This window comes from Arthrobacter flavus, assembly GCF_039526005.1.
GTDB lineage: Bacteria > Actinomycetota > Actinomycetes > Actinomycetales > Micrococcaceae > Arthrobacter_D > Arthrobacter_D flavus.
Map to the genome: position 1 here is coordinate 1 of NZ_BAAAIJ010000005.1, position 97,394 is coordinate 97,394.

The 97,394-nt window shown below is 64.1% G+C and carries 84 protein-coding genes and 5 tRNA genes; 62 read left to right on the forward strand and 27 right to left on the reverse strand.

The window, feature by feature from the left end; genetic code table 11:
* Positions 1-37: 37 nt before the first annotated feature.
* The 3 genes from ABD059_RS01780 to ABD059_RS01790 all read right to left on the reverse strand — a co-directional run bounded on the left by ABD059_RS01780 (position 38) and on the right by ABD059_RS01790 (position 3,473).
* Positions 38-409, reverse strand: a complete 372-nt coding sequence (locus ABD059_RS01780; RefSeq protein ID WP_343877396.1) for a DUF262 domain-containing protein — start codon at positions 407-409, stop codon at positions 38-40.
* Positions 406-1,974 carry a type I restriction-modification system subunit M gene (locus ABD059_RS01785; protein WP_343877398.1) on the reverse strand — a complete coding sequence of 523 codons (1,569 nt, stop codon included), beginning with the start codon at positions 1,972-1,974 and terminating at the stop codon, positions 406-408. The genes ABD059_RS01780 and ABD059_RS01785 overlap by 4 nt, the downstream gene beginning before the upstream one ends.
* 356 nt (positions 1,975-2,330) lie before the next feature.
* The gene (locus tag ABD059_RS01790) at positions 2,331-3,473 is read right to left on the reverse strand and encodes a hypothetical protein (RefSeq protein WP_343877399.1); all 1,143 of its coding nucleotides are present in this window, start codon (positions 3,471-3,473) and stop codon (positions 2,331-2,333) included.
* A 384-nt stretch (positions 3,474-3,857) separates the two neighbouring features.
* Here ABD059_RS01790 and ABD059_RS01795 point away from each other — a divergent pair, with 384 nt between their 5' ends.
* Positions 3,858-4,133, forward strand: coding sequence for a hypothetical protein (locus ABD059_RS01795; RefSeq protein WP_343877400.1), 276 nt, complete (start codon positions 3,858-3,860; stop codon positions 4,131-4,133).
* A 692-nt stretch (positions 4,134-4,825) separates the two neighbouring features.
* Here ABD059_RS01795 and ABD059_RS01800 read toward each other — a convergent pair.
* The 3 genes from ABD059_RS01800 to tadA all read right to left on the reverse strand — a co-directional run bounded on the left by ABD059_RS01800 (position 4,826) and on the right by tadA (position 6,039).
* Positions 4,826-4,913: transfer RNA gene (locus ABD059_RS01800), tRNA-Ser, on the reverse strand.
* Positions 4,914-4,956: 43 nt separating this feature from the next.
* The gene (locus ABD059_RS01805; protein WP_343877402.1) at positions 4,957-5,442 is read right to left on the reverse strand and encodes a pyridoxamine 5'-phosphate oxidase family protein; all 486 of its coding nucleotides are present in this window, start codon (positions 5,440-5,442) and stop codon (positions 4,957-4,959) included.
* A gap of 111 nt (positions 5,443-5,553) precedes the next feature.
* Positions 5,554-6,039: a tRNA adenosine(34) deaminase TadA gene (gene tadA / locus ABD059_RS01810; protein ID WP_343877404.1), complete on the reverse strand. Its 486-nt coding sequence runs from the start codon at positions 6,037-6,039 to the stop codon at positions 5,554-5,556.
* A 23-nt stretch (positions 6,040-6,062) separates the two neighbouring features.
* On the opposite strand from tadA, the gene upp reads away from it, so the two are divergent.
* The 5 genes from upp (at position 6,063) to ABD059_RS01835 (ending at position 14,129) form a co-directional block, all read left to right on the forward strand.
* Positions 6,063-6,698: a uracil phosphoribosyltransferase gene (upp, locus tag ABD059_RS01815; protein WP_019482335.1), complete on the forward strand. Its 636-nt coding sequence runs from the start codon at positions 6,063-6,065 to the stop codon at positions 6,696-6,698.
* 359 nt (positions 6,699-7,057) lie between these two features.
* Positions 7,058-7,897, forward strand: a complete 840-nt coding sequence (locus ABD059_RS01820) for a winged helix-turn-helix domain-containing protein (protein ID WP_343877407.1) — start codon at positions 7,058-7,060, stop codon at positions 7,895-7,897.
* Between the two features lie 277 nt (positions 7,898-8,174).
* The gene (locus ABD059_RS01825) at positions 8,175-10,631 is read left to right on the forward strand and encodes a LuxR C-terminal-related transcriptional regulator (RefSeq protein WP_343877409.1); all 2,457 of its coding nucleotides are present in this window, start codon (positions 8,175-8,177) and stop codon (positions 10,629-10,631) included.
* Positions 10,628-13,243, forward strand: coding sequence for a LuxR C-terminal-related transcriptional regulator (locus tag ABD059_RS01830; RefSeq protein WP_343877411.1), 2,616 nt, complete (start codon positions 10,628-10,630; stop codon positions 13,241-13,243). The genes ABD059_RS01825 and ABD059_RS01830 overlap by 4 nt, the downstream gene beginning before the upstream one ends.
* 361 nt (positions 13,244-13,604) lie before the next feature.
* Positions 13,605-14,129: a SixA phosphatase family protein gene (locus ABD059_RS01835; protein WP_343877412.1), complete on the forward strand. Its 525-nt coding sequence runs from the start codon at positions 13,605-13,607 to the stop codon at positions 14,127-14,129.
* Here the strand turns inward: ABD059_RS01835 and ABD059_RS01840 are convergent.
* Positions 14,126-15,541, reverse strand: coding sequence for a dihydrolipoyl dehydrogenase family protein (locus tag ABD059_RS01840; RefSeq protein WP_343877413.1), 1,416 nt, complete (start codon positions 15,539-15,541; stop codon positions 14,126-14,128). The genes ABD059_RS01835 and ABD059_RS01840 overlap by 4 nt on opposite strands.
* Before the next feature lie 123 nt (positions 15,542-15,664).
* Positions 15,665-15,737: transfer RNA gene (locus tag ABD059_RS01845), tRNA-Arg, on the reverse strand.
* Between the two features lie 395 nt (positions 15,738-16,132).
* On the opposite strand from ABD059_RS01845, the gene ABD059_RS01850 reads away from it, so the two are divergent.
* Positions 16,133-17,962, forward strand: coding sequence for a phosphoenolpyruvate carboxykinase (GTP) (locus tag ABD059_RS01850; RefSeq protein ID WP_343877506.1), 1,830 nt, complete (start codon positions 16,133-16,135; stop codon positions 17,960-17,962).
* 98 nt (positions 17,963-18,060) lie between these two features.
* Here the strand turns inward: ABD059_RS01850 and ABD059_RS01855 are convergent, their stop codons facing one another.
* Positions 18,061-19,467: a phosphomannomutase/phosphoglucomutase gene (locus tag ABD059_RS01855; protein WP_343877415.1), complete on the reverse strand. Its 1,407-nt coding sequence runs from the start codon at positions 19,465-19,467 to the stop codon at positions 18,061-18,063.
* 119 nt (positions 19,468-19,586) lie between these two features.
* On the opposite strand from ABD059_RS01855, the gene ABD059_RS01860 reads away from it, so the two are divergent.
* Complete coding sequence (locus ABD059_RS01860; RefSeq protein WP_343877417.1) at positions 19,587-21,701, forward strand: RecQ family ATP-dependent DNA helicase; 2,115 nt, start codon at positions 19,587-19,589, stop codon at positions 21,699-21,701.
* A 53-nt stretch (positions 21,702-21,754) separates the two neighbouring features.
* On the opposite strand, the gene ABD059_RS01865 is transcribed toward ABD059_RS01860, so the two are convergent.
* Positions 21,755-21,842: transfer RNA gene (locus ABD059_RS01865), tRNA-Ser, on the reverse strand.
* A gap of 64 nt (positions 21,843-21,906) precedes the next feature.
* Entirely contained in the window at positions 21,907-24,003 is a 2,097-nt protein-coding gene (locus ABD059_RS01870) for a prolyl oligopeptidase family serine peptidase (protein ID WP_343877419.1), read from the reverse strand.
* A 124-nt stretch (positions 24,004-24,127) separates the two neighbouring features.
* Between ABD059_RS01870 and ABD059_RS01875 the strand changes: the two genes are divergently transcribed.
* The gene (locus ABD059_RS01875; RefSeq protein WP_343877421.1) at positions 24,128-26,050 is read left to right on the forward strand and encodes an FAD/NAD(P)-binding protein; all 1,923 of its coding nucleotides are present in this window, start codon (positions 24,128-24,130) and stop codon (positions 26,048-26,050) included.
* A gap of 58 nt (positions 26,051-26,108) precedes the next feature.
* On the opposite strand, the gene ABD059_RS01880 is transcribed toward ABD059_RS01875, so the two are convergent.
* The 3 genes from ABD059_RS01880 to ABD059_RS01890 all read right to left on the reverse strand — a co-directional run bounded on the left by ABD059_RS01880 (position 26,109) and on the right by ABD059_RS01890 (position 32,378).
* Positions 26,109-28,694: a 5'-nucleotidase C-terminal domain-containing protein gene (locus tag ABD059_RS01880; RefSeq protein ID WP_343877422.1), complete on the reverse strand. Its 2,586-nt coding sequence runs from the start codon at positions 28,692-28,694 to the stop codon at positions 26,109-26,111.
* Between the two features lie 262 nt (positions 28,695-28,956).
* Positions 28,957-32,061, reverse strand: coding sequence for an ExeM/NucH family extracellular endonuclease (locus tag ABD059_RS01885; protein WP_343877424.1), 3,105 nt, complete (start codon positions 32,059-32,061; stop codon positions 28,957-28,959).
* A gap of 229 nt (positions 32,062-32,290) precedes the next feature.
* Positions 32,291-32,378, reverse strand: a tRNA-Ser gene (locus tag ABD059_RS01890).
* A 63-nt stretch (positions 32,379-32,441) separates the two neighbouring features.
* On the opposite strand from ABD059_RS01890, the gene ABD059_RS01895 reads away from it, so the two are divergent.
* The 3 genes from ABD059_RS01895 (at position 32,442) to ABD059_RS01905 (ending at position 36,135) form a co-directional block, all read left to right on the forward strand.
* Positions 32,442-33,425, forward strand: coding sequence for an NAD(P)H-quinone oxidoreductase (locus tag ABD059_RS01895; RefSeq protein ID WP_343877507.1), 984 nt, complete (start codon positions 32,442-32,444; stop codon positions 33,423-33,425).
* A 212-nt stretch (positions 33,426-33,637) separates the two neighbouring features.
* Positions 33,638-35,947: a carbon starvation CstA family protein gene (locus tag ABD059_RS01900; protein ID WP_343877425.1), complete on the forward strand. Its 2,310-nt coding sequence runs from the start codon at positions 33,638-33,640 to the stop codon at positions 35,945-35,947.
* The gene (locus ABD059_RS01905) at positions 35,947-36,135 is read left to right on the forward strand and encodes a YbdD/YjiX family protein (protein WP_343877426.1); all 189 of its coding nucleotides are present in this window, start codon (positions 35,947-35,949) and stop codon (positions 36,133-36,135) included. The genes ABD059_RS01900 and ABD059_RS01905 overlap by 1 nt, the downstream gene beginning before the upstream one ends.
* A 105-nt stretch (positions 36,136-36,240) precedes the next feature.
* On the opposite strand, the gene ABD059_RS01910 is transcribed toward ABD059_RS01905, so the two are convergent.
* Positions 36,241-36,981, reverse strand: coding sequence for a GAF and ANTAR domain-containing protein (locus ABD059_RS01910; protein ID WP_343877427.1), 741 nt, complete (start codon positions 36,979-36,981; stop codon positions 36,241-36,243).
* Positions 36,982-37,386: 405 nt separating this feature from the next.
* Between ABD059_RS01910 and ABD059_RS01915 the strand changes: the two genes are divergently transcribed.
* The 3 genes from ABD059_RS01915 to ABD059_RS01925 all read left to right on the forward strand — a co-directional run bounded on the left by ABD059_RS01915 (position 37,387) and on the right by ABD059_RS01925 (position 39,205).
* Positions 37,387-37,629, forward strand: coding sequence for a hypothetical protein (locus tag ABD059_RS01915; RefSeq protein WP_343877428.1), 243 nt, complete (start codon positions 37,387-37,389; stop codon positions 37,627-37,629).
* A gap of 185 nt (positions 37,630-37,814) precedes the next feature.
* Positions 37,815-38,276 carry a hypothetical protein gene (locus ABD059_RS01920; RefSeq protein ID WP_343877429.1) on the forward strand — a complete coding sequence of 154 codons (462 nt, stop codon included), beginning with the start codon at positions 37,815-37,817 and terminating at the stop codon, positions 38,274-38,276.
* A gap of 89 nt (positions 38,277-38,365) precedes the next feature.
* Positions 38,366-39,205, forward strand: a complete 840-nt coding sequence (locus tag ABD059_RS01925; RefSeq protein WP_343877430.1) for an aldo/keto reductase — start codon at positions 38,366-38,368, stop codon at positions 39,203-39,205.
* A 176-nt stretch (positions 39,206-39,381) separates the two neighbouring features.
* Here ABD059_RS01925 and ABD059_RS01930 read toward each other — a convergent pair whose 3' ends face one another.
* The 4 genes from ABD059_RS01930 to ABD059_RS01945 are packed head-to-tail and all read right to left on the reverse strand — an operon-like array spanning position 39,382 to position 42,546.
* Complete coding sequence (locus ABD059_RS01930; protein ID WP_343877431.1) at positions 39,382-39,768, reverse strand: flagellar assembly protein FliW; 387 nt, start codon at positions 39,766-39,768, stop codon at positions 39,382-39,384.
* A complete protein-coding gene (gene flgL / locus ABD059_RS01935) occupies positions 39,765-40,640 on the reverse strand; it encodes a flagellar hook-associated protein FlgL (RefSeq protein WP_343877433.1) in 876 nt (291 codons plus the stop codon). Before flgL ends, ABD059_RS01930 begins: the two co-directional genes overlap by 4 nt.
* Positions 40,641-40,643: 3 nt before the next feature.
* A complete protein-coding gene (gene flgK, locus ABD059_RS01940; RefSeq protein ID WP_343877434.1) occupies positions 40,644-42,053 on the reverse strand; it encodes a flagellar hook-associated protein FlgK in 1,410 nt (469 codons plus the stop codon).
* A gap of 7 nt (positions 42,054-42,060) precedes the next feature.
* Positions 42,061-42,546 carry a flagellar protein FlgN gene (locus ABD059_RS01945; protein ID WP_343877435.1) on the reverse strand — a complete coding sequence of 162 codons (486 nt, stop codon included), beginning with the start codon at positions 42,544-42,546 and terminating at the stop codon, positions 42,061-42,063.
* A 181-nt stretch (positions 42,547-42,727) separates the two neighbouring features.
* Between ABD059_RS01945 and ABD059_RS01950 the strand changes: the two genes are divergently transcribed.
* The 33 genes from ABD059_RS01950 (at position 42,728) to ABD059_RS02110 (ending at position 70,178) form a co-directional block, all read left to right on the forward strand.
* Positions 42,728-43,546 carry a sigma-70 family RNA polymerase sigma factor gene (locus ABD059_RS01950; RefSeq protein ID WP_377959528.1) on the forward strand — a complete coding sequence of 273 codons (819 nt, stop codon included), beginning with the start codon at positions 42,728-42,730 and terminating at the stop codon, positions 43,544-43,546.
* Positions 43,547-43,671: 125 nt separating this feature from the next.
* Positions 43,672-44,820 carry a flagellin N-terminal helical domain-containing protein gene (locus ABD059_RS01955; protein ID WP_343877437.1) on the forward strand — a complete coding sequence of 383 codons (1,149 nt, stop codon included), beginning with the start codon at positions 43,672-43,674 and terminating at the stop codon, positions 44,818-44,820.
* Between the two features lie 170 nt (positions 44,821-44,990).
* Positions 44,991-46,376, forward strand: coding sequence for a flagellar filament capping protein FliD (gene fliD / locus ABD059_RS01960; protein WP_343877438.1), 1,386 nt, complete (start codon positions 44,991-44,993; stop codon positions 46,374-46,376).
* Entirely contained in the window at positions 46,376-46,804 is a 429-nt protein-coding gene (gene fliS / locus ABD059_RS01965; protein ID WP_343877439.1) for a flagellar export chaperone FliS, read from the forward strand. The genes fliD and fliS overlap by 1 nt, the downstream gene beginning before the upstream one ends.
* The gene (locus ABD059_RS01970; RefSeq protein ID WP_343877441.1) at positions 46,797-47,123 is read left to right on the forward strand and encodes a hypothetical protein; all 327 of its coding nucleotides are present in this window, start codon (positions 46,797-46,799) and stop codon (positions 47,121-47,123) included. The genes fliS and ABD059_RS01970 overlap by 8 nt, the downstream gene beginning before the upstream one ends.
* 140 nt (positions 47,124-47,263) lie before the next feature.
* A complete protein-coding gene (locus ABD059_RS01975; RefSeq protein ID WP_343877443.1) occupies positions 47,264-47,605 on the forward strand; it encodes a flagellar basal body rod protein FlgB in 342 nt (113 codons plus the stop codon).
* Positions 47,605-47,997, forward strand: coding sequence for a flagellar basal body rod protein FlgC (locus ABD059_RS01980; RefSeq protein ID WP_343877445.1), 393 nt, complete (start codon positions 47,605-47,607; stop codon positions 47,995-47,997). The genes ABD059_RS01975 and ABD059_RS01980 overlap by 1 nt, the downstream gene beginning before the upstream one ends.
* Positions 47,997-48,311 (forward strand): flagellar hook-basal body complex protein FliE, encoded by a 315-nt coding sequence (fliE, locus tag ABD059_RS01985; RefSeq protein WP_343877447.1) that lies wholly within the window; start codon positions 47,997-47,999, stop codon positions 48,309-48,311. Before ABD059_RS01980 ends, fliE begins: the two co-directional genes overlap by 1 nt.
* Entirely contained in the window at positions 48,311-49,936 is a 1,626-nt protein-coding gene (gene fliF / locus ABD059_RS01990) for a flagellar basal-body MS-ring/collar protein FliF (RefSeq protein ID WP_343877448.1), read from the forward strand. Before fliE ends, fliF begins: the two co-directional genes overlap by 1 nt.
* Positions 49,933-50,976, forward strand: coding sequence for a flagellar motor switch protein FliG (fliG, locus tag ABD059_RS01995; RefSeq protein ID WP_343877450.1), 1,044 nt, complete (start codon positions 49,933-49,935; stop codon positions 50,974-50,976). The genes fliF and fliG overlap by 4 nt, the downstream gene beginning before the upstream one ends.
* The gene (locus tag ABD059_RS02000) at positions 50,966-51,565 is read left to right on the forward strand and encodes a FliH/SctL family protein (protein WP_343877452.1); all 600 of its coding nucleotides are present in this window, start codon (positions 50,966-50,968) and stop codon (positions 51,563-51,565) included. Before fliG ends, ABD059_RS02000 begins: the two co-directional genes overlap by 11 nt.
* Positions 51,562-52,887 carry a FliI/YscN family ATPase gene (locus ABD059_RS02005; protein ID WP_343877454.1) on the forward strand — a complete coding sequence of 442 codons (1,326 nt, stop codon included), beginning with the start codon at positions 51,562-51,564 and terminating at the stop codon, positions 52,885-52,887. The genes ABD059_RS02000 and ABD059_RS02005 overlap by 4 nt, the downstream gene beginning before the upstream one ends.
* Entirely contained in the window at positions 52,884-53,315 is a 432-nt protein-coding gene (locus tag ABD059_RS02010; RefSeq protein WP_343877455.1) for a flagellar FliJ family protein, read from the forward strand. Before ABD059_RS02005 ends, ABD059_RS02010 begins: the two co-directional genes overlap by 4 nt.
* Positions 53,312-54,037 carry a C40 family peptidase gene (locus tag ABD059_RS02015; protein ID WP_343877456.1) on the forward strand — a complete coding sequence of 242 codons (726 nt, stop codon included), beginning with the start codon at positions 53,312-53,314 and terminating at the stop codon, positions 54,035-54,037. Before ABD059_RS02010 ends, ABD059_RS02015 begins: the two co-directional genes overlap by 4 nt.
* Positions 54,037-55,518 carry a flagellar hook-length control protein FliK gene (locus ABD059_RS02020; RefSeq protein ID WP_343877457.1) on the forward strand — a complete coding sequence of 494 codons (1,482 nt, stop codon included), beginning with the start codon at positions 54,037-54,039 and terminating at the stop codon, positions 55,516-55,518. Before ABD059_RS02015 ends, ABD059_RS02020 begins: the two co-directional genes overlap by 1 nt.
* 50 nt (positions 55,519-55,568) lie before the next feature.
* The gene (locus tag ABD059_RS02025) at positions 55,569-55,997 is read left to right on the forward strand and encodes a flagellar hook assembly protein FlgD (RefSeq protein WP_343877458.1); all 429 of its coding nucleotides are present in this window, start codon (positions 55,569-55,571) and stop codon (positions 55,995-55,997) included.
* A 27-nt stretch (positions 55,998-56,024) separates the two neighbouring features.
* Positions 56,025-57,194 (forward strand): flagellar hook protein FlgE, encoded by a 1,170-nt coding sequence (locus ABD059_RS02030; RefSeq protein ID WP_343877460.1) that lies wholly within the window; start codon positions 56,025-56,027, stop codon positions 57,192-57,194.
* 122 nt (positions 57,195-57,316) lie between these two features.
* Positions 57,317-57,580, forward strand: a complete 264-nt coding sequence (locus ABD059_RS02035; RefSeq protein ID WP_343877461.1) for a flagellar FlbD family protein — start codon at positions 57,317-57,319, stop codon at positions 57,578-57,580.
* Positions 57,581-57,583: 3 nt separating this feature from the next.
* The gene (locus ABD059_RS02040; RefSeq protein WP_343877462.1) at positions 57,584-58,387 is read left to right on the forward strand and encodes a motility protein A; all 804 of its coding nucleotides are present in this window, start codon (positions 57,584-57,586) and stop codon (positions 58,385-58,387) included.
* A complete protein-coding gene (locus ABD059_RS02045; RefSeq protein ID WP_343877463.1) occupies positions 58,384-59,175 on the forward strand; it encodes an OmpA/MotB family protein in 792 nt (263 codons plus the stop codon). The genes ABD059_RS02040 and ABD059_RS02045 overlap by 4 nt, the downstream gene beginning before the upstream one ends.
* Before the next feature lie 111 nt (positions 59,176-59,286).
* Positions 59,287-60,174 (forward strand): hypothetical protein, encoded by an 888-nt coding sequence (locus ABD059_RS02050; protein ID WP_343877465.1) that lies wholly within the window; start codon positions 59,287-59,289, stop codon positions 60,172-60,174.
* Positions 60,175-60,383: 209 nt separating this feature from the next.
* Complete coding sequence (locus ABD059_RS02055) at positions 60,384-61,292, forward strand: flagellar motor switch protein FliM (RefSeq protein ID WP_343877467.1); 909 nt, start codon at positions 60,384-60,386, stop codon at positions 61,290-61,292.
* Complete coding sequence (gene fliN / locus ABD059_RS02060; protein WP_343877468.1) at positions 61,289-61,993, forward strand: flagellar motor switch protein FliN; 705 nt, start codon at positions 61,289-61,291, stop codon at positions 61,991-61,993. The genes ABD059_RS02055 and fliN overlap by 4 nt, the downstream gene beginning before the upstream one ends.
* Positions 61,994-62,710: a FliO/MopB family protein gene (locus tag ABD059_RS02065; RefSeq protein ID WP_343877470.1), complete on the forward strand. Its 717-nt coding sequence runs from the start codon at positions 61,994-61,996 to the stop codon at positions 62,708-62,710.
* Between the two features lie 137 nt (positions 62,711-62,847).
* A complete protein-coding gene (gene fliP, locus ABD059_RS02070) occupies positions 62,848-63,594 on the forward strand; it encodes a flagellar type III secretion system pore protein FliP (RefSeq protein ID WP_343877508.1) in 747 nt (248 codons plus the stop codon).
* A complete protein-coding gene (fliQ, locus tag ABD059_RS02075) occupies positions 63,591-63,866 on the forward strand; it encodes a flagellar biosynthesis protein FliQ (protein ID WP_196866448.1) in 276 nt (91 codons plus the stop codon). The genes fliP and fliQ overlap by 4 nt, the downstream gene beginning before the upstream one ends.
* 2 nt (positions 63,867-63,868) lie before the next feature.
* A complete protein-coding gene (locus ABD059_RS02080) occupies positions 63,869-64,627 on the forward strand; it encodes a flagellar biosynthetic protein FliR (protein ID WP_343877472.1) in 759 nt (252 codons plus the stop codon).
* Positions 64,627-65,733: an EscU/YscU/HrcU family type III secretion system export apparatus switch protein gene (locus tag ABD059_RS02085; RefSeq protein WP_343877473.1), complete on the forward strand. Its 1,107-nt coding sequence runs from the start codon at positions 64,627-64,629 to the stop codon at positions 65,731-65,733. Before ABD059_RS02080 ends, ABD059_RS02085 begins: the two co-directional genes overlap by 1 nt.
* Positions 65,733-67,784: a flagellar biosynthesis protein FlhA gene (locus ABD059_RS02090; RefSeq protein WP_343877474.1), complete on the forward strand. Its 2,052-nt coding sequence runs from the start codon at positions 65,733-65,735 to the stop codon at positions 67,782-67,784. The genes ABD059_RS02085 and ABD059_RS02090 overlap by 1 nt, the downstream gene beginning before the upstream one ends.
* Complete coding sequence (locus ABD059_RS02095; RefSeq protein ID WP_343877475.1) at positions 67,759-68,709, forward strand: hypothetical protein; 951 nt, start codon at positions 67,759-67,761, stop codon at positions 68,707-68,709. Before ABD059_RS02090 ends, ABD059_RS02095 begins: the two co-directional genes overlap by 26 nt.
* Positions 68,710-68,799: 90 nt before the next feature.
* Positions 68,800-69,153 (forward strand): carbon storage regulator, encoded by a 354-nt coding sequence (locus tag ABD059_RS02100; protein WP_343877477.1) that lies wholly within the window; start codon positions 68,800-68,802, stop codon positions 69,151-69,153.
* 666 nt (positions 69,154-69,819) lie between these two features.
* Positions 69,820-69,978, forward strand: a complete 159-nt coding sequence (locus ABD059_RS02105; RefSeq protein WP_343877478.1) for a hypothetical protein — start codon at positions 69,820-69,822, stop codon at positions 69,976-69,978.
* A gap of 11 nt (positions 69,979-69,989) precedes the next feature.
* Entirely contained in the window at positions 69,990-70,178 is a 189-nt protein-coding gene (locus tag ABD059_RS02110) for a hypothetical protein (RefSeq protein ID WP_343877479.1), read from the forward strand.
* Between the two features lie 482 nt (positions 70,179-70,660).
* Here the strand turns inward: ABD059_RS02110 and ABD059_RS02115 are convergent.
* The 4 genes from ABD059_RS02115 to tmk all read right to left on the reverse strand — a co-directional run bounded on the left by ABD059_RS02115 (position 70,661) and on the right by tmk (position 74,192).
* Positions 70,661-70,736 (reverse strand) — tRNA-Thr (locus ABD059_RS02115).
* 98 nt (positions 70,737-70,834) lie between these two features.
* Positions 70,835-72,391, reverse strand: a complete 1,557-nt coding sequence (locus tag ABD059_RS02120) for an alpha/beta hydrolase (RefSeq protein WP_343877481.1) — start codon at positions 72,389-72,391, stop codon at positions 70,835-70,837.
* Positions 72,388-73,551: a DNA polymerase III subunit delta' gene (locus ABD059_RS02125; RefSeq protein WP_343877482.1), complete on the reverse strand. Its 1,164-nt coding sequence runs from the start codon at positions 73,549-73,551 to the stop codon at positions 72,388-72,390. Before ABD059_RS02125 ends, ABD059_RS02120 begins: the two co-directional genes overlap by 4 nt.
* Complete coding sequence (gene tmk, locus ABD059_RS02130; RefSeq protein WP_343877483.1) at positions 73,548-74,192, reverse strand: dTMP kinase; 645 nt, start codon at positions 74,190-74,192, stop codon at positions 73,548-73,550. Before tmk ends, ABD059_RS02125 begins: the two co-directional genes overlap by 4 nt.
* A gap of 108 nt (positions 74,193-74,300) precedes the next feature.
* Here tmk and ABD059_RS02135 point away from each other — a divergent pair, with 108 nt between their 5' ends.
* From ABD059_RS02135 to ABD059_RS02145, 3 genes are all read left to right on the forward strand, one after another.
* On the forward strand, positions 74,301-75,464 hold the full coding sequence (locus ABD059_RS02135; RefSeq protein ID WP_343877484.1) for a trans-sulfuration enzyme family protein: 1,164 nt from the start codon (positions 74,301-74,303) through the stop codon (positions 75,462-75,464).
* 9 nt (positions 75,465-75,473) lie between these two features.
* The gene (locus ABD059_RS02140; RefSeq protein ID WP_343877485.1) at positions 75,474-75,797 is read left to right on the forward strand and encodes a DUF2516 family protein; all 324 of its coding nucleotides are present in this window, start codon (positions 75,474-75,476) and stop codon (positions 75,795-75,797) included.
* A gap of 65 nt (positions 75,798-75,862) precedes the next feature.
* Complete coding sequence (locus tag ABD059_RS02145) at positions 75,863-76,612, forward strand: phosphoglyceromutase (RefSeq protein ID WP_343877486.1); 750 nt, start codon at positions 75,863-75,865, stop codon at positions 76,610-76,612.
* An 89-nt stretch (positions 76,613-76,701) separates the two neighbouring features.
* On the opposite strand, the gene phoU is transcribed toward ABD059_RS02145, so the two are convergent.
* Positions 76,702-77,361, reverse strand: coding sequence for a phosphate signaling complex protein PhoU (gene phoU, locus ABD059_RS02150; RefSeq protein WP_343877487.1), 660 nt, complete (start codon positions 77,359-77,361; stop codon positions 76,702-76,704).
* A 173-nt stretch (positions 77,362-77,534) separates the two neighbouring features.
* On the opposite strand from phoU, the gene ABD059_RS02155 reads away from it, so the two are divergent.
* Positions 77,535-78,725, forward strand: a complete 1,191-nt coding sequence (locus tag ABD059_RS02155; protein WP_343877489.1) for a sensor histidine kinase — start codon at positions 77,535-77,537, stop codon at positions 78,723-78,725.
* Positions 78,722-79,402: a response regulator gene (locus tag ABD059_RS02160; protein WP_343877490.1), complete on the forward strand. Its 681-nt coding sequence runs from the start codon at positions 78,722-78,724 to the stop codon at positions 79,400-79,402. The genes ABD059_RS02155 and ABD059_RS02160 overlap by 4 nt, the downstream gene beginning before the upstream one ends.
* A 3-nt stretch (positions 79,403-79,405) precedes the next feature.
* Here ABD059_RS02160 and ABD059_RS02165 read toward each other — a convergent pair whose 3' ends face one another.
* Complete coding sequence (locus tag ABD059_RS02165) at positions 79,406-79,951, reverse strand: hypothetical protein (RefSeq protein WP_343877492.1); 546 nt, start codon at positions 79,949-79,951, stop codon at positions 79,406-79,408.
* Between the two features lie 265 nt (positions 79,952-80,216).
* Between ABD059_RS02165 and ABD059_RS02170 the strand changes: the two genes are divergently transcribed.
* The 6 genes from ABD059_RS02170 to glgX all read left to right on the forward strand — a co-directional run bounded on the left by ABD059_RS02170 (position 80,217) and on the right by glgX (position 86,675).
* Positions 80,217-80,699 carry a CarD family transcriptional regulator gene (locus ABD059_RS02170; RefSeq protein ID WP_019482365.1) on the forward strand — a complete coding sequence of 161 codons (483 nt, stop codon included), beginning with the start codon at positions 80,217-80,219 and terminating at the stop codon, positions 80,697-80,699.
* A 90-nt stretch (positions 80,700-80,789) separates the two neighbouring features.
* The gene (gene ispD / locus ABD059_RS02175) at positions 80,790-81,515 is read left to right on the forward strand and encodes a 2-C-methyl-D-erythritol 4-phosphate cytidylyltransferase (protein WP_343877493.1); all 726 of its coding nucleotides are present in this window, start codon (positions 80,790-80,792) and stop codon (positions 81,513-81,515) included.
* Positions 81,512-82,021 carry a 2-C-methyl-D-erythritol 2,4-cyclodiphosphate synthase gene (gene ispF / locus ABD059_RS02180; protein WP_343877495.1) on the forward strand — a complete coding sequence of 170 codons (510 nt, stop codon included), beginning with the start codon at positions 81,512-81,514 and terminating at the stop codon, positions 82,019-82,021. Before ispD ends, ispF begins: the two co-directional genes overlap by 4 nt.
* Before the next feature lie 32 nt (positions 82,022-82,053).
* Positions 82,054-83,508: a cysteine--tRNA ligase gene (gene cysS / locus ABD059_RS02185; protein WP_343877496.1), complete on the forward strand. Its 1,455-nt coding sequence runs from the start codon at positions 82,054-82,056 to the stop codon at positions 83,506-83,508.
* Between the two features lie 92 nt (positions 83,509-83,600).
* The gene (gene rlmB, locus ABD059_RS02190) at positions 83,601-84,587 is read left to right on the forward strand and encodes a 23S rRNA (guanosine(2251)-2'-O)-methyltransferase RlmB (protein ID WP_343877497.1); all 987 of its coding nucleotides are present in this window, start codon (positions 83,601-83,603) and stop codon (positions 84,585-84,587) included.
* 27 nt (positions 84,588-84,614) lie between these two features.
* Positions 84,615-86,675, forward strand: coding sequence for a glycogen debranching protein GlgX (glgX, locus tag ABD059_RS02195; protein WP_343877499.1), 2,061 nt, complete (start codon positions 84,615-84,617; stop codon positions 86,673-86,675).
* Positions 86,676-86,778: 103 nt separating this feature from the next.
* Here the strand turns inward: glgX and glgP are convergent, their stop codons facing one another.
* Positions 86,779-89,391 (reverse strand): alpha-glucan family phosphorylase, encoded by a 2,613-nt coding sequence (gene glgP / locus ABD059_RS02200; RefSeq protein ID WP_343877501.1) that lies wholly within the window; start codon positions 89,389-89,391, stop codon positions 86,779-86,781.
* Positions 89,392-89,569: 178 nt separating this feature from the next.
* Here glgP and ABD059_RS02205 point away from each other — a divergent pair, with 178 nt between their 5' ends.
* Genes ABD059_RS02205 through glgB form a run of 3 tightly spaced genes read left to right on the forward strand, consistent with a single transcriptional unit; the run spans position 89,570 to position 97,118 of the window.
* On the forward strand, positions 89,570-91,627 hold the full coding sequence (locus ABD059_RS02205) for an alpha-1,4-glucan--maltose-1-phosphate maltosyltransferase (RefSeq protein ID WP_343877509.1): 2,058 nt from the start codon (positions 89,570-89,572) through the stop codon (positions 91,625-91,627).
* Positions 91,627-93,393: a maltose alpha-D-glucosyltransferase gene (treS, locus tag ABD059_RS02210; RefSeq protein ID WP_343877502.1), complete on the forward strand. Its 1,767-nt coding sequence runs from the start codon at positions 91,627-91,629 to the stop codon at positions 93,391-93,393. The genes ABD059_RS02205 and treS overlap by 1 nt, the downstream gene beginning before the upstream one ends.
* Positions 93,393-97,118: a 1,4-alpha-glucan branching protein GlgB gene (glgB, locus tag ABD059_RS02215; RefSeq protein ID WP_343877503.1), complete on the forward strand. Its 3,726-nt coding sequence runs from the start codon at positions 93,393-93,395 to the stop codon at positions 97,116-97,118. Before treS ends, glgB begins: the two co-directional genes overlap by 1 nt.
* 66 nt (positions 97,119-97,184) lie before the next feature.
* Here glgB and ABD059_RS02220 read toward each other — a convergent pair.
* On the reverse strand, positions 97,185-97,394 hold a 210-nt coding region (locus ABD059_RS02220; RefSeq protein ID WP_343877505.1), incomplete at its 5' end, for a hypothetical protein.

Consider the following 97,394-nt stretch of genomic DNA (forward strand, 5'->3'; position numbering starts at 1 on the left):
CAACCGCTACTGGGAAAACTGGACGCAAGAAAACCAATCAGCTATCGCATAGACGCTGGACTGCTAACGGGGGCCCAACCACGGCCACCGGCTCGTTCTGTCCGTCCGGGAGTTCTTCAAGTCGAGCAGCCAGCGCGGCAAGCAGCAAGGTTACCGTGGTCACGCGCTGTTGGCCATCGATGATCAGGTCGGGTTCTCTAGAAGTGGTAGTGCCCTGGTCACGCTCGATGTACACAATCGATCCCGTGAAGTGATTGTTGAGGCTCTCCCGCGCGCCAGCGCCAACAATGTCCTGCCACAGCTGTTCACACTCGTCCTGCCCCCAGGAGTAGACACGCTGGTAAATCGGGACGACAAACCGCTCACTCTTTTTCAGCAGTTCCAGCAAATTCGCATCAACGGCTTTCACTTCACGCCTTCCAGATCGGCGACGATCTCATCAATGGAGATTCTCAGTTCCTGTTGCCGGGTGACGATGCGGGCGATCTCGGCGTTGAGTTTAGTGATGTCGACAAATTCGCGGGTGTCTTCGGCTACAACATAGGAGGTTACGGCGATGTTGTAGTCGTTGGTCCCAATGTCAGCGTTGGACACCAGCTTGGCAAAGTGGTCTGTGCCTTCGCGGGTGGTGAAGGCGTTCAGGATGTTCTGCTGGTGGTCGGTGGTGAGTTTGTTCTTGTTGCCGTTGCGGGTGAACTCGGCCGAGGCGTCGATGAACAGCACGGCATTGTCGGTCTTGGATTTCTTGAGCACGATGATGCAGGTCGCGATCGTGGTGCCGAAGAACAAGTCTGGCGGCAACTGGATGACGGCGTCGACGTAGTTGTTGTCGATCAGGTATTTACGGATCTTTGCCTCTGCCCCTCCGCGGTAGAGAACACCGGGGAATTCAACAATCGCAGCCGTACCGTTGACAGCCAGCCAGGACAGGATGTGCATGGTGAATGCCAGGTCTGCCTTGGACTTCGGCGCCAGCACGCCTGCCGGGGCGAAGCGGGGGTCGTTGATCAGCATCGGGTTCGCATCCCCCTCCCACTTGATCGAGTATGGAGGGTTGGACACGATCGCCTCAAAGGGCTCGTCGTCCCAATGCGCAGGATCGATAAGAGTGTCGCCGTGGGCGAGGTTGAACTTCTCGTAGTTCACGTCGTGGAGGAACATGTTGATGCGGGCGAGGTTGTATGTGTTCAGGTTGATTTCCTGGCCGAAGAAGCCCTGGCGCACATTGCCTTTGCCGAGTATCTTGTCGAACTTCAGTAGCAGGGAACCCGACCCGACCGCCGGGTCGTAGACCTTGTTCACCTGGGTCTTGCCGACGACGGTTATGCGGGCCAGGAGTTCTGAGACTTCCTGGGGCGTGTAGTACTCGCCGCCGGACTTGCCAGCGCTGGAGGCGTACATCTGCATGAGGTACTCGTAGGCGTCACCGAACAGGTCGATGGAGTTGTCCGAGAAGTTGCCGAGCGGCAGGTCCCCGATGGCATCCAGAAGTTTCACGAGCTTTTCGTTGCGCTTGGCTACCGTGTTGCCGAGCTTGGAACTGTTCACATCAAGGTCGTCAAAGAGGCCCTTAAGGTCATCTTCACTGCCGGCACCAACGGCGGAGCCCTCGATGTTCTTGAAGACCCTGGCGAGCGTCTCGTTCAAGTTCGCATCGTTCTGGGCCCGCTTGCGGACGTTCTGGAACAGCTCAGACGGAAGTATGTAGAAGCCCTTTTCCGCGACCGTCTCGGCGCGGCCGAACTCTGCCTCTGAGTTGGGCAGGACGGCGTAACTGAAACTAGCGTCACCGGCCTTGTGCTCGCCCGTGTTGATGTAGGCGGTGAGGTTCTCGGAGATGAACCGGTAGAAAAGCATGCCGAGAACGTAGCTTTTGAAGTCCCACCCATCGACCGACCCTCTAAGATCGTTCGCGATGCGCCAGATCGTCTTGTGCAGCTCGGCGCGCTGTCCTTCTTTGGTCGTGGGGGCCATATCTCGTCTCCTGAGCGTCGACGCGCTGTTGAGTTGGGTTCTGGGTCGGCGTCTAGATTTTCGGCGAAGTCCGACCCCCGGACGTTTGCCTACCCAGGACGGTTCCGCTCTGCATAAGCTTTCTTCAACCTATCGGGCTTTTGGGAGTCGTTCCCAGGACTCGCCCGAGTCACAACATAATGTCACTTATGTTGTGGGTGCTGAAGCTCCGTGACGGATCGACGCAAGATTCCTTCGTCCGCCTGCCGCCCTGTACGGCTGGTCATCATGGCTTAGCCCTACAACAGCTGACAAACAAGAGCCCCACCGGTCTCTGCCGGCGGGGCTCTTGCTATTGGTGCTTCTCTACTCAGGGACTAGAGCACAGGCTCCAGGGCCCAATCACGCACGGAGCGTCCATCCAGCAAACGCCACTCGTCCCGACACTTCGGGCAGTTGATCGTCACGTCGTGCTCGCGGAAGCCCGGAATGTTGTCGTGCTCCTCGACGATCAGTCCGTCGCCGCAGGGGCACCGGTACTCAATGCGCTCCACGGTCCCGGCGCCGGCCCCGAAGCCGCCGACTTCCTCCGTGTGGTCGCTGATCTCGATCGTGCGGATACCGGGCGACGGCGACAGGGTTCCGAGCCACGCGCCGATCACCTCGCGCGCTGCGTCGTACGCCTGAGGGGAGTGGGGGATCTCGTTGAGGAGGAGCACCAGTTCATCGGGGTTGCGTGCGATGCGGTGTGCGCTGCTACGTATTCCCTCGGCGTAATCACTCGCGAAATCACCGATCGGCTCGTCCCGGCCGGCCTGGGCGATCAGCCACGCGTGGAAGGGATCGGGATCTTCGGCTGCGGGAGTAGGTCGCACCCAGCGCTCGGCCACGGGTTCGCCTGCTGCGCACTGCGTGAGGGCTGTGCGCAGGTGCGCGTAGCCGGGCGGGCGGTGGTGATGGGCCTGCGGCTGGGACTGTCCCGAATTGATGACCATCTTGCGCACGTAGTCGTGCTCGTTGTCGGGGATTCCGATCAGGAGGTTCGGGCTACCGCCGCGGTCGGGTTCAGCGATGGGCAGGCCGAGCGCCGCGGCAGCCCACATCAGGCGGCCGTTGGTCACGTAGTAGGCGGGCGTTCCCTTGAGGAACCTCTCCACGGTGTCCTTCAGCGAATAGCTGCTGACCTCGGGGGACTTTGTCTTGGGGATGCGGCTGAACATCTCAAGCGCCTCGGCAATGAGCGCCAGCTGGATGTAATCGTCTTTCCCGTTGAAGCTGAACGCGGTATCCGTGTAGAAGCCGGCTTCACCAAGGACGAAATCGTCCCCTTCGTTGCCGTCGAGGTCGTGCTTTTCGAGGGTGTCGATCAGCTTCCGTGCGCTGATCCGTTCGCCGAGGAAGCCCTGAGCCAGAGGGTCTTCCATCTGCCTCAGGGCGCTGGTGTAGTTGCACCCGGTGAATTTCGCCCAGGCGCGAGCGTCCTGCTGAAGGGCGCGGTTCTGTGTGTGGTTCTCGGTCATCTCAATCTCTGTTCTAGGCATTGCAACCCACGCGTACAAGCCCTTTGACAAGAGAGAGATCTCTGACTGAAGGGACGTTCCACTGGATCGGCAACCGTTGTCCTCTGCGTCTTCGTCGCGTGGGGACTCAGACTCGGAGAAGGGCAGACCAGCCCGCCCGATAGAAGCATAGCCAGCCTTCGCTGGTGCTTCTACATGCATAACCGTCGATGGTCGCCAGATATTCCCGGCGAGGGCTTCCGGTCGCGGAGACGGCACTCTCGCGTGACTTCAGCCACAAAGCACCCTGATTTTGGGTCGATCCTCGCTGAGCGGTGAAAGTTCCTGGGATGGCCGCACACATAGGGGGTGGCAGAGCAACACCCCCTTCACGTACGGAGCATCATGACCCACATCAGCACAGCCATCAGCACCCTCGTCAGCGAGTACGACCGCCTTGAGGGGATCATCACCCCGCTGGCCACCGGACGGCGGGGGATGGCCATGGAGCGCATCACCGGCATGCTCTTCCGCGACCTCGCCGCCGCGGCAGATCCCGAGGACCTGAACCACCTGGGCGGGAGATGGGCGGAGAGGACGCTGTCGTGCGCGGAGTTCCTCTCCGGCCTGATGGTCGCCGCGATGCTCGACTTCCGCCAGAAGGCGGCCCGACACGGTTAGACGCCCGACGGCTACCAGGACCGGCTCCAGCAGATGCTGCTGGAGCTCTGGGACCACTTCCAGCAGGACCTGCTCGGCTACCTTGACACCTTCGATCAGGACGACGACCAGGACAACGACGATGGCGAGGATGTTGGGTCTGACTGATTGCCGGATGCTCGTCACAAGAGAGGTGAATTCGCCCTTAAAGGGAGCCGCTTCGCTTCGTCCCGGCAAACCACCATCGGTTCCGGTTGCGATATCCCGCTAGTCCTCTTGTGGCGCTCCCTGCCCGTTGCCCTTGGCGCGGTTGTGCGTCACGCAGAGCATGGTGAGGTTGGACAAGTTCGCCGGTTCCCTTGGAACATACCGTCCTAGGGAACAGTGAAACTCCGGCACAGCAGACCCGGCCCTTGTGCTGGCAGGACTAGAGGGACGTGTTACTGACCATTGGTCGACATGACGTTCAACGTGGTCCTGAACGGAGCCCCGCCCACGTCCATGGTCCGACTGGCTCCGTAAAGCGCCTAACCCAGAGAAAGCTCCCAACACTCGAATCAAGGACGAAGGAGGCCGCCTCCGGCTTATCGGCCACGCTGTGGCGCGTGCGGAAGCACCGCGATGGGGGGAGTTGATCTTCGAAAAATGCACCACAAATGCACCACCAGGGCCCTGGGAATGCAGAAAACCCCCGGTTTCCCGGGGGTTTTCAGTGGCGGTGACGGTGGGATTTGAACCCACGTTGGCTTTCACCAAACAACATTTCGAGTGTTGCACCTTCGGCCGCTCGGACACGTCACCAACGCAGTTACTTTACCGGTTGGCGGGCCCAAGCCCCAAAACGTTAGAGATCGACGACGTCGTTCTTGCCTGGATCGGCGCGCTCACCGGTGACCAGGCCCTTGGCGATCTTGAACGCCGAGACGATCTTCGGGGAATCCAGGGTCCAGTATTCGGCGGTATCGGCGTCGACCTTGATCAGGGCCACCGAGGTGTCATCCTTGCCGTTTTCGAACCACGGCTCCACTGATGCGCTCCACAGCTCATCGATCTTGGCGCGGTCCTTCGTCAGCGACGCGGTACCCGTGATCGATAGGTAGCCCTTGCCGCTGCTGATCGACACGTTCACCTGCGGATTGGTGCGGATCTCCGCGGCCTTCGGTGAGGGGTCCTCCGTGAAGAACCACAGATCGCCGTCGAACTCGGCCTTCTGCACGGCGAGCGGGCGGCTGACCAGCTGGCCCTCGCCGTTGATGGTGGTGAGGATTGCGATGTCTGCATCCTTCAAAACCTTGTGTAGTTCCTTCATGCCATCCTGCTGCGAGGTCATCAAGTGCTCCTTTAACTATGCGGCTTAACGATTTAGTCAGCCTACGCAGTACCTGGGGTCAGCGATACCGGCTTAGCCTCCAGCGAAATCCGCTGGCATCGCCCGACGGCGTCACCGTCCATGGCGCTGGGCGGTGAAGAAGTCCTTCAATAGCTGAGCGCACTCGTCCTCGCGTATCCCGGGGACAACCTCGGTCCAATGGTTGAGCCGCCGTTCCCGCAGTACATCAAAGACTGACCCAGCCGCGCCAGCCTTTGGGTCCCAGGCACCAAAGGCAACGCGGGGGACGCGCGCCAACACCGAGGCGCCAGCGCACATGGCGCACGGTTCCAGGGTGACCACCAGGGTGCAGCCGTCCAACCGCCAGTTGCGGGCGGTCGCGGCGGCACGGCGCAAGGCCAGCACCTCGGCGTGGGCCGTTGGATCCCCGGTGGCTTCACGCTCGTTCCAGCCGGTCCCCAGCACTGTGCCATCTTTGGCGACGACGACGGCGCCAATCGGCACATCCGCCGTCTCCAGGGCGCGGTGCGCAGCCTCCAGCGCGAGGCCCATCCACTGGGAAAGGAGCGGGTCGGTTCCGAGGGGGTTTGGCGGCATGCCCCCAATGATACTTTTGAGCTATGCGCGTACTGGTTGTAGATCATCCCCTTGTAGCCCACAAACTCACCGTCCTCCGGGACAAGGACACGGCATCGCCGGTGTTCCGGCAGCTGACCGAGGAGCTGGTGACGCTGCTCGCCTATGAGGCAACCCGTAATGTCCGGGTGGAGCCTGTCGAAATTGAGACGCCGGTGACTACTGCGATCGGGACGGGTCTGGTCAAGCCCACGCCGCTCGTGGTCCCCATTCTTCGTGCGGGCCTGGGCATGCTGGAAGGCATGACCCGGCTGGTCCCCACGGCCGAGGTGGGTTTCCTGGGCATGGCCCGCAACGAGGAAACCCTTGAGGCCATCACCTACGCGGAACGGTTGCCCGACGACCTGACCGGACGCCAGATTTTCGTCCTCGACCCGATGCTCGCCACCGGTGGCACCCTGCGCGAAGCGATCAAGTTCCTGTTCAAGCGCGGCGCTGCCGATGTCACCTGCATCTGCCTCCTCGCCGCACCCGAAGGCCTTGCTGCGCTGCAGGCCGAGCTCGAGGACGCCAACGTGACCATCGTGCTGGCCTCGATTGACGAGAAGCTCAACGAAAACGCCTACATTGTGCCCGGGCTGGGTGACGCGGGAGACCGCCTGTACGGCGTCGTCGGCTAGTCTCGGACTCCATCGCGGCAGGTGCGAGGGCAGGAAAACCGGGTCCGTTCCGCCGGAATTATGCCCAGAAACGGGTGACCGGCCGGACCCCAAACCATTGTTACTTGCGCGTAAAGGAATGTGACGTGCAATAATTTGTAACGTGTTTACCCACTCACCGGCATCTCCAGCTGCAGCATCAATCGCAGGCGCACAGCCTGCGAGTGCCACGCGCTGGTGTCGAATGCACGCGTAACGGCTTACCCACACCCCTTACGCACTCCTAGCCCAACGGCGGGCTCCATTGAAGCCATCTCGACTCGGGCATACCCCCGCATTCGTGCCGTGATGACGGCCATTCACGTAGAGGCAAACGATAAATGTCAGTAGCATCCGGATACGTCCACATCTCTCTCCGCAACGCACAGAGCCGCGCCAACCTTCAGGGCCGCTCCTCCCAGTCGCGCCCCTCCTTCGTCCCCTACGGCGAGGTTCCCGCACAGGACCAGGCAGCGTCTGGGTACCGGGCCCTCCAAGCCGTGCCGGGACCATTGGACAGCGCCCACCCCGATACGGCACCCACCCCTGTGGTGACCCCGAACGGGGTGCCCGGCCCCCAATCCGTGACCGGTGATACCTCCGCGCGCGGCTTCGTTCTTTATGTCGCGCTGGATGAGGGAGTCGCTGCCACCTGCGGCACCACGCTGACCAAGCTGGCCCAGGACGTCAGGGCCTATGTTCGGTCCCTCGTCCCAGAGGCCGAAAGCCACGCCGCCGTGGCGCTGGCACCAGCCGACGCCGTAGGAAGCGATATCGACGTCGTCCGGCAGGCTCTCGGCGATCCCACAGTCACCCGACGGGTCCCCGCTCAGGCGGCCCAGCCGGCCGCGCCGCGCCCCACGGGTGTCCTGATCGACCTGTCGCGGCGCGAGGTTCACCTCGACGGCGACACGCTCAACCTCACGTTCAAGGAGTTCGAACTCCTCAACTACCTGGTCGAAAACGCGACCCGGACGGTTGGCCGCGAAGAACTTCTCAGCGGCCTGTGGCGCAACGCCGAAGAGGTGCCCAACGAGCGCACCATCGACGTCCACATTCGCCGTCTTCGCTCCAAGCTGGGGCGGCTCGCGAACACCGTCCGAACGGTCAGGGGACAGGGCTACCGGTTCTACGAGCACCCTGAAGTCATCGTCTGGGCTGCCCCCGAATACTCCATCTAGTCGGGTCGGCGCCTGACCACCGCCAGCTGGCCGGCAGCAAAATGGCCACCATGGGTACCATAACCCGGCGGCAGGTGCTACCCTTTGGCAATCCCATCATCGGGGTGACTGTTGGGAGTCAGTCGCCTTGAAGATGAGATGGGCCGGGTAACCAGTGGCTGCAGAAGCGGAAGACTCTACAATTCCCTGCGCCCTGGCGGGTGTTCGGGATGGTGTGTGACGAGGCGGTAGTGGTTGCCAGTTTCCCATTTTCACACTCGCCACATTGGGGATACGTATGACTGGGGACAGAACCCGCGGCCAGTTGATTTCGCAACTGGAGGTGCTGCTTCGTCGCGGAGTGTCGGTGGTCGTCGAAGGCCAATTCGGTTCCGGAAAAACCGAGTCCCTCAAGATCGCTGCCCGGGCGCTTGAATCCGACCGAATCATAGTGCGCCTTCGCGGAACCCCCCGAGGCACCAGGACCGCCTACCTGGCGCTGGCAGACCTGGTCGGGGTCCGTCCTGGCACGGTCCCGCATCCGGCAGTGATCTTCGCGCAGCTCGCACAGCGGCTGAGGGAACTGGCCGTTGACCGCCCGGTGATCCTGCTGATCGACAATTTCGATTTCCTTGACCCGCAGAGCAGGGCCATGTGCACCATGCTGCTGGGAATGCCCTCAGTGACTCTTCTGGTGTCCTGCAATCGGGTTGAGGACAGCCCCGAACTTCGCGCCGCAGTCAACAGCTGCACCATGGAAGCCCTCACCCTTTCCGCGCTATCGGTGGCCGAGGGCAGGGAGGTGATCGAGCGCTTCCTGGGGGGCAAGGTCTCGACGTCCGTCGTCAACTCACTGCACGCCCATTCCCGAGGCAATGCCAGGATTCTGACCATGCTCGCCGCGCACGGTCGCGAGAACGGCAACATCGCACGCGTCGACGGACTGTGGCGCACCACCGCCCACTACGCCGAACCATTCACTAGCGGGTCCTTGCGGAGCGGCTTGGCGGTGCTGCAGTCGCGGCTCACCGCTGATGAGCGCGCCGCATTGGAAGTACTTGCAGCGGCTGGATCAGTCCACATTGATGTGCTGGCGCGCCACTGCGACATGCGGGCACTCGAACACCTGCAGCGCGAAGGTATGGTGGACGCCCGCGACGGTGGGAACACGTACTGGCTGCACAGCAAAGGGCTGGCCCATATTCTGCGGCAGACTCTGGGGGACACCAGAAGCCGCCAGATCTGGACCGAGGTGGTCGAGCCCGGAATGACCCTCCGAGGGGTGCGCCCACCGGGCGCGAACATTGTGTGGGCGCTGCAACGTGGAATTGACGTCAATGACACGGCCCTCCTGAACGCCGCCGACGACGCGATGCGCGCCTACTCGCCACGCATCGCCCTTGACCTGGTGTCCGCCGTGAAAAGGCGGACTGGACTCTCGGCCCGGGTAGAGGCGGAGGCCCACTGGTTCCTCGGACAAATGAAGGAGGGCCGGCGCGCCCTCGAGGGTCAGGCCGACGCGCCGGTGACGTCGACCGCGCCCGACGTCGAGGAAGCGGCAACCAGCCAGCTGGTCCGGTCTGTCTTTTCAGCCGGTGAGGTGGCCGGGGATGAGGGCCCGGAGCAGCTGGCCGGGGACTCGCTGCGGCAGCTGTTGATTCACCGCCGGACCGGCAATTACCCCGCACTGCTGGACGTTTTCCTTGCGAATAGCCTTCCTACCGGTTCGGACGCCCGCTACTTGGCCACCATGCTGGCCGCGGAGGCCTATGCGGCGTGTGGAGACTCGGCACGGGCGCGACTCATGACCATCGAATGCGGGTCGATGGCTGGGAGCGTCCGGTCCGCCGTCGTGCGTGAGCTTGGAGAAACCGCCCACTACCGGGTGCTCTTCCTCAACGGTGAGTGGCGGGTGCTCACGGACATGCTTTCCCAGCACATCCTGCGACGGCCAGGCCGCTTGTTGTTTGGCGAACAGTCGACCCTGTCGCTCCCACGCCTGATCTCCAGAGAGCCCCGGGACGGCGCGATCGCCGGTGAGCGGAGTGCGGCGCGTCCCGCTGACCTGTTCGGCTGGTTCATCCAACGGTCGGCGGAGCTGTTCGCCCTGGACGACTCGGGGCATCCGGCGGCCACAGGGTTGAAGGAACTGGCGGGTGACAGGAGGCTTACCGGCCTGTTTGGACTGCAGCTATTCGCGCTGGGTTCCCTGGCGCTGTTGCAAGGGGACGCCGGTACGGAGGGTGTCCTCGTTGACCATTTCAACGAGCTGGACCTCAAGCGGCTCGAACGGTGCGCCCGAACGACGACGGGCCCCCTAGCTCGGCAGCTGGGACTGCTCGCCGACGGTCTATTGGCGGGCGATCCAGCGACCCTCGTCCGGGCAGCGCAGGCCGCTGCCCGCCAAGGAAACATGGGCCTGTCAACCGTGGCTGCCACTCTCGCTTCTCGCGCTGCTGGCAAGATCAAACAACCCGAGGTCCAGCGGGCGGCCCAGGTGCTGGTGCCTGGTTCGGATTCCAGCCCCACGATGCCCGAGGACACCTCGATGCTGACCCGTCGAGAGCGTCAGGTGGTTGATCTCGCGTTGTCCAGCAGCAAGAACTCGGAGATTGCCGCGGTCCTGGGCATTTCACCGCGTACAGCCGAACGCCACCTTCAAAACGCCTACCGCAAGCTGGGTATCTCCACCCGCGAGCAGTTGCGGCTCGTGTTTCAGTCACCGGATGGCGCAGCTGAATCGGGCGGTGCGTGAATCGGTTGTCCCCCGCAGGCAAGTTGCCACGGAGCATCCTCGAGGAGGTACTCGATGCCGCGGGACGGGAACTCGTCACCGCCCGCTCTGGGGGGCTCCTCCTCACGACGTCGACGGTTTTTGGTGGGGACTTTCTCCTCACACGGATTCTCGCGTCCGCCGATCCCTTCTATACGGTCAGCGTGCAGGGAACGAAGTCGTTTTCGGACGTCCCATACGCCCCGCTGGCACCTTTGCTCCAGGATTCTCCGGACATCGACTTTGAGTCGGAGCTTGACGTCCTTTCCGCGGTTCGCGACCGGATCCAGCGACTGACTAAGGGGCGGAGCTGCGTGGTGGTGGTACGTGGACCGGAGCACCTCGATTCGGCGAGTATCGCCCTGTTGACCAGGCTCGCTGAGTCGCCCTCGGTCGGTTTGCTGATCCGGAGCGGACCACGCAGCAAGGTTCCTCTGGACCTGGAGCTCGTCCTGGCTGACGGGTTCATCGAGGAGGTTCACATCCCGGTACTGACCGCCGCCAATGTCAGGGAGTATTTCGATTCCATCCTGGGAGCCACCCTCCCGATGTTGTCCAGCACCCTGGTCTGCGAGGTCATTGGGGGGAGTCCGGTCCTGCTGGAAATGGTCACCCGGGACGGTGAGTTGAGGGACCTGATTCAGTTGCGCGACGACGTCTGGATCCTTCCGCGTGAACTCAGCCTGACCGACCGGATCGCCGAACGCATTTTCAGCTTGATTGCCGACTATGCTCCGGAGGAGACCGACGTTCTCCTGACTGTTGCGCTCGCTCACCAAATACCGGTGGACGTGGCGGTCCACCTGTGGGGGGCGGACCCGGTCAACGCCTTGTTGCTGGAGGGGGCGCTCGCCAGGGAAGAGGATGCTGGGACGATCTGGCTGCGCGCCGCCCCGCCCCTCCTCGGTGCAGCAATCCGGCATCAGGTCGAGCCATTCCGGTCGCGCCGGCTCTGGGAGAACGTCCACGAGCACCTCACCGACCTCACGAACACCCCGGGCATTATTCACCGGGTGCTGTGGAAACTCTCAGTGGGGGTCACAGTCGACGACGATGAGGTGCTGGCCGCTGCCACGATGGCTAACCGTCTCGACAAGCCAGACACCGCGGAACTCTTGCTGCGCCGGCTACCGTCCGGTGCTGCAGCGGACCGCCCCGGGCTCTTTGCAGCTGCCGAGGTGCAGCGTGCACGCGCCGAGTTCTATAACGGCCGGACCGACCTCGCCTTGCCCCGCCTCCGACGGCTCGTACTTCGTGATCCCGGGTCCGATGTCCTGACCTCGGTCATCCACTTCATTTTTCAGATCAATCTCGCCACGGGGCTGGGGGCATCAGCACTCTCGGAGGCGATCCGCCGTCACGCAGCGGCTGGCCCGACGGGCACCGCTTACGAAAGCACACTGATCGTGCGGCTGGGCCGGGATCTGCAACAACTCACTGCCGGGATCATCCCCAAGACCCCGGTGGTCGAAGCAACCACGGTTCCGCAGGATCCCAGGGAAGCGCTCTGCTGGCATTTCGTCATGGGTGAGCTGCTCTACCGGCGCGGCGACCTCTCGGGCGCAGCCGCAGAACTGAGCCTCGCGCTGGATCTGGTCCTCGACCATGAGCACCTGCGCAACTATGGCGGGTGCATTGTGACCCGGCTGATGCTCTTGCTGGTTGGCGGCGGATTCTGGGACGAACTGGCGGCACTCCAAACCGAGGTGACGGCCGGGCGGGCTCCCTGGATCAAGCGCTTAATCGGGTTTTGGGAGCTGATAGAGGGTCTGACAGCGCTCCAGAGGGGAAGGCCCCAGACCGCGCTCGCACACTTCCGGACAGCTGTTGTGGTTCTCAGGGCACGCGACATTAAGCAATTCAGGCCCCTCGCGGCCGCTCTTGCTACCTATACGGCCTGGCTGATCGGCGATCCAGGTCTGAACGATTTCGTGGGGGAGTACCGTAGGCTCAGCCAGCTGGGACCGCCCGAACGTCGGATGCTCGCCGAAGCCTATATGGCAGTGGCCGGGGATGTTCCGGCCGGCGCCTCAACGCGGCAACGCGGGCTCATTCCGGTGGAGGCAGCGAATCCGCAGATTCGCGCCGAACTGAGTTTTCTGCGGGTGCAGGCCGGTGCCGATGACGCCGTCGACGTCGGCATCGACCGTACCGCTGGACTCTCTGACCCGCGCACTCAAAGCCTCCACGCAGTGCTGACCGCGCTCGCCGACGGAAGCGTGAGCGCGCTGGTTGACGCAGCAGAGTTTTGCCTCGACCGGGGGCAGGACCTGCTGGTTCCGGTCTGTCTGGGAGTCCTGCTGACCCAGTCACCGGGATCGAACAGTAAGGTGGTGCGCAGTGCCGCGAAGCTGTTGGCCCGGCTCGACCCCGAGCTTCAGCGGTTACACCCTCAACTGGCGGCGCTGCGCCACGCCACCCGCCTCACCCCGCGTGAGGTGACCATCGCCGCAGACGTCGCTGCAGGGAAGACCGCCAGGCAGATCGCCAAGCACTACGGAGTGTCGATCAGAACGGTCGACGGCCATGTGGAAAGCATCCTCACTAAGCTTGGATTGTCCTCACGCAAGGAAATTGGAAAGCAGTCACCCTAGCGGCAGATGCAGAACACGTTGAAAACTACGTACCGTTCTCGAAAAGTCGGGTAGTACCTGCGTAGTGCTAGTAGGAGGTTCGCAGCCTATGTTGAGTGCAGGGAAGAAATTCCCAGGTCGGTGCGGACACCAGCACTGAAGCTTAGAGCCGGAGGCGGCGGAGGGACTCCCCAACGACCTCGCCGTCTCCGCCTCCAGCCGTGTTGGGGAAGCATCGACCGAAGCGGAACACCGACCGCTGACCCACAGATCGGAGCGGCTTCCCGGGGCGAGAGCCGGGAAGCCGCTCTTTCTGTTGGATCCTGGAAGCGGCGGTCCGAGATGCGTCGCCTTGGCGGGGAAACATCATAGACTTCAGGCCATGGCATCTCACCACCTCAAACGGCTCATGCTGCTGCGGCACGCCAAATCCGACTGGCCCCGGAACGTCGAAGACTTTGAGCGCCCCCTCAGCACCCGCGGGCACGGCGATGCGCGGCTCCCTGGGCTCTGGATGGTGGAAAACGACTCCGTTCCTGACCTGATTCTGTGCTCATCAGCCCTGCGCACGCGGCAGACCTGCACCTGGATCTGCAAGGAGCTCGGAGATAAGGCTCCGACCCCCAAACTCGAGGAACGGCTGTACTCGGCGTCCGCATCAGCGATCCTGGCGTTGATCAATCACGTTCCGGAAACGGTTACCAGCCTTCTGGTGATTACCCATATGCCCGGAGTCCAAGAACTCGCCATGCGTCTGGCCTCGGTGGATTCGGACGAGGACGCGGTGATGGACATGGCCACCCACTACCCGACGTCGGGCCTGTCAGTGCTGCAGCACGACCGACGCTGGGCAGAACTGGACGGCCGGGACGCCGTGATGACCAACTTCGTGGTGCAGCGAGCCTAGAGGCCGTACTTCTCCAGAAGGCGCAGCCAGACTTCGCTGATGGTCGGATAGGCCGGCACAGCGTGCCACAAACGGTTCAGCGGAACCTCCCCGGCGATCGCTATGGTCGCAGCATGCAGTAGCTCAGCGACGTCCGGGCCAGCGAAGGTCATGCCGACCAGGACCTTACGGTCCTCATCCACCACCATCTGCGCCCACCCTTGATAACCGTCGGAATGGAGCGCGGACCCGGCCACCGCAATTTCCAGGGATGTCTCGCTCACGTTGAGGCCCGCGTCCTGCGCCTGTTTCAGGGTTCGCCCCGCCATCGCGATTTCTGGGTCAGTGAAGACCACCTGCGGGACGGCGTACTGATCAGCCGAGGCGGCGTAGTCGCTCCAGTCCTCGACGGTGTCCCCGAGGCTGCCAGCCGCACGGGCAGCGATCGCCGAACCGGTGATCCTCGCCTCGTATTTCCCCTGATGGGTCAGCAGGACCTTGCCCGCAGCGTCGCCGACGGCATACAGCCAGTCGACCCCTTGAACCCTGCCCGACGGGTCGATGACGAGCTTCTTCGGGTCAAGACCGAAATCCTCCAGGCCGAGCTTGGTCAGGGCAGGCTGGCGGCCCGTGGAGACCAGAAGCTTCTCGGCGGTCACTGTTTCGCCCCCTTCAAGGTGCACGGTCACCGAACCGTTGTCCTGCTGTTTCACCGACTCGGTCGCAGTGTCGGTCCTGATGTCGATGCCGTCACCCTCAAGCCCCTGCCGCACAAGTCGACTGGCCGGGGCGGGGTAAGTGGAAAGGAGACCGCTGCGGGCAATGATCGTTACCGCGGACCCGAGCCGGGCGAAGGCTTGTGCCAATTCTGTGCCAGCGACACCGCCACCAAGGACAACTAGCGATGTGGGAACCTGGGGTGCCGAGGTGGCTTCGCGGGTCCCCCAGTACTCGACTGTGTCCAGACCCTCGATCGGTGGGATGGTGGGCGTGGAGCCGGTCGCCAGCACCACTGCCACCCGGGCTGTCAGCGGGGTGACGTCGTCGTCGTGGCGCACCGCAACCGAACGCTCACCCGTGAGACGTGCTGTGCCGCGCACCAGGGTGATTCCGCTGTCCTTCACCCACTCGGCCTGCGAGGAATCGTCCCAGTGTGATGCGAACTTGTCACGGCGGTCAAGGACCTGCTCTACATCGAGGGGGCCGGTGACTGCCTCCCGAGAGCCAGCAACCCCCAAGGCAGCTTTCAGGGCCGTGCCGGGGCGCAGCAAGGCCTTGGATGGCATGCAGGCCCAGTAGGAACATTCCCCGCCGACCAGCTCGGCCTCGATCAGAGCCGCCGAGAGGCCCGCCCGCACTACGCGGTCAGCCACATTCTCGCCGACAGCGCCAGCACCGATCACAATGACGTCAAAATCCGTGGAGTCGTTCATGCCTTGAGCTTTTCACTGCCGGTGCGCCGGGGCAACCTGTGCCCGGACCTTAATCGACGAGCCGGGACAAAAAAACACCCCCGGCCAAAACCGGGGGTGTCTTTTCTTGCTGGTAAACCACTGTGCGCGCGAAGGGACTCGAACCCCCAACCTCCTGATCCGTAGTCAGGTGCTCTATCCATTGAGCTACGCACGCAATCTGGTCAACTTCGGCGATGTGTCCAACGCATTTCTGCGTTACCCGCGCCGTTCTTGGCCTTGGATAACTTTACAGCTATTGCCGAGTTACGCCTAATTCACGGGAGGGGCTGAAGTTTTTAGGCTAGTCGCCGCGACTTGCTCCACTGCCTAAACTAGACCGGTCTACGTGACCTTAATCACATTACGGGGTGTTGACAGCATCTAAACACCGTGGATTCTAGGGGAATACCTTCACAAACCACACCCCGGACCCGATGATGGTGCAGAGGCTGGGAGTGACATGGACCATAGCATCGTTACACCACCCACCCAACGAAGGGACATGTTATGGGCGATCCTGTGCGCCAACTGGTTGAAGACAAGAACCTGAACGCAACCGATCAGAGCGGCATGCCCGTAGTGCACGTCGGCGGGGACCACACCCCGGCACCGACCACTCACGCAGGTTTAGTCGCGTGGGTTCAGGAAGTTGCCGACATGGTTCAGCCTGACCGGGTGTACTGGGTCAATGGTTCCGAAGCCGAAAACAAGGCACTGACCGACGAACTGGTGGACGCTGGAACCCTGCGTCGCCTCAACCCTGAAACGTTCCCCAATTCGTTCGCGGCCTTTTCGGACCCCGCGGATGTGGCACGGGTAGAGGAGCAGACCTTCATCTGCTCCCAGAACGAGCGCGATGCCGGGTTCACCAACAACTGGATGGACCCCAGCCAGATGAAGGAGAAGCTGCGAGGCCTCTTCACTGGATCGATGCGCGGACGCACCATGTACGTGATCCCGTTTGTGATGGGTCACCTCGATGCTGCCAACCCCAAGTTCGGTGTCGAAATCACCGACAGTGCCTACGTGGTCAGCTCCATGCGCATCATGGCCAACATCGGCACCGAGGTGCTGGCACGGATGACGGAGCTCAACGCCGAGTACGTCCCCGCGCTGCACTCCCTCGGTGCGCCCCTCGCCGAGGGTGAGACGGACGTGCCCTGGCCGTGCAACTCGGAAAAGTGGATTGTCCACTTCCCGGAAGAGCGCTCAATCTGGTCGTTCGGTTCCGGATATGGCGGCAACGCCCTGCTGGGCAAGAAGTGCTATGCCCTGCGGATTGCCTCGGTGATGGCACGGGATGAGGGGTGGCTGGCGGAGCACATGCTCATCCTCAAACTCACCTCCCCGGAGAACAAGACCTACTACGTGTCGGCCGCATTCCCCTCTGCCTGCGGCAAGACCAACCTTGCCCTGCTGGACCCCACCATTGAGGGCTGGAAGGTTGAGACGCTGGGCGATGACATCACCTGGATGCGGTTCGGTGATGAGGGTGAGCTCCGTGCGATCAACCCAGAAGCCGGTTTGTTTGGTGTGGCACCGGGGACCGGATGGCTGACCAACCCGAACGCGATGCGCGCGATCGCCAAGGGCAACTCAATCTTCACCAATGTTGCCCTGACCGATGACGGCGGCGTCTGGTGGGAAGGGATGACCGCCGAGGTGCCCGATCACCTGACCGACTGGCAGGGGAATGAATGGACGCCCGCGTCGGACAAGACAGCGGCCCACCCGAATGCCCGGTTCTGCACCCCGATCGACCAGATCGACATGCTCGCCGACGAGTTCAACGACCCGAACGGCGTCGAGATCTCGGCCATCCTGTTCGGCGGCCGCAGGAAGACCACGGTTCCGCTGGTTACCCAGTCGCGCGACTGGACCAACGGAATCTTTATGGGGTCAACCCTGTCGTCCGAGACGACTGCCGCCGCCGCTGGCGAGGTGGGCCGAGTGCGCCGCGATCCAATGGCCATGCTGCCGTTTATCGGGTACGACGCCGGCGACTACCTGCGCCACTGGATCACCCTGAGCAGCAAGGCAGATCAGGAGCGACTGCCGAAAATCTTCCTGGTGAACTGGTTCCGGCGGACCGCCGATGGCGGGTTCGCCTGGCCAGGCTTCGGCGAGAACTCCAGGGTGATGAAGTGGGTGATCGAACGGCTTGAGGGTACCGCCGATGCCGTCGAGACACCGATCGGCTATGTGCCGACCGGAGCTTCCCTGGACCTCACCGGCCTGGACATGACGCCGGAGGAGGTCGATGCCGCGGTGCGGGTGGATCCCGAGGAGTGGGCGGCTGAGCTGCAGGGTATCCAGGAGTGGTACTCCCGGTTCGGGGACTCCCTCCCCGCCGAGCTCCAGGATCAGCTGACCGGGCTCAAGGAGCGGTTCGCTCACTGATTGGCTCGACCCCTCTGACTGACGGAAGGCGCCCGGTGAAGAAATCTACCGGGTGCCTTCCGTTGTCCACGGGTTGCGGGGAGATGCGGCGGCGTCCCCTACTGGCGAACCTGCGCCAGCACCTGCTCGGTCAGCGTTTCCAGGACCTGACGGTCGACTGCTTCAGCGTTCAGTCGCAGGTAGGGCTCGGTGTTCGATGCGCGGAGGTTGAACCACCAGGACCCGTCATCCGCTGTGAACGTCAACCCATCGAGCTCGTCAACGGTGACACCGTCGTTGCCAAACTCCTCCCGGACACGGGCCACAGCGGCGGGGACGTCCTCCAGGCGCGAGTTGATCTCGCCGGAGGCGAAGTACGGCTCGTACTCACGGGCGAGGTCGGAGAGGGGACCGGGCTGCTCGCCCAGCGCCGCAAGGACGTGCATCGCGGCCAGCATCCCGGTGTCAGCGTTCCAGAAGTCCTTGAAGTAGTAGTGGGCTGAGTGTTCGCCGCCGAAAACGGCGCCCTCCTCAGCCATCACCGCCTTGATGAACGAATGTCCCACCCGGGTGCGGACGGGCCGTCCACCCAGCCGTTCGATCAGCTCGGGCACGGCCCGGGACGTAATGAGGTTATGGATGACGACGGGTGCGCTCACCCCTTCTGCCTGGGCGCGCACGATTTCTCGGCGTGCCACCATCGCGGTGACGGCGCTCGGCGAGACCGGATTCCCGAGTTCGTCAATGACGAAACAGCGGTCGGCGTCGCCGTCGAAGGCAATCCCAATATCCGCCTGGGTGCTGACCACTGCCGCCTGCAGGTCCCTGAGGTTCTCCGGTTCAAGGGGGTTGGCCGGGTGGTTTGGGAACGACCCGTCGAGCTCGAAGTACAGGGGGACGATGTTGAGGGGGAGCTTGGAAAGCAGCGAATCCCCCAGGACGGCGGGAGTGGTCAGCCCGCCCATGCCGTTGCCAGCGTCGACGACCACCTTCAACGGCCGCGATCCTGACAAGTCCACGAGGGAGCGCAAGTACTCGGCGTATCCTCGGAGCACGTCGCGGACCCCGATGGTGCCGGTTCGTTCCGCCGCGGGTATTTCACCGGTGTTCAGGTATCGCTCGGCGAGAGCCTGAATCTGAACCAAACCCGTCTCGGAGGAGACGGGTACTGCGCCGGGTCGGCACATTTTCATCCCGTTGTACTCAGCGGGATTATGGCTGGCGGTAAAGGTGACCCCCGCAGCGTCGAGGGTGCCGCTGGCGTAATAGAGCTCGTCGGTCGAAATCAGGTCGAGGAGGACGACGTCGGCTCCGCGGCGGGTGGCGCCCTGAGCGAAGGCGTTGCTGAACTCCGGCGAGGACGGCCTCATATCGCCGCCGACGAGGATAGTAGCGCCGGTGAGCTGGAGTACGTCAACGAATGCAGCTCCTACCGCCTCGACAATTTCGCAGGTGATGCTCTCGCCCACGATGCCGCGCACATCGTAGGCCTTGAAGGACGCTGAAAGGTCAAAGGATTTACTCACGGACAGAGTCTAACCGCTGGCTTCCGCCGGACAGGGGCTGTGGAGGCCAGGTCAGGCGGGTTTTCCACAACAGCGGGCTGGCAGGCAGGGCTGTCAGCGGGGACTGCGATACTAGGCTCATGGTCGATACCACCACACTTCATGATCAGGCAGCGGTTATTCTGCGGACCCTCGTTGGACGAGAGGACGCCGAGTTCCACGACGGCCAGTTCGAGGCGATCGAGGCCCTGGTGGACGGTGGCCGGAGGGCCCTCGTGGTCCAGCGCACGGGGTGGGGGAAGTCGGCCGTCTACTTCGTCGCGAGCCTGCTCCTGCGTGCCCGGGGGGCGGGGCCAACGCTGATTGTGTCTCCACTGCTCGCGCTGATGCGGGACCAGGTTGCGGCGGCGGCGCGGGCCGGCGTGCGGGCCGAAGCGATCAACTCAGCCAACCAGACGGACTGGCAGGAGATCACCGACAAACTCGACAACAACTCGGTCGACGTCCTCCTGGTGTCACCGGAGCGGCTGAATAACCCGGCGTTCCGGGAGCGTCACCTGCCCGAATTGATCCGGCGCACTGGGCTCCTGGTCATCGATGAGGCGCATTGCATCTCCGACTGGGGACATGATTTCCGTCCCGACTACCGCCGGTTACGTGACCTGATCACCCAATTGCCGGCGGGCGTGCCAGTTCTGGCGACGACGGCGACTGCCAACTCGAGGGTAGTCAGCGACGTCGAGGAACAGTTGGGCACTGACGGCACCGAAGTATTCACTCTGCGTGGCAAGCTGGCCCGTGAGTCCCTGCGGCTGGGGGTCCTCCGACTACCGAGCCCCCGGTCTCGCCTCGCCTGGCTCCTGACCCACCTTGATGACCTGCCGGGCAGCGGGATCATCTACGCACTGACCGTCTCAGCCGCTGAGGACACGGCCCACCTGCTGCGGGCGAACGGCCATCAGGTTCTGGCGTACACCGGCCGGACCGACCCGGCCGAACGAGAGTCGGCCGAGGCCGCTCTGAAAAACAACGAGGTCAAGGCTCTGATCGCGACCAGCGCGCTGGGAATGGGTTTCGACAAGCCGGATCTCGGATTCGTGGTTCACCTGGGCGCGCCCTCATCCCCGGTGGCCTATTACCAGCAGGTAGGTCGTGCGGGCCGTGGTACCCCCAACGCTGACGTCCTGCTCCTGCCGGGCACTGAGGACCGCGAAATCTGGGAGTACTTTGCCACGTCCTCGATGCCGTCGGAGGAGAAGGCAACCCGGGTGCTCGCGGCACTGCAGCCCGGCGCCGTCCTCTCCACTCCTGCCCTGGAAGCCCGGGTGAATCTTAAACGCACCCCTCTCGAACTGCTGTTGAAGGTCCTGGACGTGGACGGCGCCGTCCGGAAGGTGCAGGGCGGCTGGGAAAGTACCGGTGCGCAGTGGGTCTACGACAGCGAGCGGTATGGCCGGATCGCCACAGCGCGGATCGCCGAACAGAAGTCCATGTTGGACTATGAGAACACCTCACGATGCCGGATGGAGTATCTTGCGGCAGCACTCGACGATCCGACAGCTGCACCGTGTGGGCGGTGTGACACCTGTGCGGGCGCGTGGTTCTCGGATGAAGTGGCGCATGATGCCTCAGATAGCGCCCAGAAGGCGCTCAGCCGGGTGGGTGTGGAACTCGACCCGCGGGGTCAGTGGCCCAGCGGGATGGACAAACTGTCGGTCCCAGTCAAGGGGCGGATCCCGGCTGGTCAGGCCAACGCGGAGGGCCGGGCACTGGCCCGACTGACCGATTTGGGGTGGGGGAGTCGGCTGCGGGAGCTGCTGGCTGACACGGTCGGGGACCAGCCGCTGGGCCCACAGGCCATCGAAGCCTGCGTCTCGGTGCTGGCCCAGTGGGGATGGGAGACTCGTCCCGTGGCGGTGGTCAGTGTGCCGTCGCGTCGTCGACCGTTGCTGGTCAAGTCGTTGGCCGAGAGCCTCGCCAAAGTGGGCCGCATCCCGTATCTCGGGGCCCTGCAGACACCGCACGGCTGGCCCACCGGGGCTCCGGGCGGCAACAGTGCGTTCCGGCTTGCAGCAGTCTGGGGTCGTTTTGCGGTCCCCGAGGAGGGGCGAGACTGGTTTGCCGCCAATCCGGGCCCGGTCCTGTTAGTGGATGATCTTGCGGACAGCCGGTGGACCATCACTGTTGCCGGTAAGGCGTTGCGGGATGCCGGAGCCCAGGACGTGCTGCCATTTGTCCTCGCCCTGAAGGCCTGACCGGACAGCAGAAAGCACCCCCAGCCGAGGCCGGGGGTGCTTTCCGAAAAACGCGGAGACGGGGGGATTTGAACCCCCGGTAGGCTTTAGGCCCACACTTCATTAGCAGTGAAGCCCATTCGGCCGCTCTGGCACGTCTCCAGCGGCTATTACTAGCCACCCAAGGCTACCTGTAAGACGCGGGCAAGAGCAAAACCGCCGGTAGCTACAGTCCGCCGGTCAGTGCCTTCCACAAAAACTCCTGCGACATCACGTGCATGCGGGCCGCCTGCCGGTTATCCGATGCGCCAGCATGTCCACCCTCCAGCGCTTCATGGAACCACACGTTGTCAATCGACAGCGCCTTCATCCGGGCCGCCATTTTCCGTGCCTGTACCGGCCCCACCCGATCATCGCTCGTCGCCGTCCAGATCAGGGTGCGCGGATAGTCGACCCCCGACCGCAGCTGGTGGTAGGGCGAAAAGGTCTTGACGTACTCCCACTCCTCGGGCTTGTCTGGGTCTCCGTATTCGGCGATCCAGGAGTAGCCCGCCGAGAGCTTCGTATACCGGCGCATATCCAGCAGGGGCACACCGCAGGAGATTGCCCCGAACAGGTGTGGGTAGTGCGTGAGCATGTTCCCCACCAGGAGTCCGCCGTTACTGCGCCCGGTGCAGCCGAGGAGCTCTGGTCGGGTAACCCCGCGTGCCACCAGGTCCGCAGCGATCGCCGCGAAATCCTCGTAGGCGCGATGCCGGTTGGCGTGGAGAGCAGCCCGGTGCCAGGCCGGCCCGTACTCGCCACCCCCGCGGATGTTCGCCAGTACGTACACCCCGTGCCTGCCGCTTTCGGTGGTCCGCTCCAGCCATCCCCGGCCGATCACCCCCGAGTAGGCGGGAACCATCGCATGCTCAAACCCGCCGTAGCCGGACAGGAGCGTGGGGTTTTCGCCGTCGAGTGCCAGCTCCGTCGACGCGACCTGGAAGTAGGGGACTCGGGTCCCATCCTTGGACACCGCGAAGTGCTGTTCAACCGTGAACTCGGTGTCGTTGAAGAACGACGGCGTCGCCTTGACCTTTTCGGGTACGCCGCCCACCTTGCCGCGCAGCAGGGTCGTCGGGGTCAGGAACCCGCTGGCCAACAGCCAGTAGTCATTACCGTCGGCGTCGTCCTCGTCATCAACGGCGAAGGCGTCAACCGAATGCAGGGGCGGGCACGCATCGAGTACCTCCTCCCGCCACTGTTCAGCAGGTGTAAGGACTCGAATCTCGGAGGATACGTCACTGAGCAGATTCACCAGCAGATAATCCCGTGTCCAGCTCCACGACTGCAACGACGTCCGCGCGTCGGGCTGGAACAGGACGGTGAACGATCGCTCGCCGGCCAGGAAGGAGCCGAGATCGATGCCGAGCAGGGACCCTGAGGCGAACACCGTGCCATCCACCTCCCAATCGGTGCGCGGGCGAAGGAGCAACCACTGCCGGTGCAGAGAAACGTTCACATCGTCGGGAACATCCAGACGGACCCACTCACCGTTGTCGCGAAGGTGCGTGCGGCTCGAGTAGAAGTCGATCGTGTCGACGGCGATGTCCCGCTCGAAGCCGGGTGTCTGATCCCTCATCACCACTGCCATCATGTGGTGCTCGGGGATGTCGAAGTACAGCTCAGCGTCATCCAGGGACTGCCCACGCTGCAGGGTGCGTACCGTCCGCGGATAGGAACTGGTGGTCATCGACCCGGGCCCGAAGTCGGTGGCCAGATACAGCGCATCTGGCCCGGCCCAGCTGATCCGACTCTTGGCTGCCGGAATGTCGAACCCATCGGTGACAAAGGTCCGGGAGACGACGTCGAACTCGCGGAACCGCCGGGCGTCACCGCCGTCGGGGGAAAGAGCGATCAGGGTCCGCTGATACGGTTCGCCGTCGGCGGGTCGCAGGAACATCGCCCCGCCCCACACCCATTCGACCCCTTCGTCGGCACTGAGCCGATCAAGGTCCAGCAGCACATCCCACTGAGTTGATGCGGAGTTGTAGCTGTCCCAGTCGGTGCGCCGCCACAGCCCCTTCGGATGTTCTTCATCGCGCCAGAAGTTGTAGTAGTGCCCGCCCCGTTTGGACACCATCGGGATCCGGTCGGTTGAGTCGAGGACCTCCAGGACCTTGCGCTCCATGTCCAAAAAGTCGCCGGTGACGAGCTCTTGCTCGGTAACAGCGTTTTCGGCGCGTACCCATTGAAGCGGCGACGTGCCGTAAATGTCTTCGAGCCAGAGGAACTCGTCGTGATCGGGGATCGAACCGGGGTGCTGGTCTGTGGTGGAGGTCATAATTCCATCCTATGCACGACTTTCGGCTGTCTCCATTTCGGCGCTGCCGCTCATGTCCGGGCCTTGATGCCGCCAGTCTGGTTCCTTCCCGTCCCGGCCCAGCGGATACCCTTATCGAATGCGCATGGGTCGGAGTCTTCGGGTAGCTGTGGTGGGTGCCGGCCCCCGCGGCACCTCGGTGCTGGAACGTCTCATTTCCCAGTGGGAGGCCCAGCAGCCAGACCAACACCAACAGCTGGACATCCACGTGATCGACCCCGAAAGCCCGGGCCCGGGCCATGTCTGGCGGCCGACCCAATCCCGACTCTTCCTGATGAACACTCCGTCGCTGTTCCCCACAGTGGTGCCCGTGGGAACCCCGGACCATGAGTTGGTCCCGTCAGTTGTGGGGTACTCGTTTGACGACTGGCGTGTCCTGGTGACGTCCGACCCGGTCCCCACGCTGTCCAATGCCGACCGCGAAGAGCTCTCGGGCCTCGGAAGCTCCGGGTTCCCCAGCCGCGCCCTGTACGGCAGGTATCTGGAGTGGATCTATCAACAGCTGGTCGACCGGTGCGGTGCTGGCGCCACGATCACCCACCACGCCACCGATGCAAGGGAAATCAGCCGGGAGGCTCCCGGCTACCGTCTCCGGTTAGGCGACGATTCGGAGCTTGCAGCGGATGCAGTGGTGCTGGCGCTGGGACATGTTCCCTCCCAGCTCAGCCCCGAACAGGAGACGCTCAGGGACGGCGCTGCACGGTACAGCCTCAAATACTGGCCGCCCGCCGTCCCCGCCGACGTTGACTGGGCGAAACTGCCTGCCAAGAAGCCAGTGCTGGTCAGGGGCCTTGGCCTGAATTTCTTCGACGCCATGATCCAGCTGACCGAAGGACGGGGCGGTCGGTTCACCCCCGAGGAGGGTGGGAAGCTCAGTTACCAACCGAGTGGCAGCGAACCGCAGATCGTTGCTGCCTCCCGGCGAGGGGTGCCCTACCGGGCGAAGGCACAGCTGGATAGTTACCTTCCTCGCAGCGTGACCTTGCGCTATTGCACGCTACCGGCGCTGCAGACGTTCGCCGACCAGGGAATCACGCCGGGCTTCGATCACGATATCTGGCCGCTGCTGCACCGTGACGTGGTAACGGCCTACTACTCCACCCTGGTGCGGGTGGCTGGCCCGGACCTGCTGGCCGACCCGGAAGGATTTCTTCAGCGAGTTCACACCGCTGTTACCGTGAGCGGCCCGGAATGGGCTGCTGCCCTTGATTCGGTCCTCGCCAGTGAGCTACCCACCGTTCATCACCTCGATGTTGAGCGGCTGTCCCACCCGTTCGCAGGGCGACGGTTCGCGGGCGCCAAGGATTACCAGGAAGCGGTGCTTGACTACCTCGACGCCGATGTCGCCGAGTCTCTCAGGGGTGAAGACAGCCCGCTGAAGATGGCGATCGGTGCCATGAATGCTGGGCGTACGGTGATCAAACAGGTGGTCGCCGATGGTGGGCTGACCGATCAGGCCTGGCTGACCGAGCTCAGGGGATGGTTCGAACCCCTGGTGGAGGGCGTGGCCAGCGGTCCGCCTGCGATCAGGATCGCTCAACTGGCTGCCCTGGCCCGTGCGGGTGTGGTGCAGTTCGTCGGACCCAACCCCCAGTTCGCGGTCGACGCCGACACCGAGCGGTTTGAAGCCTCGTCGCCGTGGGTGGAGGGCGCCGGGGCAGCGGCGAGTTACCTGGTCGACGCGATGATGCCGCCCAACCGCGCCGCAACCACCCTGTCCCCGCTGCTGCGGCAGCTGCTCGACGACGGTCTGGTCCGGCCCAAACTGATGATGGCGACCGACGGCGCACCGGTCAGCGCCCCGGGACTGGACGTCACGCTGCCCCCCTACCGGGCGATTGACGGCTCAGGGCGAGCCCACCAGCACCTGTACGTGGTGGGTCTGCAGCTCGCTTCGGTCCAGTGGGGGACAGCAATTGCGGCCCAGGCTCACACGCCACCTGCTGCCGGGAGTCGGACCCTCCGGGACGCCGATGACATCGCCAGGGCGATCCTCACGATCGCCTAGTTAACCGGAACGGCGGGCCCCGTGAGGGACCCGCCGCCGGTCTGGCTAGGTTGTCGGACTAGAGGCCTTCGGCATACCTGCCGCACGCTCCAACTTCGTCGTCGAACCGGTTGACGAACGCTGCCATCGCGTCACGCGCCACGGGGGTGACTGGACGGTAGGTGCCGTCCCCCCAGCCCTCGGAGATCCCGGCGTCCTTCAGCCAGGAGATCTCCTTCTCGAACATCGTTCCGACAGGAACGTCAGAGAACGGCGCACCCTTCGGGTTCACATAGCTCATCGCTTCCACATCGAGGCATACCTCGCTGGCGAGACGCATCATGAATGCTGCCATCGCGTCCCTGTTGACCGGGGTCACCGGACGGAAGGTCCGGGTGCCGTCGGCCTCAGGCCAGCCGGTCGACAGGCCGGAGGTGTGCATCCACATGATTGCGTCGAAGTGCTCAACCCGGTCCGCTTCGTCAGCGGTGAAGGCTACGTCGCTAAAGGGCGACTCCTCGGGAAGCTCAAACTCTGGTTCCCCGGCCAAACGGTACAGGAACGCGGCCATCGCGTCGCGGTTGATGTTCGCGAGCGGACGGTACGAACGGGTACCGTCGGCCTCCAGCCAGCCGGTGGAGAGACCATTCTCGGCCATCCACTCGATGTGGTCCTGGTGTTCGTTGCCTTCGACGTCGGTGAACTCAGCGAGCTCGACGCCAAGGGGCAGGCGCACCTCAGTGCCCGAGTCGGGTGCATTCAGGTAGAACGTCGCACCGAGGGCGTCGGCGGGAACGGTGAACGCGATCCGTGCGGCTCCGTCGGTGACGTCGAAGGTGCCGATCTCCACTGGCTCGCCGTCGCCGACGGCGTAGGACAGGGCGATGCTGGTGTTGGTCGGGCTGCCCAGCGAGGTCAGGTCCAGTTTGGACACATCGAAGCCGACCTCCTGGCCGAGAACGACGCTCATCGGTGCGCCCTGAACCTGGACCGCGCGACGGTCAAAGGTCGGGGACAGTGGGCTGTTGGCTTCGATGTAGTCGAACCACGCCTCCCGGTCAACCAGCCCCGAGTCGAGGGTGTTGGCGCCGTCGTTGAAGACCACGAAATCGTCGCCGCCCTGGATCAGGAAGTTGAAGGTACCAATCCGGTAGTCACGGGTAGGGTCCAACGGTGCCCCGTCGATGGTGACCGAAGTGATCCGGGACCCTTCAGCAGCCTCGGCGTCGTAGGTGTAGGTCACATTGTCCGACAGTCCCAGGTGCAGGAAGTTGGTGCGGACACCTCCCTCGCGGGGCCACTGCTGCTCAAGCAGTTCCACGAACTGCTCACCGGTCAGGGTGGTGGTTGCCAGGTTGTTCAGGAACGGCAGCACAGCGTTGGCTTCAGCAACGGTGATCTCCCCGTTCTCGTCGTAGTACAGCTCAGCGCGCAGCCCGCCCGGATTGGTGACGCCGATTTCGGCTCCACCGCGTACGTCCGGCTGCAGCGACGAGAGCAGGGAGTCAGCGACCAGGTTGCCCAGGGTGGATTCGGAGCCCCGGTCATCGCGCGCATCCCCGGTGAACGCGGTGGTGATGTCTTCGGTGACCTTGCCCAGGACAACGCTGCCCAACTCCTCGGCAGTTTCCAGAGCGTCGTTGACGATCGTCTGGACCTCGGCCACCCGTGGGTAGTCGGCGACTAGTTCGGCGTCGTCGATCTCGGTGCGGGGCACGTTGCGGGCTTCGTACTCGACGACATCGCCGGTGAGGGTGTCGACGGTCAGTTCAATCTGACCGATGAACTCGCCATAAGAACCGGTCTGGACGATCGGGCGGGTTACGCCGGCCTCTCCAGGAACTGGAGCGTCTGAGGCGTAGAAGGAGTGAGTGTGCCCGTTGAAGATCGCATCAACCAGGGGGGTCGTCTCATTGACGATCGAATCGAATTCGCTGCCCGGAATAACTTCGGGGAGTGCTGCGGAGTCTTCGCTGGATCCGTCGGCACCGGCATGGAACTCGGCGACGATCACGTCGGCCAGGTCACCGTCTTCAATTTCCTGCGCCACGCGGTTGACGGCTTCGACGGGATCCCCGAAGTCGATGGTCTCGATGCCTCCCGGGCTCACCAGGGTAGCTGTTTCCTGGGTGACAGCGCCGATGACGGCCACCTCGATGCCGTCGACTGTGAAGACCTCGTATTCGTCCAACGCCGGTTCCTGGGTGCCCTTGGTGTAGACGTTGGCACCGAGGTAGGAGAAGTCAGCGATCGGTTCGACCCGATCGGTCAGGTCCGCGAATCCGCCGTCGAACTCGTGGTTGCCGACCGCCGAGGCGCGCAACTCCAACGCGTTCAGGACGTCAATCGTCGGAACGTCGCGCTGTGATGAGGAGGCATACAGCGACGCCCCGATTTGGTCGCCCGCCGAGAGGAAGAGCGTGTTCTCGTCTCCGGCTTCGGCCTTCAACTGTTCAACGGTCCCAGCAAACTTCACCGTATTGCCGTCGATACGTCCGTGGAAATCGTTGATGTTGAGAAGGCTGATCGTGGTGGTGTCCCCGGGTGCGTTGACTTCCACGTCGGTCTGCTGCGTCGCATTGGCGGGTAGCGCCGCTATCGGCGAGGCGAGCAGCCCCACCGCCAGCGTGGCGCCGAGCCCGCCCTTCCATGACGAATGTTTCATTCGCTAGTTCTCCTTGGCTTTGGCTGATGACAGCCGCGAGTGAGTCAGCCCATGTGAGAAACACGGGCCTGGTGGCTCGAAATTGTGCTGAATGTGATCCAACTGACCTTGTGAGTCAAACCGAGCCAACCAGACCATCGTGAACGAGAGGTGACCAAAAGTGAAGGGTAGGGGGCCAGCCGTTAACGAATTGTTGGCCCCGGCGCGTGCCGGGACCAACAATTCGAGCGGCGGTAGCCGCCGGAGATGCTACCTGTTCACACTAGATTCCTGCGGCGTACCTGCCGCAGGATCCGAAGGTGTCGTCGAACCGGTTCACGAAGGCTGCCATCGCGTCGCGGGCCACCGGGGTGACTGGACGGTAGGTGCCGTCCCCCCAGCCCTCGGTGATCCCGGCGTCTTTCAGCCAGGAAATCTCCTCTTCGAACATCGTGCCCTCGGGCACGTCCCGGAAAGGGGCTCCGCTGGGATCGGCATATTCGATGGCTTCTTCATTAAGGCAGACCTGCCCGGCGAAGCGCTTCAGGAACGCAGCCATGGCGTCCCGGTTGATTGGCGTTACCGGGCGGAAGGTCCGGGTGTCGTCGGCCCCGGGCCAGCCAGTTGAGAGACCCGATTCGTGCATCCACATGATTGCCTCGAAGTGCTCAACCCGGTCAGCCTCATCGGCGGGGACGGGAACGTCGCTGAACGGTGACTCTTCGGGGATTTCGACGTCGGGCTCCCCGGCCAGTCGGTAGAGGAACGCGGCCATCGCGTCGCGGTTGATGTTGGCCAGCGGGCGGTAGGTCCGGGTGCCGTCGGCTTCCAGCCATCCGGTGGAGAGGCCGTTCGCGGCCATCCACTCGATGTGGTCCTGGTGTTCGTTACCCTCAACGTCGGTGAACTCAATGACCTCGTCCAGTTCCAGGCCGACGATCACTGGGTCGTGGTCGCTGGCGCGGTACTGGTCGGCGGTGTAGTAGTTCACCGGGGTGTAGTTGAACCGGCTGTACTCAAGTGCCAGCGATTCGACTGCGTTGATGTTCCAGATGTCGACGCCGGTAACTGTCGCATGGGCTTCGGGCGAGGCGAGGATGTGGTCCAGCGATCCTGACTGCCCACCAAAGACGTAGGAGTATTTCCCGGTGTCGGCGCCCTGGTTGATGTACCCGGCCTCGTAGAACACCTGCATGGGGTCTTCAGCCGTGTAGGAGTTGAAGTCGCCCGTGAGGAACACCTTGTCGGTGCCAGCCTCGGTCTGCATCGTGTCCGCGAACGCCACCAGAGCGGTTGCCTGCTCGACGCGGTCAGCGTTCGAGGCGCCCTGTCCGTCGCCCTGGTCAGCGTTCTCCCCTGAACCGGAACCCTTTGACTTGAAGTGGTTCACGATGGTGAGGAACTTCGTCGACTCGTCGCCGCCGGCGGCCTGGAAAGCCTGGGCCAACGGTTTGCGGGCGTTGGAGAAGGCGACGTCGTCGTCAAGAATGACCGAATCTCCGACGGTCTCCACCGCGGCGGGCTTGTAGATGAAGGCGTTGCGGATGACGTCTTCGTTGGCGGGCACCTCGGCGGGAGAGGGGACGAAGTCCCAGACGCCCGGTTCGACTTCGTTCAGGGCCGTGGTCAACGAAGCGAGCGCCTCGTCACGATCCTTGCCGAAGGCCGCCGAGTTCTCGATTTCTTCCAGCGAGACCATGTCAGCGTCAAGGTTGGTCAGCGCGTCAACAATCTTGGCTTCCTGGCGCTCAAGGCTTTCAGTGTTGGCAGCACCGCGAGCGTCGCAACCGCCCCGGACCGTGATGGGGTTGCCAGCGCGGTCGTTGAAGTAGGTGCACCCAGCCAGCTGATCACCGGTGGTGCTGAAGTAGTTCAGCACGTTGAAGGAGGCAATCTTGATGTCGCCGCCCACTTCCACTGGGGTGGCTGGCCGCTCACCTGCGAAGGTGACGGGCTGAACCTCATCGGCGTTGCCAGGGGTGAGGTGTGTTACCGGCTGGAATCTCCAGACGCCGAAGTCGAAGTCGACGATGACGTCGGACACGAAGGTCGCTGAACCGTTGACCCGCACCGGGTTCTCCAGCGTCAGGTATGGCAGCTCCTGGCTGTTGTTCTGGACGAAGTCGATCGTGGCACCGTCGTCGAGAGTGACTCCGCGGGCGCTGTTGTCTGCCTGAACGGCCTCGTTCTCCGGGGTGCCGGGAGGGGCAATCTCGGTGGGCTGAACCAGGGCGTCGGGGCCGAGAGCCAGATCGATTTCGCCGAAGCGGTTCAGGTCATAGTTATCCGAAACGGTGAAGTCACCGGTTGGCCGGACGAGCATGCTCTCCAGCACTTCGCGCTCGGCGTCGGTTGCTGGCCAGGGCGTCATCAGTGATTTGACCTCCTCGGCAGGCTCGGTCAGCACGGTGGCCGCACCGGCCACCACCTCAATCTGGGTGACCCCGAAGTTCTCCCCGGCCTCACCGGTAACCTCCACATGGTCACCGATCGCGACGTCGGCGACGGTGCCAGGGGAGTAGATGAAGATGCCGTCAGAGGCGGCACCCGCTTCTGCGCCGGTGCCTTCCGTCTGGATCACGTAGCCGTCAATGCCACCGGTGGGATAGGCGGCGGTGACAACGCCCCGGGTGGTGACTGTTTCACCCTCCAGCGGTGTGGCAGTTCCGGTGCCTTGAATCTCGTTGATGGGAACGACGTCACCGGCGGCTGGCGGTTCTGGCTCCGGTTCGGGTTCGAAGCTGCCCGTCTCGCCGTCGGCATTGGTGGGCGTGACCGCGTCACTGAGGGTGAAGTCGGCTGAGTTGTCGTCGGTGTCGACGAACCCTGTCCGGTTCAACGACCGGGGGTCGGAGTTATTGTCCGGTTGGGGCGCAGCAGCTGTTTCGAACGTGTTCGACGATCCGTACCCCAACAGGTCTTCGATCGACGGGTTACTGGTCACCGAACCGGTGGCCAGCTGATCGACCGCGGCGGAGTCATTCGACAGGATCAGGGTGCCGCCGCCCCCGGCGAAGCTGGCACCGATGGTCGCGTCGGCTTCAGGCAGCGCGACGCCGTTGTCCGCGTTGCTGGATCCGCCAACAAGGTAGTAGCCGTTGGCCGGAATGGTCCCGCTCAGCGGTGCAACACCGGTGGGTGCGGCGGACCCACTGGCGGACCTGTACTGCAGGGACCATCCGCTGATGTCGACCGGCTGATCCGTGGTGTTGTGAAGCTCAACAAACTTGTTCAGATACGGCGCGTTGGTGCTTCCCCCGTTGACGTACGCCTCATTAATGATGACGCCGTTCGGCGCCGCGTAGGCGGGTAGCGCGGCTACTGGTGAGGCAAGCAACCCCACCGTTAGCGCGGCACCGAGCCCGCCCTTCCATGACGAATGTTTCATTCGCTAGTTCTCCTTGGCTTTGGCTGCTGACAGCCGCGAGTGAGACCGCCCGCGAAAACACGGGCATGTGGCTCGATATGGACCAAAATGTGATCCACCTGACCTTTAGGCCACGTTCGAGCCAACCAGACCATCGTGAACGAGAGATTACGGAAAGTGAAGGGTAAGCGGGCTGCGTGTTAACGAATGTTGGCCCCGGCAAGAAACCGGGGCCAACACTTTCTATGGGCGGAAGGTAAGAGATTCGAACTCTTGGTACGGGGTTACCGCACACTGGTTTTCAAGACCAGCTCCATCGGCCGCTCGGACAACCTTCCCAAGTGAGTAGTGTTTCACGTAGCTTCCAGTTCAACCAAAAAACCGTTCCAGTGGAGGACCTTTTGAGAGCAGTAGTTATCACCGAACCAGGCGGACCAGAGGTGCTCAGCGTCTCGCAGGTGGCTGCGCCCCAAATCGGGCCGGGGGAGGTGCTGATCGACGTCGTCGCTGCCGGGCTGAACCGCGCGGACGTGCAGCAGCGCAAAGGGCTCTACCCTCCGCCCCCGGGTGCGTCGGAGTATCCCGGGCTGGAGGTCTCCGGCAGGATTGCCGACGCCGGGGAGTCCGGTTTCTCGGTGGGTGATGAGGTGGTGGCGCTGCTGTCCGGCGGCGGGTATGCGGAGCAGGTCGCCGTCCCCGCCGGTCAGGTCCTTCGGGTGCCACCGGGAATGGGCCTGGTAACGGCAGCGGCCCTGCCGGAGGTGGCGGCAACCGTCTACTCAAACCTGTTCCTCACCGCGCACCTTCAGGCCGGCGAGCGGGTGTTGATCCATGGGGGCTCTGGCGGAATCGGAACCATGGCCGTCCAACTGGCGCTTGCATTCGGGGCCATCCCACTTGTCACCGCGGGATCGGCGGCAAAGCTCGACGTTGCGCGGGGCCTCGGCGCCGCCACCTGCATCAACTATCGGGAGCAGGACTTCGTGGCCGAGGTGGCCGCTGCCACCGGGAGCGAGGGGGTGGACGTCATTCTCGACGTCGTCGGCGCCAAGTACCTGGAGCAGAATGTTCAGGCGCTCGCCGTCGGGGGGCGGCTGGTCATCATTGGGTTGCAGGGCGGGGCCAGGGCCGAGCTGAATCTTGGTGCGCTGATGACGAAGCGCGCTTCGGTGGCCGGCACTACGCTGCGCGGGCGCCCGGTGGCTGAGAAGACAGCCATTATGGCTGCGGTCCGTGAGCATGTCTGGCCGCTCATCGAGTCGGGCAGGGTCAAAGCTATGGTCGACCGCACCTTCCCGCTGGAGCGTGTGGTCGAAGCCCATCAGTACTTTGATTCCGGCGAACACGCCGGGAAAGTTCTCCTCACGGTTGCTCCTTCCCCCTGATCAGCAGGGATGGGTGGGATTGTCTAGACCTGCCCACTGATCGGGCCCGATCGGTGGGTTACTGTGCGTTAGCCGCGGAGCCACCCCTCCCTTGGGCGCAAAAAAGGCCCGTTTGGCGGCGCTCCTGTGTGTCGCGTGGCTGCAGTGACGTGTAACAGGCGTCACGATTGCTATCGTCGGCAGGTTCAAACACTCAAATCCAAGGGAGCACTATGAGTGAGCATCGAAACAGTTCCGGACACGCTGGGGATTCCCCAGTTGACGGTGACGGCCGGGACGTCGACGTCCTGGTGCAGGACCCGGATCTACCACCCACGGCTCTCGACCCGGCAGTAGCTGAGGCTGAGGAAGGTCGCTGGACACCCGCGAAGATCGCACTCTGGGTCGGTATCGCACTGCTCGGCGGGTTTAGCTGGACCATGCTCGCCCTGGTGCGGGGCGAAACAGTCAATGCCATCTGGTTTGTCTTTGCCGCGGTCTGTACCTACTTCATCGCCTACCGCTTTTACTCCAAGTTCATCGAGCGCAACCTGTTGAAGCCGGACGATCGACGGGCAACCCCCGCCGAGTACAAGGCAGACGGCAAGGACTACGCGGCAACGGATCGTCGCGTCCTCTACGGGCACCACTTCGCCGCCATCGCCGGCGCCGGGCCTCTCGTCGGGCCGGTCCTCGCCGCCCAAATGGGCTACCTGCCCGGCACCCTGTGGATCATCTTCGGTGTCATCGCTGCAGGCGCCGTCCAGGATTACCTGGTCATGTTCTTCTCCATGCGACGCGGCGGACGCTCCCTTGGCCAGATGGCCCGCGAAGAGCTCGGCCTGATCGGCGGCACCGCAGCTCTGATCGCCACGCTCGCCATCATGATCATCATCGTCGCGATCCTCGCCCTCGTCGTCGTGAACGCCCTCGGCGAAAGCCCCTGGGGTGTCTTCTCGGTCGCGATGACGATCCCCATCGCCCTGTTCATGGGTATCTACCTGCGGTACCTCCGCCCCGGCAAGGTCACCGAAGTGTCAATCATCGGGTTCGTGCTCCTGATGCTCGCCATCATCGCTGGCGGGTGGATCGGCGAAACGGAGTGGGGCGTCGCCATCTTCGGCCTGGACCGCATTGCTATCGCCTGGGGCATCATCATCTACGGTTTCATCGCCGCTGTCCTCCCTGTCTGGCTCCTGCTGGCACCCCGCGACTACCTGTCGACGTTCATGAAGATCGGCACCATCGTGATGCTGGCGGTTGCCATCATCATCACCCGCCCGGAAATCAGCGTCCCCGCGGTCAGCGAGTTCGCCAGCCGGTCCGACGGACCGGTAGTCCCCGGCACCCTCTTCCCCTTCCTGTTCGTGACCATCGCGTGCGGAGCGCTCTCCGGGTTCCACGCGCTGATCGCTTCGGGCACCACTCCGAAGATGATTCAGAAGGAACGCCAAACCCGCTTCATCGGGTACGGCGGCATGCTGATGGAGTCGTTCGTAGCCATCATGGCCCTCGTTGCCGCCCTGTCGATTGACCGCGGCATCTACTTCGCGATGAACTCCTCCATGGCTGCCACCGGCGGGACGATCGAAGGCGCGGTCGCCTTCGTCAACGGGCTGGGGTTGGCAGGAGTGAACCTCACCCCCGAAGTGCTCAGCCAGCTGGCGAACAATGTGGGCGAAGAATCCATTGTTTCCCGCACCGGGGGCGCGCCGACGCTGGCCGTCGGTATCGCGCAGATCATGCAGTCCTTCATCGGTGGCTCGGGGATGATGGCCTTCTGGTACCACTTCGCGATCATGTTCGAAGCGCTGTTCATCCTGACCGCCGTCGACGCCGGCACCCGCGTTGCGCGGTTCATGCTGCAGGACAGCATCGGTAACTTCATCCCCAAGTTCCGCGACACCTCCTGGAGGACCGGCGCCTGGATCTGCACCGCCATCATGGTGGCTGGCTGGGGGGCGATCCTGATCATGGGGGTCACAGACCCGTTGGGCGGAATCAATACGCTGTTCCCGCTCTTCGGTATCGCCAACCAGCTGCTGGCCGCTATCGCGCTCGCCGTCTGCATGGCCATCTGCGCACGGAAGGGGGCCTTCAAGTTCCTGTGGATCCCGGCCCTGCCGTTGGCGTTCGCCGCAGTCGTGACCATTTCGGCGTCGTTCCTGAAGATCTTCTCACCAGTGCCGTCAGTGGGCTATTGGGCGAACCACTTCGCTTTCCGGGACGCGCTTGCAGCCGGCGAACAGAGCTTCGGCGCCGCTGCCTCCGTCCAGGCGATGGAAGCGGTGGTCCGCAACACCTTTATCCAGGGTGTGCTGTCGATCGTGTTCGTCACCCTGGCGCTGATCGTGATCACGACGGCGGTCGTCGCCTCGGTGAAGGCATACCGCCACGGCGGTGGCCCCAACACCGAGGACACACCAGTGCCCTCGCGGATCTTCGCACCCTCCGGAATGTTTGCGACACCGGCGGAGAAGGAACTAGAGAAGCAGTGGGATGCACTGCCCGCTGAACGGAAACCTGCAAGGACGGGTCACTGATGACCGTCCGCGAGCGGGCCCGACAAGCCGTCTGGCTATTCAAGGGAGTGATGGGCGAGAATGCCTACCAGGCCTACCTGGACCACCACGCGGCTACCCACAACGCGGAACCGCCGATGACCGAAAAGGCGTTCTGGCGGGATAAAACCGACCGCCAGGACGTCAACCCGGAGGGTCGCTGCTGCTAGCAGATCTGACCCGATACCACTGCCCGCCGATCAAGGCCGTTCGCGGAACCTGAGCTTCCATGCTCAGCGAACAGCCCGGGTCAGTGGGCAGTGGTGTGTGGGAGGTTATTTATCGAAGTGGGTGTTGGTTGGCGCCTGATGGGCCGAAGCCACCACCGCGCTGGCAACCTCACGCAACTTGATGTTGCGAGCGCTGGATGCGGACTTCAGGATCTCGACCGCCTCGTCCTGTGAGCACCGGTTTTGGGCCATGATGATTCCCGCGGCAAGGTCGATCACCGTGCGGGACTGCATGGCGGCTTCGAGGTGCTTGCTGGCGTCGCTGAGCTGAGCCATCCGCACGGCAAGCCGCAGGGACTTTGAAGCTTCCAACGCAAAGGCTTCGGCGGCGGCGACGGCGTTGTCGTCGAACGCGTTGGTAACGGTCGAATAGAAATCGAGACCAGCCCGCGATTCCCCGCCCAAGGGCACAGGTATCCCCAGCGCTGAGCGGATGCCGTGCTCAGCGACTGCGTCCCGGTAATCCGGGAACCGGGTGTCATTGGGAACATCGCGCACGTGGACCGTCACGTTCTCGCGTGCGGCTCGGAGACACGGGCCGTCGTCGAAGGCGTATTGAATCTCGTCAGTCTTGCGGGCGAGCTCGCTGCTACTGGCGACCGTCCCCATGGTGCGGGGGCGGAGGAGGGTCAGCCCACACAGCACCTCGCCGGATGCTTTCGACGTCAGCGTTTTCGCAGCGAGCTGGGTGAGGCCGGTGAGAAAAGTACTCACGTCCTCGCTATCCATCACCATGTCCAGCAAAACGTTGTGAATATCCGACTCCACCCGTTGGGCTTCTGACATGTTGTTCTCCACTTCCGGCGTCCTTCAACGACCCCTCACCTGACGGACTCAACTGTAATCGGTACGAGGCTCGGACGGGGTCGGAGTGAGGACCTGGTGGTGAATGGTTGGGCCGTCCAGTCGCGCCGGAATGGGATATAGTCGTAGACAGGTTGAGCAGACAGCCGCGAGAAACTCTCCTCGTACATCAAATTTCAATGGCCTTAGTGCTGCACGGATTGCCCTTAGGGCCCCGGTCAAGACACCCACCACATCCCGCACTGCGGGCCTATCTCAGACGACTAGCCTTCCGGCAATTTTGCGCCTGTGAACCCCGCCCTGCGTCCGGCCAGCTGGTACATCACCCGCTCGGCCCCGCTGCTATGTCAGCGCCTCCTAGTATTTAGTCATCTTGGAAGGACCCCCATGACCGACACCACGCGCCTCGCTCCCGATGAGCCATTCCCGGACGATCTGACAACGTTGGAGAGCTCCGAAGTGATGATCCTCAACAGCAGGATCCATCGCGAGCTCGACGCCGAATACGTCAGGTATGGGCTGCCGGACCCAGAAACCGAGGGGCGACTCGAGGAGATTACCGAGGAGCTAGATCGCCGCGAGAATCAGTGCACCCGGGCATCGGCGCCGCAGGAGTCCGTCAGCGACTAGAGAGGTCCTTGCCTCCAAGAAACCCGGGCCAACTCCACGGGGAGTCATCCGGGCCTTCTTTCCGGGTACCCCGTGAGACGATAAAGCCATGAGTGAACAGCAGGGTCTTGCTCAAACAGACACCACTTCGGTCCGTCTCCCGGAGTTCGTCGACCCGCCGACCGCGCTAGCTCGCCGCTGATCCGATGGGATTCTTCACGGCTGCCCGACAGGGGCGCAGGGACGATGCTGAGCTCGGCACCGGCGTCTGGCGCCGTGCCCATGACCGCTTCCGCCGCGGCCTGGACCGGTATCACCAGATTCTTGAAGGCGTGGCCGACGACGAGGTATACAACCAGCTCGCTGGACTGGCCAATGAGCTTGTGCCCCTGCTGGAACGGGTGCGCACCGTTTGTGTGACCGCCCAGGCGTCATCGCCCAGCGAGGGGTTGGACATTCCGGGAGCGCTCACGCCAGTACACAGGGCGCTCTCGAGAGCCGGTAACTCGCTCGCGACGACGGCAGAGGCGGCCGCGATGGCGCGGCTCGACGGCGAACGCTGGGGGCTGGCATCTGCTGGCCTGGACAACGTCAAACGGCGAGCTGACCTGGTCGAAGAGGACATTGCCGAAGCTGAACGTGAATTAGCGGCACGTCCGAACGTCTGACAATAAAAAGTGTGCTGACGAAATAATTCGGCGTGGACAGCGGTTCCCCATGAGTGACATCGCATTCATTCACACGGCGAAAGGCATTCATGACTACCTCACCGAATCTCACCTTCCATGACGGCGCTAACATCCCCCAGCTCGGCTACGGCGTCTGGCAGGTTGACGACACAACCGCGGAAGACGTCGTCGGGCGCGCCCTCAAGGCCGGGTACCGCCACATCGATACGGCTGCCGCCTACCAGAACGAAGCTGGTGTTGGTCGGGCCATTGCTGCCTCCGGCCTGGACCGCGACGACCTTTTCATCACCACGAAGCTGTGGAACGCCGACCAGGGTTATGAGAGCACGCTCAAAGCGTTCGACGTCTCCATGGAGAAGCTTGGCCTGGAGAAGCTCGATCTTTACCTGATCCATTGGCTGCAGCCGAAGCAGGGTAAGTACCTTGATACCTGGAAGGCCCTCATCGAACTGCAGAAGCAGGGGCGCGTCACCTCGATTGGAGTGTCAAACTTCACTGTTGAGGCCCTGCAGGAGATCATCGACGCAACTGGCGTCGTTCCCGTGATCAACCAGGTGGAGACGCACCCGTTCTTCAACCAGGCCGAGCTCAAGGCCTTCCACCAGGAAAAGGGCATCCTGCACGAGTCCTGGTCGCCGCTAAGCTCGGGCAAGGGGCTCCTCGACGACCCGACCCTGGTTGAGATCGCCTCCAAGCACAACGCCACCCCGGCGCAGGTTGTCCTCGCCTGGCACCTGGCACTCGGCAACGTGGTGATCCCGAAGTCAGTCACTGAGTCTCGGATTGTCGAGAACTGGGACGCATTGGATGTCACGCTCGACGCCGGGGACATCGACGCCATCAACGCCCTCGATAAGGGTGCCGAAGGGCGCATCGGCGCGGACCCGGCAACTGCGGACTTCGCCTAACCACCCAGAGCGTTCTCCGGACACGTTCCGGTGAGCAACCTGGACATCGGTGGGGAAGATTCCCCTCACCGATGTCCAGGTTGACGCGTCCTGTCCGGGTTGCTCACCGGAGTGGCGCCTGGTCAGTGGCGTGGGCGTCAGATGCACCGGTCAGGCGCGGGTACGACGACGTCGGACTACCGCTGGGCGTAGTCGGCCAGTTCAGCCCGGATGGGCCAGTCGCCCCGGTCGAGAATAAGCTGCGTGCACCGGCCGGTCGCCGGGTTCACCAGGATGGGCGCCATCAGGTTCACGGTGGTCCCACTCTCGCTCGGGTTAGCAACCACCAGGAACGTCAGCGAGTCATTGACCGGCAAGTCCAACGCCTCGGTGTTGGCCGAGGGAACGGCAGGCTGGTACGCCGGCATATACACGGCCGTATCGAGCACGAACAGCCGCAGTGACGCATTCTGGCTGGCCTGCAGTGCGTAGAGCCCGTCGGCTCCATCGATCTTGTCGAGGGAAAAGTCCACCAGCGGGTCCAGCCCAGGCGGGGGAGCGGTGAAGGTTAGAGTGGCACTCACCGCAGGAAATCCATCAGGGTGGGTTGCAGTACCCGTGCCGTGACGGCGAGCGCTGACTGGTAGGTGACCTCCTGCAACTTCATCTCCAGGATCACGGCCGCCAGGTCAACATCCTCCACCCGGGACCGTTGCGCTTCGAGCGACACTGACTTATCCATGGTGACCTCCTGTGAACTCAGGATCTGGGCGTGGCGGGTGCCAACTTCGGCATGGTTCGTGCGGATCGCGGACAACCGGGTATCAAGTGCTCCCAGGTGGCCCGACATGTCGGCCCCCAACTTCAGGTCGGCTTCAATCCTGTCGAGCAGCCTGAACACTGAGGTATCGCCGGTGCCGAACACCTTCGAACCATCCACGTCCACGCGCACCTCGACGTTGGCGTCCACCCGCCGCATCACCGCGCTACCGCCGGTGTACTCCAGATCGTCGCCGAACGCGTACCCGCGATCGGAGTTGCCGGCATAGATGGTGCGTCCTTGATGCGTGGTGTTCGCCTGGGTCAGCAGCTGTTCCCGCAGAGCTTTCACCTCGATGGCCAAGGCTTGGCGTCCAGCCTCGGACAGCGAGCCGTTGCCGCCCTGCACCGTGAGGTCGCGGACCTTGTTGAGCGTGGCGCTGGCGGCAGTCATTGAGGAGTCGACAGCGGTCAGCCAGCTGTTGCCGTCGGCAATGTTCCTGCTGTACTGGTCGACGGCGCGCAGCTCGGCCCGGACTCGCAGCGATTCCGCCGCTGCAGAGGGGTCGTCCGACGCGCGGGTGAAAGCCTTCTGCCCCGACGCCCTGTCCTGCAGCTCGGCCATCCGCGCGAGGTTGGCCTGCAGGTTGCGCTCCGCGCTCTGCATCATGGTCTGGTTGGTGACACGGGTAATCATTGGTTACCTTCCCACTACGCCGGTGCGGTTGATCAGGGTGTCGAGCATCTCGTCAATTGCCGTGATAACCCGTGCGGCACCCTGATATGCGTGCTGGTAGGCGAGGAGGCTCAGGTTCTCCTCGTCCATGTCCACTGACGCGTTCGAGAGTTGACGACCGATCGACGACGACGCCGCCAGATCGGCGAGTACCGCTGTTTGCAGTGCAGCTTTGGTTTCTACGCCGAGCTGCGTCACGAACCCTGCCCAGGCGGTGTCCGGGGAATCCGGTCCGATACCCAGCTGGGAGATGGCGTCGGCGACGGCGCCGTTGAGCCCGCCAGCACCGGGAGTGCCGGCGGCAATTCCCGAACCGTCGACCGGAACCACCGTGAGGTTGAGGGCGGCAGGGTCCCCGCCGACCCGGAAAAAGTTGAGTCCCGTGGTGTCATCGGTGGTGGCGCCCTGCGAATGGGCGGCGTTGACCTTGGCCGCAAGGTTGACAGCGAACTCGTTGTAGAAGACGGCTGCTTCCGCCAGTGCTCCGCCGCTGGCTGCAGGTGCCAGTGCAGAGAGCGCTCCGGCGATCTCGCCGCCGTCGAGCCCCGCCGGAGTGCCAGGGCGATGAGCGAACTCAACCCGCACTGCGTCAGTACTCGCGGTATCCAACCGGCCCGGTCCCGAGATTGCGAGAGGGCGGACCGAATCGCCGGAGACCAGCGAGTTGCCGCCAATCAGCACGTCGACTGTGCCATCTTCACGTTGTCGCATGCTCGCACCCGAAAGGGCCGAGATGGTCGAGACCAGGGCGTTGCGCTGGTCGATGAGTTCGTTGGCGGACCCGCCGGCGGCGAGAACTTTTCTCACCTGGGCATTCAGGTCAGCAACCTGGGTGGCCGCCGTATTAACCTCGGCGACCATGGTGGTCGTCTCCTGCCGTAGCTGGGACCACTGTCCTTCGGCGGTCTTGTAGCCCTGCGCCAGCTGCGAAGCCAGGCCCTTTGCCGCCTGGAGCAGGACCGCCGCGGGGGCGCCGCCACCGGCGTCGTTGGACAGGCCTTGCCACGCGGCCCAGAACCCCTGGAGCTGGGCTGAAATACCATTCTTACCTGGTTCGTTGAGGGAACCTTCGAGGGCCGAGAGCGTTGCGGCGTGGACCGCTGAATACCCCGATCCAGCCAGGGAGACCCGGACCTGTGCGTCAAGGTGGGCATCGCCGAGCCGCGCTACCCCGTTCACCACTACGCCCTGGCCGGCGCGGACCCCGGTGGAGAACAGCCCGGTGGCTGGTGCGCCTACCGAGCCGGAGGAAACGCGCTGGCGGGTGTAGCCCTCGGTGTTCGAGTTGGAAATGTTCTGGCCGACGACGTCGAGCCCGTGGCGGGCCGCAACCAGGCCACTAAAGGCAGTGTTCAGTCCGCTGAAGGTACTCATGGGTGTCTCACAGATCCTTGTCGAAGAGGTGAGCGTTGTCGGATGGTGTATCCGAGGTTCCGCGTGAGTCGTAAAGCCCGGCATCGGGGTTAAGGCGGGACAGCGTTTCCTGGGTGGAGCGGGCTGCGGCGCGCAGGAACTGCTGGTTGGCGTCGCGCAGGGTCCTGATCTCGACTGTTAGCTCAGTCATCGCCGCAAGGTGGGAACTGAGGATATCGCCCCAGGGTCCATCGGGGGCCTGGGCAGCGAGCTCACGCAGGGTGGCATCGGCGGCCGTTCCCCAGTCGCCAGACAGTGAGGCGACCTCAACGGTGCGGGCCAATCCGGCCGATCGCAGTCGCTCCAAAACCGACTCAACTTCGCGGGTGGCGTGCTGTAGCCAGCGGGTCTTCCCGGTTGTCAGAAGTAACTGTTCTTCCTCCAACTTGAAGACCAACATCTCAAGTAATTCGCGTTCTTGCCAAAGCAGCGCGGATAGTTCGTGCGCTCCCACACTGCCGCCTTTCCGTCCGAAACACTCGTTCGTCGTAGTTGCTAGTAACTATCGGCATTGCCAAACGCAATGTAAGTGGTATCTTTCATCTTGTAACCGCCCGCGCATGAGGTAACAGGTTTCATTGCCTCACGTCAAAATGCGCCGGCGACTCTCGCACATAAGAGTTGGGGAACTCGGCATGAATCGGTTTGACCGTAACAAAATCGTTGTGGATAATTTACCACTTGTAGGCTATCTGGTTTCTGAGTTGTGCGCTAAGGCAACCCATTTATCCCGAGACGATCTAGCGTCGGTTGGTGCAATTGCCCTGATCACCTCTGCAGAGTCGTTTGATCCTTCGCTGGGGGTGCCCTTCGGCGCATATGCGCGCCGTCGTATTACTGGTGCCTTCGCTGATGAGCTGCGCTCGATGGACTGGGCTCCGCGCTCGGCGCGCCGCCGAATCCGCGAGACGCTGGCGGTCCAGGAAACACTGACAGCATCTTTTGCACGCAGCCCGACGGTTGACGAGATCGCAGCGGTCATGGGAGTGGAACGGGCAGTTGCCGACGCCGCGCTGAGTGATGCATCGCGCACTGTCTCGGCTCTTGACGACACAATGGTCGACCTTCTCGTGTCTGACGGGTCATCGCCGGAAGCCACCCTGTTGGCATCCGAGCGTCTGGTCTACCTCCGTGCGGCGGTGGCTGCCCTTCCTGAGCGGATGCGCTGGGTCATTGAGCAGATCTACTTCGAAGATCGTTCAGTTAAGGAAATTGCGGAAGAGTTGGGGTCCACTCATTCGGCTGTCTCCCAGCAGCGTTCCGAGGCGGTGCGGCTGTTGCAGGACGGGCTGGGCACCCACTACGCGGATGAGACCGCAGTCCGGCACGTACCCCGGTCACGGATCTCACCTAACCGGCGGACCGCCTATCTTGCGGCCCTTGCCAACCAGACGACTGGCGGAATTACCCGCTCTCCGCATCTGACAGCCGTAGTCGATTCCGCCGCCTCCTGAAGCCGCAGGAATTCTTCAACAATTCTTGTACCTTTTCACTAACGCACTGATGTCACCTTCCGATAGCTAAGGTTGCCAGCCCATGGATGGGCCGGCGCTTTTACCCACTCACGGAGGAATACATCATGGGTTTTCAGATCAACACCAACGTCTCGGCAATGAATGCCTACCGCAACCTGTCGATGACGCAGAATGACATGTCCAAGTCGCTGGAGAAGCTGTCCAGCGGCCTGCGCATCAACCGGGCAGCGGACGACGCCGCCGGGTTGGCTCTCGCTGAAGGCCTGAAGTCGCAGGTGGGTGGCCTGACCGTTGCATCACGTAACGCTCAGGACGGCATCGGCGTGGTCCAGACCGCTGAAGGTGCGCTGACCGAGGTCCACTCGATCCTGCAGCGTATGCGTGACCTGGCAGTTCAGGCCGGCAACGACTCGAACAACGAAGAGTCTCGTAAGGCAATCACCACCGAGGTCACGGGTTTGACCGCCGAGCTCGGCCGCATTGCAGAAAACACCAACTTCAACGGCAATAAGCTGCTGGGTGGCAACCCAACCAGCGGGCCGATGAGCTTCCAGGTTGGTGCCGAAGGCAATGCAAATAGCCGGATTGTTGTCGACCTGAGCGGCGCCGACGTGTCAGGCGTAGCTGACAGCCTGACTCTCGGGTCCTCTGGATCGACGTTTGAGGTCGCAACCCCCACCCTGGTGACCGGTACGCAAACCTTTGGACTCACCGACTCTGAGGGCGTCCCCCAGCCGGATGTCACCGTCAACCTCGCTGGTGCCGCAGGTGATTACAAGACGGTGCAGGATATTGCTGATGCACTCAACGCTGAGACTGGTTTCAGCGACAAGATGAGGGCATCGGTCAACAAAGACAACGAACTGGTTGTTTCGGCACTCAATGGAGGAGCAGTTACCAACGGCACCGCGCCTAGCGCCAACATTGCAGCAGGTGTGGCGGGGGCTGCGGGACTGGACTTCACCTCAGCAGATGGAGCTCAGGCGGCAATCACAAGGATCGACGCACAGATCAAGAGCATCTCCTCAGCTCGCTCCGAACTCGGTGCCGTGCAGAACCGTTTCGAATCCACGATCAAGAACGTCAACGTCTCGATCGAAAACCTCTCTGCGGCCGAGTCCCGCATCCGCGACACCGACATGGCGAAGGAAATGGCCGACTACACGCGGTCCAGCATCCTGTCCCAGGCCGGTACTGCGATGCTGGCCCAGGCTAACCAGATGAACCAGGGTGTCCTGCAGCTCCTCGGCTAGTCCGTAACGCTAAAGGCTAAAGGTGCCGGGCGGTGAGAGGGAACGACTTGGACCTCACACCCTCCCACCGCCCTGCATTCCTTTGCCTGTGCCAGATCCCGAACAAACAGACTCAGCACTATCAGCAACAAAAACTACCAACCACAGAAGATCCAAGGGAGGACTAGACCATGGCACTCGGCATTGACGGCCTCGCCAGCGGCCTGGACACCACCACCCTGATCAACCAGCTGATGCAGCTGGAGGCCCGTCCCCAGGTCCTCCTGAAGAACAAGGTCACCGATTCACAGACCTTCGTCTCGGCACTGCAGCAGTTGAACACCCGGGTGGCCTCTCTCGGATCCGCAGCGGAGAAAGCCGCGTTACCCGCAGCGTTCAACGCCTTCAAAGCGACCAGCAGCTCCACCAATCTCACCGCCACTGCGGGCAGTGCAGCCAGTGCGGGATCCATGGACATCACCGTGGACCGCCTCGCGCAGAACCAGGTCTCAGTCACCGCGGCGATGACAGCCTGGCCGGATTCCCCACCGGTCATCACTGTCACCGCAGCAGACGGCACCGCAACCGAGATCACCGCCGCCACCAGCTCGCTGGATGACATGGTGTCGGCGATCAACGCCTCCGACTCGGGAATCACCGCGGTCAAGGTCGCCTCCGGTGTAAACGCAGCCAACGAACCCCAGTACCGGCTGCAGCTTTCCTCCGAAACAGCCGGCGCGGCTGGCGGATTCACGGTTCACCGCGGGACCGCAGCGGCCACTGCTGCCGAAACCGCGACCAACCTCCTGACCGAGTCAGGAGCAGCGCAGATCAAAGCAGCTCAGGACGCGAAGGTCACCCTGTGGGCGGGGACAGACGCAGCGCAGGCCGTAACGTCGTCGTCGAACACGTTCACCAACCTGCTGCCGGGCGTGGATGTCACTGCAGCCAAGGTCTCCACCGACCCGGTCACCATTACCGTCGCCCGCGACCAGGCAGCTACCACCAAAACTGCCAAGGATCTGGTGGATTCACTCGCCGGAGTCCTCGGCTACATCGCCACCAATTCCTCGGTCACCACCTCCGAGTCCACTGGCAGCTCGGTGGCCCGCGCTGGCCTGTTCACCGGCGACAGCGGGGTCCGGGGCATCTCCGACCGGGTCCTCTCCGCTGCCACCGCACCGGTGAATGGTCGGTCCCCGTCGGAGATCGGCATCACCCTGACCCGCACCGGCACCGTCGAGTTCGACGCCGAGAAGTTCGGCAAAGCGCTCGCCGAAGACCCCGCGGCGGTGCAGGACATCCTGACCCAGATCGCGTCACGGGTTGCCGGCGTCGCCACCGAAACCTCCGACAAGTTCGACGGCGCCATCACCTTGCGGATCCAGGGCCAGGAATCCGAGGTCAAGGAACTCAATACGCAGGTCGCGGAATGGGACCGTCGTCTGGAAACCCGCCGCTCAACCCTTGAACGCACCTACACCAACCTTGAGGTGCAGCTGTCCCAGCTGCAGTCCCAGGGTGACTGGCTGACCGCGCAGCTCGCAAACCTGCCACGGATGGAGAGATCGAAATAGTGACTACCCTAACCAGCGCATCGGCGAAACGTGCAGCCTATAACCGGGATGCTGTGCTGTCGGCGTCGCCATCCCGCCTGCTGACCATGCTGTACGACCGGCTGATGCTGGACCTGGCCCGAGCCGAAACCGCCCAGGTGACCGGCGACTGGTCGGTGGCGGCCGAAAACCTGATCCATGCCCAGGCGATCATCACCGAGCTGAACCTGTCGCTCGACACCGACAAGTGGGACGGAGCGAACGGCCTCAAATCGTTGTACTCCTATGTGATGACCACCCTGATCGACGCGAACATCGGCCGCAACGTAGACCGGACCCGCGAATGCATCACCCTGCTGGAACCCGTCCGGCAAGCCTGGCACGAAGCGGCAGCGCAGATCCCGGTACCCACCGCAGCAGCCGGAACGGGAACCCTCGGTTTTGCCTGACCGCTCCCGGCAGGAATGGCTCGCCGTCCTGGACGCGCTGGAACTGACCATCACCGAGACCGCCGTCGATGGGGCGGTAGCCCTGGCACCCGAGGGCGACGGCGCCCCTGCAGGTGCGCGGTGGGTCCCCCCGGCGGGTCTCGGGCCGATCCCCCCGGAGCTAGTAGACCGGGCGCAGCGGATTCGGGAAGCCCAGCGCAGGACTGTCGCTACGCTGCAGGCCGCTGTGAAGGACAACCGCCAGCATCACGCCCTGATCGGAGCGGTCAACGGTTCCACAGCACGCTCCGGTGCCGTCTACCTGGACGTCGCGGGATAATCCGCCCGCGAAACTTAATCCAGTGAAGTCCTAACCAACCGGATTAGCCCTGCCGATAGTGGGCAGTGAGCATGGATCGCTCACTCAACAGGCCATGGACCGGCCGCATTCGCCTCATCATCACGAAGAGGGTTTCTGCCGTGTTCGATTCCGTGACCTCGGTTGCACTGAATAGCGCCTTGGATGGGCTGTCCCTGCGACAGCGGGTAACCGCCAACAACATCGCCAACGTCAACACCCCGGGCTACCATGCCCAGCGGGTGAGCTTCGAGGCAGCACTGGAGCGGTCAGTGGCGAACGGCGACGGTCAGGTCACCAGCTCCACTGAACGTTCCCTTGAGCCCACCCGGTTGAACGGCAGCAACGTCAACCTGGACACCGAAACGCTCTCCAACATCGACACGGTGCTCCGCTACCAGTTCGCCGCCCGGGCCGTTGAAGGCCAGTTCACCAGCGTGCGCACCGCCATGAGGAGCAACTGATGACCTTCGACGCCATCGGCATCGCCGGCACCGGACTGACCGTGCACCGCAAATGGCTCGACACTGTTGCCGACAACATGGCCAACGCCAACACCGTGACCGCCACCGACGGCGCCGCCTTCCAGGAACGCTACGTCACCGCCCAGGAGGGCAGGGGAGTCAGCGGCGTCTACGTGGCGGGCGCCCAGTTTGGCGACGCCGAAGGCCGGGTAGTCAACGAACCAGGTCACCCCCTCGCCGACGCCGACGGCAACGTCCGCTACCCGGACATCGATATGTCAGCCCAGATGGGGCACCTCATCATGGCTCAACGCGGCTACCAAGCCAACGCCGCCGTCGTCGACCGCGCTAAAGCCACCTACGAAGCTGCCCTGCAGATCGGACGCTCCTAATGCCCATCCCCGCGCTTCCCTCAGTGGGGTCGGTCCAACAGGTCACCGGCACCGGCTATCTCCAGCAAACGCAGGCCGCCGCACCCGGTCAGGGTGCGGGCTTCGCCACGGCGCTGACCGGAGCCGTGGAAAACCTTCAGTCACTCCAGAGCACCTCCAGCGCCCTCGCAGTCCAGGCCGTCACGGGCGACCTCAGCGACATCCACAACTCCACCCTGGCCTCCACCCGAGCCCAGGTGACACTGGAACTCGTGGCCGCCGTCCGTAACAAGGGCGTCGACGCCTTCAACGAGATTATGAGGATGCAGGCCTGATGCCACAGCCATTCAACTCAGTCCTCACCCGCTTGGGTGACGCGGTGAAAGCCTTCACCATCGCCCAGCGCACCATTGCGATCATCGGGGTGGCGGTCCTTGCCCTCGGCATCGCAGCGTTGGTCACCTGGTCCATGAAGCCCAGCTACACGCCGCTCTTCTCCGGCTTGAACGGGGAGGACGCGTCGATCATTGTCGAGCAGCTCCGCACCGACAACGTCCCCTACGAACTCTCGGCAGGCGGCGGCACCATCCTCGTCCCCGAGGAGAGTGTCTACGACCAGCGGCTGAAGGCGGCGGCGGCCGGATTGCCGTCGTCGTCGACCGCTGGCTATTCCCTCCTGGACGACATGGGGGTCACCTCCTCGGAATTCCAGGAGACGGTCACCTACAAGCGGGCGCTTGAGGGCGAGCTGGCAGCCACCGTGTCGGCGCTGACCGGCGTGAAAAACGCCTCCGTCCGCCTCGCCATCCCCGAAGAGTCAGTCTTCGTGTCGGAGGCGGGCACACCCACCGCGTCAGTGTTCATCGAGACGGACAGCGGAGTTTCGCTGTCCTCCGAGCAGGTCCAGGCGGTTGCCCACCTGACCTCGTCGTCGATTGACGGCATGACCCCCGAGAACGTGGCGGTCATCGACGCCGACGGGAACGTCCTCTCGGCGGTCGGCCTCGGCGCCACGGGTACCGTCAACCAGCAGTCCTCCGACTACGAGGAGACGGTCCGCGCATCAGTCCAGACGATGCTCGATCGTGTGGTGGGGCCGGGCAATGCGTCAGTGGTTGTCGCCGCTGACATGAACACCGAGTTCGCGGAGCGGGTGGAAGAATCCTTCACCACGCCCGACGGCGGACCGGCGCTGAACGAATCCACCACCACCGAAGAGTACGAGGGTGCAGGCGGTGCCGCCGCCGGAGTGCTCGGCCCCGACAACATTGCCGGCCCGGACGACGCCGGGGGAGACGGAAACTTCAACTCGGAGACCACCACCCGCAACAACGCGGTCAACAAGATCACCGAATCAACCACTATTCCCGCCGGTGCCATCAACCGGCAGACCGTCTCGGTGGCACTCGACGAGGATGCGGCCGGTGCGCTGGACCTCGCCGGGCTGACCGGCCTGGTCACCACCGCCGCGGGGATCAACGAGGAACGGGGTGACCTGGTCACCGTGGAGGTGCTGCCGTTCAACAACGCCGGGGCAGCCGAGGCAGCCGAGGCGCTTGCCGCCGCCGAAGCCGCGGAGGCCGCCGAGCAGCGCGCGCAACTCCTGCTGCAGGTCGGAATCATCGCCGCCGCAGTGCTGCTGGCCATCATCATTGCCCTGGTCATCTACGCCCGCAAATCCCGCCGTCAACGGCGTGAACCCGTGGACCTGGGTGAGTTCCAGGAAGTGATCCCCGCCATCGGGGCACCCGCAGCGCCGGCGCTGGTCGACCTTGGCGTCACCCGCATGATGGAGCCAGCCCCCGAAACCACCTCAATCGATATCAGCGCCATCGCCGGAATGCGGCATGACGACGCCATGTCTCGGAAGCGCGCGGACATAGAAGCCCTGGCCAGCAGGGATCCAGCGAAGACCGCCGAACACCTGCGCAGCCTCATGGATGACCGGCAACCCGTATGAGTGAGCTCGTCTCCACCGCCGCCCCGGTCAGCAGCGAAGCCATGACCGGAACGCAGAAGGCCGCCATGGTGCTGATGCAGCTGGACCCGGACAACGCAGCCATCGTGCTGCGCCAGTTTTCGGACAGCGAAGCTGAGGAAATCGTCGCCGAAATTGTCCGGTTGCGCCGGGTGGACTCATCGGTCGCCGACGATGCCCTGTCCGAATTTCACGAGCTCAGCACCAGCGGACGACGTCGGCCACGTGGCGGCAAGGACGTCGCCGCCGGGCTGCTGGAAGCTTCCTTCGGGGCTGACCGGGCCGCCGGGGTGATGGATCGGGTCGCATCCTCTATGGCGGGCAAGGCTTTCGAATTCCTCGATGCGGTGGATCCGCGGCAGATCCAGACCCTGCTCGACGGCGAATTGCCGCAGACCGCGGCGCTGGTCCTGGCCCATCTCCGCCCGGAGCACGCCTCCGCCGTCGTCTCTGCACTGGATGACCCGCTCCGCACCGACGTCGCGCAGTGCATCGCCACCATGGGGACCGCGACCCCTGAAGCTGTGGGGGTGGTGGCCGAAACCCTGAAGGTCCGTGCCGGGGCCGTCGGCACACCGCACCAGACCGCCGCGGCCATCGGCGGGATCCAGCCTCTCGTGGACATCATCAACCGCTCCGATGTGTCGACCGAGCGTGCGCTGTTGGCCGGACTCGAGGACAGGGACCCGGAACTCGCCGAAGAGGTCCGCGCCCGGATGCTGACCTTCGCCGACATCGTCAACCTTGAGCGCAGGGACGTGCAGCAAGTGCTGCGCGGCATCGACTCGGCGGTCCTCGCCTGTGCCATGAAGGGCGCCACCGAGCAGGTCAACGAGATGATCCGCAGCAACGTCTCGGAACGCAACCGCGAGATGCTCGACGACGAGATCCGCGCCGCCGGTCCCGTCCGGGTGTCCCAGGTCGAGGAGGCGCGCGCCCTGGTGGTTCGGGCCATCCGTGACCTCGAAGCTCAGGGCACCATCACCGTGCAGCGCGGCGACGAGGATGAGTATGTCTACTGACGTCCCCGTTTTCGCCCATGCGTTTCCCAGCCTGGCCGTCCACGAAAAGGGCAGCGCTGACCGTAGCCACGCTCAGGGTCACGCTGCTGGCTACGCCGCCGGGATGCGCGCGGCGACCGAGGAGCTCAAACGGACCGCCGCGGTGCAGCACGCCGAGCACCTCGCCTCCCAGCAGCGCGACCTGGTCCGCGTCGACCAGGCCGTTAGCGGTCTTGAGGCGGCAGCCCGTGCGTTCGCCGCCAGGGTGGCCACCGTGGAGGCTGCCTCCCAGGAGCTGGTCCACGCGGCAGCTCTGGAGCTCGCCGAAGCGGTGATCGGCGCCCACCTGCGGTCCGCCGATCCAGCACGGCTGGCGCTGGCCCGCGCCCTACAGGATGTCGATCCCGACGACGTCCGAAGGGTCCGGCTGTCCCCAACCGATATTGCCACCCTCACCGACGAAGCCCGCTCAGCGGTCGGCGTCACCATTGTGTCCGACCCGGCACTGGCCAGCGGTGACGCGATGGTCGATTTGACCGACGGGTATCTTGACGCCCGGATCGGTTCAGCCTTGGCCCGCGCGAAGCAGGCACTGGAGGGTTCAGCATGAGCACCGACGTCGGACTCCGGCCCGACCGGCTGGCCGCAGCGCTCTCCGCCGCCGCACCCGTCAGACTGGGCATGGTGTCCTCGGTGGTGGGGCTCGGGGTCGAAGTCGCCGGCCTCGACTGCGGGATCGGCGACCTGGTCACGATTGGTGAGAACCCGGGAGTGGACGCCGAGGTGGTGGCCGCGTCGCGCACCGGGGTGCACTGCATGCCGCTCGGCCGCCTGATCGGGGTTAACGCCGGGACACCCGTCAGCTCGGCGCGGAAACCGCTGCTGGTGCCGACCGGCGTCGGGCTGCTGGGCCGGGTACTCGACGGCCTGGGCCGGCCCATCGACGGCCTGGGTCCGCTGCAATCACCACGGATGGTCCCGCTGGATCACCCGACGCCATCGTCCATGAACCGGGCACGGATCACCGAGCCGCTGCAGCTGGGGGTCAGGGTGATCGACAGCCTGACCACCGTGGGCAAAGGCCAACGGCTAGGGCTTTTCGCCGGTAGCGGTGTGGGCAAGTCCTCGCTGCTGTCCATGATCGCCCGGGGAACCGATGCCGCCGTGTCGGTGATCGCGCTGGTCGGCGAACGCGGGCGAGAGGTCAGGGAGTTCCTGGAGGACGACCTCGGGCCCGAGGGTTTGGCCCGCTCGATTGTGGTGGTCTCCACCTCCGATGAGCCAGCGCTGATGCGGCTGCGGGCGGCTTTCGTCGCTACCCGGATTGCCGAGGCGTTCAGGGATGAGGGCGCCGATGTGACACTGATGATGGACTCCCTCACCCGCGTCGCAATGGCGCAGCGGGAGATTGGCCTGTCAGCCGGTGAACCGCCCGCTACCCGTGGGTACCCGCCGTCGACCTTCTCCCTCCTGGCACAACTGCTGGAACGGGCGGGTACGGGCGAACGAGGGTCAGTAACCGGCATCTACACTGTCCTGGTGGATGGCGACGACCACAACGAACCCATCGCGGATTCAGCGCGTTCCTTCCTGGACGGGCACGTTGTCCTGGACCGGAAGCTGGCCGTGGCCGGCCATTTCCCCTCGGTGGACGCGCTGGCCTCCATCTCCCGGGTTGCGTCACGGGTCAACACCGCCGAACACAACAGGTCGGCTGCCTTCCTCCGCAAAGTGCTGTCCGAACGCAGATCGGTGCAGGACCTCCTGGATGTGGGAGCGTACCAGCGTGGCTCCAACCCACTGGTCGATGCCGCAATTGACCACGAAGCCGCCATCAACTCCTTCCTTCAGCAGCCGATGACTCAGCAGACGCCCATCGACCAAACCTGGGCCCACCTGGACCGGCTGATCAGACTGCTGGGCGCGCCATGACATCCCGAGCCTTCCCGTTGGCCGGCCTGTTGCGGCTGCGCAGGATCAACCAGGACCGGGCAGCCGGTGAACTCGCCGCGGCGGCCGCCGCCCTCCGGGAACGGGCCGCCGATCGGGGGACCGCCATGGCGTCACTGGACCGGTCACTCAGCAGGGTTGATTCGGCCCAGGCCCTGTCGGCGGTCGCAGCTGCGCGGGCCTCGTCGCGGAGCATGCTCCGCGAACTGGAGGCTCTCGAAACCCGGAGCAGGGCAGACCTGGACCGAGCTCAGAACGATTTCAGCGCCGCTCGTGCCCAGACCATCAGCCTGGAAAAACTCGAGGAACGCCATACCGCCGCCGTCCACGCGGAAGACCTGAAAGCCGAGCAGCTGGTGCTCGATGAAATTGCCACCAACGCGCGGCACCTGAGGGGAAAACAGACATGACACTGGTAGATACCGTGGGGCGGATCCAACAGATCCAATCGACCCTGACCCGGCTTTCAACGCCCGTGACGGCTCCCGCTACTGCCACGCCGGCGACGACGTCGACCGCGTCCGCATCGACCGGGTCCGACGGGCCGAGCCGCGCGTTCGCCGACGCCCTGGCCGCTGCCGCAGCGGGAGCGGCGCCGTCGTCGGCCGCTCCGGCTGTCGCCCAGACCGCAGCTGCCGCAGCCCCGGCCCGGCCGATGGCCACCGGTGAGGCAACCAGCGCCGACGTCGTCGCCGCCGCCAACAAGTACGTCGGTGTGCCCTATGTCTGGGGAGGCACCGACCCGGCCGTGGGCATGGACTGCTCGGGCTTCACCCAACGGGTGTATCGGGACCTCGGCATCGAGTTGCCGCGTGTGACCTGGGATCAGATGAAAATGGGGACCGAAGTGGCATCCCTGGCGCAGGCCCAGCCGGGGGACCTGCTCTTCAGCCTGGACGGCGGGCACGTGTCCATTTATCTGGGGAACAACAAAGTGATCGACGCCCCGCAGCCGGGCAAGACCATCACCGTCCGTGACGCCTGGGAGAATGATGGCAACATCGACGCGATCCGACGGATCGTCCCCACCGATGCGACCGGGACGCCTGAGTCCGTGCCTCCTGCCGACGGAGCCGCGCTCGCCGACCTGGTGGCAGCGGCGCAGGCAGCCTTCATCTCGGGACGGCCGTAATGAGTGGCGCCATCACCACCGTCACCGGGCCAGCGCGCCAGGGCATGACGTCCGGTGCCAAGACCGCGTCCGACGGCGGTGCCTCCTTCGCTCCCGCACTGAAACTGGCGCGGGACCTGTTGGATGGCCCACCGACGCGGCCTGGGGGAGGGACCCGATCCACGCCCGGCCCCTCAACTCCGGTGGCCCCCGCCGCGCTGGGATCGGTGGGGGAGTTGACCCAGATTCCGGCGCTGAGCCTGACGCTGAACACGGTGGTCGCCGCCAACACGGCCCCGGTGGAGGCTTCGACGCCCGCTGACTCAGGTGTTCCCCTGCCCTCCGGCGCACCCGTTACGGAGGGCGCTTCCGACGTTTCCACCGCTCCGGCCGTCGATGACACTGCGGACCAGACCGGCCCAGTAGCAGCGCAGGGTATTCCGGCGGCGGCTGTTGGTGTTCCGCTTCCGGCCGAACGGATGCAGAACTCGGCTGCGTATCTGCCAACGGGAACCACTCTAGCAGAGGCGGCCACCTCAACCGGCGGTGTAACTACCAGCAGTGCGCCGGCCAGCAGCGTGCCCGCTGGCAGCGTGCCGACCAGCAGTGCGCCGACCACCAGCAGTGCGCCGACCAGCAGTGCGCCGACCAGCAGCGTGCCCGCTGGGATTGTGCCAGCGGGAGCTGAACCTCACGGGTCCGCGCCGACTGCCGTCGTCGCACCGTCATCTGGGCCGACTGCCGTCGTCGCACCGTCATCTGGCCTGCCCCAGGGCGCACAGTCTGCTGCAATCCCGACGGTGCTGTCGCCAGTTGCGTCACCTCCCGCCGCCCCCTCCTCCCCGGTGCCGGGGAGCCCCGGCGTCGTCTTGCCCGGCACAGCGCTCCCGCAGCAGACCGGGGTCCCGGGCATCCCCCTATCAACTGCAAGCCGTGCGGGAGTAGAGCGGGAGTCGCCGTCGGGCGCCCAGACCGTGAACGGCGTCGCCGCGCAGGCCGTGGCAGTCCCGCAGCCGGCAGCATCCCAGGCTGCGGCCCCCGCTGCGCCGGCGCCAGCGGCGCCACCCGCTCCATTGGCCGCCCAACTGTACAAGCCGGTGTTCAGCCTGGCCTCCGCAGCGCCGGGGGAACACCTCATCACGGTTCGGGTGGCACCCGATGAGTTCGGCCCGGTCACCGTGCGAGCCACGGTCAGCGCCGACGGGATGCGGGTGGAACTGTTCGCTCCCACCGACGCGGCGAGAGAAGCGTTGCGCGGAATCCTGCCGGAACTGCGCCGCGATCTCGCCACCCCCGGGCTGCACGCCAGCGTCGACGTCTCCACCAAAGACCCCTCCGACAGCGGAGGTCCAGCCGGCAGTGACCAGGACGACGAGACCCGACGGGATCGCTCCCGGGACCTGCCAGCTCCGCACGGGGACTCGCGGACTGGGATCCCACCCGAGGAACCAGCCACCCGCGGGCCGGGGTGGCATCACTCAACCTTGGACCTGCTCGCCTAGATACCTGCTCGCACTCAGACCCTCTCGCCTAGAACAAAGGACAACATCCCGTGCCAATTGAAGCGGTCGAAGCCGCAGCACCCACCTTCCAGGGCGAGCAGGTCCAGCGCAGCCCCCAACAAGCCATGGACAGCGAGGTCTTCATGTCGTTGCTGGTCAGCCAGCTCCGCAACCAGGACCCCAGCTCGCCGATGGACACCAACCAGATGATCTCGCAGACCACCCAGCTGGCCATGATGGAGAAAATCACCGAGATGACGGGCACCATCGAGGAGAACTTCTTCCTTGAGATGCGCACATCTGCCTCAACTCTGCTGGGGAAAGAGATCAGTTACACCGACGAGGCCGGCGACACCATCGTTGGCTCAGCTACCGCCGTCTCCTTCGCCGGCCCCGTCCCCACCGTCACCGTGGGGGATGCCACCATTCCGCTCGACCAGATTTCCGGTGTAGTCATGCCGGCAACCGAAACCCTCTGACACCTCCTCCTTCCGAAAGGCCCTCCCGTGCTGCGTTCGCTTTACTCCGGAATTTCCGGTCTCCGCTCCCACCAGACCATGCTCGACGTCACCGGCAACAACATCGCCAACGTCAACACCACCGGGTTCAAGGCGTCGTCCGCCCAGTTCCAGGACACCCTGTCACAGCTCACCCAGGGCGCGGGAGGCCCCCAGCAGGCGGTTGGCGGAACCAACCCCGCCCAGATCGGGCTGGGTGTCCAGGTGGCCGGGATTTCCACCAACTTCGCGCAGGGATCGGCGCAAGCCACCGGGAGGGCCACCGACATGATGGTGGCCGGTGAAGGATTCTTCGTGACCCAGTCCGGAGGGGAAACCACCTACACCCGGGCCGGGTCCTTCGACTTCGACGCCGCTGGCCGGCTCGTCTCACCCGACGGCGCGATCGTTCAGGGCTGGGGTGCGGTCAACGGTGAAGTGGCCGGTGGCGCGATCGGTGACATCACCGTGCCTCGCGAGGCCGTGTCCGCCCCAGCACAGACCACCACGGCAGGCGCCGTCGGGAACCTGCCCTCGGACGTCGCGAACGGCACCGAGATCGTCCAGGACGTCGAGGTGTTCAACGCCACCGGTGAGGCGCGCACCCTGACGCTGACCTTCACCAAGACCGGCGCCGGCTGGAACGTTGCCGGTGTGGACGGCGCCCAGACCGGGAACGGCGCATTAACGTTTGACGCCAACGGGAACGTCGCCACCGGCGGCACGCTGAACGTCGGGGGTATCGCCGTTGACCTGACCGAGGTCACCGGGGTTGCCAAACTCTCGACCATCTCCCTGGCCGAACAGAACGGCCGATCAGCTGGCACCCTCGAATCGTTCACTCTCTCCCCGGACGGCACCCTGATCGGCGCGTTCAGCAACGGTGGCCGCGAGCCCCTCGGGCGGATTGCCTTGGCCAACTTCGTCAACCCGGGCGGGCTGGAGAAGACCGGCGGGTCGTCCTACCGGGCCACCGTGAACTCCGGCGACCCTGCCGTGGGCGCACCGGGCGCCGACGGGCTGGGATCAGTGGCGGGCGGAATGCTGGAAATGTCCAACGTTGACCTGTCCCAGGAATTCACCAACCTGATTGTGGCGCAGCGTGGCTTCCAGGCGAACGCCCGGATCATCACCACCTCGGATGAGGTGCTCCAGGAACTGTCCAACCTGAAGCGGTAGCGCCTCCGCCCCGCTGAACTGAATAACGCCATCGACGGCCCCGAACCCTTACGAAAGGGCCGGGGCCGTCGATATGTACTACAAACGGCCGGTGACGGCCCCAAACCTTGAGGAACCGGCTGATGATCGTCGTCACGCACCTGAATGGGTCGCAGTTCGCGATCAACCCCGATCTGATCGAGAAGATCCACGCCAACCCGGACACCACGCTGTCCATGGTGGATGGATCCTTCGTGATCGTGCGCGAGTCACTCGACGATGTGATCGAGATCATCCGTGGGTACCGCGCCTCTGTCCTCCGCATGGCCCGGGATCTGCCGGATCCCCAGCAGCCGGTTGCCAAGCTCTCCGCCGTCCCTTCTCACTCAGACTCAGCAGGAAAGTAATCCATGGATCCGGCGACAATCATCGGCATTCTGCTCGCGTTTGGTTCCCTCTACGCGATGATCTTCCTGGAGGGCGCTCATGTCCAGTCGGTCCTGCTGCCGGCCCCCATGATCCTTGTGTTCGGCGCTACCATTGCCATCGGTCTGGCCTCGTTCACCATGAAGGACACCATCTCGTCGTTCAAAGCCGTCGGGCCCGCCATTAAAGGCAGCAAGATCAACCTTGAGGAGACGGTTCAGGAGCTGGTTGGTTTCGCCGAGACGGCCCGGTCCGAAGGACTGCTCTCGCTGGAGCAAAACGCCCACGAGGCCAAGGATCCGTTCCTGAAGAAGGCACTGCAGAACATCGCAGATGGCACCGGAGGAGATGACCTCCGGACCATGATGGAAGACGAGATTGCTACCAAGAACAAGGCAGGCCGGGGCAACTCGAAGTTCTTCGCCGCCCTGGGCGGATACGCCCCGACAGTCGGCATTGTGGGCACAGTGGTGTCCCTGACCCATGTCCTGGAGAACCTCAACAAGCCGGACGAGCTCGGCCACATGATCGCGGCCGCCTTCGTCGCAACCCTCTGGGGCCTGCTGTCTTCGAACTTCATCTGGCTGCCGATCAGCAGTCGCATCGGTCGGCTGAACGAACTGGAGGTCGACCGGATGAACCTTCAGCTCGAAGGAATCATGGCTATTCAGGAAGGTGCTCAGCCAATGCTGCTCACTGAACGCCTTACCGCCATGGTTCCCCAGGGCAAGCCGGCCAAGGGCAGTAAAGAGAAGGCCGAGAAAAAAGCCGAGAATAAGGCAGCATGAGCAGGCCCCGCAGGAAGCCCGAGCCGCCTGAAGAGTTCCATGTGGACGAACGCTGGGCCGTCTCCTACGCCGACATGGTGACAGTCCTGATGTGCCTGTTCATCGTGCTCTTCGCCATGTCGACCGTGGACCAGGCAAAGTTCGAGCAGCTGCGCAATTCACTGGCCACCGGTTTCGGGCAGGTGGAGGTTGGGGCCATCGACACTGCCGAGGGGGTAGTAGTCCCCGCAGAGCTGGTCGACCAGGACCTGGAGGGTTTCACCGACCTCGAACTGGCCGCCCAGGAGGTCGACGACCTGCGCGAGATCCAGCGCAGGATCGATGAGGGGCTGAGGGAAAACGAACTGCAGGAGTCGGTGCGGTTCGAACTGGATGAGCGGGGTCTGACCATCCGGTTGATCAGCTCCGAGACGTTCTTCCTGCCGGACCGGGCCGAACTCACCGAGCGGACCGGCCAGGTCCTCGACTCGATCGGGCCAGTGCTGGCCAGCATCGACCGCGGCGTCTCCGTGGAGGGCCACACCGCCAAACTGCCTGAAACCTTCCTTGCCCCGCGCGACTGGGAGCTGTCCACCGAGCGGTCAGTGAACGTCCTGCGGCACCTCGTGGAAAAGGGTGGAGTCCCCGGCCCGAGCATCGCAGCCGTGGGCTACGGCGAAACCCGCCCCCTCGCCCCGGGTGTCACCGAGGAGGAACTGAAGCTGAACCGGCGGGTCGATATCGTGGTGCTCTCGGATGAGTCCGAGGCCGTCCGGGAGCTGATCCCCGAAGTGGCAGCCGGCACCTGAGCCGCCTACCGCGGCTCCACCCGAGGGCCGTTTCTGCGCTGGGGCACAGACAGACGCTGGGGCGCAGACTGACGCTCGGGCACAGACTGACGCTGGAGCTACGCTGACACAATGGAACCGCTCACCACACCCGGTCATGGGGCATGGCTGGAAGAACTGATCGACCCCGCCTGGCGCGATATGCACGGGGTGGTGCCCCGAGGATTCCCGGCCTATGCGCGGATCTTCCACCCGGTCACCCGGGACCGACCCACCGACACGAAGTCGTGGCACCTCTCGCCAGCGGACTCGTTCGTCGATTTCGACTCCGAGGAGGTGCGGTGGGCGGAGCTGGCCCGCGCCTTCGGGACGGTGATGCACCCACTAGCCCAGTTCCACCGGTTGGTTGGCCGCAGCATCGAGGCGCATGGTCAGGAATTTCTCGATTCTGACGGGTGGCGGTACACCGAACCGGAGGAGGGGAACCTCGACATTGGGGTCCTGGCCGCAACCGCCGTGCACCTGTGTCGGCACACGACCACGCCCGGGTCCGGGATTGCAGCCATCTGGGAGGGGTGGGGCGGGCTGACCAGCTCCGATGGTTACACGCCTCTCACCATTGAGTTGTTTGGTGGTGAGCCCGACGACGTCGTCGCAAGCGTTCAGGACCCAACGACTGCGCTGCTCCCCGCCGATGTGGTGAACGGCCCGATGCTTGACCTGCCACACCGCTCCTACTTCCTTTTCGCTGTCCCACCGGTGACCTTCACCGATCCGGCCTGGGCCAACGTTGCGCCCTGGCATCATGCGCCGTGGTCTCCACACTCGCCGAGCATCATCTGGCCAGAGGACCGGGCCTGGGTGATGGTGTCCGAGATCGACTTCGACTCAACCGTCATTGCCGGCAGTCACTCACTCATCAACGACCTGGTCGCGGATCCCGGGATCGAGGCGCTGCGGCTTCGCGAGGGTTCGGACCTGAGCTGGGACGCCGACGTCGAGAATCGACCCACGCCCTAGGGCCACCGGCGGGCCCTCCGCGACCCCGCAACCAGAAACGGCCCCGCGGGACAGGTCCGCCGCGTGCAACCGGCGGATCTTGCCGCAGGGGCCGCTTCTGCGCGGATCCGGTCAAACCCACCAGACCGGGCCCGCCCCTCGGCGGAAGGTTTCCGAGTCGTGACCTGAAGTTGCTAACGGGGTGCAATCGGGTGCCGATAGTTGCTGCTGTGACGGTCCAGGAACACCTCGATATTGGCGTGCCCGCAACAGCGGGACGTCAGGTGGATGTCTATGACTTCCGCCGGCCCACCACGCTGGCCCGTGAGCATTCCCGGGTCCTCGAGCTGGCGTTCGAAACGTTCGCTCGGCAATGGGCCACCCAGCTGACCGCCAAAGTTCGGGTGATCTGCCAGGTCACATCGGAGCATGTGCTGATGCAGTCCTATAACGAGTACGCCGCGTCGCTGCCGCACACCACAGCCATGGTGCTCTGCTCCATTGAGGGCATCGTCGCGAAGGCCGTCATCCAGTTCCCGACGTCGGCGGCCCTGTACTGGATCGACCACATGCTGGGGGGACACGGCACCTCGGCCGCTCAGGATCGCAAGTTCACCCAGATTGAACAGGCGCTGGTTCACCGGCTCATGGACGACGGGCTGGAGGGGCTGCACTACTCGCTGGGATCCTTGCTGACCCGGCACATGACCGTCGATGCCATTCACTACAACTCCCAGTTCGCGCAAGCCGCCCCCACCGCAGACCTGATGATTGTGGTCGGTTTCGAGATCCGGGTGGGTGAAAGCAGCTGCCATGCCACTGTGGCAATTCCCGCCGATCTCCTGATCCCGCAGCTCGGTGAAGCGAACCCGGCCTCCGATGGTGACAACGCCAGTGAACTGATCCAGGCCCAACTCGCCAACGTGCCAGTTGACGTCGCCCTGCAACTCGCGCCCGTCACCGTCAAACCCGGCCAGATCCTTGATCTCGCCGTCGGGGACGTCCTGCCCTTGCCCCACCCGCAGCACCGGCCGCTGAACGTCATGGTCAACGGCAACTGGCTGGCCCACGCAGCGGCGGGGGTCAGCGGCTCACGGCTGGCCTGCGTGGTTGTGAACACCGAGGAGAAATCAACATGATCACCACCAATTCATCCCAGGCCGCTGCCGACGCGCTCGTCGCTCTCCTGCCAACCTCGGTACCGGTGCGGGCCATCAGGAGCAACGCCCAGCTGATGCCGGCGGGTCTCGCAACAACGGCGCTCTCCGGCTCCTTTGTGGGGTCAACCTCGGCCGACGTCGCCCTCATCCTCGCCGACGGTAGCGTTCCCGCGGAAGCCGCTGGCACCGATTCGCCTCTGGTTTCCACGGCTGACATTCTCCGCCCCGCCCTCGAAGCAGCAACAGGAGTGCTCGGCGCAGGCGTCCTCGGGGATATCCGCTCTGGAGATGCCACAGCGCTGTTCACCGACCCCGAAGCTACGGTGTTTGAGCTCACCGGCAACGCTCGACCGCAGGGCTGGTTCGCCATCCGTGTCCGGTCCGGCGCCGCGAAGTCGGCCGGCGGACAGTTCGCTGGCAGTTCAGCCGCCGGGAAACTGGGTCGCATCAACAACGTGGAGATGTCGATGACCGTGGAGATTGGCCGTACCCGGATGTCAGTGCGGGACGTCCTTGACCTCGAACCGGGTGGGGTCATCGAACTGGACCGCTCGGCCGGTGCACCTGCCGACGTCCTTCTCAACGGCCGACTCATCGCCCACGGTGAGGTGGTCGTCGTCGATCAGGACTACGCCGTCCGCATCACCCGCATCCTTGACGTCGCTGAGGGATCCTTCTAAGTGGACGCCGTAGTCCTCGGGCTGAGGGTCCTGCTGTCCCTCGCCGTCGTGCTTGGGCTGCTCTGGTATCTGCACCGCAAGATTTCACGGTTCAACCGAACCGGTAACAAAGCCGACCCCGTCACCATCGTGACGCGGCAGGGCATCAGCCCCAAAGCGTCAGTGGTCATGATCGAGGCCGACGGCAAGCGCTTTCTCCTTGGCGTGACCGACCAGTCGGTCAACGTGCTTCACACCAGTGCGGCGCCCGGGCTTGCCGCGGTGCCTGCTCTCTCCGACGACGACGACGCGCACCGGGCAGGCTCCGACCGGGCCAACGCCCGGCCCGACGTCGGCGGCGCCACCTTCGCACGAGTGCTGAGCCTTGCTACGGGTGAGGCGCACTCCGCTGAGGGGCGCACCGACGGGGGAGACCCCGGTGAGAGACGCCGCCCCGCACGACGCCGCGCGGGCACTGACTCGATGACCGCCCCGACCAACATCAACCAGGCGGCGCTCACCCGGGCTGGCCTTCGGGACGATCCCGCCCGGAACGACCCCGCTCCGGATCACCACAAGCGGTCCGGCCGGCGAGCTGCGCGCCCAGCGACGGCCCAGGCAGGCGCCCGCCCCGCAAACCTCAACCCATCGAAACCGTCACCGCTGGCGGGGTCCATCCTGTCGCCCGAGACCTGGAGGCAGACAGTGTCGGCCCTTCGCCAGGGACGGGCCGGGTGAACCGTTCCGTCCTCTCCGGACGGTCATCGCACCACGCGTCACCTGCAGCGGAGGACCCACGTTTCAGTGCACGGGCCTTCGTAGCGATCATCGCACTAACGGTCCTGCTCGCTGGCCTGATCCCGCTGCTGACCTCCATGGCGGCGTTCGCCACGCCCATCGATCCGCTGCCACCCACCGACCCACTCGACCCGGTAGCACCCGAGGAGGCTGACGGCCTGTCGGTGGAAATCAACGGCGTCAACGGGGGCCCCAGCGGAGCGATCGTCACACTGCTGGGAATCACCCTGCTGTCGGTTGCCCCCGCACTGCTGCTCATGATGACCTCCTTCACAAAGATCTTCGTGGTGTTGGCCATGACCCGAAACGCCCTCTCACTGCCGTCCATCCCGCCGAACCAGGTGCTGGCCGGTCTTGCCCTCTTTCTCTCGATCTTCATCATGGCGCCCGTGCTTACCGAGATCAATAACCTCGCGGTCCAGCCGTTCCTCAATGGTGACCTGGTCCTCGGTGAAGCCGCCGACGTCGGCTCCGGCCCCCTGCGCACGTTCATGCTGAGCAATACCCGTGAAGAAGACCTCGCCCTGATGACCCGGGCAGCGGGGATGGAAAACCCCGACGACCCGGCGTCGGTCTCCCTCGCCACCCTGATCCCGGCGTTCATGATCTCGGAGCTGCGCGCCGCCTTCATCATTGGTTTCGTCATCTTTGTTCCCTTCCTGGTCATTGACCTGGTGGTCTCGGCCGCCCTGATGTCCATGGGCATGATGATGCTGCCGCCCGTCATGATCTCGCTCCCGTTCAAAATCCTGCTGTTCGTTCTTGTCGACGGCTGGGGGCTGATCATCACCTCGCTGATCGGCAGTTACCAGGTGGCCGGATGAATACCAGTGCCGTACTCGACATCGGACTTCAGGCCATCTGGATCGCCGCAAAGCTCTCAGCACCCATCCTGATCACCGCGCTGGTGGTGGGCTTCGCTATCTCGCTGCTCCAGTCGATCACCCAGATTCAGGAAGTCACCCTCTCGTTCGTGCCGAAGGCGGCGGCTGTGGCGGTTGCCCTGCTGGTCTGCGGGCACTGGATGATCTCGGAAATGGTGTCCTTCACCCAGGAGATGTTCGAGAAAATCCCCGGCCTCCTGATGGGCGGCTGACCATGGAGGTGGTCCTGGACCAGGGCCGCATCGAAGCGACAATGCTCGCCGGGGTGCGGATTATCGCGTTCCTGGTCATCGCCCCGCCGTTTTCCTACAACGGCATCCCCGCCCGGATCAAAGCCATGCTGGCGATCGGGCTGGCCCTCGCCGTGTCCCAGCAGGTCACCGACGGCTACGAATCGCCCGGCACTGCTGGCTATATCACCGCGCTGATCCTCGAACTGGTGGTCGGTGCTGCGCTGGGGTTCCTGGTACTGGTCGTGTTCTCCGCCATCCAGGCGGCCGGTAGCCTGATCGACCTCTTCGGTGGCTTTTCGCTGGCCCAGGGCTTCGACCCACAGTCAATGGTTAATGGCGCCCAGTTCACCCGGCTGTTCCAAATGACGGCCCTCGCCCTGCTGTTCGCGTCGGACGGGTACCAGCTGATCATCTCCGGGCTCGCGCGTACCTTCAACGCGCTGCCCATTGGAGGCGGGATCGACCTGTCGTCCCCCGTCGAGGCCATTACCGGTTCAGTGACCAACATGTTCCTGGCCGCCGTGCAGATTGCTGGCCCACTGATCGTCATCCTGTTTCTGGCCGACGTCGGGCTCGGGCTGCTGACCCGCGTGGCACCAGCACTTAATGCGTTTGCTCTCGGGTTCCCGCTGAAGATCCTGGTCACGCTCCTGTTGGCCGCCACCTTGTTTGTCGCGTTGCCGCGGATCGTCTCGACCCTCGTCGACGACGCCGTCCGACTCGTGATGGGGGTGGGGTAATGGCTGATAGTGCCGAGGAGAAGACCGAGGATGCCACCCCGAAGCGGATGAAGGAGGTCCGCAACAAGGGCCAGCTGTCCAAATCGGAGGACTTCACCGCGTGGATCGGCGTGGGGGCAGCGGCTGTGATGATCCCCGCCACCATCGCACGGGCGGCTGACGCCGGCACCGACCAGGTGTTCACCTTCAGGGCGGTCATCGCCAATCCCGAGCCGGCGCTCGCCGTCCGATCATTGGCGGAGGGTCTCGGCTCCCTCGCCTACATTCTCACCCCGTTCTTCACCGTCGTGGTGGTGGCTGTGCTCGGAACGGCCGCGCTGCAGGGCGGCATCAACTTCAAGAAGTTCCGCGGGAAATTCGAGCAGTTCAATCTCCTGGCCGGGGTGAAACGAACCTTCGGCGGTCAGGCTCTGTGGCAGGGCATCAAGGCCCTGCTGAAGACGGCGGTGGTGGGAACCGTCCTGTGGCTGGTGGTGCAGTCACTGCTGCCCGTGCTCATGCAGTCCGGTGGCCTGCCGGTCTCGGCACTGCTCGCTGCTGGCGGGGGCGGCGCTGTGACGCTGCTGCAATCCGCCGTCGTTGCCGGGCTCGCGCTGGCCGCGCTTGATGTCCTGGTGGTGCAGCGACGCAACCGCAAAAAGACCAGGATGACCAAAAAAGAGGTCAAGGATGAAAACAAAAGCTCTGAGGGCGATCCCCTGATCAAATCCCAGCGTCGTGCACGCCAGTTCGCGATGAGCAGGAACCGGATGATCGCCGCCGTCGGGGACGCCAACGTCGTCCTGGTTAACCCCACCCACTTCGCCGTCGCCCTGAAGTACGAACCGGGAAAGTCGGCGCCCCGCGTCGTCGCCAAGGGCGCCGGAATCATCGCGGCCCGGATCCGTGAGGAAGCTGAAACACACCGGGTTCCCCTGGTGCGTGATGTTCCCCTGACCCGCGCGCTGCACGCCGCCTGCGAGCTGGGGCAGGAGATTCCCGCGGAACACTACAACGCCGTCGCACGGGTCCTCGCCTTCGTGATGTCCCTGAAGACCCGTGGCTCCACCAAGGGCCACCACACACTGCCACCTATAGCCACTTCCACCTCCAGCGGAGCGTACTGATGAACCGGTCACTGTCGAAACTCTTTGTGCCCATTGGTGTGGTCGGCATCATCATGCTCCTGGTGGTGCCCATCCCGGCGCCCATGCTGGATGTGTTGATCATCGTCAACATCCTGCTCGCCCTGGTGATCCTGCTGACCACCATGTTCGTGCGCAAGCCGCTGGACTTCTCCGTCTTCCCGTCGCTGCTGCTGGTCGCTACGCTGTTCCGGCTGGGACTCAATGTCGCATCCACCCGGCTGGTACTCGGCGACGGGTATGCCGGCCAGGTGATCGAGGCATTCGGCCACGTCGCGGTTGGGGGGTCGCTGATCATCGGCGCGGTGATCTTCTTGATCCTCATCGTCATCCAGTTCGTGGTGGTCACCAAGGGTGCCGAGCGCGTCGCGGAGGTGGGCGCCCGCTTCACCCTCGATGCGATGCCCGGCAAGCAGATGGCCATCGACGCCGACCTGAACGCAGGCCTGATCACCGATATCCAGGCACGGGAGCGCCGCGCTGAGGTCTCCGCAGAAGCCGACTTTTATGGCGCGATGGACGGCGCTTCCAAGTTCGTCAAGGGCGACGCGATCGCCGGGCTGATCATTATCATCATCAACGTGATCGGCGGGATCGCGATTGGGATGCTGCAGCGCGGCATGTCCATCGGTGACGCCGTCAATACCTACAGCCTGCTCACCATCGGCGACGGCCTGGTGACCCAGATCCCGGCGCTGCTGATGGCCGTCTCGACGGGCATGATCGTGACCCGGTCCAACGCCGAATCCGACATGGGTTCCACCGCCTCTGCCCAACTGGGCCAGTCACGGACCGCCCTGCGCATCGCCGGTGGCGCCGCCGTCGTGATGGCGCTGATTCCGGGCATGCCGGTCCTGCCCTTCGTGCTGGTGGGCGCCGGGCTGATCTTCATCGCCCAACGGATCAAGAAGGACGACGACGCCAAACGCGCCAGCGACGACGCCGCGGCAGCCGAGCTGGCGGCGCCGAGCGGCACCGACAGCACCGAGGACCTGATCGAGCAGATGCGCGTCCACGCCCTGGAGATACTGCTGGCGCCGGATCTGGTGGACGTGGTGACCGGGTCCTCCGATGACCTGCTCGGACGGGTCCGGGCACTGCGCCGGAAGATTGCGCTGGATCTCGGTGTGGTGGTTCCCCCGGTCCGGACCAGGGATAGCCTCGATCTGCCCCCGGCCACCTATGTGATCCGTATTGCAGGGGTCGAGGCCGGCCGTGGAGAAGCACCACGGGGAAAGGTGCTCGCGCTGGGAGAAAACCTCGCGACGCTACCGGGGGTCACCACGGTGGAGCCCGTGTTCGGGCTGGCCGGCAAATGGATCCCCGCCGAGCTGCGGCACAACGCTGAAATGACCGGCGCCACAGTGATCGACAGGGTATCGGTCCTGGTCACGCACCTCTCGTCGATCATCACCGGAAACGCCGCCCGGCTATTGACCCGCGAGGACGTGCGGGTACTCACCGATGGGGTGCGCGAAGTGAGCCCCTCAGCCGTTGAAGAACTGATCCCGGGCATGCTCTCCCTGGCCGAGGTACAGCGGGTGCTGCAGGGCCTCCTGGCCGAGCAGATCCCCATCAACGACCTCCCGAGGATCTACGAGTCGCTGACGCTGCGGGCCAAGGTTTCGGCGGATCCCGAAGGACTGGTCGAAGCCGCACGCCACGCGCTTGGCCCCGCGTTGACCGCCCAATACCAGGACGGCAACCTGCTCCGGGTGATCATGATCGACCCGCTGTTGGAACAGTCAATGCTTGAGGGCCTTCGACCCTCGGACCAGGGCAGCCAGATCCTGCTGGATGCCGCACGCACCGAAGCGATCCTTGGGTCGGTGAAGGACGCCGTCGCCGCTGCGGAAGCCAACGGCCACTCAGCGGTCCTGGTGTGCGCCCCGGCGCTCCGCCCGGCGATCCGCCGGCTGGTTTCAGCACAGTCCGGTGGGCTGCCGGTCCTTTCCTACCAGGAAGTCACCAGTGCCAACGTGAACATCGAGACGGTAGGTGTGGTGCGTGGAAACGCAACGATTTCGTCTTAGGGGTCCCTCGCTCGAGGAACTGCGCTCGCAGGCATTCGCCGAACACGGTCCACTGGCGCGGATCATCGCCGCCGAACTCGTTACTGTCGGAGGGATCCGAGGCTTCTTTGCCCAACGACACTACGAGGTGACGGTTGAGGTGCCACCGGTCCCGCCCGTGCGTACGGGGCGGCGTAGCGCCGGGCGCGTCCCACCGCCTGAAAGAAAAGAGTCGGGAATCGCAGCACTGCTCGCGGAGGCCGACGACGCCGAAGCATCCCTGCACGGCGTCGACGTGCGGGAACCCTCGGTGTCCACCGACAGTAACCTCTTCGCCGCGCTGATGGACGATCTGGTTTTCAACACCGACGCCGCATCAAAGGTCTCCGCCGGGCAGCCGGCGGCCGTTCCCGTGCCGGCACCGGCAACCCGGCCGGGCGACCTGACCGTCGTCGTCGGGCTCGGCGCGGACGCCTTGAATGTCGCCCGTTCGATGGCGGAGGAGCTGGTCAACGACCGGCACCGCCGGGCCGCGGTGCGGGCGATCGGCGATAGCGAAGGAACCGGCCGGCGGGTGGCTCGCGACGGCGAGACGGGACTCGAAGCCAGCAATCCGGTGACCGACCGGCTGGCAGCGGCAGCGTTGCGGGCCGGGGGAGTGGAGGGTGGCTTCCCGGTGTTCGTCGCCGTCGGGATGGTCGGCGATGTTGCAGAGAACGTCGCCGCCGTTGCTGGTCTCGGTGCGGATCAGGTCTGGGTGGTTGTCGATGCGGGCCGCAAGCCGATGGATACCGCCGCCTGGGTGTCAGCGGTGACCCGGGAGGTGGCAGTCACTGCGGTGGCGGTGGTCGGGGCGACGACGACGTCGTCACCCCAGACCGTCAACACGCTCGGCATCCCGGTGGGCTGGGTGGACGGACGGCGAGCCACCTCGCCGGTGCTATGAGGGGGCTTCGAGGGATGGAGCTCGCGGGAACCATGCTGGCGTGCGGTCCCGGTGGACCCCCAACGGCTGGGATAGAGTAAACGGGTGCTGGTGCTTACACGCAAAATTGGGGAACAGATCCTGATCGGGGACGACATTGTTGTCACCGTGCTCGATTCGCGCGGCGAAGGTATCCGGATCGGTATTGACGCGCCCCGCGGTGTGAAGATCCAGCGCGAGGAAGTGCTGCGCGCCGTCGTCGAGGCCAACCTCGCTGCAGCCCACCCCGATCCTGAGGCCGAAGCGCGAATCAAGGCCCTGCTGGGGATGTCGACGACGTCGGCCGCGACCCCTGATCCCGCGAAGCCGGGTGCGCCGAAACCGGCCGACCCCGCGAAGCCGGGTGCGCCGAAACCGGCCGAGTCTGCGAAGCCGGGTGCGTCGAGACCGGTCGACCCCGCCTAACCACCGAAACGGTGAGCAACCTGGACAATGGTGGGGAAGATTTCAACCTCCGATGTCCAGGTTGCTGACGCGTGTCCGGATTGACCACCAGCGCGGGACTGAGCCGGTCCGCGCTATACCGATTGCATGACGTCGGGAGCTGGCGCCCAGCAGCTGAGAAGACCGCGGTGGTAGCCCCTCGTGAAGAGGGTAGACAAAGGGCGGCGGCTAATCGCAGGGAATTGGAACTACGGCGCGCATTACGCGCCACATATAATTCGCCAGAGGCTGGTCCGATACCCGGAAAGTATCTACCGGAATTGCAGAATGCCCGGCGCTAGAACCTTTCCCACTATGAATTGTCCGACTTTGCGGGTGCTCTTGTTCATCTGAACTGTGAGGGCTTACGGGCGATGGGCTCCAGCGGCCCCGTTATTGATCTGTGATAAAGTCACGTGGTGCAGGTAACATCCCAACTCCCACGGAGGATTCAAGATGAAACGGCTTACGAAATTAGCTAGCACCACGGCGATTACTGGGGCGCTCATATTCGGTGGCACTACTGCCGCCAACGCTAGCCCGTACGCCCTACCTGAGTATTGCAGCCCATCTATCGGCTGTGTTGGCAAGGACCCCGCTGGAGATAACATCTACAGCCAGGTCGGCCCAAGGCTTACCTCAGAGGAGATGCGCCTCTACAACCAGTGCGGGTTCGCCCTGGTGGCAGCGGGGGTCGGCTTCTTTGGGAACGTCGCAGGGATGATCGCTGGAGGATTCGGCATCGCCGGAGTCATGATTGGCCCATGCCAGGACCTCGCAGAATCCACTACCCGGTTTCGCTCATAACGGAGGGCGCCATGAAAACACGTACAGCCATCAGTGTGGTCGCTGGCCTTGTGCTGATCGTCGTCGGCATTTCCTACGGTCTGTCAGCCGTCCCTCTAGTCGGGATGCTGATAGCCGGTGCCGGTCTCGTCATCGGCGGCAGTGCCGTCTACACCGCCATGCGCCACCGCCCCACGACAACGGTCGGCAGCGCCGAATAGTCCCCGGTACTGAGCAGGGTCGCATCGCGCAAGCGGTGCGGCCCTTCCGTGTCCTCTGGGACAAGTCTGTGCTTCCCCCCCCCCCCCCCGCGATTCGCGCATATTTCTTTACGAGAGCGGTAGCGTAGGTATTCTCCACCTTGGCCTGCAGGCGTCGCAATGGAGTTTCGTCCAAAAATATCTGAGTCATTTCCAGAATTTCTATTAGGATGCCGACCCCATGAATTAACGGCCTAATGACTCTTTTCCGCCAATTGGTCTCGGAGTTTCTCCAATTCTCGAGTCCATGAACCAGCGGTTGTACAGCTCCACGGAGGCGGCGCTGTCCTCTATCTTGGGGTGATGAGAAAGTGACGATCACCTATAGATCGGCAAGGAAATCAGGGGAATGTAGGGGAGTGCGCAACTGTCAAGCGCCTCACTTGAGGGGCATCGAAAAGCCCTCACTTCCTCTGCTTACAAGGGAGTAAGGGCCTTCTCTGTGGAGCCTCCTGCCAGAGTCGAACTGGCGACCTTCTCATTACGAGTGAGACGCTCTACCGACTGAGCTAAGGAGGCTAAAGCTTCACGGGACGCGCGTGAGCACGGCCCAATCCACAAGCGTCAACTCTATAAGAGCAGCCGCGTGCAGGTCAAAAGCAGCCACTGCGGACGGTTTAGTCGCAGCTGACGCCGTCTTCGGGGACCGTGCCGTCAACGAAATAGTCATCCACGAGGTCCCCGATGCAGTCGCCAGCCCGACCGTAGGCGGTGTGCCCCTCGCCGTCCCAGGTGACGTGGACTGACGTTTCCAGCTGATCCGCCAGCGCCAGCGACCAGTCGTAGGGTGTCGCAGGGTCGCCGGTGGTGCCGATAACCAGCATCGGTGCGGCATCAGGGGCCGACGCCGGAGCGGGCTCCAGCACCGGTCCGTACTCCCACGCGTCACAGGTCACCCCGCCGTAGGCGAGGTAGGGGCCGAAGGTTGGCGACGCCTCGGCGAGTTCGTCGGCGTCGGCGGCCAACTGCGCAGGGTCACTGGTCATCGGGTAGTCGAGGCAGTTGATCGCGATAAACGCCTCACTGCTGTTGGTGAGGTAGCTGCCGTCCGCCTCACGCTCGGCTGCCAGGTCGGCGAGCTGCAGCATCGCGGACGGGTCACCCTGCAGCGCCTGGTCGAGGGCCCCAGCCAGCAGGGTCCAGTTGTTGTTGTCATATAGCGGCAGGATGAAGCCGCTAAAGAAGGTGCCGATCGTGACCAGGCGGCCGTCGGCGGCGGTCATGGGGCTTTCCTCGACCGAGCGGAACAGGTCCTGGATGACCGTGACGCCCTCCTCGATTCCGGTGGGGAGGGGGCAGTCGCTGGAGAGCTGGCAGTCGGCCACAAAGCTGCGCAGCGCCGTCTCGAAGGCCTGGGCCTGACCCAGTGTGATCTCTTCATTGCTCAAGGACGGATCCACCGCGCCGTCCAGCACCAGTCGCCCGGTATTGGCGGGGAACAGCTCGGCGTAGGCAGCACCAAGTGCTGTGCCATAGGAGAACCCCAGATAGTTGAGGTCCTCGTCGCCCACCGCAGCACGCAGAATGTCCAGGTCGCGGGCCGCGCTGTCGGTGTCCACATACCCGAGTAGCTCGCCTGTCCGTTCGGCGCACTGGGCGGCGAAGTCCTCGGCTTCGGCGGTGAGCGTCTCAAGCGCTTCCTCGTCGGAGATCTCCGGTTTCAGATATTCCAGCCGGTCCGCTTCGCGCTCCTCGTCGGTCTGGCACTCGACAGCCGACGACTGCCCCACCCCGCGCGGGTCGAAGCCGACGACGTCGTACGCCTCCCGCAACCGATCGCTTGTTACATAGGTCAGCGCGTCCTTCACGATGTTGACACCGGAACCGCCTGGACCGCCCGGATTGACCAGCACCGAGCCCATGGATTCTCCCGTGGCGTCGCTGCGAATCAACGCGATCTCGATCGAGTCCCGCGCAGGGTCGGCATAATCGAGTGGGACCTCGACGGTCGCGCAGGCGAATGTCTCCTCGCATAGCTCCCAGGTCACCTGCTGGGTATAGAAGCCTTCGAGGTCCGCGGGCACATCACCAACGACCTCCGGGTTCGCTGACTCGACCCCCGTGGCCGGGCCATCGCCTGACCCGGGGGAGAGTAGTTGGCACCCAGACAACACCAGCGCGCCGGACAGAATGACGGCGGCAGAGGCCAGACGACGGGGGAAACGACTTCTCACGCGGTGTAATCCTTTTCGGGGAGGAGACTGACGGCCATGGCCTCGATGGCAAGCAACGGGGCAACATTGGTGTTAACGATCCGATCGCGCACTTTGTTGATGGCCTCAATCCGAACCAGCGTCCCCTCAGGTGTCCCGGACCGGGCGAACGCCTCCAGCTCGGGGCGCAGCGGCTCGTTCACCAGGTCGGGCCCGCTGGAAACCTGCAGCATCAGCACATCCCGGTAGAACGACGTCAGATCGGTCAGCGCACGGTCAAAGTAGTCGTTCTTCGACCGTTTGGCCCGGCGAGTCTGGTCATCTTCCAACCGCTTGACCTGCCCGCGGATAGCCGGCGGTAGGGTGCCGCTTTCGGGTGCGCCGAGGGTGGCCAGCAGTGCGGCCTTCTCCTGGGCATCCCGCTGCTCGAAGGAGCTCTGCGCTTCGGCTTCGGCCAGTTTCACCAGGTCCGCCGCCGCCTTCATCGCCCCTGCAACGCTCCTCAGGTCCAGCGGCAGCCGGACGATCTGGTTCCGCCGGTCCCGTGCGCCGTCGTCGGTGGCGAGCCGCTTCGCTACTCCGATGTGGCTCTGCGCTGCCCGCGCTGCAGCTTCCGCCGTCGCCGGATCGATGCCGTCGCGGCGCACCAACAGATCGGCGACATCCTGCACCGGCGGCAGGCGCAGGTTGACGGCCCTGCACCGGGATCTGATGGTCACCAGCACGTCGCCGGGACTCGGCGCGCACAATAGCCAAATGGTCCGGGGCGGTGGTTCCTCGATGGCCTTGAGTAGCACGTTGGTGCTGCGCTCCTGCATCCGGTCAGCATCCTCCACAATGATGACCCGCCAGCGTCCGGTGGACGGCTTGTCCTGCGCCTTTCGCACGAGTTCGCGCGCCTCGTCGATGCTAATCGTCACTTTTTCGGTGGTGACGTTGGTGATGTCGGCGTGGGATCCAGCCAGAGCGGTCCGGCAGGCCCGGCACTCCCCGCAGCCTCGCTCGTCGAGAGGCTCCCGGTCACAGAGCAATGCGGCAGCGAATGCTCGTGCAGCGTTGGACCGCCCCGATCCCGGCGGGCCGGTGAACAGCCAGGCATGGTTCGGCTGGTCTGCCGACGCGGCGCGTTTCAGCTGCTCAACCACCGGTTCCTGGCCCATCAGGAAGGTCCAGACGCTCATGTCAGGTGCTCGTCGACGGCTTTGAGAATGGTGGCCGCCAAGTCAGCGACCGGGGTCCGGGCCGGAAGCACCAGATATTGGGCCGGGTCGGCGGCCGCCCGCTCGAGGAACGCCCCACGGATCAGCGAGTGAAACAGGTCCGGCTCGGATTCCAGCCGGTCCTCCGCCCCGTTCTGCATCCGGCGTCCACGGCCCTCCACCGGTTCGACATCGAGCAGTACTGTGAGATCGGGGCGCAACCCCTCAACGGCCCACAAATTGATCTCCAGGACGCTGTCCGTTCCCAGGCCGCGACCGGCGCCCTGATAGGCCACCGAGGAGTCGATGTACCGATCGCAGACGACGACGGCGCCCCGCTCCAGCGCGGGCAGAATCGCCTGATGGACGTGCGCCGCCCGGGACGCGGCGAAGATGAGGGCCTCGGTCCGGGGATCAATATCGCCCTGACCGTGGTCGAGGACCAGGGAGCGGAGTTTCTCCCCAATGACCGTGCCACCGGGTTCCCGGGTCTGGAGCACCTCGAGGCCGCGTTGCTGCAGCGCGGTGGCCAGCAGACCCGCCTGGGTGGACTTGCCGGCGCCGTCGCCGCCTTCGAAAGCTATGAAGAGCCCGGACGTGCGGCGTGCGGATGGTGTACTCACCCCACCAGCCTATCGAGGATCACCGACCCGCCTGTCCCGCCCGCTGCCACCGGCCCAGGTGCGCGGGTCACATTTCACCCGGTCGCCGCAGCCAACTACCCTAAACCCATGACCCACCACGATCACCAGCAGCTCGCCCCGGACACGATAGTGGTGGCTGCTGGCCGCCCCCCGCGGGAACACGATGCCCCGGTGAATCCGCCGATCGTCCTGTCATCGACCTTCCACGAGGCGGTGGATCCGGCGGCGGGGGACCGCATCTATGGCCGCATGTCCAACCCCACCTGGGACCCGTTCGAGGCAGCACTTGGCAAACTCGAGGGTGCAGCGCTGCCAGCCCTGGTGTTCGGCTCAGGACTGGGTGCTGCTGCCGCCGCGTTGTCGCTGGTGCCGACGGGCGGCGTCGTCGTCATGCCCCGCCATGCCTACGCCGGTTCCCTCAGTCTCGCCGGCGATGAGGCGTCGCGCGGCCGATTCACTGTACAGACAGTTGACGTCGCCAACACCGATCAGGTGCTCGCGGCCCTGGCAGGCGCCGATCTGCTCTGGCTCGAGAGCCCCACCAACCCCATGCTCGAAGTGGCCGATCTGCGCACCATCATCAGCGCCGCGAAAAAAGCGGGAGTCACGGTGGTGGTCGACAACACGTTCAACACGCCGTTGGTTTGCAGGCCCCTGGACTTCGGCGCCGACGTCGTGCTCCACTCAGTGACCAAGTATCTGGCGGGCCACTCCGACGTCGTTCTGGGCGCCCTGGCCACCTCCGATCCTGACCTGCAGGTGAAACTGCTCAAGCACCGCACCCTGCATGGGGCAATTGCTGGACCGTTCGAGGTCTGGCTGGCGCTCCGCGGGCTACGCACGCTGGCCCTCCGCGTTGAACGGTCCCAGGCCACCGCCCTGTACCTGGCCCGCAAACTCCAGTCCCATCCTGCCCTGACCCGGGTTCGTTTCCCCGGGCTGCCCGAGGACCCCGGGCACCAGCGCGCCGCCGACCAGCTGAACGGCTTCGGCTCAATTATCAGCATCGAACTGGCGGATGTGGCGGCCGCCGAGGCCCTGATCTCGGCCGTGCGCCTGTGGCTGCCAGCAACCTCCCTGGGTGGCGTCGAATCCTTGATCGAACGACGACGGCGCCAGGCCGGCGAGCCGGTGACCGTACCGGAATCCCTGGTGCGGCTCTCGGTCGGGATCGAGAACCCCGAGGACCTCTGGGCGGATCTGGAGCAGGCGCTGACTGGGCTGCGAGAAGTCGACGGCTCCACCCGATAAGCTGGACCCGTGGACATCGCTTATGACATTCGGAACTACCTGTATCTGGCGCTTGGGTTGGTGGCGGTCGGTATCGAAATCTGGGCGCTCATCGACTGTGTGAAGCGGCCCGCCGCGAACTTTGAGGCGACGATGAAGCGCACCAAGGGCTTCTGGACCGCGATGACCGGTGGAGCGGCAGCCGTTGGCGTGCTGACGGTCCTCGTGACAGCCTCCGGACTCTTCGGGCTGCTGCAAATCGTCGCAGTGGTCGCGGCGTGCGTCTACCTCGCCGATGTGAAGCCCGCCGTCTCCGAGGTGCGGGGTGGCAGCGGGCCCTACGGCCCCTGGTAGCCAACCGCCAGTAACAGAAGCGCACGACGGATGAACCTGAGCCTCTCATACGGCAGACTAAACCCATGACTTCCTACAAAGTGATCCTGCTCCGCCACGGCCAAAGTGAGTGGAACGAGAAAAACCTGTTCACCGGTTGGGTGGACGTGCCCCTCACTGAACAGGGCCGGGCCGAAGCCATTCGAGGCGGTGAGCTGCTCGTCGAGGCCGGGTTACTCCCCGACATCGTGTACACCTCACGGCAGAAGCGGGCCATCATCACGGCGAACCTCGCGCTCGAAGCCGCCGACCGCAGCTGGATTGACGTTAAACGCGACTGGCGCCTCAACGAACGCCACTACGGAGCACTGCAGGGCAAGGACAAGGCGCAGACCCTCGCGGAGTTCGGCGAGGCCCAGTTCATGGAGTGGCGACGCTCCTATGACACCCCGCCGCCTCCCATTGAGGACAGCAGCGAATTTTCCCAGGCCAACGACCCGCGCTACGCGGACCTCGGCGACGCCATCCCCCGCACCGAGTGCCTCAAGGACGTCCTCGACCGGTTCCTTCCGTACTGGGAATCCGACATCGCCCCCGACATCAAAGCGGGCAAGACGGTCCTCATTGCCGCTCACGGCAACTCCCTGCGTGCACTGGTGAAGCACCTGGACGGCATCAGCGACGCCGACATCGCGTCGCTGAACATCCCTACAGGCATCCCGCTGATCTACGAGCTGGACGAGAACCTGGTACCGGTCAAGGCCGGTGGCACCTACCTCGACGCTGACGCAGCCGCCGCAGCGATTGAAGCCGTCGCGAACCAGGGCAAGCACTAACGGCCCGTCAGCACCCAGCGAGTCAACCACCAACAACGACGACGGCCGGTCCCTTACGGGGCCGGCCGTCGTCATTTAATCCCGGGGTTTTAGATCAGCGGCGCGCTGGGCTGCCACTCACCGGTCACCAGATAGGTGACCTTCCGTGCAACCGAGACGCCATGATCGGCGAATCGTTCGAAGTAGCGGCTGGCCAGGGTCACATCGACAGTGATGGGAGCTGAAACGTCCCATTCGGGCGAGGCGATGGCCTTGAACACGCCAGCGTGCAGCTCGTTGATCCGCGCATTGTGGGCATAAATCTCGTTGCTCAGCTCAAGGTTCCGGGTCTCGAGCAGCTCGTTCACCTTCTTGGCGATCTGCTGATCCAGCTGGGCCATCTCCTCGAAGGTGGGTCGGATCGCCGTCGGGATTACGTGGTCCGGGTACCGGAGCCGGGCAAGCTGAGCCACGTGGCGGGCCAGATCGCCCATCCGCTCCAGCGAGGCGCTCATTCTCAGCGCCCCGACGATCATCCGAAGGTCGCTGGCAACAGGGCCCTGCAGGGCAAGAATGTCGATCGCGCGTTCGTCGAGGTCGTTCTGGAGGAAGTCAATGCGTGCGTCGGCTGCGATCACATCCTGGGCGAGTTCGGTGTCAGCGGTTTCGAACGCGATGGTCGCTTTGTCCATAGCATTCGCAACCAACTGCGATATTTCGATGAGCTGTTCACCGATCTGGTGAAGCTCTGCCTGAAAAACCTTCCGCACGGGAGGCATCCTTTCCATAGAGATGACTGCGTACGTCTATGCACAGTCCCACACAGCACATTCTCAGTTGGTGATGAACTGTTATGCACCTTTGAGTGAACGTTAGTTGAACCACTTCCCTATTGCCACCGGAAGACTCAACCCCGCACCTAAGGTGCGCATAAGCTAAGCATGTGGATCCCGTTCTTCTTATTCTGATCGCAGGGCTGGTGGGCGTCGCCGTGGGCACGTTCGGCATGGCTGCCTTTCGGCTGAGCGAAATCCAGCGGCGTTCCCTGCTCTTCGTGGACGAGCCGACCCTTCCTGAGGGGGCGGCCGAGGTGCTGTCGATCATCGGCCGGGCCTATGTGGTGGTGGACGCCATTGACGGAGTGGTACGGGCCAGCCCCGCGGCGTACGCCTTCGGCCTGGTGCGGGGCCACACGGTGGTCCACGCCGAGCTGCTCGAACTGACGGCACGGGTCCGCCGGGACGGCGTGATCGAGCAGAAACAGCTGGAACTTCCCCGCGGACCGCTGGGGCAGGGCACTATCATCGTGCTTGCCCGGGTGGCATCACTGGGGGAGGAGTACGTCCTGATCCTTGCCGATGACCGCACGGAAATCACCCGCACGGAGGAGATCCGCAACGACTTCGTGGCCAACGTGTCACACGAGCTCAAGACGCCTGTCGGTGCCATCTCGCTGCTTGCCGAGGCCCTGGATGACGCGGCAGAGGATCAGGAAGCTGTCCGGCGGTTCGCCCGCCGAATGCACAAGGAATCGGCCCGGTTGTCAGCCCTGGTCCAGGACATTATTGAACTCTCACGGCTGCAGGGCGCCGACGTGGTACGCCGCGGGCGCCCGGTGAATATCAACACGGTGATTGCTGAGGCGGTGGACCGTAACCGGTTGCCGGCGGAGAGCAAACAGATCGACATTGTGGTCGGAGGGCGGATCAACGAGCCCGTCTATGGCGACCCGGATCTGTTGATGACTGCCTTCCGCAACCTGATCGACAACGCCATCCGGTACTCGCCCGAGCGCACCCGGGTGGGGGTCGGCCTGCGGTCCCGGGATGGACTCGCCGAAATCTCGGTCACCGATCAGGGAATCGGCATCACCGCTGAAGAGCAGGAGCGGGTGTTCGAGCGGTTCTATCGGATCGACGCGGCCCGATCCCGCCAGACAGGGGGCACCGGTCTGGGGCTCAGTATCGTCAAGCACGTGGTTTCCAACCACGGTGGCGAGGTGACCGTCTGGTCCCAGAACGGCCAGGGGAGCACCTTCACCGTCCGTCTCCCCGAGATGGAGCCCGACGCCGACACATCACCCGATGACAAGCCGGGCGGAACCTCTGCCCATGAACAAGGAGTGAGCGTTTGACCCGCATCCTGATCGTGGAGGACGAAGAGTCCTTCAGTGACCCCCTGTCCTATCTGCTCGGCAGGGAAGGTTTCGAGGTGGCGGTTGTCGAAGACGGGATAGCAGCCATCGCCGAATTTGACCGATCGGGCGCCGATCTGGTGCTGCTCGACCTGCAGCTACCGGGCCAGTCCGGCACCGAGGTCTGCCGGCAGCTCCGCCAGCGGTCGAGTGTTCCGGTGATCATGCTCACCGCGAAGGACGCCGAAATCGACAAGGTGGTTGGCCTTGAGCTTGGTGCCGATGACTACGTCACGAAGCCCTATTCGTCCCGTGAGCTCGTGGCTAGGATCCGCGCCGTGCTCCGCCGGCAGGCCGAACCCGAGGAGCTCCTGTCCAGCACCGTACAGTCGGGCCCGGTCCGGATGGATATTGAACGGCACACGGTCAGTGTCAACGGTGATCCGGTGGCGATGCCGCTGAAGGAGTTCGAACTGTTGGAGATGCTCCTGCGCAATGCGGGCAGGGTGCTGACCAGGGGGCAACTCATTGATCGGGTCTGGGGCTCGGACTACGTCGGCGACACCAAGACCCTCGATGTGCACGTCAAACGGCTCCGGGGAAAAATCGAAACCGACCCGTCGAACCCCAGCCACCTGGTGACGGTGCGTGGCCTGGGCTACAAGTACGAGTCCTGAGGGTTACTCTTCCTCTTCGCCTGTCTCTTCGGGCGTGGGGGTGGGCTCGGGGGTGTAGCCACCTGGAACATACTCCCGGTATTCAGCGAGGGTTCCGTCCAGGACAGGCACCCGCAGCTCGACGCTCTCCGAGTTGACGACAAAGTCCAGGTTCACCAGGGCGCCGGGGATTTCGCTGACGCCTTCAAGCACTCCGTCATCGGTGGTCTCGTCTTCAAAGACCCACTTGCCCTCAGCGGGGACCGTGACGTCGACCGACGAGTTGTCGCCCTCGATAGTGAGCTGCACCGCTGAGTCTGAGGAATTGAAGACCGTTCCAAGGACAGTGCCCGGTTCCCCCTCTTCGGAGGTAATGATCAGGATGTTGCGGAGTTCAAGCGGGCCGACCTGGTCGACGATTCCATCTGACGCCGCGTACTGGATGGTGGTGGCTTGCTCGCTGGTCACACTGCAACCGGTGGCACCGAGGACAGCGACCAGAGCCGCACCAGCTGCCAGGCTGCGTTTCGCCCGGAGGTGCTGCAGGGGATTGATTCGGTCACTCTTCACAGCGCAAACTCCTACGGTGGTCGATCAGCATGGGGAAACAGCTTGGTGAATCTTTCCCTACAGCCTATCGGGAAAATCGACCTGATGATGGAGTACTACAGCACCCGGACAACTCTTTCAGGGCGACGTGGATCACTTAAAGCCCCATCCGTCAAGGGGCGAATCATAGTCACCTATTTCCATAAGTCCCGGCTGACCTGCGAAAACACGCCTTCGGCGTGTCGAATTCGTGATAAACTGATCTGCGGGAAAGGGGAAAGTCCACATGGTTTTTGAGGTCGGCGAAACAGTAGTTTATCCTCACCACGGCGCAGCGAAGATCGAAGAGATCAAGATGCGCGTGATAAAGGGCGAAGAGAAAATGTATCTCAAGCTCAAGGTGGCGCAGGGTGATCTAACCATTGAAGTTCCAGCAGAAAACGTAGACCTCGTTGGGGTGCGCGACGTAGTGGGCAAGGAAGGTCTTCAGCATGTGTTCGATGTGCTGCGGGCCGAGTTCACTGAAGAGCCAACCAACTGGTCGCGCCGCTACAAGGCAAACCTTGAAAAGCTTGCCTCGGGTGACGTGATTAAGGTTGCGGAAGTAGTCCGCGACCTGTGGCGCCGTGATCATGATCGTGGGTTGTCCGCAGGAGAGAAGAGGATGCTCGCCAAGGCGCGTCAGATCCTGATCTCCGAGCTGGCACTCGCGGAGAAAACCGATGAAGAGAAGGCCGCAAGCGTTCTCGACGAGGTGCTAGCTTCCTAGTTTGTTGAATGCGTGTATTAGATAATCGGATTTGTTGAGGGGCCGCCCTGCTGGGCGGTCCTTTTTCATGTCCTGACATAGGGTGATCTCGTGTCAGAAACCAGTTCGCGGCCTGAATCCGCCCAAGCGCAGGTCGGCGTCATCATCGTCGCCGGCGGCGCCGGACAGAGGCTTGGCCGCGGCATCCCCAAAGCCCAGGTGAAATTTGCTGGCCGGAGCATCCTCGAGCACGCTCTCCAGGGGGTCCTCGACGCGGAGATCGCCGCGGAGATCTGTGTGGTTGTCCCAGCCGGAGACAGTGAACTCCGCGCCGCCGTCGTCGGCGTCTCCTCAGCCACCCCTGTGCTGGTGGTCGACGGCGGTGCCTCCCGACCCGATTCAGTGGCGGCTGGCCTGTCAGGTTTGGGCGCAGGCATCGGCCTGGTCCTGGTCCACGATGCCGCCCGCGCGCTCACCCCACCGACAGTCTTCCGCCGGGTGGTCGCCGCATTGCGCGACGGTGCCGAAGCGGTGATTCCCGTCATCCCCGTGGTCGACACCATCAAGACTGTCGACGGCGGCTTGGTCATCGATACCCCACCCCGCGACACCCTGCGCGCCGTCCAGACACCTCAGGGGTTCAACCTGGAGACCCTCCGCCGCGCCCACCAGCAGCCGGGTGCCGAAGTGACCGACGACGCCACGCTGATGGAACGGCTGGGCGTCCCGGTCCGGGTGGTCGAGGGAGCAGACGCCGCCTTCAAAGTGACCACCGCCCAGGACCTGCTCCTCGCGGAAATGCTCGCCCAAACACCGACCGGGAAGACCACACCATGATCCTGCCTCGCACCGGAATCGGGGTGGACGTGCACGCGTTTGCCCCCTTGGACGCTCCCCGGCCGCTGTGGCTTGCGGGTCTGCTCTGGGACGGCGAACGCGGTCTGAGCGGCCATTCCGACGGCGACGCAGTGGCTCATGCCGCTGCTGATGCGCTCTTCTCCGCCGCGGGTGTCGGTGACCTCGGGACCCACTTCGGCACAGATCGGCCCGAGTTCGCCGGCGCGTCGGGGGTCAGTCTGCTGATCGAGGCTGCGCGGATTGTGCGCGACGCTGGATTCGACATTGGCAACGTCGCGGTGCAGCTGGTCGGCAACCGTCCCAAGTTCGCTCCCCGCCGGGCTGAAGCTGAAGCAGTACTCACCATTGCGGCGGGAGCACCCGTCAGCGTGTCGGCAACGACCACCGACGGGCTCGGATTCACCGGGAAGGGCGAGGGTATCGCCGCGGTGGCGACCGCCGTCGTCGTCAGGGTGGGTGACGGGACCAGACCAACCGCTGGGTGAAGCAAAGCACCGCGACCGGCTAATCTGGAGCGGTGAGCCTGAGATTCTATGACACCGCAACCGCACAGACCCGCGACTTCGTCCCGCTCCAGCAGGGCGAGGTCGGACTGTACTACTGCGGCGCCACTGTGCAGGGCATGCCCCATGTTGGGCATATCCGCTCGGCCATCGCGTTCGATCAACTCACCCGCTGGCTCACCGCGAGCGGCTACAAGGTCACCGCAGTCCGCAATGTCACCGATATTGACGACAAGATCCTCGCCCGCGCCAAGGAATCAGAGCACGACGACTCGCTGCCCCGCCAGCTGCGCGGTGAACAGTGGTGGGCGCTGGCGTACCGCTACGAACTGGAATTTCAGCGGGCGTATGACACCCTCGGGGTGCGCCGTCCGACCTACGAACCACGCGCCACCGGTCACATCCCCGAAATGCACTCGTTGATCCAGCTGCTGATCGATCGAGGGCACGCCTACCCGGCGAACGACGAGTCGGGCGACGTGTACTTCGATGTGCGCTCGTGGAAGGGGTACGGCTCCCTCACCCGACAGAACATCGACGACATGCAGAGCGCCACCGACGTCGAACCCGAATTCATCAACCGGAAGCGCGATCCCCGCGACTTCGCTCTCTGGAAAGGGTGGAAGGAGGGCGAACCGGACACTGCAGCCTGGCCCAGCCCGTGGGGACCCGGCCGGCCGGGCTGGCACCTGGAGTGCTCGGCAATGGTCACCAGATACCTCGGCACCGAATTCGACATCCATGGCGGCGGTCTGGACCTGCGGTTCCCGCACCACGAGAACGAAATGGCGCAGTCGCAGGCGGCGGGACACCCCTTCGCCCGGTACTGGATGCACAACGGGATGGTCACCTTCGAGGGCGAGAAGATGTCCAAGTCCATCGGCAACACGGTAAGCCCCACCGAGATGCTCGAACTCGCCAGCCCCCGGGTGGTGCGGTACTACCTCGGTCAGGCGCACTACCGGTCGGTGCTCGACTACCGGCCCACCTCCCTGCAAGAGGCTGCGGCCGCCGTCGAACGCATCGACGGGTTCCTCTCTAAAGCTGCCGCACGGGAATTCCCTGACGGATTCGGATTCGTTTCCCCCGGTGCGCCTGCAGCCTTCAAAGCCGCCATGGACGATGACCTCAACGTGCCCCAGGCGCTCGCGGTGCTCCACGACACGGTGCGGGCCGGCAATACGGCGCTGGCCACCGGGGACAGCGACGCCACCCGGAAGGCGTTCATCGACGTCATGACCATGACCGGGATCCTTGGCCTCGACGACGTCCAGGACGCCAGCAAAGGTCCCCGCAGCCCCGAACACCAGGCGCTGGACACCCTGATCGCCTCCCAACTGAGGCAGCGTACCCTCGCCCGGGAGGCCAAGGACTGGGCGCAGGCCGACGCCATCAGGGATGCGCTCAGCAGCGCCGGCATCGTCATCGAGGACACTGCCGACGGCGCCTCCTGGACCCTGAAAAACTGACCCGCCACGTCATCGGCGACGTAGCGGTGAAGTAGGCGGCCGTACCCGCGTAAACTGGGGTGACCAATCTTCTACCCAAAGGTGTTTTCCCCATGGCCACTCACGGACGTCCCGGCGCTGTGCGCAAGAGCAAGAAGGGCCCCTCGGGCGGAACCGGCGGCCTAGGACGCAAGGCGCTGGAGGGTAAAGGTCCCACTCCCAAAGCGGAGGACCGTCCTTACCATAAGGCTCACAAGAGCAAGCAGCTCGCTGAACGCTCGGCGGCCAAGCACTCCGGCAGCCGCAATCCAGGGTCGGCCCGCAACGCGCGCGGCAAGGGCACCGAAGAGATGGTCACCGGTCGCAACGCCGTGGTCGAGTCGCTCCGCGCCGGTATCCCCGCCAAGGCCTTGCACGTGGCCATCCGGATCGAGATGGATGAGCGCATCCGCGAATCTCTGAAGCTCGCCACCGAACGCGGCATCCCGCTGATGGAAACCGGCAAGACGGAACTGGACCGGATGGCTGACGGGTCAGTGCACCAGGGCATCATGCTCCAGATCCCACCCTACGAGTACGCCGACGCCGTTGATCTGGCCACCGAGACCATCCAGAAATGGAAAAAGGGCCATATCAACAACGCACCGTTGTTCGTCGCCCTGGACGGTATCACCGACCCCCGCAACCTCGGCGCGATCATCAGGTCCCTCTCGGCGTTCAGCGGCCACGGGGTCATCGTTCCGGAGCGCCGGTCGGTAGGGATGACCGCATCGGCCTGGAAGACCAGTGCTGGAGCCGCAGTGCGTGTTCCAGTCGCCAAGGCGGGCAACCTGAACTCCACCCTGAAATCCTTCAAGGACAAGGGCATCTTTGTGCTGGGCCTCGACGGCGACGGTGACGTCTCCCTCCCGGATCTGACGCTGGGCCGCGAACCGGTCTGCCTCGTCGTCGGCTCCGAAGGCAAGGGCCTGTCACGGTTGGTGCGCGAGAACTGCGACCAGATCGTTTCAATCCCCATCGACTCGGCGATGGAATCGTTGAACGCCTCGATGGCTGTGGGCATCAGCCTGTACGAGATCTCGCGCCAGCGCTCCGCCTGACGGTCGCACGGACGGTATCCCCAGATCATGAGCGTCTCTCTCGAAATCAGCCCTCCGTCCAGTGAATTTCCCCTGGGCGTGCACCGGGCCCGTGCGCCCCACAACCTGAACGTCGCGGTGTACGCGCCCGGCGTGTCAGCACTTGCAGTGCACTTCCAGTCACAGGACGGTAGTTGGCACGCTGCAGCGCTGACCGATTACACCGATGGGGTGCATCACGGGGCGGTCGAGGGGCTCGCCGACTCGGTGAGATACGGCTTCTGGCCGACCGGAACCGACCAGCCGGAAACGGGGCAACTGTTGTTGGATCCCTACGCCCGGGCCATCGACACCATCGATACCGCCGAGGGACCGGTGTACTGGTCCGTTTACGTCGAGGACGGCGGATTCGACTGGGGTTCCTCGGCGCCACCCCGCACCCACTGGCGTGACACCGTCGTGTATGAGGCGCATGTCAAGGGTCTGACCCAGTTGCACCCAGACATTCCGGCCGAGCTTCGCGGCACCTATGCTGGCCTGGCGCACCCGGTCATGATCGGTTACCTCACGGCTCTCGGGATCACCGCAGTGGAACTGCTGCCGGTCCACTTCCATATCGACGAACCCCATCTGGGGCCCCTCGGGCTGACCAACTACTGGGGCTACAACACCCTCGGATACTTCGCCCCGCACCCCTCCTATGCGACTGAGGCAGCCCGCAACGCCGGCCCACGGGCGGTCCAGGACGAGTTCAAGGGCATGGTCAAACTGCTCCATGAGGCTGGCCTTGAGGTCATCCTCGACGTGGTGTACAACCACACAGCCGAAGGTCCACCAGACCTCCCGGCCTTGAGCTGGCGCGGGCTGGGCGACGAGCAGTACTACCGGCACGGTGACCACGGCCGCTACCTGGACACCACGGGTTGCGGCAACACCCTGAACTTCGCGCACCCACGGGTCATCGCCCTGGCCCTGGACTCGCTGCGATACTGGGTGGAAGAATTCCACGTGGACGGGTTCCGCTTCGATTTGGCCGTGTCGCTGGCCCGGGACGAACGGCACACCTTCACCCCACGCCATCCCTTCCTGGTCGCTGCTGGCGCCGACCGCGCGCTGCGCGGTGTGAAGCTCATTGCCGAACCCTGGGATATTGGCATGGGTGGATGGCAAACCGGCAATTTCCCGCAGGGCTGGGCGGACTGGAATGACCGGTTCCGAGACACGGTCCGGGACTTCTGGCTCACCGATCAGGCGAGCCTGGCGGCGGGCGGCGCCGCCGGATCGGTGGCGCGCCTGGCCGGATGCCTGAGCGGATCGGCCGATGTGTTCGGTCCTTCAGGACGCACGTCCATCTCCAGCGTCAACCTGATCACCGCCCACGACGGGTTTACCCTCGCCGACCTCTCCTCCTACAGCCGCAAACACAATGAGGCCAACGGGGAGGAGAACCGGGACGGCCACAACGACAACCGCAGCTACAACCACGGCATGGAAGGCCCCACCGACCAGGAGGGCATCGTCGCGGCGCGGAGCCAGACATCCCGCAACCTGATGGCCACACTCCTGCTGTCCCTCGGCGTCCCCATGATCACGGCCGGCGACGAGTTTGGGCGGTCCCAGCGCGGCAACAACAACGCCTACTGCCAAGACAATGAGCTGGCCTGGCTGCATTGGGATCACGACGACGACGCGCGCCACCTCCTTGAACACACGCGCTCCCTGCTCCGGATCAGGAAGGAGTTCCTGGCCCACCAGCCCCATAGTTATCCGGCCCGCGACGACAGCTCTTACCTGCACTGGTTCAACCCAGCCGGCACTCCCATGACTGAGGAGCAGTGGCGTGACGAGGGATCCCGGAGTGTGCAGCTCCTCCTCGGGTCGCCCAACGGCATCCTCGACGGCTTGGTGGTCATCAACGGCAGCAGGGACGACGCCAGGATTACCCTGCCAGGGCGGGATGCACTCCGGGAGAGCGGACTTCCTTCGATCACCCGGTTCGAGCTGCGGTACACCACCGCCGCGAATCAGGATCGCCGGCGCGGGGCCCGAATCGGTGCTGGTGAGACCGAAGTTATCCCCGCCAACTCGATCAGCGTCTACCGGATCTAGCCAGCCACGCAAAAGCGGCAGCCACCCCAGGAAACTCTGGTGTGACTGCCGCTGATGCACAGCAGGCGGTTAGCCTGCAAGCTGTGATCGCCCGGGCTGGCTGCTACGCGTTGGCGACCAGACCGAGCTCGGACTTCGACGCCAGACTAACGTGCTTGGGCAGTACCCGGACCGTGTACCCGAAGGACCCCGAGTGGTCGATCGTGACGCCGCCCGAGAACAGGTACCGACCCGCGCCGAGGTTCTCGGACACTGCGAGATCGGCCAGGGCCACCTCGCTGAGCTCGTCGTTGTCCAGTGCTCGACCGTAAGCCACTTCGACGGCGACGTCGTCGGGTGACAGCGCGCCAAGCGAAACATAGGCGTTGACCGTCAACGAGTCCCCGATCTGCGGATCCTCGGCTACTCCGACCGAATCGACGTGCTCCACCTGGACCGCCGACCAACCGTCATTGATCCGTGACCGCCAGGCAGCGGTGTGCTTCGCTGCAGTGTAGTTCGACTCAGCGGCCAGACACCCGGCGCGCCAGGCGGGCTGGTACAGGTGGCTGACGTAGTCCTGCAGCATCCGCTCAGCGGATACGGCCGGGCCAAGGTTGGCCATGGTGTGTTTGATCATGGCTACCCACTGGTGTGGCACTCCATCATGGGACAACTCAGAGGGTCCGGCCGCGCCGGCGCCCTCCGAGCGCACCGTGCTGTAGAACCGGGGAGCCACCTGCTCCTCCAGAAGGTCGTACAGGGCCGACGCTTCAATGTCGTCACGTTCCTCGGGGGACGCGTCGTTGTTCGCGGTGGGGATGGCCCAGCCGTTGTCGCCGTCGTACATTTCATCCCACCAGCCATCAAGCACCGACAGGTTAAGGCCGCCGTTGATGGCCGACTTCATGCCCGACGTGCCGCAGGCCTCCAATGGACGCAACGGGTTGTTCAACCACACATCGCAGCCGGGGAACAGCGTGCGCGCCATGGCAATGTCGTAGTTCGGGAGGAACACAATTCGGTGGCGTACCTCCGGATCGTCAGTGAACCGGACCAGGTCCTGGATCATCCGCTTGCCCTGCTCATCGGCCGGGTGGGACTTGCCTGCGATCACCAGTTGGATCGGGTTGTCCGGGTGCAGCAGCAACGCCTTGAGACGAGCCGGGTCCCTCAGCATGAGAGTCAACCGCTTGTAGGTGGGTACCCGGCGGGCGAAACCAATGGTCAACACGTCAGGATCGAGGACGTTATTGGTCCACGCCAGCTCGGCGTCGGCCGCCCCACGCTTCTTCCAGGAGGAGCGAAGACGCTGACGGACATCGTCGATCAGATTCGAGCGCAGGCGGCGGCGGAGCGCCCAGACATCGGAGTCTTCGACGTCGTAAACCCTGGACCACTGGGGATCCAGGACCGACTCGGCGCCGAAATGCTCCCGGGCGAAGTCAGCGATCAGCGGGTCAACCCAGGTAGGAACGTGCACACCGTTGGTGACCGACGAGATGGGAACCTCGCTGGTGTCGAATCCTGGCCACAGCCCGGAGAACATGCCCCGGGAGACAACCCCATGCAGCTTGGCGACGCCGTTGGCGCGCTGCGCCAGACGCAGGCCCATCACCGCCATGTTGAACTTGTTCGGATCGCCGTCAACATAGTTTTCGGCCCCCAGGGTGAGGACCTTCGCCGTCGGAACCGACGGTGCCAGGCCGGCGTCGAAGAAATGCTCGATCTGGGACTTTTCGAACCGGTCGATTCCCGCCGGGACCGGGGTGTGCGTGGTGAACACCGTGCAGGACCGGCCCGCGGTGAGCGCTTCTTCCCAGCTCATCGGAGAGGCGTTGGAGGGATCCATCAGTTCGCGGATGCGCTCAATTCCTAGGAATCCCGCATGGCCTTCGTTGGTGTGGAACACCTCGGGAGCCGGAGTGCCGGTCAGTCGTTCAAAGATGCGCAGCGCCTTGACGCCGCCCATGCCCAGCAGGAGCTCCTGCTGCAGACGCTGGTCGCCACCGCCGCCGTACAACCGGTCGGTAACATTGCGCGCGGCCTCGTCATTGCCCGCGACATTCGAGTCGAGGAGCAGGAGGGGGACACGGCCGACGTCGGCCCGCCAGATGTGGGCGATCAGCTGGCGCCCAGCGGGAAGCGGCAGGACCACCTTCGCCGGGGTGCCGTCCTCTTCGCGGAGCAGGGTCAACGGGAGGCCGTCGGGATCCAGGACCGGGTAGGTTTCCTGCTGCCACGCATCGCGGGAGAGCGACTGCTTGAAGTAACCGGCCTGGTAAAGGAGTCCGACGCCGATCAGCGGGACACCCAGATCGGAGGCGGCTTTGAGGTGGTCACCGGCGAGGATACCGAGGCCACCTGAATACTGGGGTAGGACGGCGCTGATGCCGTATTCGGGAGAGAAATAAGCGATGGACCGGGGCGCGTCCGCGCCGAGCGACTGGTACCAGCGGGGCTCGGAAAGGTACCGGTCCAGGTCGTCGCCGAGTTCCTGGATCCTCGCGACGAGACGTTCGTTGTCGGCGAGCTGGCTGAGCTGTTCACGGGTCACCGAGCCGAGGAAAGCGACGGGGTCCTGGCCGCTTGCCTCCCAGGCTGTTGGGTCAAGGTCATGGAATAGGCGGGTGGTCGGAAGATGCCACGACCAGCGCAAGTTGCCTGCCAGCTTGCCCAGTGGGGCGATGCTTTCAGGGAGGACGGTACGGACGGTAAATCTGCGGATTGCCTTCACCCGGGAAAGGCTAGCGTATTTTTCAGGACGGATGGCTGCGGGAGGGCCCCGATGAGAGCAAGTGAGAGTAAACGTTTGCGTTAGGGCCCAACTGGAGCAGAAAAAGCACTGATGTTACGTCCGCGCGCCTTAGCAATCTCGGCAAATACTCGCTAACGTCTAATGTGTGACGACTTCAATAGAGCCACCACGTAAGGGACGCACCGCCAGGAAGCCGATTGACAAAGCTGATCTGCGGTTCGGACGAATTCCAATCACCAAGATTTCCCCGGTTGTTGACGGTGGAGCATTCCCCTCCAAAGCGATCCCAGGATCTGATATTGCAGTGGGCGCCACAGTATTCAGGGAAGGGCACGACCAGCTCGGAGTATCAGCGGTCCTGCTTTCCAGCAAGGGCAAAGAGGTCCAGCGTGTGCGCCTGGCTCCGGTGGGGCAGGGCCTGGACCGGTATGAAGGCCTCCTCCGCCCTCCAGCCGTCGGCAACTACACCTTCGTCATCGAAGGGTGGGGTGATCTGTACGGCACCTGGCACCACAACGCTGAGGTCAAGATTGCGGCCGGAGTCGACGTCGAGCTGATGCTCGCCGAGGGTGCAGTCCTCTTCACCAACGCTGCGACGACCCGTAAGCCTAAGGACGCGGTGGCCTTCACCGAGGCTGCGCGGGTCCTCGCCGACACTGAGCTCCCGATTGGCGAGCGGCTTGCCGCAGGTGAGTCGGCGGCCGTCCTCGCAGCCATCGCCCGGGAGCCCCTGCGTGACCTGGTGACCGTATCCGAGCCCTATCGGATCAACGTTGAACGGGAACTTGCGGGGCGTGCGTCCTGGTACGAGTTCTTCCCCCGGTCCGAGGGTGCCACCTACGAGCCGGCCTCCGCCGAGTGGACCTCCGGCACCTTCGTCACCGCGGCTCACCGGCTACCCGCCGTCGCGGACATGGGCTTCGACGTCGTCTATCTCCCGCCGATCCACCCGATCGGGCGCACCCACCGCAAGGGGCCCAACAACACCCTGACGGCTGGCCCCGGAGACCCCGGGTCGCCGTGGGCCATCGGCGCCGCTGAAGGCGGCCACGACGCCATCCACCCCGATCTCGGCACCTTCGATGACTTTGACGCTTTCGTGGCTCGGGCCAACGAACTGAACCTCGAAATCGCACTGGATCTGGCTCTGCAGGCTTCACCTGACCATCCCTGGGTCACCTCACACCCTGAATGGTTCACCACCCGGGTGGACGGGTCGATTGCCTACGCGGAGAACCCGCCGAAGAAGTACCAGGACATCTACCCGATCAACTTCGACAACGACCCCGATGGCCTTTCCCGCGAGGTCCTGAGGATTGTCCTGCTCTGGATCAGCCACGGCGTGAAGATCTTCCGCGTCGACAATCCGCACACCAAACCGGTGGTGTTCTGGGAATGGCTGATCCGCGAAGTGAACCGGAAGCATCCCGACGTCGTTTTCCTCGCCGAGGCGTTTACCCGCCCGCCGATGATGCATGCCCTGGGCCGTGCTGGCTTCCAGCAGTCCTACACCTACTTCACCTGGCGCAACACGAAGACTGAACTCGAAGAGTATTTCACTGAAGTCAGCAAGGTCAGCGCACCATATTTCCGCCCCAACTTCTTCGTCAACACCCCCGATATCCTCACCGAGTTCCTCCAGTACGGCGGACCCGCTGGCTTCAAGATCCGGGCAGCGCTTGCAGCAATGGCCAGCCCCCTGTGGGGTGTCTACTCGGGCTACGAGCTGTATGAGCATGTGGCCAGGCCCGGTGCCGAGGAGTCGATCGACAACGAGAAATTCGAGTATCGTCCCCGCGACTTCAAGCGTGCCGAAGCCGAGGGCAGGAGCCTGGCGCCGTACCTCACCAGGCTGAACCAGATCCGACGGGACCATCCGGCACTGGGCGATCTCGAGAATCTGACCATTCACCACAGCTCGGATACGGAAACCCTGGTGTTTTCCAAGCACAAGGAGAACGTCGGCGGCGACAGCACGGTCAAGGACACCATCATCGTGGTGGTGAATCTCGACCCGCACGGGGCCAGGGAAAGCACAGTCTCCCTGAACCTTGATGCACTGTCCCTCGATCCCGAGGACTGCAATGAGGACGGCACCTTCTGGGTTGACGATCTCATCACCGGCCAGAGTTGGGTCTGGGGCACCCACAACTACGTCAGGCTGGATCCGCATGTGGAACCAGCACACATCCTTTACCTCAGGAGGAAGCCCTAGTGGCCAACCCGTTTCAACTGAACGCACCCGGTCTCGCGCATGACCCACACTGGTACCGCAAGGCCGTATTTTACGAAGTTCTGGTGCGCGGGTTCGCGGATGCGAACGGCGACGGCTCTGGCGATTTCTCTGGTCTGATCGACAAACTGGATTATCTGCAGTGGCTTGGTGTTGATTGCCTGTGGCTGCCACCGTTCTTCAAGTCGCCCCTGCGCGACGGTGGCTACGACATCGCCGACTACTACAACGTCCTCGATGAGTTCGGCACCATCAGTGATTTCAAGCGCCTGGTCGCCGAGGCACACGCCCGCGGCGTCCGCGTCATCATCGACCTGCCGCTGAACCACACCTCAGACAAGCACCACTGGTTCGAGGAATCCCGAAACGATCCCGACGGCCCCTACGGCGACTTCTACGTCTGGAGCGACACTGACGAGAAGTACGAGGACGCGCGGATCATCTTCGTGGACACCGAGGAGTCCAACTGGACCTTCGACCCCGTCCGCCGGCAGTTCTTCTGGCACCGGTTTTTCTCCCACCAGCCGGACCTGAACTTCGAAAACCCCAAGGTTATTGAGGCGCTCTTCGATGTGGTGAAGTTCTGGCTGGACCAGGGCATCGATGGTTTCCGTGCGGACGCCATCCCCTACCTCTTCGAGGAGGAAGGGACCAACAGCGAGAACCTGCCGCAGACACACGCGTTCCTCAAGGACCTGCGCACCATGGTCGACGAGAACTATCCCGGCCGCATCATCGTTGCTGAAGCAAACCAGTTACCCGAGGAGGTTGTCGAGTACTTCGGCGACGCCGAGGGACCGGAATGCCACATGTGCTTCCACTTCCCGATCATGCCCAAGCTCTTCTATGCCCTCCGCGACCAGAAGGCCGGACCCATCATTGACACGATGGCCGAAACACCGAACATCCCCGCTGGCGCCCAGTGGGGTACCTTCCTCAGGAACCATGACGAGCTCACCCTCGAAATGGTCACCAACGAGGAACGCGAAGCGATGCTCGGCTGGTATGCGCCAGACTCGAGGATGCGCGCCAACGTCGGCATCCGCCGTCGTCTGTCGCCACTCCTGGACAACTCGCGGGCCGAAGTTGAACTGATTCACGCCCTGCTGCTGTCCCTGCCGGGAAGCCCGTTCCTCTACTACGGTGACGAAATCGGGATGGGCGATAACATCTGGCTCGAGGATCGCGACGCATCGAGAACCCCCATGCAGTGGAACCCCGACCGTAACGCCGGGTTCTCAACAGCTGACCCGGGGAAGCTCTATCTCCCCGTCGTCCAGTCGCTGGTCTACCACTACAACCACGTCAACGTTGAAGCGCAGCTGGCCAGTTCAAGCTCGCTGCTGCACTGGATGCGGCAGATGCTTGCAGTGCGCCGGACGCACCCGGCCTTCGGCCTGGGCTCGTACCGCAACGTGCCCACCGAAGCTGAATCGGTGCTGGCTTTCATCCGTGAGGTAGAGGTCGACAATGCCGAAGGCGAGCAACCAGAGGTGGTGTTGTGCGTATTCAACCTGTCGCAGCACCCGGTTGCCGCGCAGCTGAACCTGCCGGAGTATGCCGGACGAGGTCTGCGTGACCTCTTCGGTGGCACACCATTCCCGGCCTTCGGCGACGACGGCGCACTCACCCTGACACTCGGAAGCCACGATTTCTACTGGCTCCGTCTCCGCTCAGCCAGCTCAAACACTGCTTCACCGCATACTGAAGCCCTGCCAATCATTCAAGCCCCGGAGGCCGTAAAGTAATGCCCAAACTGACGCCGACCTTTCCAGAACTCCTTGCCTCATGGCTACCGGATCAGCGGTGGTTCCCAGCCAAAGGCCGCGAGTTTGAACTTCGAAGGGTCGGCGGCATCCGGCTGGAGGACCCAGCCGGTGCGGTGGGCCTCGACGTTCACCTGATCGCCGTCGATTCCGGCCACCGCAGGGACATCGTCCAGATTCCGCTGAGCTATCGTGACTCGCCCTTGAAAGGCGCTGAAGATGCGTTGATCGGCGAGGCCGAGCACACCGAATTGGGGCATCGCTGGATCTACGACGCCACCCACGACCCGGTCTTCGTGACGGCCTGGGTTGAATTGATGCGCTCGGGCGGTGTCACCGAGGACGGCCGGACCAGGGGCTACCCGCTGGGATCGTTCGCCTCGGCGAAACGGTTCGACCAGCCTCTTCCGCTGACCGTACTCAGGGGTGAACAATCAAACACCTCTGTTGTGGTGCGTACGCCGGAGGGTTCGATGATCGTCAAATTCTTCCGGGTGCTGGCACCGGGGGAGAGCCCCGACGTTCAGGTCAGTGCCAAGCTCACCGATGCCGGATCCGTGGACGTGCCCACCACGTTCGGGTGGGTCACCGGCAGCTGGGAGGACACACGAGCCGGGGAAAAGCAGTGGCTGACCGGTCACCTCAGCGTCCTCCGGGATTTTATCGACAACAGTACCGACGCCTGGCGGACCGCCTCGGTTGCGGCCGCATCGAACACCGATTTCACCGCTGAGGCAGCCGAACTGGGGCGGGTGACCGGGCGTATCCACGCGCAGCTGGCCGCCGCGTTCGGAAGCCGGGCAGCAAGCGACGTCGAACGCGGCGAATTCATCGAGACCCTGGTGCAGCGCATCGAGTGGGCCTGGCAGGAAGCCCACGACGTCGTCGGGCCGCTCGAGGCCGAGGTGGCCAAGGTTGTTGAGCGGGTTCGCGGTGTGAAGACGCTCCCCGATCTCCAGCGCATCCACGCTGACTACCATCTGGGACAGGTTCTCAACGCCCCGGACGGATCTTGGCTGGTGCTCGATTTTGAGGGCGAGCCACTGCGTCCCGCCGCTGAGCGCAGCGTCCCCGATGTGGTGTTGCGGGACGTCGTCGGGATGATGCGTTCGCTCGAGTACGCCGGCGCAGCAGCAGCCCATGGCAACGACGCCGCGACCGCCGACGCCGACGAGTGGACCGCGGCTGCGGGTGCAGCCTTCGCGGCTGGCTACCAGGACCAGACCGGGACGCTGGTTGACCCAGCCGATCCGCTCTTCCTCGCGTTGTGGCTGGATAAGGCCCTGTACGAAGTGGTCTACGAGCTACGCAACCGCCCGGACTGGGTCGACATCCCGGTCCGCGATGTGCGCCGCGCCCTGACCGGGTCCGCCAGCGCAACCCAGAACACGTCATCGGCGACCGTTTCCTCGCCGCCCGCTGCGGGGCCCGTCGACCCGGTAGTGGCTGTCGACGCCGTCGTGGGTTCCAACCCAGTCGTTAGTTCTGACACGGTGGCTGGGACGGACGCCGTCACCACCTCACCGGGGCGGATCGAACACTCAACTGACATCCTGCAGTCAGTGTCGGAAGGCCGCTACCACCAGCCGCATGCTGTGCTGGGTGCGCACCTCGACGGGCATGGGCTAGTCACTATCCGAACCCTGCGTCGTCTTGCGCAGCGTGTCACAGTGGTGACCGGCAGCGGTCGCGTCGAATTGGAGCACGAGCACAACGGCATCTGGGTCGGCACGGTTGCGGCGGAGAACGCCGGGCACGTCCCGGACTACCGCCTCGAAGTGACCTACGACGGTGAGCCGCAGATGGTCGACGATCCGTACCGGTTCCTACCAACGCTGGGCGAGATCGACATGCACCTCCTCGCCGAAGGGCGGCACGAGACGTTGTGGACCGCGCTCGGCGCTCACGTCCGTCACTACGCTTCCGTGCTGGGCGACATCAACGGCGTCAGCTTCGCTGTCTGGGCGCCCAATGCCCAGGCCGTCCGGGTCAAGGCGGACTTCAATGGGTGGGACGGCTCCATCAACGCGATGCGCGCGCTGGGCAGCTCAGGGTTCTGGGAGATCTTCATTCCCGAGGCTGTCGCAGGGTCGCGGTACAAGTTCGAGATCCTCGGCAGCGACGGACACTGGCGTGAGAAGGCCGACCCGATGGCCCGTGGTACCGAAATCCCTCCGCTCACCGGCTCGCGCGTGGTCGAGTCGAGGTACACCTTTCAGGACGATGAGTGGATGACGGCGCGGGCCGCAACGGATCCCCACAATGGGCCCATGAGCGTCTACGAGGTGCACCTTGGCTCCTGGCGGGTGGGCCTTGACTACCGGGAATTGGCTGATCAGCTCACCGAATACGTGCAGTGGCAGGGCTTTACCCATGTTGAGATGATGCCCGTCGCCGAACACCCCTTCGGTGGCTCCTGGGGTTACCAGGTCACCTCGTATTATGCGCCAACGTCACGCTTCGGCCACCCCGACGACTTCAAGTACCTGGTGGATAAACTGCACCAGGCCGGGATCGGCGTCATCATGGACTGGGTTCCGGCGCATTTCCCCAAGGATGAGTTCGCCTTGGCGAAGTTCGACGGCGGGACCCTGTACGAGCACGGCGATCCCTCCCTGGGTGAGCACCCCGATTGGGGAACGCTGATCTTTGACTTCGGTCGCCGCGAAGTACGGAACTTCCTGGTCGCCAATGCCCTCTACTGGCTCGAGGAGTTCCACATTGACGGGCTGCGCGTGGACGCTGTCGCGTCGATGCTCTACTTGGACTACTCCCGCGAAGAGGGCCAGTGGACGCCGAACCGGCTGGGTGGCCGGGAGAACCTTGAAGCGATTGACTTCCTTCAGGAGGTCAACGCCACCGCTTACAAGCGGGTGCCCGGCATCGTGATGATCGCGGAGGAATCGACATCCTTCCCCGGTGTCACCCGCGCCACCAGCGGAGGCGGCCTCGGATTCGGGCTGAAGTGGAACATGGGCTGGATGCATGACTCGTTGGAGTACATGGCTGAAGACCCGGTCAACCGTGGCTACCACCACGGCAAGGCGACCTTCTCCATGGTCTACGCCTACACCGAGAACTTCCTGCTACCGATCAGCCATGACGAGGTTGTGCACGGCAAGGGGTCGCTGCTGCGGAAAATGCCAGGTGACCGGTGGCAGCAGCTCGCTAGTGTGCGGGCCTACCTGGCGTTCCAGTGGGCGCACCCCGGCAAGCAGCTGATCTTCATGGGCACTGAGTACGCCCAGGAATCTGAGTGGTCGGAGCAGTACGGTCTCGACTGGTGGCTCTCGGATACCCCCGCGCACAAGGGTGTCCAGCACCTGGTGCGGTCCCTGAACGGGATCTATCGAAACACGCCGGCGCTGTATATCCGGGACAACGATCCGTCGGGGTTCCAGTGGATTGATGAGAACGACGGCGCCCGCAACACGCTGTCCTTCATCCGCTGGGATGGCCAAGGCAATCCGCTGGTGTGCATCGCTAACTTCGCCGGAGCGCCCCATGAAGGATTCAGGGTGGGTCTGCCCTGGTCGGGGGAGTGGGAAGAGGTGCTCAACACGGACGCTGAGGAATTTGGCGGTTCGGGTGTTGGCAACCTTGGCGGGGTCACAGCTGTCGAAGGGCCCTGCAGCGGGCAGCCTGCTTATGCTGACCTGCGGGTTCCACCGTTGGGCGTTGTGTATCTGGCTCCGAAAAAGCCCTAGATCCGCGCGGGGCCGGGCATTCTGCGCCCGGCCCCGAGCACGATTTACAACTTCGGCCGAAGGGTGCTAGAATTTATATCCGCGCTGGTCGAGGGAATTGACCGGCTGACAACCACCAGAACTACGGTTCGTCCCGAGCGCAGTATGGCTCAGGGATTGGAAGATCAGCCGATTTGACCTGAAGATGATCAGCCGGTAAGTTTGAAAAGTTGCTCCGGAGCGATGATGGAACTGTTTGGTTCTGTTTGGTGCCGGGTGTGTCTGTTGTTTGAGAAC

What these genes read in the sequence shown, in the direction of transcription:
- ABD059_RS01910 (WP_343877427.1), bottom strand. Translation starts at nt 36,981, where the DNA reads ATGTCAGAAGCCCAACGGGTGGAGTCGGATATTCACAACGTTTTGCTG.
- ABD059_RS01850 (WP_343877506.1), top strand. Translation starts at nt 16,133, where the DNA reads ATGCCCGTAGTGCACGTCGGCGGGGACCACACCCCGGCACCGACCACT.
- glgX (WP_343877499.1), top strand. Translation starts at nt 84,615, where the DNA reads ATGAGCGTCTCTCTCGAAATCAGCCCTCCGTCCAGTGAATTTCCCCTG.
- ABD059_RS02035 (WP_343877461.1), top strand. Translation starts at nt 57,317, where the DNA reads ATGATCGTCGTCACGCACCTGAATGGGTCGCAGTTCGCGATCAACCCC.
- ABD059_RS01875 (WP_343877421.1), top strand. Translation starts at nt 24,128, where the DNA reads ATGGGTCGGAGTCTTCGGGTAGCTGTGGTGGGTGCCGGCCCCCGCGGC.
- ABD059_RS01805 (WP_343877402.1), bottom strand. Translation starts at nt 5,442, where the DNA reads ATGACCTCGCAGCAGGATGGCATGAAGGAACTACACAAGGTTTTGAAG.
- fliE (WP_343877447.1), top strand. Translation starts at nt 47,997, where the DNA reads ATGCCCATCCCCGCGCTTCCCTCAGTGGGGTCGGTCCAACAGGTCACC.
- ABD059_RS02040 (WP_343877462.1), top strand. Translation starts at nt 57,584, where the DNA reads ATGGATCCGGCGACAATCATCGGCATTCTGCTCGCGTTTGGTTCCCTC.
- ABD059_RS02000 (WP_343877452.1), top strand. Translation starts at nt 50,966, where the DNA reads ATGTCTACTGACGTCCCCGTTTTCGCCCATGCGTTTCCCAGCCTGGCC.
- rlmB (WP_343877497.1), top strand. Translation starts at nt 83,601, where the DNA reads ATGGCCACTCACGGACGTCCCGGCGCTGTGCGCAAGAGCAAGAAGGGC.
- upp (WP_019482335.1), top strand. Translation starts at nt 6,063, where the DNA reads ATGCGCGTACTGGTTGTAGATCATCCCCTTGTAGCCCACAAACTCACC.
- fliG (WP_343877450.1), top strand. Translation starts at nt 49,933, where the DNA reads ATGAGTGAGCTCGTCTCCACCGCCGCCCCGGTCAGCAGCGAAGCCATG.
- ABD059_RS01870 (WP_343877419.1), bottom strand. Translation starts at nt 24,003, where the DNA reads ATGACCTCCACCACAGACCAGCACCCCGGTTCGATCCCCGATCACGAC.
- ABD059_RS02145 (WP_343877486.1), top strand. Translation starts at nt 75,863, where the DNA reads ATGACTTCCTACAAAGTGATCCTGCTCCGCCACGGCCAAAGTGAGTGG.
- ABD059_RS01885 (WP_343877424.1), bottom strand. Translation starts at nt 32,061, where the DNA reads ATGAAACATTCGTCATGGAAGGGCGGGCTCGGTGCCGCGCTAACGGTG.
- ABD059_RS02010 (WP_343877455.1), top strand. Translation starts at nt 52,884, where the DNA reads ATGACATCCCGAGCCTTCCCGTTGGCCGGCCTGTTGCGGCTGCGCAGG.
- ABD059_RS02050 (WP_343877465.1), top strand. Translation starts at nt 59,287, where the DNA reads ATGGAACCGCTCACCACACCCGGTCATGGGGCATGGCTGGAAGAACTG.
- fliD (WP_343877438.1), top strand. Translation starts at nt 44,991, where the DNA reads ATGGCACTCGGCATTGACGGCCTCGCCAGCGGCCTGGACACCACCACC.
- ABD059_RS02110 (WP_343877479.1), top strand. Translation starts at nt 69,990, where the DNA reads ATGAAAACACGTACAGCCATCAGTGTGGTCGCTGGCCTTGTGCTGATC.
- ABD059_RS02125 (WP_343877482.1), bottom strand. Translation starts at nt 73,551, where the DNA reads ATGAGCGTCTGGACCTTCCTGATGGGCCAGGAACCGGTGGTTGAGCAG.
- ABD059_RS01920 (WP_343877429.1), top strand. Translation starts at nt 37,815, where the DNA reads ATGGGATTCTTCACGGCTGCCCGACAGGGGCGCAGGGACGATGCTGAG.
- ABD059_RS01915 (WP_343877428.1), top strand. Translation starts at nt 37,387, where the DNA reads ATGACCGACACCACGCGCCTCGCTCCCGATGAGCCATTCCCGGACGAT.
- ABD059_RS02020 (WP_343877457.1), top strand. Translation starts at nt 54,037, where the DNA reads ATGAGTGGCGCCATCACCACCGTCACCGGGCCAGCGCGCCAGGGCATG.
- ABD059_RS01790 (WP_343877399.1), bottom strand. Translation starts at nt 3,473, where the DNA reads ATGACCGAGAACCACACACAGAACCGCGCCCTTCAGCAGGACGCTCGC.
- ABD059_RS01835 (WP_343877412.1), top strand. Translation starts at nt 13,605, where the DNA reads ATGGCATCTCACCACCTCAAACGGCTCATGCTGCTGCGGCACGCCAAA.
- ABD059_RS02045 (WP_343877463.1), top strand. Translation starts at nt 58,384, where the DNA reads ATGAGCAGGCCCCGCAGGAAGCCCGAGCCGCCTGAAGAGTTCCATGTG.
- ABD059_RS02135 (WP_343877484.1), top strand. Translation starts at nt 74,301, where the DNA reads ATGACCCACCACGATCACCAGCAGCTCGCCCCGGACACGATAGTGGTG.
- ABD059_RS02105 (WP_343877478.1), top strand. Translation starts at nt 69,820, where the DNA reads ATGCGCCTCTACAACCAGTGCGGGTTCGCCCTGGTGGCAGCGGGGGTC.
- ABD059_RS01955 (WP_343877437.1), top strand. Translation starts at nt 43,672, where the DNA reads ATGGGTTTTCAGATCAACACCAACGTCTCGGCAATGAATGCCTACCGC.
- glgB (WP_343877503.1), top strand. Translation starts at nt 93,393, where the DNA reads ATGCCCAAACTGACGCCGACCTTTCCAGAACTCCTTGCCTCATGGCTA.
- ABD059_RS01820 (WP_343877407.1), top strand. Translation starts at nt 7,058, where the DNA reads ATGTCAGTAGCATCCGGATACGTCCACATCTCTCTCCGCAACGCACAG.
- ABD059_RS01950 (WP_377959528.1), top strand. Translation starts at nt 42,728, where the DNA reads ATGAATCGGTTTGACCGTAACAAAATCGTTGTGGATAATTTACCACTT.
- ABD059_RS02080 (WP_343877472.1), top strand. Translation starts at nt 63,869, where the DNA reads ATGGAGGTGGTCCTGGACCAGGGCCGCATCGAAGCGACAATGCTCGCC.
- fliQ (WP_196866448.1), top strand. Translation starts at nt 63,591, where the DNA reads ATGAATACCAGTGCCGTACTCGACATCGGACTTCAGGCCATCTGGATC.
- ispF (WP_343877495.1), top strand. Translation starts at nt 81,512, where the DNA reads ATGATCCTGCCTCGCACCGGAATCGGGGTGGACGTGCACGCGTTTGCC.
- ABD059_RS01860 (WP_343877417.1), top strand. Translation starts at nt 19,587, where the DNA reads ATGGTCGATACCACCACACTTCATGATCAGGCAGCGGTTATTCTGCGG.
- ABD059_RS02090 (WP_343877474.1), top strand. Translation starts at nt 65,733, where the DNA reads ATGAACCGGTCACTGTCGAAACTCTTTGTGCCCATTGGTGTGGTCGGC.
- ABD059_RS01825 (WP_343877409.1), top strand. Translation starts at nt 8,175, where the DNA reads ATGACTGGGGACAGAACCCGCGGCCAGTTGATTTCGCAACTGGAGGTG.
- ABD059_RS02085 (WP_343877473.1), top strand. Translation starts at nt 64,627, where the DNA reads ATGGCTGATAGTGCCGAGGAGAAGACCGAGGATGCCACCCCGAAGCGG.
- fliF (WP_343877448.1), top strand. Translation starts at nt 48,311, where the DNA reads ATGCCACAGCCATTCAACTCAGTCCTCACCCGCTTGGGTGACGCGGTG.
- ABD059_RS02005 (WP_343877454.1), top strand. Translation starts at nt 51,562, where the DNA reads ATGAGCACCGACGTCGGACTCCGGCCCGACCGGCTGGCCGCAGCGCTC.
- fliN (WP_343877468.1), top strand. Translation starts at nt 61,289, where the DNA reads ATGATCACCACCAATTCATCCCAGGCCGCTGCCGACGCGCTCGTCGCT.
- ABD059_RS02015 (WP_343877456.1), top strand. Translation starts at nt 53,312, where the DNA reads ATGACACTGGTAGATACCGTGGGGCGGATCCAACAGATCCAATCGACC.
- ABD059_RS01795 (WP_343877400.1), top strand. Translation starts at nt 3,858, where the DNA reads ATGACCCACATCAGCACAGCCATCAGCACCCTCGTCAGCGAGTACGAC.
- ABD059_RS01900 (WP_343877425.1), top strand. Translation starts at nt 33,638, where the DNA reads ATGAGTGAGCATCGAAACAGTTCCGGACACGCTGGGGATTCCCCAGTT.
- ABD059_RS01785 (WP_343877398.1), bottom strand. Translation starts at nt 1,974, where the DNA reads ATGGCCCCCACGACCAAAGAAGGACAGCGCGCCGAGCTGCACAAGACG.
- flgL (WP_343877433.1), bottom strand. Translation starts at nt 40,640, where the DNA reads ATGATTACCCGTGTCACCAACCAGACCATGATGCAGAGCGCGGAGCGC.
- ABD059_RS01840 (WP_343877413.1), bottom strand. Translation starts at nt 15,541, where the DNA reads ATGAACGACTCCACGGATTTTGACGTCATTGTGATCGGTGCTGGCGCT.
- fliP (WP_343877508.1), top strand. Translation starts at nt 62,848, where the DNA reads ATGGCGGCGTTCGCCACGCCCATCGATCCGCTGCCACCCACCGACCCA.
- ABD059_RS01980 (WP_343877445.1), top strand. Translation starts at nt 47,605, where the DNA reads ATGACCTTCGACGCCATCGGCATCGCCGGCACCGGACTGACCGTGCAC.
- ABD059_RS01925 (WP_343877430.1), top strand. Translation starts at nt 38,366, where the DNA reads ATGACTACCTCACCGAATCTCACCTTCCATGACGGCGCTAACATCCCC.
- tadA (WP_343877404.1), bottom strand. Translation starts at nt 6,039, where the DNA reads ATGCCGCCAAACCCCCTCGGAACCGACCCGCTCCTTTCCCAGTGGATG.
- ABD059_RS02170 (WP_019482365.1), top strand. Translation starts at nt 80,217, where the DNA reads ATGGTTTTTGAGGTCGGCGAAACAGTAGTTTATCCTCACCACGGCGCA.
- flgK (WP_343877434.1), bottom strand. Translation starts at nt 42,053, where the DNA reads ATGAGTACCTTCAGCGGACTGAACACTGCCTTTAGTGGCCTGGTTGCG.
- ABD059_RS01905 (WP_343877426.1), top strand. Translation starts at nt 35,947, where the DNA reads ATGACCGTCCGCGAGCGGGCCCGACAAGCCGTCTGGCTATTCAAGGGA.
- ABD059_RS01880 (WP_343877422.1), bottom strand. Translation starts at nt 28,694, where the DNA reads ATGAAACATTCGTCATGGAAGGGCGGGCTCGGCGCCACGCTGGCGGTG.